General features: G+C 66.9%; 97 protein-coding genes and 1 pseudogene (1 of these 98 cut by a window edge). 38 read left to right on the top strand and 60 right to left on the bottom strand.

Annotation, left to right across the window (positions count from 1 at the left end):
* From F3K02_RS10380 to F3K02_RS10360, 5 genes are all read right to left on the bottom strand, one after another.
* A protein-coding gene (locus F3K02_RS10380) for a peroxidase family protein (protein ID WP_177135539.1) crosses the window boundary here: on the bottom strand, positions 1 to 5518 show its 5' portion. Its footprint begins 1109 nt before the window's first position; only the first 5518 of its 6627 coding nucleotides appear in the window; its start codon is at positions 5516 to 5518; its stop codon lies beyond the left edge, outside the window.
* 657 nt (positions 5519 to 6175) lie between these two features.
* Positions 6176 to 16945, bottom strand: a complete 10770-nt coding sequence (locus F3K02_RS10375; protein ID WP_177135538.1) for a peroxidase family protein — start codon at positions 16943 to 16945, stop codon at positions 6176 to 6178.
* A gap of 931 nt (positions 16946 to 17876) precedes the next feature.
* Complete coding sequence (locus F3K02_RS10370; RefSeq protein WP_177135537.1) at positions 17877 to 19349, bottom strand: sensor histidine kinase; 1473 nt, start codon at positions 19347 to 19349, stop codon at positions 17877 to 17879.
* 31 nt (positions 19350 to 19380) lie between these two features.
* Positions 19381 to 20115 (bottom strand): response regulator transcription factor, encoded by a 735-nt coding sequence (locus F3K02_RS10365; RefSeq protein WP_177135870.1) that lies wholly within the window; start codon positions 20113 to 20115, stop codon positions 19381 to 19383.
* A 275-nt stretch (positions 20116 to 20390) separates the two neighbouring features.
* The gene (locus F3K02_RS10360) at positions 20391 to 21089 is read right to left on the bottom strand and encodes a response regulator transcription factor (RefSeq protein WP_177135869.1); all 699 of its coding nucleotides are present in this window, start codon (positions 21087 to 21089) and stop codon (positions 20391 to 20393) included.
* 576 nt (positions 21090 to 21665) lie between these two features.
* Here F3K02_RS10360 and F3K02_RS10355 point away from each other — a divergent pair.
* From F3K02_RS10355 to F3K02_RS10340, 4 genes are all read left to right on the top strand, one after another.
* Entirely contained in the window at positions 21666 to 22169 is a 504-nt protein-coding gene (locus F3K02_RS10355) for a hypothetical protein (protein ID WP_177135536.1), read from the top strand.
* Between the two features lie 78 nt (positions 22170 to 22247).
* Positions 22248 to 22688, top strand: a complete 441-nt coding sequence (locus F3K02_RS10350; RefSeq protein ID WP_246309361.1) for a hypothetical protein — start codon at positions 22248 to 22250, stop codon at positions 22686 to 22688.
* Between the two features lie 29 nt (positions 22689 to 22717).
* Complete coding sequence (locus tag F3K02_RS10345; RefSeq protein ID WP_177135535.1) at positions 22718 to 24457, top strand: DUF4384 domain-containing protein; 1740 nt, start codon at positions 22718 to 22720, stop codon at positions 24455 to 24457.
* A gap of 47 nt (positions 24458 to 24504) precedes the next feature.
* Complete coding sequence (locus F3K02_RS10340; RefSeq protein WP_177135534.1) at positions 24505 to 25662, top strand: tetratricopeptide repeat protein; 1158 nt, start codon at positions 24505 to 24507, stop codon at positions 25660 to 25662.
* 212 nt (positions 25663 to 25874) lie between these two features.
* On the opposite strand, the gene F3K02_RS10335 is transcribed toward F3K02_RS10340, so the two are convergent.
* The 13 genes from F3K02_RS10335 to F3K02_RS10270 form a co-directional block, all read right to left on the bottom strand.
* A complete protein-coding gene (locus F3K02_RS10335; protein WP_177135533.1) occupies positions 25875 to 26243 on the bottom strand; it encodes a VOC family protein in 369 nt (122 codons plus the stop codon).
* Positions 26240 to 27142, bottom strand: a complete 903-nt coding sequence (locus F3K02_RS10330; protein WP_343067059.1) for a helix-turn-helix domain-containing protein — start codon at positions 27140 to 27142, stop codon at positions 26240 to 26242. Before F3K02_RS10330 ends, F3K02_RS10335 begins: the two co-directional genes overlap by 4 nt.
* Entirely contained in the window at positions 27139 to 27696 is a 558-nt protein-coding gene (locus F3K02_RS10325; RefSeq protein WP_177135532.1) for a methylated-DNA--[protein]-cysteine S-methyltransferase, read from the bottom strand. The genes F3K02_RS10330 and F3K02_RS10325 overlap by 4 nt, the downstream gene beginning before the upstream one ends.
* A 17-nt stretch (positions 27697 to 27713) precedes the next feature.
* Entirely contained in the window at positions 27714 to 28619 is a 906-nt protein-coding gene (locus F3K02_RS10320; RefSeq protein WP_177135531.1) for an SDR family oxidoreductase, read from the bottom strand.
* 28 nt (positions 28620 to 28647) lie between these two features.
* Positions 28648 to 29211, bottom strand: coding sequence for a GNAT family N-acetyltransferase (locus F3K02_RS10315; RefSeq protein ID WP_246309359.1), 564 nt, complete (start codon positions 29209 to 29211; stop codon positions 28648 to 28650).
* Positions 29208 to 30143 (bottom strand): glutathione S-transferase family protein, encoded by a 936-nt coding sequence (locus F3K02_RS10305; RefSeq protein WP_177135530.1) that lies wholly within the window; start codon positions 30141 to 30143, stop codon positions 29208 to 29210. Before F3K02_RS10305 ends, F3K02_RS10315 begins: the two co-directional genes overlap by 4 nt.
* A 15-nt stretch (positions 30144 to 30158) precedes the next feature.
* Positions 30159 to 31799 (bottom strand): isovaleryl-CoA dehydrogenase, encoded by a 1641-nt coding sequence (locus tag F3K02_RS10300; protein WP_177135529.1) that lies wholly within the window; start codon positions 31797 to 31799, stop codon positions 30159 to 30161.
* 112 nt (positions 31800 to 31911) lie between these two features.
* On the bottom strand, positions 31912 to 32925 hold the full coding sequence (locus F3K02_RS10295) for an NADP-dependent oxidoreductase (RefSeq protein ID WP_177135528.1): 1014 nt from the start codon (positions 32923 to 32925) through the stop codon (positions 31912 to 31914).
* A 23-nt stretch (positions 32926 to 32948) separates the two neighbouring features.
* Positions 32949 to 33746 (bottom strand): SDR family NAD(P)-dependent oxidoreductase, encoded by a 798-nt coding sequence (locus tag F3K02_RS10290; protein WP_177135527.1) that lies wholly within the window; start codon positions 33744 to 33746, stop codon positions 32949 to 32951.
* The gene (locus F3K02_RS10285) at positions 33746 to 34171 is read right to left on the bottom strand and encodes a PaaI family thioesterase (RefSeq protein ID WP_177135526.1); all 426 of its coding nucleotides are present in this window, start codon (positions 34169 to 34171) and stop codon (positions 33746 to 33748) included. Before F3K02_RS10285 ends, F3K02_RS10290 begins: the two co-directional genes overlap by 1 nt.
* On the bottom strand, positions 34172 to 34963 hold the full coding sequence (locus F3K02_RS10280) for an SDR family oxidoreductase (RefSeq protein WP_177135525.1): 792 nt from the start codon (positions 34961 to 34963) through the stop codon (positions 34172 to 34174).
* A 24-nt stretch (positions 34964 to 34987) separates the two neighbouring features.
* Positions 34988 to 36811: an acyl-CoA dehydrogenase gene (locus F3K02_RS10275; RefSeq protein WP_177135524.1), complete on the bottom strand. Its 1824-nt coding sequence runs from the start codon at positions 36809 to 36811 to the stop codon at positions 34988 to 34990.
* Between the two features lie 37 nt (positions 36812 to 36848).
* On the bottom strand, positions 36849 to 37880 hold the full coding sequence (locus F3K02_RS10270) for an AraC family transcriptional regulator (RefSeq protein WP_177135523.1): 1032 nt from the start codon (positions 37878 to 37880) through the stop codon (positions 36849 to 36851).
* Between the two features lie 192 nt (positions 37881 to 38072).
* Between F3K02_RS10270 and F3K02_RS10265 the strand changes: the two genes are divergently transcribed.
* From F3K02_RS10265 to F3K02_RS10250, 4 genes are all read left to right on the top strand, one after another.
* Entirely contained in the window at positions 38073 to 38876 is an 804-nt protein-coding gene (locus F3K02_RS10265) for an SDR family oxidoreductase (RefSeq protein ID WP_177135522.1), read from the top strand.
* 36 nt (positions 38877 to 38912) lie between these two features.
* A complete protein-coding gene (locus F3K02_RS10260) occupies positions 38913 to 40145 on the top strand; it encodes a styrene monooxygenase/indole monooxygenase family protein (RefSeq protein WP_177135521.1) in 1233 nt (410 codons plus the stop codon).
* A gap of 61 nt (positions 40146 to 40206) precedes the next feature.
* A complete protein-coding gene (locus tag F3K02_RS10255) occupies positions 40207 to 40764 on the top strand; it encodes a flavin reductase family protein (protein WP_177135520.1) in 558 nt (185 codons plus the stop codon).
* Entirely contained in the window at positions 40761 to 41999 is a 1239-nt protein-coding gene (locus F3K02_RS10250) for a dienelactone hydrolase family protein (protein ID WP_177135519.1), read from the top strand. Before F3K02_RS10255 ends, F3K02_RS10250 begins: the two co-directional genes overlap by 4 nt.
* Positions 42000 to 42035: 36 nt before the next feature.
* On the opposite strand, the gene F3K02_RS10245 is transcribed toward F3K02_RS10250, so the two are convergent.
* The 13 genes from F3K02_RS10245 to F3K02_RS10185 all read right to left on the bottom strand — a co-directional run bounded on the left by F3K02_RS10245 (position 42036) and on the right by F3K02_RS10185 (position 57146).
* Complete coding sequence (locus tag F3K02_RS10245) at positions 42036 to 43004, bottom strand: Bug family tripartite tricarboxylate transporter substrate binding protein (RefSeq protein WP_177135518.1); 969 nt, start codon at positions 43002 to 43004, stop codon at positions 42036 to 42038.
* 47 nt (positions 43005 to 43051) lie between these two features.
* The gene (locus tag F3K02_RS10240; protein WP_177135517.1) at positions 43052 to 43384 is read right to left on the bottom strand and encodes an AtuA-related protein; all 333 of its coding nucleotides are present in this window, start codon (positions 43382 to 43384) and stop codon (positions 43052 to 43054) included.
* 1 nt (position 43385) lies between these two features.
* Positions 43386 to 44783 carry an acyclic terpene utilization AtuA family protein gene (locus tag F3K02_RS10235; protein WP_246309357.1) on the bottom strand — a complete coding sequence of 466 codons (1398 nt, stop codon included), beginning with the start codon at positions 44781 to 44783 and terminating at the stop codon, positions 43386 to 43388.
* Positions 44784 to 44810: 27 nt separating this feature from the next.
* Positions 44811 to 45212 carry a PaaI family thioesterase gene (locus F3K02_RS10230; RefSeq protein WP_177135865.1) on the bottom strand — a complete coding sequence of 134 codons (402 nt, stop codon included), beginning with the start codon at positions 45210 to 45212 and terminating at the stop codon, positions 44811 to 44813.
* 48 nt (positions 45213 to 45260) lie between these two features.
* Entirely contained in the window at positions 45261 to 46436 is a 1176-nt protein-coding gene (locus F3K02_RS10225) for an acetyl-CoA C-acyltransferase (protein ID WP_177135515.1), read from the bottom strand.
* Between the two features lie 40 nt (positions 46437 to 46476).
* Positions 46477 to 48585, bottom strand: coding sequence for a 3-hydroxyacyl-CoA dehydrogenase NAD-binding domain-containing protein (locus F3K02_RS10220; protein WP_177135514.1), 2109 nt, complete (start codon positions 48583 to 48585; stop codon positions 46477 to 46479).
* Between the two features lie 108 nt (positions 48586 to 48693).
* Positions 48694 to 49389, bottom strand: a complete 696-nt coding sequence (locus F3K02_RS10215; RefSeq protein ID WP_177135513.1) for an ABC transporter ATP-binding protein — start codon at positions 49387 to 49389, stop codon at positions 48694 to 48696.
* Between the two features lie 13 nt (positions 49390 to 49402).
* Positions 49403 to 50197 (bottom strand): ABC transporter ATP-binding protein, encoded by a 795-nt coding sequence (locus F3K02_RS10210; protein WP_177135864.1) that lies wholly within the window; start codon positions 50195 to 50197, stop codon positions 49403 to 49405.
* A 44-nt stretch (positions 50198 to 50241) separates the two neighbouring features.
* Complete coding sequence (locus F3K02_RS10205) at positions 50242 to 51534, bottom strand: branched-chain amino acid ABC transporter permease (protein WP_177135512.1); 1293 nt, start codon at positions 51532 to 51534, stop codon at positions 50242 to 50244.
* A 6-nt stretch (positions 51535 to 51540) separates the two neighbouring features.
* Positions 51541 to 52563 carry a branched-chain amino acid ABC transporter permease gene (locus tag F3K02_RS10200; protein WP_177135511.1) on the bottom strand — a complete coding sequence of 341 codons (1023 nt, stop codon included), beginning with the start codon at positions 52561 to 52563 and terminating at the stop codon, positions 51541 to 51543.
* A gap of 249 nt (positions 52564 to 52812) precedes the next feature.
* Positions 52813 to 54045, bottom strand: a complete 1233-nt coding sequence (locus F3K02_RS10195; protein ID WP_177135510.1) for a branched-chain amino acid ABC transporter substrate-binding protein — start codon at positions 54043 to 54045, stop codon at positions 52813 to 52815.
* 180 nt (positions 54046 to 54225) lie between these two features.
* Positions 54226 to 55503 carry an ABC transporter substrate-binding protein gene (locus F3K02_RS10190; protein ID WP_177135509.1) on the bottom strand — a complete coding sequence of 426 codons (1278 nt, stop codon included), beginning with the start codon at positions 55501 to 55503 and terminating at the stop codon, positions 54226 to 54228.
* Positions 55503 to 57146, bottom strand: a complete 1644-nt coding sequence (locus F3K02_RS10185; RefSeq protein ID WP_177135508.1) for a 3-(methylthio)propionyl-CoA ligase — start codon at positions 57144 to 57146, stop codon at positions 55503 to 55505. The genes F3K02_RS10190 and F3K02_RS10185 overlap by 1 nt, the downstream gene beginning before the upstream one ends.
* Positions 57147 to 57299: 153 nt before the next feature.
* On the opposite strand from F3K02_RS10185, the gene F3K02_RS10180 reads away from it, so the two are divergent.
* From F3K02_RS10180 to F3K02_RS10165, 4 genes are all read left to right on the top strand, one after another.
* Positions 57300 to 58832: a protein adenylyltransferase SelO gene (locus F3K02_RS10180; protein ID WP_177135507.1), complete on the top strand. Its 1533-nt coding sequence runs from the start codon at positions 57300 to 57302 to the stop codon at positions 58830 to 58832.
* A gap of 11 nt (positions 58833 to 58843) precedes the next feature.
* The gene (msrB, locus tag F3K02_RS10175) at positions 58844 to 59251 is read left to right on the top strand and encodes a peptide-methionine (R)-S-oxide reductase MsrB (protein WP_177135506.1); all 408 of its coding nucleotides are present in this window, start codon (positions 58844 to 58846) and stop codon (positions 59249 to 59251) included.
* 165 nt (positions 59252 to 59416) lie between these two features.
* Positions 59417 to 59662 (top strand): SlyX family protein, encoded by a 246-nt coding sequence (locus F3K02_RS10170; RefSeq protein WP_177135505.1) that lies wholly within the window; start codon positions 59417 to 59419, stop codon positions 59660 to 59662.
* Between the two features lie 8 nt (positions 59663 to 59670).
* Positions 59671 to 60198, top strand: coding sequence for a hypothetical protein (locus tag F3K02_RS10165; protein WP_218179423.1), 528 nt, complete (start codon positions 59671 to 59673; stop codon positions 60196 to 60198).
* 6 nt (positions 60199 to 60204) lie between these two features.
* Here the strand turns inward: F3K02_RS10165 and map are convergent, their stop codons facing one another.
* Together map and F3K02_RS10155 are read right to left on the bottom strand one after the other, a co-directional pair.
* Complete coding sequence (gene map / locus F3K02_RS10160; RefSeq protein ID WP_177135504.1) at positions 60205 to 61050, bottom strand: type I methionyl aminopeptidase; 846 nt, start codon at positions 61048 to 61050, stop codon at positions 60205 to 60207.
* On the bottom strand, positions 61047 to 61286 hold the full coding sequence (locus tag F3K02_RS10155; protein WP_177135503.1) for a ParD-like family protein: 240 nt from the start codon (positions 61284 to 61286) through the stop codon (positions 61047 to 61049). The genes map and F3K02_RS10155 overlap by 4 nt, the downstream gene beginning before the upstream one ends.
* A 201-nt stretch (positions 61287 to 61487) precedes the next feature.
* Between F3K02_RS10155 and F3K02_RS10150 the strand changes: the two genes are divergently transcribed.
* A complete protein-coding gene (locus F3K02_RS10150) occupies positions 61488 to 62765 on the top strand; it encodes a DUF2254 domain-containing protein (RefSeq protein ID WP_177135502.1) in 1278 nt (425 codons plus the stop codon).
* A 37-nt stretch (positions 62766 to 62802) separates the two neighbouring features.
* On the opposite strand, the gene F3K02_RS10145 is transcribed toward F3K02_RS10150, so the two are convergent.
* The 7 genes from F3K02_RS10145 to F3K02_RS10115 all read right to left on the bottom strand — a co-directional run bounded on the left by F3K02_RS10145 (position 62803) and on the right by F3K02_RS10115 (position 67384).
* Positions 62803 to 63519 (bottom strand): Crp/Fnr family transcriptional regulator, encoded by a 717-nt coding sequence (locus tag F3K02_RS10145; protein ID WP_177135501.1) that lies wholly within the window; start codon positions 63517 to 63519, stop codon positions 62803 to 62805.
* Positions 63520 to 63748: 229 nt separating this feature from the next.
* On the bottom strand, positions 63749 to 63988 hold the full coding sequence (locus F3K02_RS10140) for a hypothetical protein (protein ID WP_177135500.1): 240 nt from the start codon (positions 63986 to 63988) through the stop codon (positions 63749 to 63751).
* 85 nt (positions 63989 to 64073) lie between these two features.
* Positions 64074 to 64742, bottom strand: coding sequence for a c-type cytochrome (locus F3K02_RS10135; RefSeq protein WP_218179422.1), 669 nt, complete (start codon positions 64740 to 64742; stop codon positions 64074 to 64076).
* A 73-nt stretch (positions 64743 to 64815) separates the two neighbouring features.
* Positions 64816 to 65331, bottom strand: a complete 516-nt coding sequence (locus F3K02_RS10130; RefSeq protein ID WP_177135498.1) for a DUF1697 domain-containing protein — start codon at positions 65329 to 65331, stop codon at positions 64816 to 64818.
* A gap of 37 nt (positions 65332 to 65368) precedes the next feature.
* Positions 65369 to 65608, bottom strand: coding sequence for a hypothetical protein (locus tag F3K02_RS10125; RefSeq protein ID WP_177135497.1), 240 nt, complete (start codon positions 65606 to 65608; stop codon positions 65369 to 65371).
* Positions 65609 to 65657: 49 nt separating this feature from the next.
* Positions 65658 to 66581 (bottom strand): patatin-like phospholipase family protein, encoded by a 924-nt coding sequence (locus tag F3K02_RS10120; RefSeq protein WP_177135496.1) that lies wholly within the window; start codon positions 66579 to 66581, stop codon positions 65658 to 65660.
* Positions 66582 to 66598: 17 nt separating this feature from the next.
* Positions 66599 to 67384, bottom strand: coding sequence for an SDR family oxidoreductase (locus F3K02_RS10115; RefSeq protein WP_177135495.1), 786 nt, complete (start codon positions 67382 to 67384; stop codon positions 66599 to 66601).
* Positions 67385 to 67488: 104 nt separating this feature from the next.
* On the opposite strand from F3K02_RS10115, the gene F3K02_RS10110 reads away from it, so the two are divergent.
* Positions 67489 to 68385, top strand: a complete 897-nt coding sequence (locus F3K02_RS10110) for an AraC family transcriptional regulator (protein ID WP_177135494.1) — start codon at positions 67489 to 67491, stop codon at positions 68383 to 68385.
* 75 nt (positions 68386 to 68460) lie between these two features.
* Entirely contained in the window at positions 68461 to 69294 is an 834-nt protein-coding gene (locus F3K02_RS10105; RefSeq protein WP_177135493.1) for a ParB N-terminal domain-containing protein, read from the top strand.
* On the opposite strand, the gene F3K02_RS10100 is transcribed toward F3K02_RS10105, so the two are convergent.
* The 5 genes from F3K02_RS10100 to F3K02_RS10080 all read right to left on the bottom strand — a co-directional run bounded on the left by F3K02_RS10100 (position 69255) and on the right by F3K02_RS10080 (position 74019).
* Positions 69255 to 69863: an RBBP9/YdeN family alpha/beta hydrolase gene (locus F3K02_RS10100; RefSeq protein WP_177135492.1), complete on the bottom strand. Its 609-nt coding sequence runs from the start codon at positions 69861 to 69863 to the stop codon at positions 69255 to 69257. The two genes, F3K02_RS10105 and F3K02_RS10100, sit on opposite strands and share 40 nt — an antisense overlap.
* Before the next feature lie 17 nt (positions 69864 to 69880).
* Positions 69881 to 70942, bottom strand: coding sequence for a beta-keto acid cleavage family enzyme (locus F3K02_RS10095; RefSeq protein WP_177135491.1), 1062 nt, complete (start codon positions 70940 to 70942; stop codon positions 69881 to 69883).
* 56 nt (positions 70943 to 70998) lie between these two features.
* Complete coding sequence (locus F3K02_RS10090; protein WP_177135490.1) at positions 70999 to 71847, bottom strand: TauD/TfdA dioxygenase family protein; 849 nt, start codon at positions 71845 to 71847, stop codon at positions 70999 to 71001.
* 32 nt (positions 71848 to 71879) lie between these two features.
* A complete protein-coding gene (locus F3K02_RS10085) occupies positions 71880 to 72860 on the bottom strand; it encodes a quinone oxidoreductase family protein (protein WP_177135489.1) in 981 nt (326 codons plus the stop codon).
* Positions 72861 to 72978: 118 nt separating this feature from the next.
* Positions 72979 to 74019: an AraC family transcriptional regulator gene (locus tag F3K02_RS10080; protein WP_177135488.1), complete on the bottom strand. Its 1041-nt coding sequence runs from the start codon at positions 74017 to 74019 to the stop codon at positions 72979 to 72981.
* A gap of 142 nt (positions 74020 to 74161) precedes the next feature.
* Between F3K02_RS10080 and F3K02_RS10075 the strand changes: the two genes are divergently transcribed.
* From F3K02_RS10075 to F3K02_RS10045, 7 genes are all read left to right on the top strand, one after another.
* Complete coding sequence (locus F3K02_RS10075; RefSeq protein WP_177135487.1) at positions 74162 to 75142, top strand: tripartite tricarboxylate transporter substrate binding protein; 981 nt, start codon at positions 74162 to 74164, stop codon at positions 75140 to 75142.
* A 181-nt stretch (positions 75143 to 75323) separates the two neighbouring features.
* Entirely contained in the window at positions 75324 to 76490 is a 1167-nt protein-coding gene (locus F3K02_RS10070) for a porin (RefSeq protein WP_177135486.1), read from the top strand.
* 3 nt (positions 76491 to 76493) lie between these two features.
* On the top strand, positions 76494 to 78122 hold the full coding sequence (locus F3K02_RS10065; protein WP_177135485.1) for a 3-(methylthio)propionyl-CoA ligase: 1629 nt from the start codon (positions 76494 to 76496) through the stop codon (positions 78120 to 78122).
* A 6-nt stretch (positions 78123 to 78128) separates the two neighbouring features.
* Positions 78129 to 79151 carry a YeiH family protein gene (locus tag F3K02_RS10060; protein ID WP_177135484.1) on the top strand — a complete coding sequence of 341 codons (1023 nt, stop codon included), beginning with the start codon at positions 78129 to 78131 and terminating at the stop codon, positions 79149 to 79151.
* A 7-nt stretch (positions 79152 to 79158) separates the two neighbouring features.
* Positions 79159 to 79494: a Rieske (2Fe-2S) protein gene (locus F3K02_RS10055; RefSeq protein WP_177135483.1), complete on the top strand. Its 336-nt coding sequence runs from the start codon at positions 79159 to 79161 to the stop codon at positions 79492 to 79494.
* Between the two features lie 127 nt (positions 79495 to 79621).
* Positions 79622 to 80122, top strand: a complete 501-nt coding sequence (locus F3K02_RS10050; protein ID WP_177135482.1) for a group I truncated hemoglobin — start codon at positions 79622 to 79624, stop codon at positions 80120 to 80122.
* 349 nt (positions 80123 to 80471) lie between these two features.
* Positions 80472 to 80747, top strand: a complete 276-nt coding sequence (locus F3K02_RS10045) for a hypothetical protein (RefSeq protein ID WP_177135481.1) — start codon at positions 80472 to 80474, stop codon at positions 80745 to 80747.
* A 32-nt stretch (positions 80748 to 80779) separates the two neighbouring features.
* Here F3K02_RS10045 and F3K02_RS10040 read toward each other — a convergent pair whose 3' ends face one another.
* Complete coding sequence (locus tag F3K02_RS10040) at positions 80780 to 81793, bottom strand: extracellular catalytic domain type 1 short-chain-length polyhydroxyalkanoate depolymerase (RefSeq protein WP_177135480.1); 1014 nt, start codon at positions 81791 to 81793, stop codon at positions 80780 to 80782.
* A gap of 286 nt (positions 81794 to 82079) precedes the next feature.
* Between F3K02_RS10040 and F3K02_RS10035 the strand changes: the two genes are divergently transcribed.
* The 9 genes from F3K02_RS10035 (at position 82080) to F3K02_RS09995 (ending at position 89777) form a co-directional block, all read left to right on the top strand.
* Entirely contained in the window at positions 82080 to 83066 is a 987-nt protein-coding gene (locus F3K02_RS10035) for a hypothetical protein (RefSeq protein ID WP_246309355.1), read from the top strand.
* Between the two features lie 146 nt (positions 83067 to 83212).
* A complete protein-coding gene (locus F3K02_RS10030; protein ID WP_177135479.1) occupies positions 83213 to 83686 on the top strand; it encodes a hemerythrin domain-containing protein in 474 nt (157 codons plus the stop codon).
* A gap of 19 nt (positions 83687 to 83705) precedes the next feature.
* Positions 83706 to 84083 carry a hypothetical protein gene (locus F3K02_RS10025; protein WP_177135478.1) on the top strand — a complete coding sequence of 126 codons (378 nt, stop codon included), beginning with the start codon at positions 83706 to 83708 and terminating at the stop codon, positions 84081 to 84083.
* A 181-nt stretch (positions 84084 to 84264) separates the two neighbouring features.
* On the top strand, positions 84265 to 84483 hold the full coding sequence (locus F3K02_RS10020) for a hypothetical protein (RefSeq protein ID WP_177135454.1): 219 nt from the start codon (positions 84265 to 84267) through the stop codon (positions 84481 to 84483).
* Between the two features lie 64 nt (positions 84484 to 84547).
* Positions 84548 to 85831 carry a phospholipase D-like domain-containing protein gene (locus F3K02_RS10015; RefSeq protein ID WP_177135477.1) on the top strand — a complete coding sequence of 428 codons (1284 nt, stop codon included), beginning with the start codon at positions 84548 to 84550 and terminating at the stop codon, positions 85829 to 85831.
* Between the two features lie 134 nt (positions 85832 to 85965).
* Positions 85966 to 86712, top strand: a complete 747-nt coding sequence (locus tag F3K02_RS10010) for an alpha/beta fold hydrolase (RefSeq protein WP_177135476.1) — start codon at positions 85966 to 85968, stop codon at positions 86710 to 86712.
* A gap of 53 nt (positions 86713 to 86765) precedes the next feature.
* Positions 86766 to 87083, top strand: coding sequence for a hypothetical protein (locus F3K02_RS10005; protein WP_177135475.1), 318 nt, complete (start codon positions 86766 to 86768; stop codon positions 87081 to 87083).
* Positions 87084 to 87117: 34 nt separating this feature from the next.
* Positions 87118 to 87405: a hypothetical protein gene (locus F3K02_RS10000; protein ID WP_177135474.1), complete on the top strand. Its 288-nt coding sequence runs from the start codon at positions 87118 to 87120 to the stop codon at positions 87403 to 87405.
* A 59-nt stretch (positions 87406 to 87464) separates the two neighbouring features.
* The gene (locus F3K02_RS09995) at positions 87465 to 89777 is read left to right on the top strand and encodes a catalase (protein WP_177135473.1); all 2313 of its coding nucleotides are present in this window, start codon (positions 87465 to 87467) and stop codon (positions 89775 to 89777) included.
* A gap of 29 nt (positions 89778 to 89806) precedes the next feature.
* Here F3K02_RS09995 and F3K02_RS09990 read toward each other — a convergent pair whose 3' ends face one another.
* Positions 89807 to 93568 carry a PAS domain-containing protein gene (locus F3K02_RS09990; protein ID WP_218179421.1) on the bottom strand — a complete coding sequence of 1254 codons (3762 nt, stop codon included), beginning with the start codon at positions 93566 to 93568 and terminating at the stop codon, positions 89807 to 89809.
* A gap of 678 nt (positions 93569 to 94246) precedes the next feature.
* Here F3K02_RS09990 and F3K02_RS09985 point away from each other — a divergent pair.
* The 4 genes and pseudogenes from F3K02_RS09985 (at position 94247) to F3K02_RS09970 (ending at position 95943) form a co-directional block, all read left to right on the top strand.
* Positions 94247 to 94534, top strand: coding sequence for a hypothetical protein (locus tag F3K02_RS09985; RefSeq protein WP_177135471.1), 288 nt, complete (start codon positions 94247 to 94249; stop codon positions 94532 to 94534).
* A pseudogene (locus F3K02_RS09980) lies at positions 94531 to 94881 on the top strand (hypothetical protein); the annotation flags it as partial. The gene F3K02_RS09985 and the pseudogene F3K02_RS09980, both read left to right, overlap by 4 nt.
* A 24-nt stretch (positions 94882 to 94905) precedes the next feature.
* On the top strand, positions 94906 to 95322 hold the full coding sequence (locus F3K02_RS09975) for a CBS domain-containing protein (protein WP_177135861.1): 417 nt from the start codon (positions 94906 to 94908) through the stop codon (positions 95320 to 95322).
* Positions 95323 to 95385: 63 nt separating this feature from the next.
* Complete coding sequence (locus F3K02_RS09970) at positions 95386 to 95943, top strand: MgtC/SapB family protein (protein WP_177135470.1); 558 nt, start codon at positions 95386 to 95388, stop codon at positions 95941 to 95943.
* 30 nt (positions 95944 to 95973) lie between these two features.
* On the opposite strand, the gene F3K02_RS09965 is transcribed toward F3K02_RS09970, so the two are convergent.
* From F3K02_RS09965 to dsbD, 9 genes are all read right to left on the bottom strand, one after another.
* Positions 95974 to 96846 (bottom strand): YihY/virulence factor BrkB family protein, encoded by an 873-nt coding sequence (locus tag F3K02_RS09965; RefSeq protein WP_177135469.1) that lies wholly within the window; start codon positions 96844 to 96846, stop codon positions 95974 to 95976.
* Between the two features lie 26 nt (positions 96847 to 96872).
* Positions 96873 to 97316, bottom strand: a complete 444-nt coding sequence (locus tag F3K02_RS09960) for a CBS domain-containing protein (RefSeq protein ID WP_177135468.1) — start codon at positions 97314 to 97316, stop codon at positions 96873 to 96875.
* Positions 97317 to 97518: 202 nt separating this feature from the next.
* Positions 97519 to 98280, bottom strand: a complete 762-nt coding sequence (locus F3K02_RS09955; protein WP_177135467.1) for an MBL fold metallo-hydrolase — start codon at positions 98278 to 98280, stop codon at positions 97519 to 97521.
* The gene (locus F3K02_RS09950) at positions 98277 to 99356 is read right to left on the bottom strand and encodes a c-type cytochrome (protein ID WP_246309353.1); all 1080 of its coding nucleotides are present in this window, start codon (positions 99354 to 99356) and stop codon (positions 98277 to 98279) included. The genes F3K02_RS09955 and F3K02_RS09950 overlap by 4 nt, the downstream gene beginning before the upstream one ends.
* Complete coding sequence (locus F3K02_RS09945) at positions 99353 to 100021, bottom strand: c-type cytochrome (RefSeq protein WP_177135466.1); 669 nt, start codon at positions 100019 to 100021, stop codon at positions 99353 to 99355. The genes F3K02_RS09950 and F3K02_RS09945 overlap by 4 nt, the downstream gene beginning before the upstream one ends.
* A gap of 67 nt (positions 100022 to 100088) precedes the next feature.
* Positions 100089 to 101174, bottom strand: coding sequence for a bifunctional UDP-sugar hydrolase/5'-nucleotidase (locus tag F3K02_RS09940; protein ID WP_177135465.1), 1086 nt, complete (start codon positions 101172 to 101174; stop codon positions 100089 to 100091).
* 104 nt (positions 101175 to 101278) lie between these two features.
* Positions 101279 to 102136: a thiol:disulfide interchange protein DsbG gene (dsbG, locus tag F3K02_RS09935; RefSeq protein ID WP_177135464.1), complete on the bottom strand. Its 858-nt coding sequence runs from the start codon at positions 102134 to 102136 to the stop codon at positions 101279 to 101281.
* Positions 102133 to 102975, bottom strand: coding sequence for a TlpA disulfide reductase family protein (locus F3K02_RS09930; protein ID WP_177135463.1), 843 nt, complete (start codon positions 102973 to 102975; stop codon positions 102133 to 102135). The genes dsbG and F3K02_RS09930 overlap by 4 nt, the downstream gene beginning before the upstream one ends.
* Positions 102972 to 104831, bottom strand: a complete 1860-nt coding sequence (gene dsbD / locus F3K02_RS09925; RefSeq protein ID WP_177135462.1) for a protein-disulfide reductase DsbD — start codon at positions 104829 to 104831, stop codon at positions 102972 to 102974. The genes F3K02_RS09930 and dsbD overlap by 4 nt, the downstream gene beginning before the upstream one ends.
* A 161-nt stretch (positions 104832 to 104992) precedes the next feature.
* On the opposite strand from dsbD, the gene F3K02_RS09920 reads away from it, so the two are divergent.
* On the top strand, positions 104993 to 105679 hold the full coding sequence (locus F3K02_RS09920; RefSeq protein WP_177135461.1) for a response regulator: 687 nt from the start codon (positions 104993 to 104995) through the stop codon (positions 105677 to 105679).
* Positions 105676 to 107061, top strand: coding sequence for an ATP-binding protein (locus tag F3K02_RS09915; RefSeq protein ID WP_177135460.1), 1386 nt, complete (start codon positions 105676 to 105678; stop codon positions 107059 to 107061). Before F3K02_RS09920 ends, F3K02_RS09915 begins: the two co-directional genes overlap by 4 nt.
* Positions 107062 to 107127: 66 nt before the next feature.
* On the opposite strand, the gene F3K02_RS09910 is transcribed toward F3K02_RS09915, so the two are convergent.
* Positions 107128 to 107961 carry a hypothetical protein gene (locus F3K02_RS09910; protein WP_177135459.1) on the bottom strand — a complete coding sequence of 278 codons (834 nt, stop codon included), beginning with the start codon at positions 107959 to 107961 and terminating at the stop codon, positions 107128 to 107130.
* A 37-nt stretch (positions 107962 to 107998) separates the two neighbouring features.
* Here F3K02_RS09910 and F3K02_RS09905 point away from each other — a divergent pair, with 37 nt between their 5' ends.
* Complete coding sequence (locus F3K02_RS09905; protein WP_177135458.1) at positions 107999 to 110356, top strand: ATP-dependent DNA helicase; 2358 nt, start codon at positions 107999 to 108001, stop codon at positions 110354 to 110356.
* Between the two features lie 11 nt (positions 110357 to 110367).
* Here the strand turns inward: F3K02_RS09905 and F3K02_RS09900 are convergent, their stop codons facing one another.
* The 3 genes from F3K02_RS09900 to F3K02_RS09890 are packed head-to-tail and all read right to left on the bottom strand — an operon-like array spanning position 110368 to position 114458.
* Positions 110368 to 111339: an alpha/beta hydrolase gene (locus F3K02_RS09900; protein WP_177135457.1), complete on the bottom strand. Its 972-nt coding sequence runs from the start codon at positions 111337 to 111339 to the stop codon at positions 110368 to 110370.
* A 40-nt stretch (positions 111340 to 111379) separates the two neighbouring features.
* Positions 111380 to 113812, bottom strand: coding sequence for an efflux RND transporter permease subunit (locus F3K02_RS09895; RefSeq protein ID WP_177135456.1), 2433 nt, complete (start codon positions 113810 to 113812; stop codon positions 111380 to 111382).
* Between the two features lie 10 nt (positions 113813 to 113822).
* Positions 113823 to 114458, bottom strand: coding sequence for a WD40/YVTN/BNR-like repeat-containing protein (locus F3K02_RS09890; RefSeq protein ID WP_177135455.1), 636 nt, complete (start codon positions 114456 to 114458; stop codon positions 113823 to 113825).
* Positions 114459 to 114574 lie beyond the last annotated feature (116 nt).

Here is a 114574-nt window from a genome sequence, read left to right as displayed (position 1 = left end):
GGTCGTCGCCGGTGCCACCGGTCATCAGGTCCACGCCAATCCCGCCTTGGAGCGTGTCATTGCCCGCACCACCTTCGAGTGTGTCGTTGCCCCCCAGTCCCTGAATGAAGTCCGGCAGCTCCGTTCCGATCAGCGTATTGGCCGCACCGGTTCCAGTGATGCTGTTGAAAGCCGCCACCAAGTCTGTAGCGTCGGAAAACACCGTCTCAAGGGTTCCAAAGCCATCTGTATACGAGGCCGCCACGCGAAGACGCGCACCGACTTCGGACACAGCGTAGGCCGCACCGGTTGCACCGACGATGTCGTCCCAGGTGGCACCGTCGTCGTTGGACACCTGCCACTGGTAAGCCACCGCGCCCAAGCCTTGCTCATCGGCCAGGGAGTTGCTGGCAGTCAGGACCTGGGTGAGCACAGGTGTGGTGTCGTCGATGGACACGCTGCCCGTGGGCAAGGTGTTGATGAAAGACACGGCCTCAGTCGCGGCGGAAAACACCGTCTCAGGGGTCCCAAAACCGTCCACATAGGAAGCGGCCACGCGCAGCGGCATGCCGTTCTGGCTGAAGCTCACAGTGAAAGTAGCCTGGTTGGCACCAGCTACGTCGACCCAGTCCGTGCCGTCGAACACCTGCCACTGATAGCTCACCACACCCATGCCATTGGCATCGTTCAAGGTGTTGCTGGCCGTCAGGATCTCGTTGACCAACGGTGTGGTGTCGTCAATGCTCACACCCCCGGTGGGCGCATTGTTGATGAAAGTCACCGCATCCGTCGGACCGGAGAACACCGTTTCATTCGTTCCCTGGCCATCCAGGTAAGAAGCCGCTGCCCGCAGCAGCGCGCCGTTCTGGGCGAAGCTCACAGTGAAAGAGTCCGCCGTGGCGCCGGCAATGTCGGTCCAGATGGTGCCGTCAGTGGACATCTGCCACTGATAGCCCACCGTGCCCACGCCATCGGCGTCTGCCAGGGTGTTGCTGGCCGTCAGGATCTCGTTGACCAGAGGCGTTGTGTCATCAATGCTCACAGCGCCAGTGGGCAGGTCGTTGATGTTGCTCACAGGTGCGGTAACGTCCGAGATCACGGTCTCTACGTAGCCAAAGCCATCCGTGTACGTGGCCACCGCACGCAGCACCCCGCCGACGTGCGCATCGCCCGGCACAAAGGTCTGTTCGTTCCCCACGTCGACCCAGACCTCACTGCCCACCGGGCCGGTAAGCATCTGCCAGGTGAACGTCATGGGCCCCAGTCCGTTGACGTCACTGAACTGCACCGATGCAAACAGCGTCTCGTCCTCCTGCACGAGTCCCGTGATGAGCAGGGGCCCGTCCGGCAGCGTATTGGGGCCTCCGATCACCAGCTCCGTCCCGTCCCCGAACACCAGACGCTCGATGTTGAACAGGCGATCGGTGCCATCAAAGGTACCGTTGTTGCCGCCGCCGACCGGCGCGGCACCCACCAAGTGCGTCACCGTCCATGAACCATCGATGGCGTTTCTCTCGGTGAGGTACTCGTCAAAATTGCCACGGTAGAACGCTGTGTCGGTACCCGTGTTGTCCGGGTCCCCATCGAGGATCTCACGCACGATGCTCAGTTGCCCCGGGTTGAGGGTGCGATCCAGCATCAGGCTGTTGAGTGGGCGCCCGCCGAACAGCACCTCGCCAGTCAGGTGGTCATAGACCTGACCATTCAGGGTATCGGCTGTGGCCGTGGGATGGTCCGTCACGCCGCTGACAGCCAGTCGCACGTTGAGCCACCTGTCACCATCGATGATGTCGTTCCCGGCTTTGCCCAGGAAGGTGTCGCTGCCGCCACCACCGAGCAAAATATCGGCCGCTGTGTCATCCACGAAGGAGGCCGTCGTGTCGCCCGTTCGGGTCACTGCGGCCTCGTCCATCACCACCACGGTCTTGGTCTCACCCGCCCAGGTAACTTGAACCCGGTCCAGATGCGCTACCAAAGCATCGAAGCCATCGATGCGATCCACGGCGGACTGCAGCAGTGTGTTGGAGAAGGACTCCCATTTGTCGAACTCGTCGAATTCGGCAGCGGCACCGCCCACACCGTTGGCCCCCGTGACCACCTGGCGGCCGGTCAGCACATCATCATGCACCCAGCCCGAGAGACCTTCGACCAGATCGAAACGGTCGCGCAGGATGACCGCCTCCTGGTTGACGAAGATCGGGATGCCCAGGTCCGAGTCGGCCCCGTTGGGATCCCCCTTGTGGACGGCCCAGTCAAAGCCGGCCATGCCGTTGCTGCGCTGGATGCCGGAGCTCTGGAACATGATGTCGTCACCCGACTCACCGTCGTAGTCGGTGTCGTTGCCCTGGCCGTTGAGCACATCGTGGCCCACGATCGGGCTGTTGAAGAACAGCTCCGAGTTTTCGCCGGCCAGCGTGTCAAAGCCCTCACCGCCTTCGAGCCAGTCATTGCCTTCGTTGCCCAGCAACAAATCGCCGCCGTTGTTGCCGAGCACGAAGTCGTCGCCCTCGCCCGCAAACACCTCCTGGGTGTCCGGACCGGTCATGATGAAGTCGTTGCCTCGACCGCCGAAGCCCAGCACGATTCCCGAACCCATGTGGATCACGTCGTTGCCATCGTCGCCAAACAGGAAGTCGTCACCACCGAGGTTGGTGATGATGTCGTCACCGTCGCCGCCGTACACCTTGTCGGCCTCGTAGCCACCGTCAAGCCGGTCGTTGCCCCCATCACCCCACAGGGTGTCGATGCCCAGGCCACCGACCAGCGTGTCGCTCAGTTCCGAGCCACCGAGCACGATGTGGTCCGCGCCGTTGTATTGCAGGAAGTGGTTGTTGCTGTCCTCGGCGTTGAAACCGGTGCGGATGAACAGCGGTTTGATGATGTCCAGGACCGGGTTGCCCCAGGTCGGGTCGTCGCCGATCTGTACCGCCTGGACCACTTCCAGGATAGCGTTGGGTGTGTCGAAAATCAGACCCGGGATGTGCCCCTGACCGGTCTCGCCCAGGTCGGTGTTGCGCATCACCATGGCCGCGAAGCTGTTGCCTTCGAGCTGGTTCAGCAGGTTCATGCCCTGCGTGCGGCTCAGGTAGTAGAAGCGGTCGCCGTTCTGCAGATTTTCCATCTGCGACTCGAACACGAAGTTGAAGGTGGCGCCCAGCATGCCGCCGAACTCCTGCTTCTCTTCGGCCAGACCGCCGATCCAGAAGTCCACCAGGTTCAAGCCGGTTTCAACACCCGCCCAGCTGCCGGTGCTGTTGAGGTAGTCCAGGCGGTCCGCTGGCGCGCCCTCGCCGCCGGTCACCAGCAGCATGGCGGCATCGCGCTTGGCATCGACCGTGGTCGCGGATGTGACGCTGGTGTGGGTGCCATAGGCCGCGATGAAGTTGATCACCGACATCGGGTTCTTCATGTGGGTCGCAAAATCCGTCCAGCTCGTGTAAGGCGTGAGCCGCGAATCGCCAGTGGCTTCGAAGAACTGGGCACGGGCATTGTTCAGCGAGGGCACACCCGTGTCACGGCCGCGTGCAATGTTCAAGGCACCCAGGTCCAGCGGAAGCCCGACCAGGTTGTTGCGCAAGGCATCGGTCACGAACTCGTCGATCTCGTTGCCAACCTGTTTGGTCATGCCGCGGATGATCTGACCTGCCGCCACTTCAGCCGTCACAGCGCCGTCCTGGTCGAATTCAACCGGGTTCAGGAACGCCTCGATCAGGCCAATGTGTTCCCCACCCACAACGTTGTTGGCCGCGTCCAGCCTGTCCACGGTTTCGGTGAGCATGGAGTGGCCAAACCGGTACACCACGTGAGCAAATTCGGCCACGATGGCGGGATCCAGATCGGGCGACGCCGAGAACACGAACGGATCGATGGCGGGCTGCACCTTGCGCGCGAACTCCTCGAACACCAGGTGCTGGTATTCCATCTCGGTGACGAAGCGGCCCGCCTGGAACAGGCGCTCGCCGTTCCAGACCAGCGCATCGATTTCCGGCTGAGTGGCAGGAACCGCACCGACCGGAACCAGCAACCAGTCGTTGAGCGTGCCGAGGTCCCCGCTGTTCAGGATGGTCTGCTTGTAGTCCTCCACCAGGCGGTTGTGTTCCGAGTGAAACACGGTGTGCACGGTGGTCAGGCCGATGTTTTCGTTGCCGCGTCCGTCACCGGTGATGTAGTGGCGGTCCAGCAGTTCGTTGTCGTAGGTGGACGCATCGCCGTCATCGACCATCAGGTCGTCGGCGTCGGCCACCTGGGCGACCTTGGCGGTCGCGGGGTTGCCATCATCGTCGTAAAAGCCCGGGGCCGCGTGGTGGGCAATGTCATCCAGAAAGGCATGGCCCGTGCGCAGCGCGCCCACAGCAGACGGACTGACGGGCGCGAGCGGGTCCCCCTCAACCACGATATCGTCTTCCGTGTTGGCCACGCCATCCACACCGACACCCGTGATGATCTGGGCGTAGCCGTTGGCGCCCGGAATGAACTTGCCGTAGGGGTCGGTGCGCAGCAGCGGCACGTTGAGCACATCGAAATCGTCGAGCGCGATGCCCAGCATGCTGATCGCCTGGGCCTTCACCTCGGCCCAGTTGGCAATGCCTCCGTTGGCGCCATCCAGCAGGTGCCCGGTGGCGATCGTCGCACCCGTCACCGGGTGTTCCATGTATTCGCGCAGGAACACCTGGTGCGACGCGTGCGAGGTGTAGGTCTGGTTCTGGTCCACGAACGGTGTCGTGGTGTTGATGGTTTCGTGGGTCTGGTCGTCCGCTGTTCCCATGATGCCGTCAGCGCCCGCCGTGGTCACGGTGGCTGCGCGGGTCAGCGCCATGAAGTTCGGACCACCCTCCACGTAGAGCGGATCGTCCGGCTGCAGAGGGATGTAGACCGTGCCATTGCCCGCCTTGGGAATCAGGTCCAGCCCGTGGTCAAAGAACTGGCCGAACAGGGTCATCCAGCCGTTGAACGATGGCGAAAGCCCGATGTCGGGCGACAGGTTCTCGATGGTGATGCTGCCGTTGGCGGAGATGTCAAGACCCTTCGATTCCGCCAGAAGAAGACGCGCCGCCGGATCGGCCACCGCCAGGATTTCTGCGGTATCGGCCATCGGATCGGCCGAGCCAGCGAGCTCCAGGGCCTTGAAGATGGCGGAGAAATTGCCCAGCGTCTGGTCCGAGATCAGGTTGCTGATGATGCGCGGGTCGGCATCGGCGACGCTGATGTGGGAGTCGTAGTTGGTGTTGGTGATGATCGGCGCGCCCGAGCCTTCGGGGCCCAGGGGCATCACGTCCCCGTCGGCGTCGTTCAGAAACTCGGGCTCCAGCAGACGGGGCATGACCTGGTCCGCCGCGCCCAGCAACTCCTGGCCCGGCAGGAGGCTGTTGTAACTGCCATCCACGGTGCGCAGGCCCGATGGCAACAAGGCGCTGATGGGCGTGCCGTCCGGGTGCGCCATGACGCCGGTGGCTGCGTGGTATTCGGCGATGCGGATCTGCTCGAGAATTTTCTCGAGGTCGCCGAGGGTGACGGTGAAGTTGGCGGGTTTGGTGGCCATGATGTTTCTCCAGAAATTCGCGGGGTTCGAGGGGCTTGGGGTTTACGCACAGGTCCGTTTGACAGGACCCGTGGGCGGTGGCCGCTCGAGATGGATGTGGACAAAGTCCTGGAGCGTGACGACGGTGTTCATGCGATTCCCCTAGGTCTGCCTGGCCGACCCGCCAGGTGGGCTGCAACACATATGTTTCAAGTTGTGCTGCGGTTGGAATCAGTGTCACGAGCGTCACCTTTGGTATCAATACCGAGTCCGCCATACCTAAATATGCGTACTCCATGCGTCTGAACTGACGCAATACGTCTTACAAAATCTCTTTGTTTTCAAGATCTTGCGTCGCACTCTTCGAAAATCATCGAGGAGCGATATACAGATTGACCGATATCAAAACTGGTGAAATCAGAATGTTTCATATGTATTTTTTTGTAACTTTTTCGATCTCCAAAAGGTCCAGCAGACGGGCCGATCCCACCCCTTTGATACACATGGGTTTCCAGTCGTGATTTTTTTCACAACACATACCTGACGGGGTTACTGGCAGCCGGTCTTTGCCAAAGCCCACCGATCACCACGGCACAACGCTGGAACAAAAAAAGCCCCCTCAATGAGGGGGCTTTGAAAGGTCAGGAAGACCTGACCGTCGGGGAATCCCGGTTGTTGTCAGGCGAGGATGAAGTCCTGCTGGGTCACCGTGGCGGCGTTGACACCCACCAGCGTGATGCTGTCAGCCCCGATGTCGATCAAGGTGTCAACCCCGACCGCCGAGATCACCACGTTGACCCCGAAGTTGCCCGCGGTGATACCCAGCGCCGAGATGTTCAGGAGGTCCTGGCCACTCGCCGGGTTGGCATCGAACCCGGTGATGACGTCCTGCCCAAAGCCGCTGCCGAACACGAAGATGTCGTTCCCGGCCCCTCCCGCCATGCTGTCGTCACCTGCTCCTCCGTTGAGGGTGTCGTTACCGCCATTGCCGACGAGCGTGTCGTTGCCATCCAGCCCCAGGAGCTGGTTGGCCTGCGCATTGCCCGTCAGCACGTTGTCGGAGGCGTTGCCTGTTCCGTTGCTGTTCGTGCCGTTCCGCAAGATCAGGTTCTCCACGTTGGCGCTGAGCGTGTAGCTGGCCGCCGAATCCACCGTGTCGATGCCCCCACCCGCCAGCTCCACCACGACATCAGCGGTCACGTTGACGAGATAGAGGTCGTCCCCGGTGCCTCCTGTCAACAGGTCCACCCCGATCCCACCGCCGAGTGTGTCGTTACCCGCACCACCCTCCACCGTGTCATTGCCCTGGCCTGCGGCGATGTTGTCGTTGCCGTCGCCTCCCAGGATCTGGTTCGCCGAGGTATTGCCCGTGAGCGTGGCACCCACGGCGTTGGTGGACACCAGGTTCTCCAGGGTGGCTCCCAGCGTGTAGGCCGTGCCGCTGGAGATCACGGTATCGGTGCCACCACCCGCCGCTTCCGTGATCACATCACCGGTGCTGTCCACGTGGTAGGTGTCGTTGCCGGCACCGCCTGTCATGGTGTCATTGCCAGCGCCGCCGGCCAATGTGTCGTTGCCGGTTCCACCAAAGATGGCGTTGTTCAGCGCATTGCCCGTACCGGCAAAGCTCCCCACGCCAGTGAAACGCAGGATCTCGACCTGATCGGCCAGCGTGTACGCGGCCAGCGTGGTGCGCACTTCGTCTGCACCGCCTCCGGCCAACTCGGTCACCTGATCACCCGCATCGTCCACGAAGTACAAGTCGTTGCCCATGCCACCCACCATGCTGTCGGCACCCGTGCCGCCATTGAGGGTGTCGTTGCCAGCGTTGCCGATGAGCGTGTCGTTGCCGTCCAGGCCGGAGAGCAGGTTGGCCCCTTCGTTGCCCGTCAGCAGGTTGTCGGAGGCGTTGCCGGTGCCGTTGATGTTGCCAAAGCCACTGCGCAAGATCAGATTCTCCACGTTGGCGCTGAGCGTGTAGGTAGCCGCCGAATCCACCGTGTCGATGCCTTCATCGGCCAGCTCCACCACCACATCAGCTGTCACATTGACGAGGTAGAGATCGTCCCCGGTGCCGCCCACCATCGAGTCCACCCCCACCCCGCCCTGGAGCGTGTCGTTGCCAGCACCGCCGATCAACGTGTCGTTGCCACCGAACGCCTGAATGAAGTCCGGGAGCTCCGTTCCGATCAGCGTATTGGCCGCACCGGTTCCAGTGATGCTGTTGAAAGCCGCCACGATGCCTGTCGCGGCGGAAAACACCGTCTCAAGGGTTCCCAGGCCATCTGTATACGAGGCCGCCACGCGCAGGCGCGCACCGACCTCGGTCACGGCGTAGGTCGACCCGGTCGCACCGACAATGTCGTCCCAGGTGGCGCCGTTGTCGTTGGACACCTGCCACTGGTAAGCCACCGTACCCAGCCCATCGGCATCGGCCAGTGTGTCGCTGGCCGTCAGGACCTGGGTGAGCACAGGCGTGGTGTCGTCGATGAGCACGACGCCTGTGGGCACGGTGTTGATGAAGCTCACCACCTCGGTCGCAGCGGAGAACACCGTCTCAAGCGTCCCCAGTCCGTCCTCATACGAAGCCGCCACGCGCAGGATGGCACCGATCTGAGCCGGGGTCACGACGAAGCTGGGTTCGATGGCGTCAAGAATGTCCTCCCAGGTTGCACCACCGTCGGTGGACACCTGCCACTGGTAGCTCACCACGCCCAGGCCATTCGCGTCAGCCAGGGTGTTGCTGGCTGTCAAGGTCTCGCCCAGCAACGGCGTGGTGTCGTCGATGAGCACGGCCCCTGTGGGCAAGGCGTTCACGGCAAAGGTCGGGAACGAGCGCACTTCCTCCAGCACGCCCTGCGCATCTTCGTACACCCCCCGGACACGCAGGGACAACCCGGCAAGGTCCGGCGTCACCGTGAAGGTGGTGCCGGTCGCCAGCTGGGCGCCCACACCGGTCTGGGTCATGATGTCCTGGAAGAACCCGGTTCCAAAGTCCGCCTGCCAGTAGTAGGTGAGCGGTCCGGGAATGACCCCGCCCGGGTTGTCCGCATCCGTCACGTCTTCGGCCGAGACCCTCAGCACCTGGCCCGTAGCAGGTTCGAATTCAAAGTCACCGGTCACGTCATCCAGGATGAACAACAAGCCTTCTGGCTCCGCGTTGAGCCCATCCGCCAGCACGATGGTCTCGTCGGCAAAGCGCAGCCGTTCGATACCGGTCAACCGGTCGGTGCCATCGATGCCCGCGCCGGCCACACCGTCCAGGACGTGCGCGACCGTGGTGACGCCGCCCACCGTGCTGATGTCGTAGTCCCCGCTGTTGCCGGTGAACACCGCGGTGTCGAAGTTGAATCCGCCGCTGCCCTCCAGGATCTCGCGCACGATCACCAGCTGACCCGGGTTGTAGGTGCCGGCCAACATGAGCGGCACCATGGGCCGCATGCTGTCGAAGCTGGCGATCTCGGCTCCGGTGCCGTCGTTGTTGGCGCGCACGCTGATGCGCACGTTGAGCCACATGTCACCGTCTATCAGGTCGTCGCCGCCCCGCCCTTCGATCACATCGCTGCCGTCGCCGCCGAGGATGATGTTGCCGGCGCCAAAACTGTCATCGGCATTCCCGGCGGTGCCGTCCGCACCGTTGCCGGCGTCTCCGACAAAGTCGCGCAGGCCGCTGACGAGGTCGAAGTTGGTCAGCACGCTGCCCTGGGCGCCGGCGTTTGGAATCGAGAGTGCATCGGCATCGTCACCGCGCAGGTAGTCACTCTGGGCCGATCCCGAGAGCCCCTCCACCTCGGCAAACCGCGCAATGACGCCGGCGGCCACCGGGATCGGTCCGACGTCGAAGGCCCGCACGCTCAGGTCCATGCTGACCCCGAAGTCCTCGTCCTTGAAGGTCGCCCAGTCGAAGCCGGAGGCGCCCAGGTACTTGTCGCCGGGGCCGCTGCTGCCGACCATGATGTCGTCGCCACCTTCGCCATTCATGATGTCGGCCAGGCCGCTGCCCAGATAGACGTCGTTGCCGACAATCATGTCCAGTCCGAGCGGGTCGAAGTTGTCGCCGGGGCTGCCGTCGAGCAGGCCGCCTTCGAGCCAGTCGTCGCCCTCGTTGCCCATGTTCTGCTCGACGCCATCGCTTCCCAGCATGAAGTCGTTGCCCGGGCCACCGAAGGCTTCGCCGCCGTCTTCGCCGTTGACGATGAAGTCGTTGCCGAAGCCGCCGAGGATCAGGTTGAACAGGCCGTTGCCGGCGTGGATGACGTCGTTGCCGTCGTCGCCCTGGATGTTGTCGTCGCCACCGAGGTCGGTGATGATGTCGTCGCCGGCGCCGCCGCGGATCGCGTCGTTGCCGTCGCCGCCTTCGATGCGGTCGTTGCCGGCATCACCCCAGAACGAGTCGTCGCCGATGCCCCCGATCAGGGTGTCGTCGCCGTCGGTGCCACCCAGCACCACGTGGTCACCGCCGGTGTACTGCAGGTAATTGGTGTCAAGGCCCAGCGTGCTGGGGTCGTCGCGGATCACCAGCGGCACCAGGGGGTTGTCGCCCACCGGGTCGCTGCTGCCGGTGGGGTCGTCGTCGAGGCTCTCGTCCACGACGGTCAGCGGGTCGTCCCCGAGCACACCGTCCGGGCCGGCCATCACGCTCTGGTTGAACTGCCGCGACTGGTCCACCTCCAGCATCAGGTTGGTCTGGAAGATCAGGGCCGGCAGGTGGGCGATGTCGGTCGCCGCCATCACCATCTTGGCGAAGGAGTTGTTCTCCAGCTCGGTCACGAAGTTCAGACCGGCCGAGCGCTCCAGGTAGTAGAAGCGGTCGGCGTTCTGCAGCTTCTCCATCTGCTCTTCAAACACGAAGTTGAAGGTGGAGCCCAGCATGCCACCAAACGGCGTCTTGGCTTCGGCGAGACCGCCGATCCAGAAGTCGACCAGGTTGAGGCCGGTTTCCAGCGTGCCCCAGGCGCCCTGGCTCATGAGGAAGTCCAGGCGATCGGCCGGCGCCCCAGTACCCCCCAGCACGATCAGGCTGGCGGCAGCGCGCTTGCCTTCCATCGTGGTTGCCGATGTGATCGAGCCGTGCGTGCCGTAGGCCGCGATGAAGTTCACCAGCGACTCGGGGTGCTTGATGTGCTGCACAAACTCGAACCAGCTCTCGTAGGGCTTGAGCACGCTGTTGCCCGTGGCTTCGTAGAACTGGGTCCTGGCGGCGTTCAGTGATGGAATGCCGGTGTCACGGCCACGCGCGAGGTTGATCGCGGGCAGGTCCAGCGGCAAGCCGAGCAGGTTGTTGCGCAAGGCTTCGGTCACGAACTCGTCGATCTCGTTGCCCACCTGGCGCGTCAGCCCGCGGATGATGGCGCCGGCCGCCTCCTCCGGTGTCGGTCCGCTGGCGGCAAAAGCCAGCGGGTTGAGGAAGGCGTCGATCAGGCCGATCTCGCTGTTCACGTAGTTGGCATCCAGCCGGTCGATGGTTTCGGTGAGCATCGAGTGGCCGAAGCGGTACACCGTGTGCGCGAACTCGGCCACGATCGACGGGTCGATCTCGGTCTGGTAGTTCTGCAGGTTGGGGATGAACGGATCGATGCCCGGCTGGATGGTGCGCGCAAACTCCTCGAACACCAGGTGCTGGTACTGCATCTCGGTGCCGAACTTCGCGGCCTGGAACAGGCGTTCGCCGTTCCACACCAGGGTGGTCAGGTCGGTTGGCACCTCCGTCACCGGGTTCAGCAGCCACTCATTGAGGAAGCTCACATCGCCGCCGCGTGCCGTGTCGAGCACCACATCCTTGGTGTGTTCGACCAGGCGGTTGTGTTCGTGGTGGAAGACGTGGTGCACCGCGGTCAGGCCGATGTTTTCATTGACCCGGCCGTCGCCAGCGATGTAGTGCGCGTCCAGCAACTCGTTGTCGTATTCGCCAGCCCCCACGGGGTTGCCCGCCGTGGTGTCGGCGTCGGCCGCCAGCGGAGCACCGGTCTGGCCGTTCACCGGGCTGGCGGTGTGGGCAATATCGTCCAGAAAGGCGTGGCCCGTGCGCACCGCGCCGACCAGGCTGATGCCCAGCCCGCCATTTGCGCTGGGATCACCTTCCACCAGCACATTGCCCGGCATCACCACCTGCGGGAAGCCGTTGGGGCCGCGGATGAACATGCCGTATTGATCGGTGGCCAGCAGCGGCACGCTGAAGACGTCGGCATCGGTGAGGTTGATGCCCAGGATGTCGCGCGCCTGCGCCTTCACCACCGCCCAGGTCGCCATGCCGCCGAGGATCACGTCGTCCCCGGTCCCATAGAGGCCGTCGCCCCCCAGGTCCCGGTTGACGATCAGGCCGCCGGTGGCCTGCGGCCGGCCATTGGCGTCGAATTCGTAGGCGCGCAAGAACACCTGGTGGGACGGGTGAGAACTGTAGGTCTGGTTCTGGTCGACGAAAGGCGAGGTGGTGTTGGTGTGTTCATGGATGTCGTCGGCCGTGCCCAGAACACCATCGGCTCCGGGCTGGTTGGTGGCGCGCGTCACCACCATGAAGTTGGTGCTGCCTCCCTCGACATACAGCGGGTCATCGGGTTGCAGCGGAATGAACACCGTGCCGTTGCCGCCCTTGGTCACCAGATCCAGGCCGTGGTCGAAGAACTGGCCGAAGAAGGTCATCCAGGCGTTGAACGGAGCGGAGAGTCCTTCGTCCGGCGCCGTGTTCGGGATGAAGAAGGTATCGAACGGTGTGCCGTCGGCGCGTGTGCCGCTCACCAGTCCCGCACCGTCCACCCCGGCCGCAGCAGCCACGGCCGCCGGGTTGTTTGCGGTCTGGTCGACGATCAGGTTGCTGATGGTGCGGGGGTCGGAATCGACCACGCTGGCAGACAAGCCATAGTTGTTGTTGCTGATCAGCCCGCCGGGGGCGGGACCATTGGCATCGAAGGGTGCGTCATCGCCCTCGTTGCGAAAGTCGGGCTCCAGCAATCGCGGGAAGGTGTTGTCGGAAGCGCCGAACTCGGTCTGGCCCTGCACCAGGTTGTTGAACGAGCCGTCCACCGTTCGCAGGCCTTGCGCCATGCGCGGGTTGTCTACCAGGTCGAGCAGGTCTTCACCCGCCGCGTGCCGCTCCGCAATCTTGATCTGCGCCAGGATGAATTGCAGGTCGGAGCCGATGTAATGGATGCCGGGACTGACGATGCCGTCCTGCGGCCCATTCAACAACGGCGCGGGAGCTGGTGGCGGCGTACCGTCATCGACGGTGGACGTGGCGTCCGAGAACACGGTTTCCAGCACACCATTGCCATCCTGGTAATGCGCTTTCACGCGCAAGGCCAGGCCTTCCAGATCCGCGGTCACGGTGAAGCTCGCACCCAGCGCGGTCGGTGCGCCGCCGTTGGGGCCGGCGATGTCGCGGAACAGGCCACTGCCCGCCACCGTTTCCGCCTGCCAGATATAGCTCACGGGGTTCGTGAGGCCATCGCCATCGACCACGCTGCCCAGGTTGACGGTGAGCGTCTGCCCCACGACCGGCGTGGTATCCGACACCGCGAGCAGGCCCGTGGGCTCGGTGTTGGTGCCCGAGAGCAGCACCGTGCCGTTGTTGAACTGCAGGCGTTCGATGTTGGTCAGCCGGTCGACGCCATCCGACAGGAGCCCGCCACCGACGTTGGGGTCCACGTTGTGGGTGACCGTGGTCACCCCGCCCACCGTCTCCACGGTGTAGTCGGCGATGTTGCCGGAGAACACCGCCGTGTCGTAGCTTGTGTCGCCCGTGAGGATCTCGCGCTGGATCACCAGTTGGCCGGGGTTGATGGTGCCGGCCAACATGAACGGGATCAGGGGCACCATGCTGTCGTAGGTGGCGATCTCGGGTCCTGAGCCGTCGATGTTCTGGCGCACGCTGATGCGCACGTTGAGCCAGCGGTCACCATCGATGATGTCGTTGCCGCCGCGGCCTTCGAGGATGTCGCTGCCCGAACCGCCGAGGATTATGTTGCCGGCATCGAACTGGTCGTCCGCGTTGCCGGTGATCCCGTCGGCGCCCGCGGCGGCCGATCCCAGGAAGGCTCGCAAGTTGGTGATGAGGTCGAGGTTGGTCAGCACGCTGCCGTTGAAGCCGGCCAGCGCGATCTGGGCCGCATCGGCGTTGTCGCCCCGCAGGATGTCGGCATGGGTCGATCCGGACAGACCTTCGACTTGCGCGAACCGGGCGCCCACGGCGGCGGACGATGCCGGTATGGGTGCGGCATTGAACGCGCTCTTGAACATGTCGGCGTTGACACCGGCGATGTCATTCTTGAAAGTGACCCAGTCGAAGCCGGACATGCCGTCGTATTTGTCCGGCCCTTCGCTGCCCACGATGATGTCGTCACCGCCCTCGCCCAGGGCTTCGTCAAAGCCGCCGTCACCGATGAAGACGTCGTGACCAATCACCTTGTCCTGGTTGAAGGGGTCGAAGTTGTCGCCCGCGGCACCGTCCTGCAGGCCGAGTTCGATCCAGTCGTTGCCTTCGTTGCCGAAGGGGAAAGCGTCCAGCTTTGAGCCCAGGATGAAGTCGTCGCCGGTGCCGGCAAAGGTCTCTGTTTCGTCTTCGCCGGTGATGATGAAGTCCTTGCCCGGACCGGCCAGGATGAGGTTGACGCCCGCGCCGCCACTGATGACGTCGTTGCCTTCGTCCCCCTTGATGACGTCGTCGCCGCCCATGTCGGTGATGATGTCGTGGCCCGCACCGGCTTCGATCAGGTCGTTGCCGTGGCCACCCTCGATGCGGTCGTTGCCCTCGTCACCCCAGATGGTGTCGTCGCCGATGCTGGCGATGAGGATGTCATTGCCGCTGGTGCCCCCCAGCACCACGTGTTCGTCACCGGTGTACTGCAGGTAGTTGGCGTCCGTGCCGGGCGTTGCCGGGTTGTTGCGGATGACCAGGGGCACCAGCCCGTCGCCCACAGGGTCGGCAGCGCCGAGGTCGCCGTTGAACTGGACACTCTGGTTCACTTCCAGAATCAGACCGGGCGTCTGGAACACCAGGGCCGGCAGGTGCACCGTGTCGGTGTTCTGCATGATCAGCTTGGCGAACGAGTTGTTCTCCAGCTCGGACAGGAGATTGGACCCCGCCAGGCGGTGCAGGTAATACAGGCGGTCGCCGTTCTGCAGGGCCTCGAGCTGGGTTTCAAACACAAAGTTGAAGGTGGAGCCCAGCATGCCACCAAAGGGCATCTTGGCTTCGGCCAGACCACCGATCCAGAAATCCACATCGTCCAGACCGGTGGTGGTCACGCCGTCAACACCACTGGCCCAGGCACCGGTGCTGTGCAGGAAGTCCATGCGGTCGGCCGGCTCGCCAGCACCGCCCAGCACCAGCAGCGCGGCCGCGGTGCGTTTGTCTTCCATCGTGGTGGCCGTGGTGATGCTGCCATGCGTGCCGTAGGCGGCAATGAAGTTGATCAGCGACTCGGGGTGTTTCATGAATTGCACGAAGTCGGCCCAGCTCTCGTAGGGACGCAGCTGGTTGTCGCCCGTGCCTTCATAGAACGTGCGCCGCGCAGCGTTCAGCGAAGGGATGCCGGTGTCGCGGCCACGCGCGAGGTTGATCGCGGGCAGGTCCAGCGGCAGACCGAGCAGGTTGTTGCGCAGCGCCTCGGTCACGAACTCGTCGATCTCATTGCCCACCTGGCGCGTCACACCGCGCACGATGGCACCGGCGGCCTCGTCGGGCGTGGCGCCGCTGGCCGCGAACTCCAGCGGGTTCAGGAAGGCCTGGATCAGACCGATTTCGCTCGAGCCATAGTTCGGGTCGAGGCGGTCGATGGTCTCCGTCAGCATGGAGTGACCGAAGCGGTACACCGTGTGCGCGAACTCGGCCACGATGGACGGATCGACCGTGTCGTCGAAGTCCAGGAACGCATCGACGTTGGGCTGGATGGTGCGCGCGAACTCCTCGAACACCAGGTGCTGGTACTGCATCTCGGTGCCGAACTTGGCGGCCTGGAACAGGCGCTCGCCGTTCCACACCAGCGTGGACGGGTCGGCCGGGATAGCGGCCACGGGCGTGAGCAACCAGTTGTTCAGAAAGGCCACATCGCCCGAGTCCAGCAGCAGCTGCTTGGTGTGCTCCACGAGCCGGTTGTGCTCGGAGTGAAACACGTGGTGCACGGCGGTCAGGCCGATGTTTTCGTTGACCCGGCCGTCGCCAGCGATGTAGTGCGCGTCCAGCAGCTCGTTGTCGTAAGTGCCGGGTTCGCTCAGGCCCACCGCGCTGTCGGAGTCGGCCGACAGCGGCAGGCCTGTCTGGGCATCGCGGGGGCTGGCAGCATGGGCGATGTCGTCCAGGAAACCGTGACCGGTGCTCACCGCGTTGGCCAGGCTGACCTGTGCGGCTGGGTTGCCTTCGACCAGGGTGTCGTCCTGCATGACCACCTGCGGGAAGCCATTGGGCCCGCGGATGAACATGCCGTATTGATCGGTGGCCAGCAGCGGCACGCTGAAGACGTCGGCATCGGTGAGATTGATGCCCAGGATGTCGCGCGCCTGCGCCTTCACCACCGCCCAGGTCGCCATGCCACCAAGCACCACGTCGTCCGTGGTGCCGTAGATGCCGTCGGCCCCCAGGTCCCGGTTGACGATCAGGCCGCCGGTGGCCTGCGGTTCGCCGTTGGCGTCGAATTCGTAGGCGCGCAAGAACACCTGGTGGGACGGGTGAGAACTGTAGGTCTGGTTCTGGTCGACGAACGGCGAGGTGGTGTTGGTGTGTTCGTGGATGTCGTCGGCCGTGCCCAGGGTGCCATCCGGACCGGGCAGATTGGTGGCGCGGGTCACCACCATGAAGTTGGTGCTGCCACCCTCGACATACAGCGGGTCATCGGGTTGCAGCGGGATGAACACCGTGCCGCTGCCGCCCTTGGTCACCAGGGAGAGACCGTGGTCAAAAAACTGGCCGAAGAAGGTCATCCACGCATTGAAGGGCGCCGACAGGCCTTCGTCGGGCGAGGTGTTCGGCAAAAAGAAGGTCTGGAAGGGTGTGCCGTCGGCCCGCAGGCCGTTCACCAGTTCCGCACCGTCCTTCAGCACATCGTCCAGGCTTTCATCAACGTCCAGCGTGTTCGGGTCGTCGCCCAGGATGCCGTCCACCCCCGCATCGAAGGCCGCGGCGTACGCCGCGGGGTTGCTGGCGGTCTGGTCGGAGATCAGGTTGCTGATGGTGCGGGGGTCGGAATCGACCACCAGGCCACTGGTCTGGGTGTAAGAGGTGCCCGCCTCGGCATCCATGAAGTCCGGTTCCAGCAGCCGGGGAAAGGTGTTGTCGGCGGCACCGAACTCGGTCTGGTCCGGGATCAGCTGGTTGAAGGAGCCATCAACGGTTCGCAGTCCGAAAGACACTTCCGTGTTCGGAACAAGTGTCACCAAAGGTTCCCCAGCCGCATGCCGCTCTGCGATCAGGATCTGTTCCAGGATGAATTCCAGATCCGATTTGATGTACGAGGCCATTTTCAGCTCCTTTGCGCGCCAGCCACGCTAATATGAACAATCAAAAACAATAAACAACAGAAAGCTATCGACCCTGCGGTCCATTCGACCCGGGATCGTTTTTATTACGAAATAAAATGCAAATTCCCCACCAATCCGAACGCCATGATGGATGCATTCGGCTATCGGGTATCTTCTTCGACGGGCTTTTAAGCCGTTGTTATCAGCCAGAAACGTTTGACCGTCGTAGGCAATCAAGACCCCCTGGAAACCGAATCCGCTGGACTCGGGGAATTCGCCAGCTGCTTCCGCCAGCGTCCAATGGGTCTATCGTCAACCGGCATTCGCATCCCCCACAGACGCTCTGTGGGTTGATGCGGTTATTGCCGTTCTGCCGGGCTTCCCGCCTAGGGTCGCGGCATCCACACACTTGTTTCAATATGTGCCGCGATGGGGAGAGTGTGAGATGGGTCTCTTAAGGCTTCAATACCCAATATGCCTCCCACCTTGACACCGTTGCGCCACCCACTGTCTTCCGGATTGATGAGCGTGTTTTCCTTGTAATTCAAGCCTCTGAGCAACTTGTGTAACAGTTCATCTGCATTTGTGGACCCTCAGAGCAACCGGAAAAACTGGGTAGTGTGATTTTGCATCAAATGTTTCAAAGTGTAATAGTGCGCGTTCATTGGAGGTCATTTGATCGATCTCGGACCACCAATGAATACCCAACTCGCGATAAAAAAACCATCCCGACAATATGGCTTTAAACCATGCGGATGGCCTGGTATATCCATGCAGGATGGCAAATACCAACAAGGCCAGAAAGGCCTATGAATAGCGTGGTTTTTTGTATTTCGATTGTTTCAGGTGGAGAACCTGAATCGAATGCAACAGAGCCCGCGCGGCCAAAAACAACGCCCGCAAAGACCCGCTCCTGGTGGGAGATGGCGAATCAGGCGACTGAACGCGTCGCCATGGGCATCAAGGGCAGCGTGAGCTCGACGCAGGTGCCCTGACCGGGTTCACTCACGATGTCCAGCCGTGCGCCCATGGCCGACGCCCGGCGCTGCATGCCCGCCAGACCGTTGCCCACGCCAGCACCCTCACCTTGTTCCAGTCCCCGTCCATCGTCCCGGATCGAGAGAAACAAGGCGTGCGAGTCGGGCAGGTAGCGACAGCTCACCCACACCGTGGTCGCTTGCGAATGCCGCATGACGTTGGCCAGGCACTCCTGCGTGATGCGCAGGACCTGCCGGCTGCGCTCGTGGCACACCTGCTCCAAAGGCCCGTCCACATCCACCGCCCACACCATGCGGATGCCCAGCTGGTCCAGCGCATGCTGCACGCGGTAGCGCAGGCGGGCCAGCGAATCAATGACACTTTCGCCCCTGTCCTCGATCGCGTCCACCAGAAGCTTGATGTCCACGAGACATTGCTCCAGGGCCGACGCCATCTCCCGCTGCTGGGGCACGCTGCGGTCCAGGGCCGAGAGCAGGCTCACGATCTGGGAGCCCACGCCATCGTGCAGTTCCCGGGCAATGCGGCTGCGCTCCTGGGCCACCACATCGGCAGGTCCCGCGTCAGATCCCGGGCCCGGAAGGGGCTCCTGGCTGCCTTCGCCGGGGTCCTGCAGGCGGTCCGTGGTCAAGGCCCCGTCCCACCGCGGAGCGCCTCCCCTGACACCCACACGCCCCGTGATCAGCATCCACATCATCAGCAGGTAGCCCGCAAAGACGTAATGCGTCCAGGTGACGGCCAGGTCCCACGCCTGGGCAGAGACCATGTCGTTCAGCCCGATGCCCAGGGCCAGCAGGCTGGCCCCGAACACCAGCCAGGCATGCAGTCCACCGCTGCGAAGCAGGTGCTGGCGCAATGCGAAAAACATGCCGGCAAAGAACACCACATTGAACACCTTCCACGCCAGGTAGCTGAGGTCGTTCCCCGCGGGGCCGCCAAAGCTCCACGCCAGCAGCGCCAGACCCGTGACGGCGTAAGCCAGCCAGAGCGCTCGCGCCCGCGCCGACGGTGCCGAGATGCTGACCAGCAGCAGATAGGCGACCGCGGCCACGGCCAGCTGGTAAGCGATGTGGATCGCCAGGCCCGAGACATCGGTATGGCTGGCCACACCCGACCAGGCCGCGATCAACGCGAGCACGAGCCAGATCAGCGCATTGACCACCATGGCCAAGTCTTGCGGTCGGCGTTCGCCAGGTTCTGCGCGGTATGGCAGTTTCACGGTGGCGACCACTGCGATCAGCCCCGCCAGCACACTCAACGCCCAGGTGGCGTGTTGCAAGAGCCGGGCCGGCGCCAGCCCTTCCTCAAGAAAGCGGGGTGCCACGATCTCCACGAGGGCCGACAGCGTCAACGCGAGCACCGAAGCCGCCCAGATGCGGGTCCCCGGGCTCGTGACGCTGCTCAGCATGGGCCATCGCAGCCGGTGTGTGCAATGCGCCTCATATCAATCCACGATCGGTGGCGTAGCTGACGGCCTGCGCGCGGTTCTTGACCTGCAGCTTGCTGTAGATGTTGCGCACATGCGCGTTCACGGTCCGCAGGCTGATGCCGAGCCGCCCCCCGATCTCGGCACTGGTGTAGCCCGAGGCCACCATCTTCAACACGTCGCGCTCGCGGCTGGACAGCTTCGTTCGGTTGACGGGGCCCGTTTGCCCGGCATCGCGCTGATCCAGCCGGTGCAACAGGCGCCGCGCCAGACTCGGTGTGATCGAAGCGCCCCCATTGACCACCTGGAGCACCGCCTGCGGGAAGTTGCCGAACCAGGCGTTCTTGAGCAGGTAGCCCGTGGCGCCCAGCTCAAAGGCATGCAGCACCTGCGGTTCGTCTTCGATGGCGGAGATCACCACCACTTCGACTCCCGGTCGGCTTCGTTTGGCAAGTTCGATCAGGTCGAACCCCGTGCCATCGCCCAGGTTGAGGTCCACCAGCAGCACATCGAACGCATGCTGGGCGATCTTGCGGCGCCCCTCGCGCACACTGCCCGCCTGGTCGACCAGGGTGATCCGGTCATCGGCCAACAACTCTTGCGCCATCACATGACGCACCAGCGGGTCGTCGTCCACCAGCAGAACCCGCGCCGGTTGTTCCGCCTGCCCCACCAGAAAGTCCGGCCAGATCGAGGGCGGGTTGTCGCGCATCGCAAAGGCGTTGCCTGAACGGTTCAACAAAGCCATCTGTTTGGCACCCCATGGCGTCGATGGCGCGTCGGTCGTGGTCGTTGCTTCCATACATCCCTCTCACGGTGATTGTTTCAAGCATGGTTTCACCGACTCAAATTAGAACGAAATTTTTCGCCTTGCAGTTGCATATGCTCAATGCGGGGCCATTGGCTTTCATCCTTTTTGAGGACCGCCCCATGCCCTTCGCTGCCTGTTCGCCGTTCCGTCGCCCGCGCTGGCACCCTCAACCGGGTTCGCTTCTGGTCCAAGGGTCCGCGGCGTATGACGCCTCAGATCAACCCACGATCGGTGGCGTAGCTGACGGCCTGCGCGCGGGTCTTGACCTGCAGCTTGCTGTAGATGCTGCGCACATGCGCGTTCACGGTCCGCACGCTGATGCCGAGCCGCCCCCCGATCTCGGCACTGGTGTAGCCCGAGGCCACCATCTTCAACACGTCGCGCTCACGGCTGGAGAGCTTCATGCGGTTGACGGGGCCCGTTTGCCCGGCATCGCGCTGATCCAGCCGGTGCAACAGGCGCCGCGCCAGACTCGGTGTGATCGAAGCGCCCCCATTGACCACCTGAAGCACCGCCTGCGGGAAATTGCCGAACCAGGAGTTCTTGATCAGGTAGCCCGTGGCGCCCAGCTCAAAGGCATGCAGCACCTGCGGTTCGTCTTCGATGGCGGAGATCACCACCACTTCGACTCCCGGCCGGCTTCGTTTGGCAAGTTCGATCAGATCGAACCCCGTGCCATCGCCCAGGTTGAGGTCCACCAGCAGCACGTCGAACTCATGCAGGGCGATCTTGCGGCGCGCCTCGCGCACACTGCCCGCCTGGGCAACCAAGGTGATCCGGTCATCGGCCAACAACTCTTGCGCCATCACATGACGCACCAGCGGGTCGTCGTCCACCAGCAGAACCCGCGCCGGTTGTTCCGTCTGCCCCACCAGAAAGTCCGGCCAGATCGAGGGCGGGTTGTCGCGCATCGCAAAGGCGCTGCCTGCGGCGCGGGATGGGGGTCGCTGACCCGCCTCCGACGTCGGATCGAATTTGCTGAAACTCTCCATGAATGCCCCCTTGGGTGCTGCTGGCCTGACCAGGTAAACAGCCGTGTTGGACGCTACAAAATCTTTTTGTTACGAAGCCAGCGAGCCAAAGGACCCCGTTTTCGTGTGCTTTTGGCCTCACTGAAACAGCGAATTTGATACAGACCGATGTATTTTTACATCTTAATTTCGCAATGTTTCTTATGTTTCATTTAGAAACTAGTTACTTCTTACCCCCTCGTGCAGCCCCTTCAGAACGTTCAGAAACCGCAGATTCCGGGCGCTGACAAGGGATCAGGGCAACCCTGGCATGTGGACACACCCCGACAAATGCAGTAGTCATTTGTGACGCTGGTTGCAATTTCGTCCCCTGCCCACACTGGAGCCAGACAACGCCAGACGGGTCATCAAAGTCCTCCAGGACCGCATGCCCAACCGGTCGCGTCGATCAGGCTGGTGGCCAGGAATTCTCCGAACCACCGGGGAAATGTGAACCAACTTTTTTGAGGAACCATCATGAAAAAGCTTGCCATCATCGCTTTCGCAGCCCTTGCCACTTCTGCCTTCGCAGGCGGCGGCGGTGGCGGCGGCGGGGACACTTGCTCGGAATGCCCGGAAATCGTCATCGACGGTACGTCGGTCCAGGTCGTTGCGGCCACCTCTTCGCTCTTCATGAACCTGGCCGAGGGCAAAGACGCCTATGCACAGCAAAACGTGTCGAGCAACTCCGGCAACGTGACGGTCGAAGACGGCGCGGAGTCGGTGCAGCTGACCGCCACGCGTGGCTCGGTCGTGGCCAACCTCGCCCTGGGTGAGGAAGCCTACGCCAGCCAGAACGTGTCGTCCAACATTGGCAACGTGAACATTGCTGGTACGTCGTGGCAAATCACCGCACTGGACCAATCGGGCGTCGTCAACGTCGCGACGGCAGGTACCAAGGCGATCCAGAACATCGCCAGCAACAACGGCTGCGTGGCTTGCAAGCCGACGGCCGCAAGCCACGGCGGCCCCGGCCACTGAACGTCCCCCTGCTCCAACGCCCCCTGCCTCTGTGCGGGGGGCGCTGTCTTCTGATTCCATGACTTCAGGAGGACAACAATGAAAAGCGTTCCGATGCGAGCGGTGAAATGGCTGCTGGCCATCACCATGACCAACCTGCTCTACGCCCAGATCGCGCACAGCGCTCCGGGTGAAGACACGATTCAACTGAACGGCCCCGTCAAGTACGTGGCCATGCCCGGCGCGCCACGGCAGCAGTCAGCCGGCATGGACGGCCCGACCGACATTCCGGCCTGGATGCGTGCACGCATCAACCGCTACGTGGCCAAGGCCTTTTCCGCGACCGCGGAAGATGGATCCATCTACACCGACAACGATGTGGTGACGACGGTCCAGACAGAAGGCTTGCGAAAAACCTGCGTTCAGGAAGTCGGATCCAACACCGTTCCCGCTGGCGACAGCCTGGGTTCGCGCTACGGACCGCAGGCACAGGATCAGGTTGTGGTTCTGCGCGGCGACCTGGTCAACGTCTGCCGATAAAACGAAAACACCCAGAGGGCGAGGACATCATGGACATCCTGCACATTGGCACCCGGGCACTGCGTCAACCAGGGCGACGCCTGATCGCATCACTGCTGGCAACCGCGCTGCTGATGAGCGGCTGCTCCACACCCATGGATGCCCGCAAGGACGCCAGCTACCAGTCCCATGCCCATGCGCTGGACCGTCCGGCCACCCGGCCAGTGCGTTCACTGTCGAGCTTCTCGGACTCGCTCATGTGCATGGACCGGCTTTTCCGTGATGCCCAGATCCCCACCACCCTGATCACCAGCAAACAGATCCCCGATTTTTCCGGGCGCGTCCCGGTCGCGACCAAGGACATGATCATCACCGCCATCTCGCAGATGTCACGCCTGAGCAATGCGTTCAGGTACGTCGACTTCGAGGTGGACATTGCCCGCCAGGACACGGTGCAGAACCTCACCACCATCCTGCTCAACAACAACCAGATCCGGCTGCAGCGCCCGGCGCTGTATGTCTCGGGGGCGGTGGCCTTCGTCGACCAGAACGTGATCAACAACCGTTTCGACGTCGGCACCTCGGCCTCGCGCCTGGAGACCGGCTACAGCCGGGACAAGAGCGCCACCATCATCGGCATGGAGCTGCACCTGGGTGACTTCCGCTCCCGCACGCTCATTCCGGGGCTCGATTCGGCCAACGAAGTGATCGTTGGTTCTGGGGGGCAGGGACTGGACCTCGCGGGTCGCATCGGCGACTACGGCTGGCAATTCAACGTCGGGCGCGACTACACCCAGGGCTCGGGTGCCGCCGTGCGTACCCTGGTCGAACTGGCCATGATCGAGCTGGCCGGCAAGTGGGCACGCGTGCCCTACTGGCAATGCCTGACACTGGAGCAGAACCACCCGGACTTCCAGCGCCAGCTGCGCGACTGGCACGACGAAGGCGCGACGGCGGTGCAGCAGGCGCTGGTGATGAAGTCGCTTCGCAGCGGCGGCTACCTGACCACGGAGACCATGAAACTGCCGGTCAACCACCCCACCGTGCGTGCCGCCATCGCCAAGTACCAGGCCGACCAGGGCATGGTGGTCACCGGCGTGGTGGATTTCATGACCTACGAACGGGCCCTCAGAAACTACGTGACCCTGGGTGACAAGGGCCAGTTGCTGCGCGTGGGCTGGAACACGGGCAACACCGAGCCCGCGATCCCCAGCGTGGCCGATGGCCAGGTCACCGCGGCCCCCACGGGCCCCGCGCTGGGCGCAGAAGCCGACCCGCTGCACCTGAACCTGCAGATCGAGAACCTGGTGGCCGACAAGACGGTGTTCGAGCAGGGCACGCAGATCTTCCTCTCGGCCACGGTGTCGCGCGCTTCTCACCTCTACTGCTACATGCAGGCTTCGAACGGCGGCATGGTCCGGCTGCTGCCCAACGCGACCAACCCCTCGTCGCTGGTGTCGGCCAACCAGACCGTGCGCATCCCCGACTGGATGGTGCCCAGCCCCGGCTTTGTGCTGGACGCCGGCCAGCCGGGCGAAGAGGCGGTGATGTGTTTCGCCACGGGCGAAGACGTGCTGCCCCGCCTGCCCGAGAACATGCAGGCGCCGGGTCTGGCGGTGATCGCCGGCATGAGCGGCATGGACAGCGTCGAAGCCGCGTTCAGCCAGGCCACCGAAGGCGGCATGCCGGTCGCGAAGCAGCGCATGCAGTGGCGCGTGACGCCCAAGCGTGTTGTGCCGGTGGCGGCCCCCGCACCAGCGCCAGCTTCAGCCGCAGCGGCAAAGCGTTGAGCCGGCAGGCCGCGCAACGGCACCCCATCGGCTTCGAACGGCATCCCATGGGACCCGCGTCCACCGCCCGCAGCGGCGCACAACCGGCACGCTGGCTTCGGTCCGCCCTTGCCTCGTTGCTGCTCTCGGCGGTGGTCCCGCTCGCCCTGGCCACCGGACCCGTCCCCGCTGCAGCGCCGATCAGAGCGGAACCCATGGAGGTCGCGCCGATCGAGGCCGCACCCATTCCATCTGAACCCATCGAGGTCACACCACTGCACCAGGCGCCGATCCGCCTGCCGGACGCGCCCGACGCGGCGGTGCTGGCCGAACTCGATGCCTTGCGCCGGATCGCCACCGGCCGCACGGGCGCGGCCGGACAGGCGGCCTGGCAACTGGGCCTCATCCACCTGCACGGTGCCGGTGTGCCGCAGGACAGTGGCGAGGCGAAGAAGTGGTTCGAACGGGCACACCAGCAGAACACCAGCATCGCCCTGGCCGGGCTCGCCTGGTGCGAGATCGACGGTTGCCAGGGTCCGGCCAACCCGGCGGCGGCCCGCCAGTGGCTGGCGCAGCTGCGCCGCACCCACCTGCCCCGCGCCCAGTACCTCGAATGGCTGGTGGCCGCCCGTCTCGCGCCCCTGCGCCTGGCCCGGCCGGGCGTGGACACCGACGCCATCGACGAACCGCTCCCGGCGAGAGCCCTGCTGCAGCGTGCGGCACGGGCCGGCGACGTGCATGCCCTGATCGAACTCGGCATGGAGAGCGTGGCGGCCGGGCGCGACACCGAAGCGCTGCAGTACTTCCGCGCCGCTGCGCCGAAATCGGCCGTGGCGGGCGTCAACGCCGCCATCGTGGCCGACCAGTTGCAGATCCCACGGAGGCCCCAGCCCGATGCATCGCGCCTGCCGCTGGAACTGCTGAACCAGGCCCGGCGCCACCACCGGGGAGAAGGCACGCCGGTCAACTACACCGAAGCCATCCGCTACTACCGCCTCGCCGAAGCACAGGGCAGCGCCGAAGCCCGGCGCATGCTGGCCCTGATCTTTTCCCGCCCGCTGGTCGACGGGGGCCTGGATGTGGCCTGGATCAAACAGCTCGGCGAACTGGACCTGTCACAGGAAACGCCCAGCCGGCGCGCGGGCGGCGGCCAGCGCCAGTTGCAGCGCGAAGCCACGCCACTGATCGACTTCCTGCCCGAAGCCTGGCGCAACCGCATGCCATGACAAGGCGCGGCGCGGCGCGAACACCGTGCACGGCCCCCCCCGCAGGGCCACCCCGATCTCGGGCTGTTCGGCCAACGAGGCTTCTTCAGGGTTGCGCTGTTCGACGACACAGCCCAAGCGCGGGCGCACCTTGCCCAGGACCGCCGCACACCCGGCTGCGCAGGACCCCGCCTGAAGATTCAGAAAAGGTCTGGCTTCAATCGCCACTCTGTTCAGGGACAGACGGCTTCGACGTTGTTGCCGTCGGGATCGATCAGGAAGGCAGCGTAATAGGTCGGGCTGTAGTCGGGGCGTGGACCGGGGCCGCCGTTGTCCTTGGCGCCTGCCTTCAGGCCCGCCTGGTAGAAGGCGTCCACCGCCTGGTGGTCGGGGGCGCGGAATGCGATGTGTGTGCCCGGGCCCTGCACGCCCTGGGCGCCCCGGGCCGCGTAGAGCCACAGCGCGGGCGCGCCTTTCGGGCCCAGGCCGGCGCAGGTGTCGTCGTGGGAACCCAGCTCGTGGCCGAGTGGGGCGAGCGCGGCTTCGTAGAAGCGGATGCTCGCGGCGAGGTCTTGGACGTTCAGTCCGATGTGGTCAATCATGGTGATGACTTCCTGTTCAATGGGTGGATCAGGCGGTCATCGTCGATCAGGGCGGCCACGCGGTCTTGGAGAATCTTGCGGTCCTTCTTCAGGCCGGTTCGGGCGGCCTGGCGAAAGCCGCGCGGCGACACGCCGGCCGCGCGGTGGAAGCTGCGCACGAAGTTGCTGAGATCGGCAAAACCCACCTCCAGGGCCACGTCGGTCACAGGGCTGTCGCCGTCGGCCAGCAGCTGCGCCGCGTGGCGCAGCCGCGAACGCACCAGGTACTGGTGCGGTGTGACGCCGAGCACGCGCGAGAACAGCCGCAGGAAATGAAACGGGCTCAAGGCCACTTCGCCGGCCGCCCGGTCCAGGTCGATGTCCTCGTGCGAATGGGCGGCGATCCACATCGCGGCTTCCACGGCGCGGCGCCGGTCGCGCCCGGTGGTTGGCTGCGGCGAGCGGGTGCGGCCCGCCACGACGTCCACGAAGCGCGACGCGAACCACAGGCCCACTTCGTCCAGACCGGCATCGCTGCGGCCGCTGGCGACCGCCTGCGCGAGCTCACCCAGCACCATGAGTTCTGGCAGCGGCGGCAGACCACCGGTGCGCCAGGTGGCCTGGTCGCCGCCGACCAGATCGACGAAGCCGGGCGAGAGGTGAAAGGCCAGGCATTCGTCGCCGCAGACGTGGTGGTCGTGTGTGCACATGAACTCGTCGCCCGGGTGGCCCACCAGCACCGAGCCGGCCACCAGCTCGTACGACGCGCCACGCACCCGGTAGCCGAAGCTCCCTTTGCGCACGTAGGAGACCGAGTGGTCGGTGTGCAGCTCGGTGAAGGGTTGCTCGGCCGGGCCAGCGCTGCAGCGGTAGTCCACCACGCGGATGGCGCCCGACAGCCGCTCGGTGGCGGTGATCACGCACCGTCTCCGTCGAACAGGCCGGGCTCGCCGCCGATCTGCGCGCCTTCGATCTGCAGCATGCGCAGCTTGGTCGCCACGCCGCCGCGGGCCGAGAAGCCGCCCGAGCGGGCGCCCGCCGCCAGCACGCGGTGGCAGGGCACGACCGGGGCAAACGGGTTGTGGCCCAGGGCCTGCCCCACGGCGCGCGCCAGGCCGGCATCGCCCAGGGCCTGGGCCATCTCGCCGTAGGTGCGGGTCTGGCCGGGGGGTATCGCGCGGGCCATCGCATAGACCTCGCGCTGGAACGGGGTGAGGCGTGTCATGTCGAGCGGAACCTCGCGCAGGTCCCTCGCCTCGCCCATCAACAACGCCTGGATGCCTTCGATGGCGGCCTGCACGGTCGCCGGCGGCGGGCTCAGTTCGGGCAGCGGCGGCAAGCCTACCAATAACCGCGCGCGGGTTCGGGCCGCGTCGGCCTCGGGCAACTGCACCGCGACCACGCCTCCCTGCCCCCAGGCGATGCCGCAGACACCGATGGCGGTGTCGAACAGGGTGTGGCCGCCGTCACCCATGGCCGTCCCGGTCTGTCTCACACGGCGCGCAGCGCGGCGCGCAAACCCACACCGATCTCGGGTCGTTCGAGGAAAGGGTCGGCCGGGTTGGTCTGGTTGACGATGCCTTCCATGCGCGCGCGCACGTTGCCCAGCGCCTTGGGGTGGCTGAAGATGTAGAACTGGTCGGCAGCGATGGCGTCGAACACCTTCTGCCCCACCTCGGCCGCCGTGACCTTGCCCGAGCTCACGGCCTTGTCGCTCATGGCCTGCCCGATCAGCTGGCTCTGCGTGGCTTTTTCATCGACCAGTCCGGCGGGTTTGTTGCGGTGGCTCTGGCTGATGCCGGTGGGCACGAAGTACGGGCACAACACGCTGGCGCTGATCTGGTCGCTCACCAGCTTGAGGTCCTGGTACAGCGTCTCGGTGAGGCTCACCACCGCGTGTTTGCTCACGTTGTAGATGCCCATGTTGGGCGGCGTGAGCAGGCCGGCCATGCTCGCGGTGTTGACGATGTGGCCCTGGAACGCTGGGTCGGCTTTCGCAGCGGCCAGCATCAGCGGGGTGAACAGGCGCACGCCATGGATCACGCCCCAGAGGTTCACGCCCAGCACCCACTCCCAGTCTTTCACCGAGTTTTCCCAGACCAGGCCGCCCGAGCCCACGCCCGCGTTGTTGAACACGAAGTGCGGCGCGCCGAAACGCTGCACCACGTCGGCGGCCAGCGCCTCCATCTGTTCGGCGCTGGACACGTCCACGCGCTTGGCGAGCACGGGCGCACCCGCCGCCGTCATTTCCGCGGCGGCCTGGTCCAGCGCATCCTGCTGCACGTCCACCAGCACGAGGTTCATGCCGAGCTGGGCGCCGATGCGCGCGCATTCGAGCCCGAAGCCCGAGCCAGCGCCCGTCAATACCGCCGTCTTGCCTTTGAAATCTGAAATCATGGTTTTGTCTCCTGGATGTTTGGGGGTTTCAGCGACGGATCATTTCCAGATGGGGAATGCCGTCTTCGATGTAGGGCTTGTCGTCGGACACAAAGCCGTGCGCGTTGTAGAAACGTTCCAGGTGCGCCTGTGCACCGATGCGGATGGGCTGCACGCCCCAGAGGCTGTGCAGCATGCGGATGGACTCGGCCATCAGCGCGTGTCCCATGCCGGTGCCGCGGGTGATGGGTGCGGTGACCACGCGGCCGATGCTCGCCTCGGCGTACTTGAGGCCGGCCGGGACGAGCCGCGTGTACGCGAGCAGTTGTGGTTGACCATCCGGGCCGCTGGTTTCGCCGCCGGGCCGCCCCAAGGCGAAATGCGCCCCTTCGGGGGGCAACGAACCGCGCGCAGCGGGGAGTGTGGGGGCAAAAGTCTCGCCCAGCAGATGCATGCAGTCGGCATCGGCGCCGTCCAGGTCCTGGAACGCGCAGGCCTGCTCGACCACGAACACCGCGCTGCGCAGCTGGAGCAGCGCGTACAGCGTGCGCGGCAGCAGTGCGTCAAACGGCAGGCAGCGCCACGTCACCGGGATCGAAGCGGACCGGCTCAAGCGCGCACCTCCCGGAGCACAAAGCCGATGCGCGGGAAATGCACATGCAGCCGGCCGGCGCGCTCGTCGCTGCGTTCCAGCGTGTAGTGCGTGCGCGAGGCCGCGCGCAGGATGCCCTCGGTGGGTTCCTGGCCAAAGCTCTCGGCCGCCACCGTGACGCGGCTGCCCAGCGGGATGCCGTGCTCGTCCTGGAACGCTTCGTCGTGCAACGGGGCCGGTTCGGCCGCCGCCGCGATGGCGATGGCTTCGGTGGACGAGAGCTTGGCCAGGTGGCCGTGACCGAAGGCGGCCATGCGGTCCATCCAGGCCAGCACGTCGGGCGTGGCGTCCAGGATGCCGGCCAGGCTCGGGTTGATCACGCGCGTGAACCACAGCGGGTGGTAGGCCGCAAAGTCGGCCACGCAAGGGGCCGCGCCCAGCAGGAAGGGCTGTTCGTGCAACATGTTGGCCAGGCGGCGCAGGTAGCTGCGGTAGGCGGCCGTGGCGTCGCCCGCGCGCAAGCTGGTCATGCCCGCACGCATGGCCGAACGGTCGGCAGCGAAGGCCTGACCCACCTCGGGCGGCTGGTTGGCAAACAGGGCCGCGGCGCCCTTGGGGCTGAGGGTGTAGGCCATGGCGGCCCAGAACAGCGTGCTGTCGGCCCACTGGGCCAGCACGCGGGCGATGCCTTTGTTGTGTTCGGGGTAAAGCGTGGGAGCGGGCTGGCGGTGTTCGAGCACGTCGCAGATCAGCGCGGTGTCGCAATAGATGTCGGCACCGATCTGCAGAAACGGCGTGCGCCGGTAACCGCCGGTCAGCGCCACCACATCGGGCTTGGGCATCACGCTGGGAATCAGCACGCTTTTCCAGGCCAGCTGCTTGTGGCCCAGGATCAGCCGCACCTTCTCCGAGAAGGGCGACATGGGGTAGTGGTGCAGGATCAGGTCGGCCATCGGTCTCTCCAGAATTCAGCGCGGTTGGGCTCTTTGAATGATGGCATCGAAGTCGACGCCCGCGCCCAATGATCCGAAGCTGTGGCCCCAGTGACCGGCCAGGCGTGAATCGCAGAAGGCACCGAACACGGCGCCCGGCGCGGTCTGTGCCAGCAGCGCCGCCTGCACGGCCAACGCCACGTCCTGCGCCAGTCGGCGCGCTTCCATCTCGGTGGCCATCTGCTCGACGCGGGTCGGCAGACTTTCGGCCAGGTGGTCCAGCGCCGCATGCATGCCTCTGGCGGGAGCCAGCTCTTGCGCCAGCGCGGCGGCGGCATCGGCCTTGCGCAGGGCGCGTAGCAAGTCCAGCGCCATGATGTTGCCCGCGCCTTCCCAGATGCTGTTGACCGGCATCTCGCGGTAGATGCGCGCCATGATGCCCTCGCCACCCTCTTCCACGTAACCGTTGCCGCCGAGGCATTCCATGGCTTCTTCAGCGAAATGGCTGCCGCGCTTGCAGATCCAGAACTTGGCCACGGGCGTGAGCAGGCGCTGCATCGCGCGCTCGTGTTCATCCTCCGGGCGGTCGAAGCTGCGCGCCAGCCGCAGCGCCAGCGCCGTGGACGCCTCGGACTCCAGCGCCAGATCGGCCAGCACGTTCTTCATCAGCGGCTGGTCGATCAGCTTCTTGCCAAAGGCGCTGCGCTGACCCGTGTGGTTCAGCGCAAGGGACAGCGCCTGGCGCATCAGGCCGCTGGTGCCCAGCGCGCAATCGAGCCGCGTCATCGTGCCCATGGCCAGGATCTGCGGCACGCCGCGGCCCTCTTCGCCCACCAGCCACGCGGTGGCGCCCGCGAACTCCACTTCCGAGCTCGCGTTGGCCTTGTTGCCCAGCTTGTCCTTCAGGCGCTGGATGAAGAGCTGATTCAGCGTTCCATCGGGCAGCACGCGCGGCAGAAACAGGCAACTCAAACCGCTGGGTGTCTGCGCGAGGATCAGGAAGGCGTCGCACATGGGGGCCGAGAAGAACCACTTGTGGCCGGTCACGCTGAAGCGCTGGCCCCAGTGATCGCTGCCGGTCGGCACCGCCTGCGTCGTGTTGGCGCGCACGTCCGAGCCGCCCTGTTTCTCGGTCATGCCCATGCCCATGGTCACGCCGGCCTTGTCTTTCCAGAGCTTGAGCGCCGGGTCGTAGCCGCGGCTGGTGAGCTGCGGTGCCCAGTCGGTGTAGATGGCGGGGTTGTCGCGCAGCGCGGGCGTGACCGCGTAGCTCATGGAGATCGGGCAGAGCATGGAAGGTTCCAGCTCGGTGAAGAGCATGAAGCCAGCGGCCCTCGATAGGTGTGGGCTGGGGTGAGGGCTGCCCCAAGGTGTGCCGTGCAACCCAGCGGCGGTGGCCGCCGTCATCAGCGCGTGGTAGCTCGGATGGAACTCCACCTGGTCGATGCGGTGACCGAAACGGTCGTGACTTTTGAGCTGCGGCGTGAACACGTTGGCCAGCCGCGCGTGGGTCTGCATCTCGGCACTGCCCAGCGCAGAGCCCAACGCATGCAGGTGGGCTGTGTCCAGCGCGGGCGCGTTGAACTTCAATGCCGCACCGAGCGCCTGATTTCCAGCAAACAGGTTGTAGTCAACCAGCGGTTCCACCTGATTGAACACTTCATGGGTAGCACTCATGAAAACTCCTCAAAAAGAAGCGGTGTACTCAACCCAGGCCGCCGCGGAACCGGCTTTGCCGGGCCGCCAGCGGCGCCCCCTTGAGGGGGTCGCGCGCAGCGCGGCGGGGGTGTTACAGCTTCACAAGCTGCTTGCCAAAGTTCTTGCCCTTGAGCAGACCCAGGAAAGCCTCGGGCGCGTTCTCGAGACCCTGCGCAATCGTCTCGCGCGGGCGCAGCTTGCCGGTGGCGACCAGCGTGCCCAACTCGGTCAATGCTTCGGGCCAGACTTCCATGTGTTCGCTGACGATGAAGCCTTCGATCTTGAGGCGGTTCACCAGGATCAGCGCCGGGTTGGTCAACGGCAGCGGCGCGCCGTCGTAGCCGGCGATCATCCCGCAGACCGCAATGCGGCCGAAGGCGTTCATGCGCAGCAGCACGGCGTCGAGAATCATGCCGCCCACGTTTTCAAAGTACCCATCAATGCCGTTCGGACAGGCTTCCTTGAGCGCCTTCGCCAGCGAGTACATGTCCTTGTGCTGCTTGTAGTCGATGCAGGCGTCAAAGCCCAGCTCTTCGACCGCGTACTTGCATTTGTCGGGTCCGCCGGCGATGCCCACTGCGCGGCAACCGCGCGCCTTGGCCAGCGCGCCGTAGGCACTGCCGACCGCGCCCGTGGCGGCGCTGATGACCACCGTGTCACCGGCCTTGGGGTTGATGATCTTGACCAGCCCGTACCAGGCGGTCACGCCCGGCATGCCGACCGCGCCGAGGTAGTAGGACAGCGGCACGTGCGTGGTGTCCACCTTGCGCAGCGCGCCCGGCTGGTTCGCATCGACCACGCTGTATTGCTGCCAACCACCCATGCCGACGACCTGGTCGCCGGTCTTGAACTTGGGGTGCTTCGACTCCACCACTTCGCCCACGGTGCCGCCGATCATGACCTCGCCCAGCGGCTGTGACGCCGCGTAGCTCTTGCTGTCGTTCATGCGGCCACGCATGTAAGGGTCCAGGCTCAGGTAGTGGTGTTTCACGAGCACCTGGCCGTCGGCCAGGGCGGGCGTCTCGGTGGTCACGAGCTTGAAGTTGCCGACGGTGGCTTCGCCTTGCGGGCGGTTGTCGAGCAGGATCTGTTGGTTGCTGGGCATGGGAAATGTCTCCGGGGTGTTGTTCAGGCAAGAGGGCGGCGCAGCGTGGGCAGGCCGACGCCGGCGGCATCGAAGCCGCCGTCGACCGCCAGCACCTGGCCGTTGATGTAGCTCGCTTCCGGGCTGCACAGGAAGCCGACCGCGTTGGCGATCTCTTCCATTTGCCCATAGCGCGCGAGCGGGATGGTGTCGTGGTAGTCGGCGCGGATGGCGGGTGTGTGCACCTTCTTCGCCATCTCGGTCTCGACCGGGCCGGGCGCGATGGCGTTGACGCGGATGCCGGCGTTGCCGTACTCCACGGCCTGCTGGCGGGTGAGGTGGATCAGCGCGGCCTTGGAGGTGCCGTAGGCCACGCGCAGCGTGCTGGCGCGCAGACCCGAGATGGACGCGATGTTGACCACCGCACCACCGCCGTTCTTCAACATCAGCGGTGCGCAGGCCTGCACGCACAGGAAGGGTCCATCGAGGTTGGTCGCCATGACCCAGCGCCATTCGTCAAAGCTGGTGTCACCGATCGGCTTGAAGGTGGCGACGCCCGCGTTGTTGACCAGCGCGTCGAGCCGCCCGAAATCCGATTCGATGCGCTGCACGGCGGCGGCCACCTGCGCCGGGTCGGACACGTCGCCGTGGATCACCAGCAGGTGGTCCGCGCGCTCACCCAGTTCCTGGCGCAGCGTGGCTTCGGTGGCGGTCAGTGTCGGCGCGTCGTTGTCGATCACGGCGACGCGGTAGCCCTGGTGGAAGAACCAGCGGGCGATGGCCAGGCCGATGCCGCGGGCGGCCCCGGTGACGAAGGCGACAGGAGGGTGCAAGGAGGTCATCAGTCGGTCTTCAGGGTGTTCAATGCGTTGGTGGACTTGCCCACCGGCAGGCGCGGCACGAACTTGAAGGTGCCGGTGGCGTGGGCGCAGAGCTTGCCCTCGGCGTCGAAGATGCTGCCTTCGGTGAAGGCCATGGTGGCGGTGCGGTGCAGCAGCTTGCCTTTGGCCAGCAGCGACCCCTTGGCCGCGCGCATGAAGCTGGTCTTCATCTCGATGGTGACGCAGCCCATGGCCGGCTCCACCGAGCGCGCCGCGTGCGCCATCACCACGTCGAGCAGGGTCATGCTGGCGCCGCCGTGCACCACGTTGAAGGAGTTTTCATGCTCGGGCCTGGGCGCGAAAGCGATCTCCGCCTCGCCGCCTTCGAACTTCTGCAGTTCGAAGCCGAGCAGTTCGACAAAAGGAATGTGAACCGAGAACTCCACTCAACCTCCTGTGATGACCGATACGCCACCATCCACCGCCAGCCACTGGCCCGTGATGTGTTTGCCGGCGTCCGACGCGTAGAGCACGGTCAGGCCCTTGAGGTCTTCGTCGTCGCCCAGGCGGCGCAAGGGCGCGTGCGAGGCCAGCTTCTCTTCGCCCATGGCCTTCAAGGTGCCCTGCGTCATCTTGCTCGGGAAGAAGCCCGGGCAGATGGCGTTGACGCGGATGCCATGTTCGCCCCACTCGGCGGCGAGCGCACGGGTGAAGTTGATCACCGCGCCCTTGGAGGTGTTGTAAGCAATCGTCTTCATGCCCGAGGGGTTGCCGCCCAGGCCGGCGATGCTGGCGGTGTTGATGATGCTGCCCGCGCGGCGCGGAATCATGCTCGCCTTGGCGATCAGCTGGCTCAGCAGGAAGTAGCTGCGCACGTTGAGGTTCATCACCTTGTCCCAGGCTTCGAGCGGGTGGTCTTCGGCTGGTGCGCCCCAGGCGGCGCCGGCGTTGTTGATCAGGATGTCCACCTCGCCGACACGCTGCAGGGTTTCGCTGGTGAGGCGGCGGATGTCTTCTTCGAGCGAGCAGTCGGCGGCGATCCAGCGCGCGTCGATGCCGGCGGCCTGCAGTTCGGCCGTGGCCTCTTCGAGGTCGGTGGCCTTGCGCGAGCTGATCACCACGCGGGCACCGGCCTCGCCGAGCGCGTGGGCCATCTGCAGGCCCAGGCCGCGCGAGCCGCCGGTGACGAGCGCCGTCTTGCCTTTGAGATCGAAGAGTTGCTGGATGTTTCGGGTCATGGGGTGTCTCCTGTGGATGGTTGATCAGAAAGCGGCTTCGGGCAGGCTGGCGCAGGTCTGGTCGCGCGCGCTCACCACCTGCAGCCAGGCGCCGATTTTCGGCAGTTCGTAGTGGAAAAAATAACGCATGGCACCCAGGCGCCCGGTGCGCGCAGGCGATTCAGCCGAGGCCTGCGCCGCGAGCGCCACGTCGAGCCAGATCCAGGCCAGCACGGTGTGACCAAAGGCCTGCAGGTAGGGCACGGCGTTGGCCAGGGCGTCGCCTGGGCTGCCGGTGGCCCAGGCGGCTTTCGTCGCCGCGCCCACCTGCGCCAGTGCCTGACCCAGCGCGTTGGCGTGCGCCGCGAGTTCGGGAACCTGGATTCCGCGTTCGATGGTGGCGTTGATGCGGCCGGCCAGCAGCTGCAGGCCCTTGCCGTTTTCCATCAGCACCTTGCGACCCAGCAGGTCCATGCCCTGAATGCCGTGTGTGCCCTCGTGGATCATGTTGAGGCGGTTGTCGCGCCAGTACTGCTCCACCGGGAAATCACGCGTGTAGCCGTAGCCGCCGTGCACCTGGATCGCCAGCGAGTTGGCTTCGAGGCACCACTCGCTGGGCCAGCTCTTGGCGATGGGTGTGAGCACCTCCAGCAGCAGGCGCGCGTCGTCGGCCGCTTGCGCGTCGCCGGTGTGCTGTTCGTCCACCAGGCGGGCGCAATAGAGTTCCAGCGCCAGCGCGCCTTCGCAGTAGCTCTTCTGCGCCAGCAACATGCGCTTCACGTCGGCGTGTTCGATGATGCGCACCTGCGGTGCAGCGGCATCCTTTCCGCCCGTTGAAACAGGCCGGCCTTGTGGCCGGTTCTTCGCGTAGTCCAGCGACGCGTGGTAGCCCGCCATGCCGAGCATGGTGGCCGCCATGCCGACACCGATGCGGGCCTCGTTCATCATGTGGAACATGCACTGCAGGCCCCGGCCGGGCTGGCCGACCAGGTAGCCCACCGCGCCGGCTTCACCGCGCACCGGGTACTTGCCTTCGCCAAAATTCAGCAACGTGTTGGTCGTTCCGCGCCAGCCACATTTGTGGTTCAGGCCGGCCAGCGCCACGTCGTTGCGTTCACCGGTCAGCTGGCCTTCGGTGTCCACCAGCTTCTTGGGCACGATGAAGAGCGAGATGCCTTTGACACCCGGGACCAGCTTGCCGTGTTCGTCGGGAATCTTGGCCAGCACCAGGTGGATGATGTTCTCGGTCAGCTCGTGTTCACCGGCCGAGATCCACATCTTGTTGCCGCGCAGGCGGTAGCGTGGGCCGAGCGGGTCGTTCTCAAAACCATCGCCGTCCGGCAGCGCCCGCGTCATCACGTCGCTGAGTGACGAACCGGCCTGCGGTTCGCTCAGGCACATGGTGCCGGAGAAGCGGCCGCTGAACTCGTTGAGCGCGAACACGCGCTGCTGCGCTTCGGTGCCGTGTTTCATCAGCAGGTTGGCGTTGCCCGTGGTGAGCATGCCGCTGCCGATGCTCACCGAGGCCATGGCGAAGAAGGCGTTGGCCGAAGCCTCTACCGTGTAGGGCAGCTGCATGCCGCCCACTTCGTAGTCCTGCGCGGCGCTCAACATGCCGCTCCCGGCATAGGCCTTTTGCGCGTCGTGCGTGGCCTGCGGCAGGATCACGCGCTCGCCGTCGAAATGCGGCTCCTGCGTATCCACCAGGCGGTTGAAGGGCGCGTACTTCTCGCGTGCGATGCGCTCGCAGGTGTCGAGCACGGCGTCGAAGGTTTCGCGGCTGTGGTCGGCAAAACGTTCGCGCAACCGCAGCGACTCCACACCGAGCCACTGGTGGAGCAAAAAATCAAGGGTGGGACGCAGACTCATGGAACTCCTCAACCAGGGAGCGCCAACTGTAATGCGCTCAGGCGCGCAGACTTGACCCCTGCATGACAGCGCGCGGCGTTTTCAGGGTTTCCACGGGGAGCTCGCCGAAGCGGCGCTGGTACTGCGCCGCGAAGTGGCCCATGTGCAGGAAACCGTGCTCGGCGGCCACCTGCGTCACCGCCACGCCGGCCGGCGCCTGACTGGCGGCCCGGCGCAGCACCTCACGCACCTTGTCCAGGCGCAGGTTGCGCCAATACACCATGGGCGACTCGCCGGTGTGGGCGACGAAGGCCTGCTGCAGGCTGCGCGCGTTCACGTGCAAATGACCACACAGGTCGGCGAGCGTCAATGGCCGTTTCACGTTGGCCTGCATGAAGTCCTGCGCCCGTCGCACGGCGCGGGGCAGCAGCGGTCGGCGAGCGTCCCCGGACAAGGCTTCGCTGTAGTTGTGGGGCGCCTGCAGCAGCAAGACGTTGAGCAGGTAGGCCTCGGCCTGCTGAGCCAGGGCGGAACCGGCGAACCCGCCGTCCCCCTCCAGGGTGTCCGCCAGGTAGCGCACAAAACCGGCCAGTGGCGCCAGCGCCGGCGTGTCCATCGCCAGGCCCAGCCCGAACACAAGCGGCCGGTGCACGGCCGTTTGCGCCAGCTGCTCCACCTGCCGCACCACGGCGCCTTGCGAAATGCGCAGGATCAGGTGCGGGCTGTCGTCGGCCCAGCGCATCTTCAGGTATTCGCTGGGGGACGGCAGGGAGGCCATGCCCTGCCCGGCCGTGACGTGTTGCCCGCCGCAACTCACCTCGGCACTGCCACGCAAGGGCAGTTGCAGCAAGTAGAAGCTGCCGAGCTGCCCCGGTTCGATGTCGACCGCCGGACCGTACTGCACGTAGTTGAGGCTGACGTCGTGAAACACCGGCGCGCTGTGGTGGCGCGCATCGAGCACCACGATGGGTCCACAGGGTTGAAGCACATGCGGGCAAAACACGCGAGCCACCGACTCGCGCGCCTCGTCCACATCCCGCGTGTGAAACAGCGCGTGGCTGGCCAGCGGGTAACGGTAGGGCGACAACATGGCGCACAAGCTAGCAAAACACGCGCCGGTCTGCTACGGGACTTTCCCGCGTCGATGCGCCATGACAGGGCATGCCCGCGAATTTCTCGTTTTTGGGACAGTGGCTGCGCAAACGGGATGCCGCCAGAGCCTGTCGGTTTCTACATTGGCCCCAACCGCCATACGCGGCGTGATTCAAAACCAGGAGACCCCATGTCCAAAGCCACTTTTCTCGGTCTGTCCGGCAAAGCCGCCATCGTCACCGGCGGCGCCACCCTCATCGGCGCCGCCGTGGTGCGGGCCCTGCACGCCCAGGGTGTTCGCGTCACGCTCGCCGACATCGACGGCGCTGGCGGCCAGGCCGTGGCCGATGGCTGCGGTGAAGGCGTGTGGTTCCGCGCCACCGACATCACCGACGACGCCCAGGTGGGTGCCTGCGCGGACGAGACCGCCGCGCGCTTCGGCGGAGTCGACTTCCTCGTCAACCTGGCCTGCTCGTACGTGGACGACGGGCTGCGGTCGGGCCGCGCCGACTGGCACAAAGCCCTGGACGTGAATGTGGTCAGCGCGGTGATGATGCTCAAGGCGGTGCACCCGCACATGCAGCGGGCCGGACGCGGCGCGGTGGTCAACTTCACCAGCATCTCCTCCGGCGTGGCGCAAACCGGCCGCTGGCTCTACCCGGTCAGCAAGGCCGCGCTGGTGCAGCTGACGCGCAACATGGCCATGGACCTGGCACCCGATCACATCCGGGTCAACAGCGTGTCGCCCGGCTGGACCTGGTCGGCCATCATGAACCAGCTGACCCACGGCGACCGCGCCAAGACCGACCGCGTGGCCGCCCCCTTCCACCTGTTGAAGCGCGTCGGCGACCCCGACGAAGTGGCCCAGGTGGTGCTGTTCCTGTGCTCGGACCACGCCAGCTTCGTCACCGGCGCCGACTACGCCGTCGACGGCGGTTATTCGGCGATGGGCCCGGAATCGCACGAACCGGCCATCCCCAAGCTGATGGACTGAACCCCGCTTTCCCCCACACCACAAGGAGACACCACCATGCGCAAGATCATGATCGTCGGCGCCGGCCAGGCCGGGCTGCAACTGGGCATCAGCCTGCTCCAGCGCGGCTACCGCGTCAGCATCACCAGCAACCGCACACCCGAGGACCTGCGCACCGGCAAGGTGCTGTCCAGCCAGTGCATGTTCCACGACAGCCTGCAGCTCGAACGCGACCGCGGACTCAACTTCTGGGAACAAGACTGCCCGCCGGTCGAGGGCATCTCGTTCACCGTGCCCCACCCCGAGCTGCCCGGCGAAAAGGCCATGAGCTGGGGCCACCGCCTGGACCACAAGGCGCAGTCGGTCGACCAGCGCGTGAAGGTGCCCGGCTGGATGGCCGAGTTCAGCCGCCTGGGCGGCGAGCTGCTGATGCACGAAGCCGTCATGGACGATCTGGAGCGCTGGACGCAGGACCACGATCTCGTGATCGTGGCCGCCGGCAAGGGCGCGATCGCCCAGATGTTCCAGCGCGACGCCAGCCGCAGCCCCTACGACAAGCCGCAGCGCGCCCTGGCGCTGACCTATGTGCACGGCATGGCGCCCCGCCCCGAGTACTCGGCCGTCAACTTCAACCTCATCCCTGGTGTCGGCGAGTACTTCGTGTTCCCGGCGCTGACCGTCAGTGGTCCCTGCGAGATCATGGTGTTCGAGGGCGTGCCCGGTGGTCCCATGGACTGCTGGGCCGATGTGGCAACGCCGGCCCAGCACCTGGCCCGGTCCAAAGAGATACTGACCAAGTTCCTGCCCTGGGAAGCGGCCCGCTGCACACAGGTGGAATTGACCGACGCCAACGGCATCCTCGCCGGGCGATTCGCCCCCACGGTGCGCCAGCCGGTGGGCCAGCTGCCCTGCGGCCGGGTGGTTATGGGCATGGCCGACGCGGTGATGCTCAACGACCCCATCACCGGCCAGGGCTCCAACAACGCGGCCAAGTTTGCGAACGCGATGGAACGGGCGATCGTGGCGCACGGTGACAGGCCCTTTGACGCCACCTTCATGCAGCAGACCTTCGAGGACTTCTGGGCCAGTTACGGCCACTTCGCCACCGACTGGACCAACGCCTTGCTGTCGCCGCCGCCACCCCACGTGCTCAAGGTGCTGGGCGCTGCCTGTGGAGAACCCCGGGTGGCCCGTCGCATCGCCAACGGCTTCAACAACCCGACCGACTTCGTGAACTTCTTCATGACACCGGACAAGGTCGACGCCTACCTGGAAGCGGTGCCAGCATGAGCGCCGCGCCGGGCCGCCCCAAGCAAGCTCGCACCGCAGCTCGAAGAGCGGAGGTATTCCAGTGACCGCGGCAGAACTGGGCACCCTGCCCCCCTTGCAGGCCCTGCGCCACAGCGCCAGCCTGCCGCTGTCCGACTTCCGCCTGGCCATGCGCCGCCTGACCGGCGCCGTGACCCTGGTGGCCACCCACGATGGCCAGACCCTGGCCGGCCTGACCGCCACCGCCGTCACCTCCTTCTCCGCCGAACCTGCGCGGCTGCTGGCCTGCGTCAACCTCAAGGGCTCGACCTTCCGCGCCATCGCGGAAAGCCGGCGCATGAGCGTGAACCTGCTGGCCTACCGCCACCTCGACCTGGCGCAGCAGTTCGGCGGCGCGCCGACCCCGCAGGCGCAACGCTTCGAGCCCGGCCGCTGGGGCACGCTGGCCACCGGCGCGCCGGTGCTGCTGGACGCCCTGGCCGTGTTCGACTGCGTTGTCGACGAAATGATGGTGGCCCACAGCCACGCCGCCATGATCGGCGAGATCAAGGCGGTGCTGCTGAGCCCCCGCAACGAAGCGCCACTGCTGTACTCGGACGGCCAATACACCACCCTCGCAGACCTCGGAGAAACCGCATGACATCCACCGCCCCAACCATCCGCATCCCGGCCAACGACGGCAGCGGTTCTTTCGACGCCTACCTCGCCCTGCCACCCTCGGGCCATGGCCCCGGCATCGTGCTCGCGCAGGAAATCTTTGGCGTCAACGCCACCATGCGCGCCGTGGCCGACCACTACGCCGAAGAAGGTTATGTGGTGCTGGTGCCCGACCTGTTCTGGCGCCAGCAGCCCGGCATCCAGCTGGGCTACACCGAGGCCGATTTCCAGCGCGCCTTCGGCCTGTACCAGGGCTTTGATGAGACCCTGGGCGTGGCCGACATCCAGGCCAGCCTGAACGCGCTGCGCCAGCGCCCCGAGTGTTCGGGCCAGGCCGGTGTGCTGGGCTTCTGCCTGGGCGGCAAGCTGGCCTACTTGGCGGCCTGCCACACCGATGCCGATGTGGCCGTGGGCTACTACGGCGTGGGCATTGAAAAGGCGCTGGACGACGCCAAGAGCCTGCGCGGCCGACTGGTGCTGCACATCGCCGAAAACGACGCTTTCTGCCCGCCCGAGGCACGCGCCGAGATCCTGGCCGCGCTGTCGGGCCGCGAGCAGACCGAGCTGTACGTGTACCCCGGTGTGGACCATGCATTCGCCCGCTTGGGCGGTGACCACTTTCACAAGCCCTCGGCGCTGATGGCACACCAGCGCAGCGTGGCCGCCTTCAAGGCCGCCATGGGGCCCCACCCCGACTTCTCCGCCCTGTGGGACAAGCACTGCGAACACGAGTTCGCCACCCGCGACGTGGCCGCCACCATGGCCACCATGGTGGCCGAGCCGTACGTGAACCACATTCCCACCATGACCGGCGGCGTGGGCCACACCATGCTGTCGCGCTTCTACCAGCACCACTTCGTCAACAGCAACCCACCCGACACCACGCTGGTGCCGATCTCACGCACCATCGGCGCGACCCAGATCGTCGACGAGCTGCTGTTCTGCTTCACCCACACCTGCGAGATCGACTGGATGCTGCCGGGCATCGCGCCCACCGGCAGACGCGTCGAAATTCCCCTGGTGGCCATCGTCAAGTTCCGGGGCGACAAGCTCTACCACGAACACATCTACTGGGACCAGGCCAGCGTGCTGGTGCAGATCGGCCAACTCGACCCGACCGGTCTGCCGGTGGCCGGCATCGAAACCGCGCGCAAGCTGCTGGACGAACACCTGCCGTCCAACACCTTGATGGCGAGCTGGGCCCGGTCGGCGCCCTGACGAACACCCCCGCGCCGGCGTCGGGGTTCCCGGTGCTTATTGCGGCTCGATCTTCGCGTCCTTGATCGCCTTGGCCCACTTGGCGGTCTCGGCCACGCTGCGCTTGGCCAGGTCGGCGGGGGTGCCGGGTTCGACCGCGAAGCCGATGCCCGCGAAGCGGTCCTGGATCTCCTTGCTGTTCGCCGCTTCGTTCACCGCCTTGTTGAGCTTGGCCACGATGTCGGGCGGCGTTCCAGCGGGAGCGAACACGGCGAAATAGGCGATCAGTTCGTAGTCTTTCAAGCCCAGCGCTTCGTTAACCGTCGGCAGTTCGGGCACGGCCGGCGAGCGCTTGGACGACGTCACCGCCAGGCCGCGCACCTTGCCCGCTTTCACCTGCGGCAGCATCACCGCGAAGTCGGCGCTGAACATCTGCACCACGCCACCGATCAGGTCGGTCATGGCAGCCGGGCCGCTCTTGTAGGGCACGTTGGCGAGCTGGATGCCGGCCATGCCCGCCATCATCTCGGTGGACACCAGCTGCGAGGTGCTGGCACTGGCGAAGTTGATGCTGCCCGGCTTGGCCTTGGCCATGTCCACCAGCTCCTTCAGCGTCTTGGCCGGCACGTCGTTGTTGACCGCCATGATCAGCGGCACCGAGCCCATGTAGGCCACCGGTGCGAAGGCGGTGTCCTGGTCGTAGGGCAGCTTCTTCATCAGGCTCTTGAGCGCGGCGTTGGTGCTGTTGGTGCCGATCAGGATGGTGTAGCCGTCGGGTGCGGCCTTGGCCACCGCGTCGGCGCCCAGCAGGCCGTTGGCGCCGGGCTTGTTGTCGACCACGATGGTCTGCCCCAGCGACTCCTGCATCTTCAGCGCGAAGGCCCGGCCGATGGTGTCGGTGGCACTGCCGGCGGCAAAAGGCACGACCGCCTTGATCGGCCGGTCGGGGTAGGCCTGGGCCAGGGCGGTGGATGAACACACCAGCGCGGCAGCGGTGGTGGCGAGCAATCGGAACACAGAACGCATCAGAGTCTCCTTCGGTTGGTTTTGAAAAGGCGGGGTCAGTGTAGGGCTCAGAGCGGCAGATCCAGCACGGCGGCACTCAGGGTTTTGCCGTGGGCGTCAAGGGCCAGCGAACGCGTGACGCCGCCGCCCAGGGCGTCGAACATCACGAAATGCACCGCCGCGAGATCGGGCAAGGTGTAGCGTTGCACCGGGCCCTGCACCACGCCGGCAAAGTGGGCCTGCACACGCTCGGCGCTGAGCAGGCGCTCCATCTCCGGGTAGTCCTTCGGATCCAGCGCGATCACGCTGAGCGTGGCGCGGTTGCCCTTGTCGCCCGAGCGGGCCAGCGCGATGTCGCGCAGTGTGCGGTGGGGGGATGCTTTTCTGGACGGTGCTGTCATGTCAACCTTCCGCGCTCAGTTCGAGGATGTCGCAGCGGGCATGTACCGCCGAACGCGGCACCAGGGCCGAAGCGGCTGCGATCACCTCGCGCACGGACTGTGTCACACCGCCGCCGCCGGCCGGTCCGTTGAGGTAGAGCGCTTCCACTTCCTGGCCCACGGCTTCGGCCTGCGCGCGCGTTGCGCAGCGCACCGCCAGCCGCACGCGCACCTCGTAGGGTTCGCGGTCCGCGCCCAGTTGCGGGCCATGCATGGCGTTCACACCGATCAGCTCGGCGCGGTGTTCCAGACCAGCGAGACCGTGGGACAGCGCAGCGTCTTGCAACCGGTGCCGCAGGATGGAGAGCGCCAGTTCCCCACGCGCCCGCGCACCCGGGCCTGCGTACGAAATCTGCCCCTCGCCGATGAAGCCGTCGCGGTAACCCAGCGTGGCTTTCATTTGCTCGGGGCGCGCCTGACCGCTGGCGCCCTGCGCCTGCACCCGGTCGGATTCGAGCTGTGTGAAACGGACCTTTGAAAAGTCGCCCACCACATCGGCCTGCAGGTAGTGCGCCGGGTCTTCCACTTCGTAGAGCAGTTGCGCGGTGCAGCTGAGCCGGTCCACGCGCCCGCCGGTGCCCGGCAGTTTGGTGATGACCGCGCTGCCATCGGCAGACACCTCGGCCAGCGGGAAACCGACGCGGTGCAGATCGGGCACGTCCACATGGCCGGGATCGGCCAGGTAACCACCACTGACCTGGGCCGCACATTCGAGCAGATGTCCGACCAGCAGGCCCTGACCCAGGTGATGCCAGTCGTCCGCGGCCCAGCCGAAGTGGGCCATGAGCGGCGCCACAAAGAGCGACGGGTCGGCCACGCGTCCGGTGATGATCACGTTCACGTCGGCCTGCAGCGCGGGCAACAAGGCGTCGGCGCCGAGGTAGGCGTTGGCCGAGATCAGGCGGCCGTCCAGCGAACGCACGGTGTCGGGCGAATCCATCAGCGGCACGTCGTTCGCCAACATCCAGGGCAGCACGTCGTCGCCCGTCACCACCGCCACGCGCAGGCGCGGCAGGCCCAGTTCGCGCGCAACGTCCAGCACGGCCTGCCCGGCCGCCATCGGGTTCGCCGCGCCCATGTTGGTGATGATGGTCACGCCGTTGCGCACACAGGCCGGCAGCACCGCGCGCATGCGCGCCTGGAGCATCGGGTCGTAGCCGGCCTGTGGATCGTGGGCGCGGCGCAGCTGGGCCAGGGCGATGGTGCGTTCGGCCAGGCACTCGAAGACCAGGGCGTCGAGCTCGCCCCGTTCGGCCAGGTCCAGCGCCGGGTCGATGCGGTCACCGGCGTAGCCGGCACCGGAGCCGATGCGGTAAGGATTCATCGGGGCAGTATGGTGCGAAGCGCGCGCGGTGGACATGGGGTGAACCCCGGCACCGGCGCTCGCTCAAGCCGGTGATGCCGGCAGCGCGGCGATCGTGCCCTGCGCCACCGCGCAGAGTTTTTCTTCTCCGTCTTTCACCACGAACACGTCGCAGCGGCAGACCGCCTGCGACTTGCCGGTGTGCACGGCTTCGGCGCGCGCGATCAGGCGCTCGCCGATAGCCGGACGCAGGTAGTTGATCTTGAACTCGGCCGTCACCACCGGCACCCGCAGCGCCGTGCCGCCCGCGTAGGTGAGCGCGTTGTCGGCCGCGTAGCTGAGCACGCCACCGTGCACGAAGCCATGTTGCTGTTTGACCGCTTCCGTGATCGGGACGTGCAGCTCGCAGCGTCCCGGCGAGAGCGCCACCAGCTCGGCCCCGATGAGCTGGGAGAAAGGCTGCGAGGCCAGGACCTCGCGACCCATCGCCAGAAACACCTCGGGGCTGACGGTGACGTCGCTCACCGGAAGTCCTTACAAGACTTCGAAGATGCCGGCAGCACCCATGCCACCGCCGATGCACATGGTCACGCAGACGCGCTTGGCGCCGCGGCGTTTGCCTTCGATCAGCGCGTGGCCGGTCAGGCGCTGGCCCGACACGCCGTAGGGGTGGCCCACGGCGATGGCGCCGCCGTTCACGTTGAGCTTGTCGTGCGGAATGCCCAGCTTGTCGCGGCAGTAGATCACCTGCACGGCGAAGGCTTCGTTGAGCTCCCAGAGGTCGATGTCGCTCACCTTCAGGCCCAGGCGCGCGAGCACCTTGGGGATGGCGAACACCGGGCCGATGCCCATTTCGTCGGGCTCGCAACCCGCGACGGCAAAGCCCAGGAAACGGCCCAGCGGCTGCAGGCCACGCTTCTCGGCGAGGGTCTCGTCCATCACCACGCAGGCCCCTGCGCCGTCGCTGAACTGGCTGGCATTGCCGGCCGAGATCAGGCCGCCCGGCAGCGCCGAGCGCAGGCCGTGGATGCCTTCAAACGTGGTGCCGGCGCGGATGCCTTCGTCGTTCTCGACCGTGACCTGCCTGGTCATCAGGCCCATGACCTTGTCGGCCACGCCGGCGGTCACGGTGATGGGGGCGATCTCGGCCTTGAACAGACCGGCTTCCAGCGCGGCCGTGGCCTTCTGCTGGCTGGCGGCACCGTACTCGTCCATGGCGTCGCGGCCGATGCCGTAGCGCTTGGCCACCTGTTCGGCGGTCTGCAGCATGTTCCAGTAGATCTCGGGCTTCTGCTTCTGCAGCGCCGGGTCCACCAGCATGTGCTGGTTCATCTCCTGCTGCACGCAGGAGATGCTTTCCACACCACCGGCCACGTAGACCGAGCCTTCGCCCGCGATGATGCGCTGCGCGGCCAGGGCGATGGTCTGCAAGCCGGATGAGCAGAAGCGGTTGACGGTCATGCCCGAAACGGTGATGGGCAGGCCGGCTTTCAGCGCGATCTGGCGCGCGATGTTGGCGCCGGTCGCGCCCTCGGGGTTGGCGCAACCCATGATCACGTCTTCGACTTCAGCGGCGTCGATGCCGGCGCGCTGCACGGCGTGCTGCACGGCGTGGCCGCCGAGCGTGGCGCCATGGGTCATGTTGAAGGCGCCCTTCCAGCTCTTGGCCAGGGGCGTGCGGGCGGTGGAAACAATGACGGCGTTGGTCATGGCAAGTTCCTAATCTTGTTCGGTGTACGGACGGGGCGGATCAGAAGGTTTTGCCTTCGGCAGCCAATTTGGCGAGCAAGGGAGCGGGCTCCCAGAACTTCGCATCGTCCAGCGGGTTCTTCGCAAAGCGCTTCATGGCCTGGACCACGTTGAACAGGCCGACTTCGTTGGCGTAGTTCAGCGGGCCGCCGCGGTAGACCGGGAAGCCGTAGCCGAAGATGTAGACCACGTCGATGTCGCTGGCTTTGTTGGCAATGCCTTCTTCGAGGATGTGCGCGGCTTCGTTCACCAGCGAGAACACCAGGCGCTGCACGATCTCTTCGTCCGAAATCTTGCGCGGTGTGATGCCGGCGGCGGCGCGGTGGTCCTCGATCATCTTGACCACTTCGGCGTTCGGGATCGCGTCGCGCTTGCCCGGCACGTAGTCGTACCAGCCGGCGCCGGTCTTCTGGCCGAAGCGGCCCTTCTCGCACAGCAGGTCGGCGGTCTTGCTGTACTTCATGTCCGGCTTTTCCTGGTAGCGGCGCTTGCGGATCGCCCAGCCGATGTCGTTGCCGGCCAGGTCGCCCATGCGGAACGGGCCCATGGCGAAACCGAACTTCTCGATCGCCTTGTCCACCTGTGCGGGCGTGCAGCCTTCGTCGAGCAGGAAGCCACCCTGGCGGCCGTACTGTTCGATCATGCGGTTGCCGATGAAGCCGTCGCAGACGCCGGACACGACCGCCGTCTTCTTGATCTTCTTGGCCACCGCCATCACGGTGGCCAGCACGTCCTTGGCGGTCGCGTCACCGCGCACCACTTCCAGCAGCTTCATCACGTTGGCGGGGCTGAAGAAGTGCATGCCCACCACGTCCTGCGGGCGCTTGGTGAAGTTGGCGATCTTGTTGACGTCCAGCGTCGAGGTGTTGGAGGCCAGGATGGCACCCGGCTTCATCACGCGATCGAGTTCCTTGAACACGGCTTCCTTGACGCCGATCTCTTCGAACACGGCCTCGATCACCAGGTCGGCCGCTCCCAGGTCGTCGTAGCTCAGCGTGGTGCTCAGCAGGCTCATGCGCTGCTCGTACTTGTCCTGCTTGAGCTTGCCCTTCTTGACCTGGGCTTCGTAGTTCTTGCGGATGGTGGCGATGCCGCGGTCGAGCGCTTCCTGCTTCATCTCCAGCATCTTCACCGGGATGCCGGCGTTGAGGAAGTTCATGGCAATGCCGCCGCCCATGGTGCCGGCACCGATCACGGCGACCGACTCGATGCTGCGCTTGGCCGTGTCTTCCGGCACATCGGGAATCTTGCTGGCGGCGCGCTCGGCCACGAACAGGTGGCGCAGCGAACGGCACTCGGGCGTCCACATCAGGTTGATGAAGATCTCGCGCTCGAAGGCCATGCCGTCGTTGAACTTCTTCTGGGTCGCGGCTTCCACCGCGTCCACGCACTTGGCGGGCGCCGGGAAATTCTTCGCCATGCCCTTGACCATGTTGCGCGCGAACTGGAAGTAGGCCTCGCCGTTGGGGTGTTTGCAGGGCAGGTTGCGCACCAGCGGGAAGGCCGAACCGTCGGCGTGTTTCGCGGCCATCTCGCGGGCGAAGGCCAGGGCCTCTTCGGCCAGCGACTCGGGCGATGCGGACAGCTTGTCGAACAGCTTCTGGCCAGGCACCTGCGCGAGCGTTTCGCTCTTCACCGGCTCGCCGCTGACGATCATGTTCAGCGCCACTTCGACGCCCAGCACGCGCGGCAGGCGCTGCGTGCCGCCGGCGCCAGGAATCAGGCCCAGCTTCACCTCGGGCAGGGCCACGTTGCAGCCCGGCGCGGCGATGCGGTAGTGCGCGCCCAATGCCAGCTCCAGGCCGCCGCCCATGGCCACGCTGTGCACGGCCGCGATCACCGGCTTGGTGGTGTTTTCCACGCGGATGATCACGGACAGCAGGTTGGGCTCCTGGATCGCCTTGGGCGAACCGAACTCGCGGATGTCGGCACCGCCCGAAAACGCCTTGCCGGCGCCGGTCAGCACGACGGCCTTGACCGCCGCATCGTTCTCGGCTTTCTCCAGCCCTTCGACGATGGCCTGGCGGGTGGACAAGCCCAGACCGTTCACCGGCGGGTTGTTCAGCGTGATGACGGCGACATCGCCGTGGACCTGGTACTCAGCGGTCATGGAATCTCCTCTGTGTGGATCGGGAAAGGGGCACGCCCGAAAAAACGAACGGTCGTGCGATTCTAGGGATTTTGTGCGGTGCGGCAAGCGCCGCTTGTCGCGAGTGGGTCAGACCTCAAGCCATTCCTTGCGTGTGTACGGATCGGCGCGCAAGCTCTCCGGCGTGCCATGGAACACGATGCTGCCGTGGCCCATGACCAGCGCGCGGTCCGAGATCGCCATGGCGATGGTGAGCTTCTGTTCGATCAGCAGCACCGACACACCGCGGGACTTGAGCTTCTGCAGGTATTCGCCCACCAGCTCCACGATCTTGGGCGCCAGGCCCTCTGTGGGTTCGTCGATGATGATCAGGTCGGGGTCGCCCATGAGCGTGCGGCACAGCGTGAGCATCTGCTGCTCGCCACCCGACAGCACACCCGCCTCGGTGTGTTCCCGCTCCTTCAGCCGCGGGAACATCGCGTACATGTCGTTGAAGCTCCAGCGCACATCCTTGCCCTTGCTTTTTTGTCCGAGCAGCAGGTTCTGGTGCACGGTGAGCTTGGGGAAGATGTCGCGGTTTTCCGGCACGTAGCCCAGGCCCAGGTGCGCAATTTCGAAGGGTTTCTTGCCCTGGATGGACTGCCCCTTCCAGTCGATGCTGCCTTCGCAGTCGACCAGGCCCATGATGGCCTTGGCGGTCGTGGAACGGCCCGAACCGTTGCGCCCCAGCAGCGCCACGATCTCGCCCTGCCCGACGTCGAACGAGACGCCGTGCAGCACATGGCTCTTGCCGTAGTAAGCGTGGAGGTTTTCGATTTTCAGCATGCTGCGGTCCTCCTCAGTGTCCGACCGATGCGGCTTGTTCATCGGCCAGCACCGATCCCAGATAAGCCTCCTGCACCTTGGGATTCGCGCGCACCGCCTCGGGTGTGTCGAAGGCGATCACCTCGCCGTAGACCACCACCGCGATCTTGTCGGCCAGGCCGAAGACCACACCCATGTCGTGCTCCACCGTCAGCAGGGTCTTGCCCACCGTGACTTCGCGGATCAGGTCGATGAAGCGGCTGGTTTCGCTCTTGCTCATGCCGGCCGTGGGTTCGTCGAGCAGGATCACGTTGGCGCCGCCGGCGATGGTGATGCCGATCTCCAGCGCGCGCTGCTCGGCGTAGGTCAGGTTCATCGCCAGGGTGTCGTGTTTCTTGTCGAGCCGGATCATGCGCATCAGCTCTTCGGCGCGCTCATTGGCGTCGTCCATGCCGGCGAGGAAGCGGAACAGCGTGTAGCGGTAGCCCAGGCTCCAGAGCACGCCACAGCGCAGGTTCTCGAACACGCTGAGCTTGGGGAAGATGTTGGTGATCTGGAAGCTGCGCGAGAGACCCAGGCGGTTGATCTCGAAGGGCCTCTTGCCGTCGATGCGCGTGCCGTTGAGCAGCACCTCGCCGCTGCTGGGTTCGAAGCGGCCCGAGATCAGGTTGAACAGCGTGGACTTGCCGGCACCGTTGGGGCCGATGATGGCCACGCGCTCGCCGGGGCGCACCGCGAGGTCCACGCCGCGGATGATCTCGGTCTTGCCGAAGCGCTTGCGCAGATCGCGCAGCTCCAGCGCGTAGCCACCCGCGTGCACGTGGCTCATGGCCTGTTCAAAACGCGCGGGGTCGGTTGTGGATGTGGCGCTGCTCATTGGGTCTCCCGGCGCTTGATTTCTTTTTCGATGTCGGTCTGGATCGCGGCCCACTGGGCGCTGAACTGGCGCCGCGTGAGCTCGAAGATGCCCAGGCCGGTCAGCGTCACGAAGGCGGCGCCGAACCAGCTGCCGGCGGTCTTGGAATGCAGCTCCATGCCGAGGTATTTCACCGAGTCGCCCATCGCCGCGTCGAGCTGCAGGTGGTAGATCATTTCGACCATCGCACCGCCCCCGAGCAGGACCACCAGCGCGGTCACGCCCAGCGCCAGGTAGGCCACCCAGACTTCGCGCAGCTTGCCGAACGACGCCACGCGCAGGTTCATCATGATCAGGCTGGCGATGCCGCCCGGCGCGTACATCACCATGAACAGGAACACCAGCCCGAGGTAGAGCAGCCAGGCCTTGGTCAGCTCCGACAGCAGCACAAAGGCCAGCACCATCAGGATGCCGCCGATGATGGGGCCGAAGAAGAAGGTCGCGCCACCCAGGAAGGTGAACAGCAGGTAGCCGCCCGAACGCGCCGCGCCCACCACCTCGGCCGTCACGATCTCGAAGTTCAGCGCGCCCAGACCACCCGCCACGCCGGCGAAGAAGCCCGCGATCATGAAGGCCAGATACCGCACCTTCTGCGTGTTGTAGCCGATGAACTCGACGCGCTCCGGGTTGTCGCGCACGGCGTTCAGGATGCGGCCCAGCGGGGTGCGCGTGAACGCAAACATGAGGCCCACGCAGACGAAGGTGTAGACCGCGATGAGGTAATACACCTGGATCGGCGGGCCGAAGCTGATGCCCATGAGCGGGTCGCCCACCACGCGGTTGCCCGACACGCCCGCTTCGCCGCCGAAGAACTCCGAGAACATCAGCGACATCGCGAACACCAGCTCGGCCATGCCCAGGGTGATCATGGCAAACGGCGTGCCGGCCTTCTTGGTGGTCACGTAGCCGAACAGCACCGCAAAGAACAGCCCCGCCACGCCGCCCACCAGCGGCACCAGGCTCACCGGGATGGGGATCTGGCCATCGGTTGCGGCGTTGAGCGCGTGCATCGCCATGTACGAGCCCAGGCCGGTGTAGACCGCGTGCCCGAAGCTCAGCATGCCGCCCTGCCCCAGCAGGATGTTGTAGGACAGGCAGGCGATGATGGCGATGCCCATCTGCGAGAGCATGGTCACCGAGAGGTTGCTGCCGAACACCAGCGGCGCGAACACCAGCACCAGCGCAAACAGCGACCAGACGATCCAGCGGCCGACGTTAAGGGGTTTGAATTCGTAATACTGTTTTGACATGGTCGGTCAACCTTCGCGGGTCCCCAGCAAGCCCTTGGGGCGGAAGATCAGGATCAGCACCAGGAACAGGTAGGGCAGGATCGGCGCCACCTGCGACAGGGTGAGCTTGAGCACCGAGTTCTCCCTCATGGCGTCCGAGGCCTGCACACCCAACTGCTCCACCAGGTGGATGAACGAATAGTCCAGCCCCACGGCGAAGGTCTGGATCACGCCGATCAGCAGCGAGGCCAGGAAGGCGCCGGAGAGCGAGCCCATGCCGCCCACCACCACCACGACAAAGATCACCGAACCCACCGTGGCGGCCATGTTGGGCTCGGTCACGAAGGTGCTGCCGCCGATCACGCCGGCCAGACCGGCCAGGCCGGTGCCGGCGCCGAACACCAGCATCAGCACGCGCGGCACGTTGTGGCCCAGGCTCTCCACCATTTCGGGGTGGGTCAGCGCGGCCTGGATGATCAGGCCGATGCGCGTGCGGGTCAGCAGCAGCCAGAGCGCCACCAGCATCAGGATCGCCACCAGCATCATGAAAGCGCGCGTGGCCGGGAACGGCGAGCAGATCACACCCGCGCCGGCGCAGACCTCGCTGCCGACAGCGCCCCAGAACATCTCCAGCGTGTCGTTGGCGTGGTGCACCAGGGTGAAGGCCGGGCCGCGCAGCACTTCGGGGGGTACGAACTCCACCGCCGTGCGGCCCCAGATCAGCTGCACCAGCTCCAGGATGATGTAGGACAGGCCAAAGGTCACCAGCAGCTCGGGCACATGGCCGAACTTGTGCACCTTGCGCAGGGTCAGCCGTTCAAACAGCGCACCCAGCGCCCCCACCACCAGCGGCGCCACAAACAGCCCCGGCCAGAAGCCCACCAGCTGGGCGATCGAATAGCCGATGTAGGCGCCCAGCATGTAGAAGCTGGCGTGCGCAAAATTCAGCACCCCCATCATGCTGAAGATGAGGGTGAGTCCCGAGCTCAACAGAAACAGCAGCAAGCCGTAGCTGACGCCGTTGAGCATGGAGATGATGATGAACTCCATGGATCCTGCCTTTCGAGGGCGAAACGTGGGGGAGGGGTGAACAGGTGGGAGCGGAGGACGAGTATGACCCGTCAGAAGTGCCCACCGCAGCAGCGGTAGGGCAACTCAGCAACCCCGCAAATGAAGCAGTCCAGCCACCTGTCCGGAGCGAAATGCCCGGAACCCAGAACGCGGCGGAACCGGCTCCGCCGGGCCGCACCGCGTTGTCCCCTTGAGGGGGTCGCGCGCAGCGCGGCGGGGGTGGGTCATTTACCCAGGTCGCTTCATCTGGCAGCTCGTCGGCGTGCTCGACACGAAGGCCGGGAATTCCTTCACCGGGGCCAGCGTCATGCCGGTGTTTTCCGGGCTGTAGGGGTACTTCTGGTCGGCCTTCTGCCAGACCGTGAGGAACAGCGCCTGCTGCAGCTGGTGGTCGAGCTTGCGCATCTCCACCTCGCCGTTGAAGTTCTTGACCTTGATGCCCTCCATGGCGGCGGCCACCTTCACCGGGTCGGTCGACTTGGCCTTGGCCATGGCCGCACCCAGCACGTTGAACGCCGTCGGGATGGCGCCGGTGTACATGTCGTCCTTGTACTTGGCCTTGAAGTCGTCGCCCCACTTGCCCATGTCGCCGCCCATGTTGTAGTGCTGGTAGGCCACCTGGAACACACGGCCTTCGCCACCCGTGCCGAGCGCGGTCGGGGTGCCGGTCACGCCGGTGTAGTAGGTGTAGAACTTGCCGGTGTAGCCGCCTTCGTTGGCGGCCTTGATCAGCAGCGCCAGGTCGGAGCCCCAGTTGCCGGTGATCACGGTGTCGGCGCCCGAGGCCTTGATCTTGGCGATGTAGGGCGCGAAGTCGCGCACCTGGGCCAGCGGGTGCAGGTCTTCGCCCACCACCTTCACATCCGGGCGCTTGCGGGCCAGGTTTTCCTTGGCGAACTTGGCCACCTGCTGGCCGTGCGAATAGTTCTGGTTGAGCAGGTAGACGCTCTTGACGTCCTTCTGGTCCTTCATGAAGGTGGTCATGGCCTCCATCTTCATGGAGGTGTCGGCGTCAAAGCGGAAGTGCCAGTAGCTGCACTTGCTGTTGGTGAAATCGGGGTCCACGGCGGCGTAGTTCAGGAAGATCACTTCCTTGCCCGGGTTGCGCTCGTTGTGCTTGTTGACCGCGTCGATCAGCGCGCCGGCCACTGAAGAACCGTTGCCCTGGGTGATGTAGCGCACGCCCTGGTCCAGCGCGGCCTTGAAGGCGTTCAGGCTTTCGGCCGGGCTGAGCTTGTTGTCAAACGCCACCATCTCGAACTTCACACCGGCCGGGTTGCTGGCGCTGAACTTTTCGGCGAAATATTGCCAGCTGCGCAGCTGGTTCATGCCCACCGGGCCCATCAGGCCGGTCTGCGGGTCGATCAACGCGATCTTGACCGTCTCGCCCTTCTGGGCATGGGCGCTGAGCAGGGTCAGCGACAGGGCGGCGATGGCAACGGATTTCAAGGCAAACGACATGACTGGGTCTCCTGAAGGTGGAAAACCTTAGCGTAGCCTGACAGTCCAGCAAACCCCTCAGGGATTGCCCCTAGCAGCTATCGCGCAGGCGACTGTGCGCTCGCACAAACCTAGCATCCGACAGACGGCACAAGCCCGCTGCCGCGGTTCGCACGGGCAGGTGTGACCACCGATCCGGGGTCAAGGCCGCTGCATGCGGCAGCTCGTGGGCCCGCTGATTTCCGAAGCGCTCATGTAGCGCACCGGCGCAAAGGTGTAGCCCGTTTCCTCGGCATCGCGCGGATACCGCTCATCCACCTTTTGCCAGCGTGAGACATAGAGGCCCTGCTGCAGCTGGTGGTCGTCGGCGCGCATCTGCACCGGTCCGCTGAACCCCGGAAACACCATGCCGCTCAGGCGCACCGCCACCTGGGCCGCGTCGGTCGTCTTGGCCTGGCTCATCGCCTGCAGCAGCATCGCCGTGCCGTCGAACGCGGCGTACACCACCAGGTCTTCACCGTAGCGGCGGCGGAACGCGGTGGCCAGCGGGGCGATATCGCCCGCCTGGTTGGTGTGGTTGTTGGCCACCTGGTACACCGGCAGGCGGCCGTCGCCCGAGGCCAGCAGCTCGGGCACACCCTTGAGCATCGGGTAGTAGGCGTAGAGCGGCAACGTGACGCCCTGCTTCTGCATCGCCTTCACCAGCCCCCGCAGGTCGGCGCCCCAGTTGCCCGTGACCACGGCCTGCGCGCCGGACTCGGCGATCCGCCGCACATAGGGCCCAAAATCCTGGCCCACGAACGCCGTGTGCAGCTCATCGCCCACGATCTGGATATCGGGGCGCTCCTGCGTCAGCGCCTCGCGGAAGTAACGCGAGAACTGCTGCCCATGGGCGTAGTTCTGGTTCAGCAGGTACACGCTTTTCAGCGCGGACTGCGAGGCCATGAAGAGCGCCAGCGCGCGCGTCTTCATGGTCGTGTCGGCGTCGACTCGGAAGTGCCAGAAGCTGCACAGGTCGTTGGTCAGCGCCGGGTCCATGGCCGCGTAGTTGATGTAGAGCACCGCCTGCTCAGGGTGGCGCGTGTTGTGCCGCGTCACCGCATCGGAGATCGCCGCCGCCACCCCGGAGCCGTTGCCCTGCACGACGTAGCGAAAGCCCTGGTCGATGGCGGCCTTGAGCGCGTCCAGGCTTTCCTTGGGCGAACCCTTGTTGTCAAAGCCCGCCACCACGAACCGCACGCCCGCCGGGTTGCCCGGGCCGGCCAGCTGCTCGGCCATGAACTGCCAACTGCGCAGGCTGTTGCGGCCGATGTCGGCCGCCGGGCCGGAGAGCGGATCGATGAAGGCGATGCGCACCACCTTCTGCGGCGCATCGGCGGCCCAGGCCGGTCCGCCCAGGCCCGCCCAGGCGAACGCGCCCAGCACCGCCAGCCGCCGCAGCCAGCGCCGCACGCCCGACGAACGCGCTCCACCCGACATCAGAGGCCCGGCAACACGTAGTCCTTGAGCTGCTGGCGCAGCGTCATCTTCTGCATTTTGCCGGTGGCGCCCAGCGGGATCGCGTCCACAAACACCACATCGTCCGGGATCTGCCACTTGGCGATCTTGCCTTCGTAGAACGCCAGCAACTGCTCGCGCGTCACCTCGGCGCCGGGCTTCTTCATCACCACCACGATAGGGCGCTCGTCCCACTTGGGGTGCTTCATGCCAACGCAGGCCGCCATGGCCACGGCCGGGTGCGCCATGGCGATGTTTTCCACGTCAATGGAGCTGATCCACTCGCCGCCGGACTTGATCACGTCCTTGCTGCGGTCGGTGATCTGCATGAAGCCGTCGGCGTCGATGGTGGCCACGTCACCAGTGGGGAACCAGCCCTTGCCCGCCGCGTCGTATTGCAGCGGGTCACCGCCCTCGCCCTTGAAGTAGCTGGCGATGATCCACGGCCCGCGCACCAGCAGGTCGCCGTAGGCCTTGCCATCCCAGGGCAGTTCGTCACCGGCCTCGTTGACGATCTTCATGTCCACACCAAACACGCTGCGGCCCTGCTTCAGGCGCACCTTGAGCTGGTCTTCGGGCGACAGCGCGAGCTGCGCGTTCTTCAGCGTGCAGACCGTGCCCAGCGGCGACATTTCGGTCATGCCCCAGGCGTGCAGCACCTCCACGCCGTAGGTGTCGTTGAAGGCGTTGATCATGGCCGGCGGGCAGGCCGAGCCGCCGATCACCGTGCGCTTCATGGTGGAGAAACGCAGGTCGTTCTGCTGCATGTGGCCCAGCAGCATCTGCCACACCGTGGGCACGCCCGCGGCCATGCTCACCTTTTCGGATTCGATCAGTTCGTAGACCGACTTGCCGTCCATCGCCGGCCCGGGGAACACCAGCTTGCAGCCCACCGCCGCGGCCGAATACGGCAGGCCCCAGGCGTTGACGTGGAACATCGGCACCACCGGCAGGATGCTGTCGCGCGCCGAGCAGCCCAGCGCGTCGGGCAGCGCCGCGCCGTACGCGTGCAGCAGGGTGGAGCGGTGCGAATACAGCGCGGCCTTGGGGTTGCCCGTGGTGCCGCTCGTGTAGCACATGCTCGATGCGCTGTTTTCGTCCAGGTCGGGCCAGAGGTATTTTTCCGGCTGACTGCCCATCCAGGCCTCGTAGCTCACCAGCCCGGGCAGGCCGCTGTCGGCCGGCAGCTTGTCGGCGTCGCACAGCGCGATCCAGTGTTTCACCCCCGGGCACTTGCCCACCACCGCCTTCACCAGCGGCAGGAAGGTCATGTCGAAGCAGATCGCGCGGTCGTCGGCGTGGTTGACGATCCAGGCCAGCTGTTCGGGGTGCAGGCGCGGGTTCAGCGTGTGCAGCACGCGGCCGGTGCCGCTGACGCCGAAATACAGCTCCAGGTGGCGGTAGCCGTTCCAGGCCAGCGTGGCCACGCGGTCACCGAAGGCGAGGTGCAGGCTGTCCAGCGCGTTGGCCACCTGGCGCGCACGCCGGGAGACCTGCCCCCAGCTGCTGCGGTGGATGTCGCCTTCGACGCGACGGGAAACGATTTCGGTGCTGCCGTGGTGGCGCTCGGCGTGCGTGATGAGCGAAGAAATCAGCAACGGTTGGCTTTGCATTTGTCCCAGCATGGGGTTCTCCTTGAGTGTCTTGCTGAAAAAACGAACGGTCGTGCGTTTAATTCACCCAGCATCATGCCTCAACAACGCACGCTGGCCGTAGCGGGTTGCCCCGTATAGCCCACCCGGGTGTGGGTGCAAGTCGTCCCGGTGACAATGCGCCGCATGACCCTGCCCCATGCCCTGCCGCCCGCGCCCGCCACCGAAACACCGACCGGCTGGACGCACCGCTTCGCCGGCCTCGGCCGCGAGTTCTACACCGAGCTGCGCCCCACGCCCCTGCCCGCCCCCTACTGGGTCGGCCGCAACCCGGCGCTGGCGCGCGAACTCGGGCTGCGCGACGACTGGATGGCCAGCGACGAAGCCCTGCAGGCCTTCACCGGCAACCAGCTGCTGCCCGGCATGCGCCCGCTTGCCAGTGTCTACAGCGGCCACCAGTTTGGCCAGTGGGCCGGCCAGCTGGGCGACGGGCGGGCGATCCTGCTCGGCGAACTCGCCGGCACCGATGGCCCGCAAGAAATCCAGCTCAAGGGCGCCGGGCTCACGCCCTATTCGCGCATGGGCGACGGCCGCGCCGTGCTGCGCAGCTCCATCCGCGAATTCCTCTGCAGCGAAGCCATGCACGCGCTGGGCATCCCCACCAGCCGGGCGCTGTGTGTCACCGGGTCCGACCAGCCGGTGCGTCGCGAAGAAATCGAAACCGCGGCCGTCGTCACGCGCGTGGCGCCCAGCTTCATCCGCTTCGGCCACTTCGAACACTTTTCGCACAGCGGGCAACACGCGCAACTGCGCACGCTGGCCGATTTCGTCATCGACCAGTTCTACCCGGACTGCCGCGCCCTGCCCGGCAACGTCTACGCCAACCTGCTCGAAGCCGTGAGCGCGCGCACCGCCGAGATGGTCGCGCAGTGGCAAGCCGTGGGCTTCTGCCACGGCGTGATGAACACCGACAACATGAGCATCCTGGGCCTGACCATCGACTACGGCCCGTTCCAGTTCCTCGACGCCTACAACCCGCGCCACATCTGCAACCACAGCGACAGCGCCGGGCGCTACCGCTACATGCGCCAGCCCGGCATCGCGCACTGGAACCTGTATTGCCTGGGCCAGGCCCTGCTGCCACTGATGGAAGACCCGCAACAGGCGCTGGACGCGCTCGAACCCTACAAGGCCCTGTTCCCCGCGGCGTTGCAGCGGCGCATGGGCGCCAAGCTCGGCCTCGGCACCGTGATGGCCGGCGACGAAGCGCTCACCGAGCAGCTGATGGCGCTCATGGCGCAGGACGCGGTGGACTTCACGCTCTTCTGGCGCCGCCTCTCGAACGCCGTGGCCGGCTTTGCGGAACCGGGCGCGGGCGCCGCGGCAGCCAGCGCGGCCATCGAGCCGGTGCGCGACCTGTTCCTGCAGCGCGAAGCCTTTGACGCCTGGGCCCTGCAGTGGCGCGGGCGGCTGCAGAGCCAGCCCGGTTTTGACGCCCGCCTCACCCAGGTGCTGATGCTCTCGACCAACCCGCACGTGGTGCTGCGCAACCACCTCGGCGAGATCGCCATCCAGCGCGCCCGCGAGGGCGACTTCTCGGCCCTGCAGCGCCTGCAGACCGCGCTGGAAACCCCGTTCACCGAGCTGCCCGGCCACGACGACCTGGCCGACTTTCCGCCCGACTGGGCGGCCCACATCGAAATCAGCTGTTCATCGTGAAGGACCCCTCCATGACGTTCCCCATCCAGAAAACCGATGCCGAGTGGCGCGCCCTGCTGGCTGAAAAAGGCGCCGAACCCGCCGCCTTCGAAGTGACCCGCCACGCCCACACCGAGCGCCCGTTCACCGGCAAATACGAAGAAGTCTGGGCCGACGGCAGCTACCACTGCATCTGCTGCGGCAACCACCTGTTTGACGCCGGCACCAAGTTCGACGCCGGCTGCGGCTGGCCCAGTTTCTGGAAGGCCATCCCCGGCGCCATCACCGAGATCACCGACCGCAGCCACGGCATGGCGCGCGTTGAAACCGTGTGCAGCCAGTGCGGCGCGCACCTGGGCCACGTGTTCGAAGATGGCCCGGCGCCCTCGGGCCTGCGCTACTGCATGAACTCCGCTTCGCTGGAACACCAGCCAGAGTAAAGGAAACACCCCCCGCGTCGCCTTCGGCGCCTCCCCCCCCTCTGGCGCCTTCGGCTTGGAGGGGGGGCGATACCTTGGGCCGGCAAAGCCGGACCCTCGGTCTCCCTGGGTTGAGGTTGTTTCATGCGCTGCGGGTCACGCGCCGGCGTGGTGTCCAATAGCCACATGAGCACCGCTTCGACCCCACCCTCAGCACCCGCCGCCGTGCACCTGGAAGACCGCCTCACCGAACTGGAGATCAAGGCCAGCTACGCCGACGACCTGCTCGACACGCTCAACGCCGTGGTCGCGCGCCAGCAGGAGCAGATCGACCTGTTGCTGCGCGAGCTCGGCCACCTGCGCCGCCAAGGCGCTGACGAGGGCTCAGCGCCCGCGCGCAACCTACGCGACGAGCTGCCGCCCCACTACTGAACCGAACCATGGACATCCTGGCGCACGGGTTGTGGGCGGGTGCCGGCCTGGTGGCGTTGTCGAACGCCGGGCCGGTGAACAAACCCACCCTGGCCTGGGCGGTAACGCTGGCGGTGGTGCCCGACGTGGTGCACACGCTGCCCGTGGCGGCCTGGGCCGTGATCAACGGCACGCCAGGCGAATGGCTCCAATACGCCACCGCGGCCCCGGGCGGCGAACCCGATTTCCCGGCCTGGGTGGCCTTCTGGTCGCACCAGGTGCACTGCGTGTTTCACAGCGCGCTGGTGGCCGCCGCGGTGACGGCCCTGCTCTGGGTCTGGCTGCGCCGGCTCTGGCTGCCCCTGCTGGGCTGGTGGTCACACATCGTGATCGACGTGTTCACCCACTCGGCCGACTTCTTCCCCTCGCCCGTTTTCTACCCCATCACCTACTGGGGCTTCGACGGCATCGCGTGGAACGAGCCCTGGTTCATGGCGCTGAACTACGCCGCCCTGCTGGGCGTCGGCGTCTGGCTGTGGCGCAGGCGCCGCGCCTGAACCCGCTCAGGCCACCGCGGCCACGGCCACCGGGCTCGCGGCGCTGACCACCGGCTCGATCGGCGCGTAATCGCCCAGACCTTCGGGCCAGGGCGTGAGGATCTCGAAACCGGTTTCCGTCACCGCCACCATGTGTTCCCACTGCGCCGAAAGCGAGCGATCGCGCGTGACCACCGTCCAGCCGTCCGACAGCTCCTTGGTCTCGCGCTTACCCGCGTTGATCATGGGCTCCACCGTGAACACCATGCCCGGCGCCAGCTTCAGGCCCGTGTTGCGCTGGCCGTAGTGCAAGACCTGCGGCTCGTCGTGGTAGATCTGCCCGATGCCGTGGCCGCAGTACTCGCGCACCACGCTGAACCCCGCCGCGTGCGCCACCGTCTGGATCGCGTGGCCCACATCGCCCAGCGTCGCGCCCGGGCGCACCTGCTGGATGCCCGCGCGCATCGCCTCGTAGGTCGTGCGCACCAGGCGCTTGGCCAGAATGCCCGGCTCACCCACGCAATACATGCGGCTCGTGTCGCCGAACCAGCCGTCCTTGATCAGCGCCACGTCGATGTTGACGATGTCGCCGTCCTTCAGCTTCTTGTCGGACGGGATGCCGTGGCAGATCACGTGGTTCACCGAAGCGCAGATCGTTTTCGGGTAGCCGTGGTAACCGATGTTGGCCGGCACCGCCTTCAGCTCGTTCACGATGTGGTCGTGGCACAGCCGGTCCAGCTCGTCCGTGGTCACGCCGGGTTTCACGTGTTCGCCGATCATGCGCAACACGTCGGCGGCCAGTTGCCCGGCGCGCCGGGCCATGTCGATCTCGGCCGGCGTCCTGATGCTCACGCCCTTCTTGCCGCCCGTCATGCCGCCTTCTCCAGGCCGGCGGGCGGCACGCTCCTGAGACCGGGCGTCACGGGCGCCTGCCGCTCCGTTTCGATCAGCAGCTGGCAGATCTCGCCGTGGCACAGCGTCGGGTTCAGCTCCGACAACATGCCCACGCGCAGCCAGTGTTCGGCCTGCGCGTTCATGGAGCGGCTCAGCGCCCCACTGGTCAGACGCAGGTTTTCATGCATCTGCTCTGAAATCTTGATGATGCCCATGGTGAGCCTCCTTGTATACGGTTTGTAGCTGGTTCGTATATTACCAAGGGTGAAGGTGGTCGGTGCATGGGCCAGGTGAACAGCCCCTGGGTGTGCGGGTTTTTTGCCTGGGGAGCGGCGCCAGGCGCGTCTGTCTCGGCCCACCGGCAGTGGATTAGGCTACGCTGATGCGAATGAACATCCTGCCCGATGGCTGCCCCCATGCCTGACATCGACCGCCTGCGTTTCCTGTGGCAACGCCTGCGCCAGCATCTGTGGTGGCAGCCGGCTATCTGGAGCTTGGCGGCTGTGCTGGCTGCGTTGGGGTCGGCACTGGCCGATGCCTGGGTCCCGGTCGAATGGCTGCCACCGCTGCAGGAAGGCCTGGTGTCCGACCTGCTGCGCATCATGGCCACCAGCATGCTGGCGGTCAGTACATTTTCCTTGTCTGTGCTGGCCAGCGCATATGCCTCGGCGGCCAATGCGGGCACACCGCGCGCCACCCGGCTGGTGGTGGCCGACCCGCAGTCACAGAGAGCGGTGGCGGTTTTCATGGCGTCGTTCATCTTCGCCATCGTCGGCGTGGTGGCGATGGGCACAGGCCGCTATGGGCCGGCTGGGCGCATGGCACTGTTCGTCTGCGCCGTGGTCGTGCTGGCCTGGGTGGTGGTGGCCTTCATGCGCTACATCGACGTGCTGTCGCGCATCGGACGCGTGTCACACACCATCGCAACGGTGGAGCGCGCCACCCTGGCGGCCTTGCAGCAGGCGGTGCGGCGGCCACTGGCCGGTGCGGTGATGGCGGCATCGGCGGGCGCGGGCGCACGGCCGGTGATGGCGCAATGGACCGGCCATGTGCAGTTCGTCGATGTCGAAGCCCTGCAGCATCTGGCGCAGCGGCTTGACGCGCAGGTACATATTGCTGCGCCCGTCGGTGACCTGGTGCATCCGAGTGCGCCTCTGGCCTGGCTGCGGGCACCGGATGCCGCAGACGACGAAGCCACTCTGGCAGAACTGCGCCGGGCCTTTGTGATCGGTCCCGAGCGGAGCATCGAGCAGGACGCGGCCTATGGCCTGATCGTGCTGGCCGAGATTGCCGAGCGTGCGCTGTCGCCCTCGGTCAACGATCCGGGCACGGCGATCGCCGTGATCGGCAGCCAGGCGCGGCTGATGATCGCAGGGCTGGCGGAGGTGCCGGATTCGGGCGCGCCACGCTATGACCGTGTCAGCACCCCGGCCAGTCGACCTGAGGCGCTGGTGGCCCTGGCCTTCGAGCCCATCGCGCGCTGCGCCACCCGACAGACCGAGGTGATGGTGCAGTTGCTGCACCACCTGGACGCGCTGTGCAGGAACGCCCCATCGGGCTTCGGCGCAGCGGGGCGAGACTTGGTACAGCGGGTGCTTGCGCGCGCCGAACGAGGGGGCGCCGACCAAGAGGACCTTGCCCGCTGGCAGGAGGAGGCGCGCCGTCTGGGCCTGCTGGACGGGGGCGGGCAATGACGCCCCTTCCAGCCCTGGGTCTCGCCAACCAGCCGAATCAGACTGCGTCGCAATCTGGAATCAGGCGGTCGTATTCCTTCTTTACCACCCGATAGCACTCGCAAGTGCGTTCCTCCAGCCTGGGCCGGTCCAGCACCCAGATGTGGCCGCGCGCGTAGCTGATCAGCCCATCGGCCTGCAATTTGTGCGCCGCTTCGGTGATGCTCACGCGGCGCACGCCCAGCTTGCTGGCGATCAGCTCCTGCGTCATCACCACTTCGTTGCCGGGCAAACGATCCAGGCTGAGCAACAGCCATCGGCTGAGCTGCATTTCCAGCGAATGGTGGCGATTGCACACCGCGGTCTGGCTCATCTGCGTGATCAGGGCTTGGGCGAAGCGCAGGCTCCGGTGCCTGACCGGGATGGAACGCTCGAACTCACGCTTGAACGCATCGGCACGCAGCCGGCAACCCATGCCGGCGCTTTGCACCACGGCACGGCTCGGCGTGGAGCCGCCGCCCATGTAGATGCAGACGCCCAGCAGGCCCTCAAAACCGACCACCGCGATCTCTGCCGATGAGCCGTCATCCAACGAATAGAGCAACGAGATGATCGCGCTGGTGGGAAAGTACACGAAGGTCTGCTGCGCACCGGACTCGTAGAGCACCTTGCCCAGTGGCAGGTCGACCAGCTCAAGCTGGGGCTCCCAACGTTGCCATTCGGCATCGGGCAAACATGCCAACAGCTTGTTGTCGCGTGGGTTGAATGGTTCCATCCTGCGCTCCCTCCCCATGTTTTTCGACCGAAATCGCGAGTACACGGGAGGACAAGCGCCCCTTGGTTGAGCAAACTCAAATCGGCTGGGACGATGGACACGGTTTACATATCATTACGCGATCGAGGTCGTCGAACTGTGTCGACAGACAGCCAAATCGCAGGCCGTGCCAGCCAGCTTCTCAATCGACCCAAACAGTGGTGTTAGGACGGCATGCCAAGCCACCCCGTCATTTCCCTGATTCCGCCTGCTCCAGCTGTTTGGCCCGCTCGGCGGCCAGATCATTGACGTACCCCTCCACCTGCCGTTCAAACCCGGGCACATCCTGCGGCCTCACGGGCACAGCGGGAACAGCCATATCCGAAATGGCCTCCGGCTTCTGAACCTGGGCGGGCGCGCCGCCGTCCAGTTGGCGGGCCACGAGAAGACCCACCACCAGAAGCGCCAACAACAAAGCCACCATTCTCATGAGACCCCCCTCCTTCAACGTCATCGAGTTTTCGAACCGGGGGAGGCGGCGCGGTGCGCTGTAGCGCACTGCACAGACAGCCAGGTCATCTCAGCGATGCCAAGTGCGCCGCCAGCGACTCGATCTCGGCGTTGCTGAGGTTGGCCAAGAGCGGATCCGGCTTCGCGGCGGTTCCGTGCGACCGGGTGCCGCCCCGCATCAGCTGCAATGACCAAACGGTGTAACGCGCCTTTTGCCCAGCGAGCCGTGCCGCGCCGGCGTTCGTCCCCTGCAACGCCGGACCGTGGCAGTCAGCGCATCGCAAGCGATCGGCCAACGCGCGGCCGGCATCGCTACCGGCCGATTCCGGGGCGCGCGGGGGCAGCAATGCTGCGTAGTACTCGGCGAGGTCGTTGACATCCTGCTCGCTCAACTCCTCTGCAAGGCTCACCATCACCGGGGCGGTGCGCTTGCGTTCGCGGAAGGCACGCCACTGCGCAATGAAGGCGGCTTTTGGCTGCCCTTCGAGCAGCGGTAGCGTGGCGTGGATCGTTTCCGTTGACGAGTGGCAGGAGACGCAGCGCGCGGCGGCGAGCCGTTCGCCAGCTGCCGGGTCGCCGGCCGCCGTGCCGTGCGCGACCAGCAGGCATCCTGAAAGCGCAGCGGCAGTAACTGCGCGTCGAGCACGACCAGAGATCATGGCGAGTTCTCCCGTCCCTCTCGATGGAAGGGCTTGGCGCCACTGCTGCACGAGCCTCGCTTCGAACTTTGACATTCGGTTTGCTGTCATGGCGTTCTCCTGTATGCGACGGCACGCTGACTTGGCGGGGCATTCTTGCCATACGACGCTATGCCACCGAGCACTTTCGAACGGTTTCAAACGTTCTTGTTGTTATCTCTTTGCCAAATGTCCTTTCGAGCAAAACCATGAAAGCAGGGCCTTGCTCGTTTGGCACATAGGCCGAGAAAACTTCAGTGCGCTCCAGCTTGAGGATCGAGGCTTGCGACTTCTCGATGGGCAGCTTGATCTGCTCTTCATGTGGCTTGCGCAGGAAGGTGATGACTGGTTTTGCGTTTGCAGGTAAGTCGAACTCAGCGAATGGCGCGCGTTCAACAAGCAACTGAAGGAAGGAAGAGGGTCTGACAATGGTCTGGAATTTCTTTCCAAGGTGTTTTTCCATTGCCGCTTCTGCCGTCTTTTCCAGGATGGGAACGATTGCTGGGCTCGCCGAAAACGCCACGTTTCCACTGGACAACAGCGTCTTGACATCACGAAATCCCGCGGCTTCGAAGCAGCGTTTCAGCTCTGGCATCTTGCAATTCATCGGGCTGACACCCCGAAGGAAAGCTACATAGCGCTGCATGGGAGCTCCAAGATTCCAAAGAATTTGCAGACCCCCGTCATTTCCCCGATTCCGCCTGCTCCAACTGTTTCGCCTGCTCGGCGGCCAGATCATTGACGTATCCCTCCACTTGCTGCTCAAACTTGGGCACATCCTGAGGTCTTGAGGGAACAACGGGAACAGCCACATCCGAAATGGCCTCCGGCTTCTGAACCTGGGCGGGCGCGCCGCCGCCCAATTGACGGGCAACGAGAAGGCCCGCCACCAGAAGCGCCAACAACAAAGCCACCATTCTCATGAGAACCCACCTCTTTCAACGTCATCGAGTTTTCGAACCGGGCAGAACGCTACTCGATCATCGTGCCTGATCGCCACTTCGCCAAGGCCGCGTGTGTCGCCCTGTAGCCCGCTTCGATGGCCTGCTCTTGCGAGGCCCGGTCGGACATGCCCGGAACCGCCACAACGGGGGCGACCAACACGTCCGCCTCGGCCATTTCCGGCGCGGCGATCAGGCAGCTCTGGGATTGCATGACTTTGCCGAGCACGGCCGGCACGTTCACGGCGGTGGCCCGGGGGCTCTGGCAGTAGATGTCGACCGCGACAACGACGTCCGCGCCCATGGCCCGGGCGAACCGGACCGGCACCAGGCTGGTGATGCCACCGTCGATCAGGTGCCCGCCGGGGTAGGCCACCGGCACCTGCATCCCCGGCACGGCGGAAGACGCCTGTATGACCCGCCCGGCCGAGCCGTTGTCCAGCAGCATGGGCTGCGCGCTCTGCAGGTCGGTGGCGACGGCGGCGAAGCGGATGGGGAAGTCCTCGATCCGGGTGTCGCCGATGAGGGCGTTGGCCCAGTTCGCGAGCTTGTCGCCCCGGATGAACCCGCCGCTTTGCCAGGTGAAGTCGAGCAAGGACGACACCTTCACGCCGAGCGCGGCCTGCTGGATCTGCTCGACGCTCATGCCGCTGGCGTAGGCCGCGCCCACCACGGAGCCTGCCGACGTGCCGACCACGATGTCGGGGCGCATACCGGCTTCTTCGAGTGCCCGCAAGGCACCCACGTGCGCAAACCCGCGCAGCCCGCCGCCGCCCAAGGCGAGCGCGACCGTGGGGCGCTGCCCGCGGGCTGGCGCGGTGCGTTGCACGTCGGACAGCGTTTGCGGGTGCAGGTCGGCGGGCGCGGGCTGCCTGGGGGAGGCGCAGCCCATCGTCAGCAGCAACGCCACGAGGGGGGCTGCCCATGGGGCATGGGTTTTCAGGTGGGTTTTCATGACGGCTCGCTCGGGCATCACAAGGCGGCGCTGTGCTCGCGGGCCGCTCCCGCGAACAACGGGTTGCGCGCCGCCAGCGCCACCGCATCGGCGCCGGCCGGGTAGCGCAGCTGGGGCGAGGCGTCGTTCGCGGCCAGCCAGACGGCTTCGGCCACGTCCCGTTCGCTCGTGGTGGCGGCGGGCTGGCCCAGCGTGGCGAAAACGGATTGGGCGTAGGGCACATAGGCCTCGGGGACCAGGCCCTGCATGCGCTCGGCGCCGTTGGCCGTGAACCGGGTGGTGGGCGCATAGCCCGGCTGGACGAGTTTCACGCACACGTTGAAGGCCTCCAGCTCAAACGCCAGCGAGGCGGTGAACCCTTCGATGGCGGTCTTGCTCGCGGTGTAGGCGGCCACCAGCGGCATGGGGGCCAGCGTGGCGCTGGAGGTCACGTTCACCACCAGGCCGGCGCGGCGGGCGCGAAACTGCGGCAGCACCGCCTGGGTCATGGCCATGGTGCCGAAGGTGTTGGTTTCAAAAATGTCGCGCACCGTCGCCATGGGCGTGGCTTCGAAGGCGCCGAAGAGGCCGAGGCCGGCGTTGTTGACCAGCACGTCGATGGGGCCTGCGGCCTCCAGCGTGCGGGCGATGCTTTCGGGCCGGGTCACGTCCAGCGGCAACACCTGCAGGCGGTGCGACACGGGCAGCAGGTCGCTGCGCGGGCTGCGCATGGTGGCCACCACCTTCCAGCCTTGGGCGTGGAAGTGGCGGGCGGTTTCGAGGCCGTAGCCGGAAGAGCAGCCGGTGATCAGAACGGTTTTCATGTCAGAACTCCTGGTGGTTCGGTTGAGGGATGGCGCAACGATACCGGCCAGAAGCCGGATCTAATACAATCAGTAGTCCACATTTAATTTGCAGGAGTCCGGCCATGATCGATCCCCTCGCCGAAGTCATTGCCCTGATGCGACCGCGCGCGGTGTTCTCCAAGGTGATCAGCGGGGCGGGCGCTTGGGCGGTGCGCTACTCGGCTTTCGGCCAGCCGAGCTTTTGCACCATGCTGGAGGGGGACTGCGTGCTGGCGGTGGACCAGCAGGCGCCCGTCACCCTGGAAGCGGGTGACTTCGTGCTGATGCCGGCCACACCCGGTTTCACGCTTTCGGGCCTGGAGCCCGCGGTGCCGGTGTTCCTGGACCCCAGGGACACACAGGGATCGGCGGCCGAGCTGCGCCATGGGCGGCAGGACGGGCCGCCCGAAGTGCGCATGCTGGGCGGCTATTTCGAGTTCGACTCACCCGATGCCGCGCTGCTGGTGTCGCTGCTGCCGGTGTTGCTGCACGTGCGTGGCATCGAGCGCCTGTCGGTGCTGGTGAAGCTGGTCCGGGAAGAGTCGCTCGACACGCGGCCAGGGCGTGAGCTGGTGCTGGGCCGGCTGGTGGAGCTGCTGCTGATCGAGGCGCTGCGCTCGACCACGGGGGACAGCGCCCCACCCGGTCTGCTGCGCGGGCTGGCCGACGCGCGGGTGGCCGTGGGGCTGCGCCTGATGCATGGCGCACCCGCGCACACCTGGACGGTGGATGCGCTGGCCCGGGAGGCCGCGCTGTCGCGCTCAACGTTCTTCGAACGGTTCTCGCGCGCCGTCGGTCTGCCGCCCATGGAGTACCTGCTGGCGTGGCGCATGGCGCTGGCCAAGGACCTGCTGAGCCGCAGCGGCGTGGCCATCGCCGAGGTGGCCGAGCGGGTGGGCTACAGCTCGGCCAGCACCTTCAGCACAGCCTTCAGCCGCCACGTCGGGCAGCCACCCGGCCGCTATGCGCGCCAACACTAGGCCAGGCGACGGCGCCCCTCATTCGCGCCCCTCTACAATTCGCGCCCCCAAGCCATTTCCCCGAACCCCGACTTCATGAACATCACTGTCAACCCGGACCTCAAAGCCTATATCGACCCCTTGACCCCGGAGGAACACGAGGCGCTGGAGCGCAGCATCCTGGCCGAGGGCTGCCGCGATGCGCTGGTGCTCTGGGGCGATGTGCTGGTGGACGGGCACAACCGCTACGGCATCTGCCAGAAACACGGCCTGCCCTTCGAGACGGTGCAGAACCCGCGCTTCCAGTCCATGGAGGACGTGCACCTGTGGATGATCGACCAGCACCTGGGGCGGCGCAGCGTGTCGGACTTCCAGCGCGGCGTGCTGGCGCTGCGCAAGCGCGAAATCATCGCCGAGCGGCGCGCCCGGTTTCTGGCCGCGCCGCGCGAGGATGCCCAGCCCGAGCCGGCCGAGCAGGATGCGCCTTCAGCCCAGCCGGCGGCCACAGCGGCCGTGCCCGAGCCCCGGCCGTTGAACAGCCGCGAAGACATCGCCAAAGCGGCGCGGCTCAGCAGCAGCCAGGTGGTGATGATCGAAAAGATCCAGAAGCAGGCCGAGCCCGAGCTGGTGGCGGCGTTGAAGTCCGGGGCGATCTCGCTCAACGCAGCCGCCGCGGTGGCCAGCCTGCCGGCCGAAGAGCAGAAGGCCGCCGCGCTGGCCGGCAAGGACGAGCTCAAGCTGGCGGCCAAGCGGGTGCGCGACGCGAAGCGCAAACCGTCGGAAGCGGCGCCCGAGCAACCGGCCGATCAGCCGGCCGACGTCGCGGGCGATGAACTGCAGCGCTTGCGTGCCCAGGTCAGCGAGTTGCAGGCGGAAAACGCGGCGCTGCGTCAGCAGCTGGAGGCGCTGAGCGCCCTGCCCGTGGCCTGAACGGAGCCGCCGTCCAGCGCGGCGATCAGGGCCATGGCCTGCGGCCATTCGCCAAATCCCGAAGCGGGGTTGAGATGCCCGACCGCGCCGAGGTCCACCGTGCGGCTGCCCCAGTCGCGCGCCAGGGCTTGCACCCGGTCCAGCGCGGCCAGCGGGTCGTCCTGGCTGGAGGCCACGAGCGAGGGAAACGGCAGGCGCTGGCGCGGCACAGGGAACCAGCCGGCGGCGCGCAGGGCGTCGATGGCGGGATACCCGGCCGGCAGCGGGGTGTCGAAATCCGGCGGCACGGCCAGCAGGGCGCCACGCACACGCCCGGCCTGGCCGGTCTGCGCGGCCCAGTGCGCCACGGCCAGGCAGCCACCGCTGTGCGCCACGATGACCACCGGGCCAACGATGGCGCTCAGCGCCTGCTCGATGGCTTCAACGCGGGCCGCGCAGTCCAGCGCTTCGCGGCCCATGGGCGGCACGCTGTGCGCACCCGGCAGTTGCGCGGCCAGCAGGGTCTGCCAGTGTTCGGCGACGTGGTCGCGCAGGCCGGGCACGATGAGGACGGTGCTGGGGGTGCCCATGTGCGTGCGCTCCCGCTTCAGGCGACCTTGAGTTGCGGCGCGGCGCGCTGCAACACCGGGCGGTTGGGCGCGAAGCCGTTGGCGGCCAGGGTTTCGTCGGCGTCTTTGTAGAAGGTGCCGATCTTGTAGATGGCGCGCGCTTCCTGGCCGTTGGCCACGGGGCGGCCGAATTCCCCGGCGATGCGCACCAGCTGTTCGATCTGTTCCACGGTGCCCATCTTGCGCGAGCGGTCCTGCGTCCAGATGTTGTCTTCGATGCCGCAGCGCACATGCAGCCCCATGGCGATGGCCATCATGTTGAGCGGCAGCACGTTGAGCATGGACGACTCCAGCGTGAGCACCGAGCCGTCGGGGCAGCCGCGCACGAAGTTGGCGAGGTTGTAGACGTTGGGCTGGTCGAAGCCGCCGCCGATGGCGACCCAGGTAAGGATCAGCGGCACGTTGCACACGCCGCGGCGCATCATGCGCTCCACCGTTTCCAGCTGCGTGATGTTGGCGAGCTGGAAGTGCGTCTGGATGCCTTTTTCAGACAGGCGGCGGATGTGTTCCTCGACCCATTCCGGGCCGGCGGGAATCGTCATCTCGCGGTAGGCGTGGAACATGGCCGGTTCGGCGAGCGAGGTGCCGGCGATGTCGGCCTCGACCATCTGTTCGACCACGTTCATCTGGTTGGAGTTGATGGCAATGGTCACCTGGTCGGGCGTGGGCGTGAGCTCGGCCAGCATGTGGCGCGTGTCGTCGCTCAGCCACTTGGCGGTCTCGCCATCGCCCTCGGGAGCGAAGCTGATCGAGCCGCCCACCTGGATGATCATGTCGGGCACGCGGGCGCGCACGCCGGCGATGAGCTCGTTGAACTTGGACAGGCGCTTGCTGCCTTTGCCATCGAGTTCACGCACGTGCAGGTGCAGCACGGTGGCACCGGCGTTGTAGCAGTCCACCGCTTTCTGGATCTGCTGCTCCATGGTCACGGCGATGTCTTCGGGGAAATCCGAGGGCATCCACTCGGGGCCGTAGGGAGCGCAGGTGATGACGAGCTTGGGCTGGTTTTCGGGGAAGTTGGCGCCGTCGAGGAAGTGCATGGTGGGTCTCCGGGAGTTCGGTTTGAAACGGGGTGTGAGGGCTGGGGTGTCGGGGCTCAGAAGGGTTTGTCGCCGATGATTCCGGCGCGCTCCATCTTTCGGTGGCAGGGCGGGTAGTCCATGACGGCGTAGTGCTGCGTGGCGCGGTTGTCCCAGATCGCCATGCTGTTGGGCTGCCAGCGCCAGCGCACCTGGTATTCGGGGATCAGCGCCTGGTTGATCAGGTACTGCAGCAGCGCGCTGGCGCCCTGCGTGTAGTCCTGGCCCACGCGCACGTTCTCGGGCGTGTGGAAGTTGGTGAAGTGCGTGGTGAAGGCGTTGACGAACAGCACCTTCTCGCCGGTCTCGGGGTGGGTGCGCACGACGGGGTGTTCGGGGTCGGGGAACTGGGCCTTGAGCGCGAGGCGCTTCTCGATCGGCATGGCGGCGCCGAAGCTGGCTTCGATGCTGTGGCGCGCGCGCAGGTGGGCAATCTGCGCCTTCACGGCTTCGGGCAGGCGCTCGTAGGCCAGCGCCATGTTGGCCCACATGGTGTCGCCGCCCACGGGCGGGCATTCGATGCAGCGCAGCACGCAGCCCATGGGCGGGGCTTCGCGCCAGGTGGCGTCGGTGTGCCAGGAGTTTTCGTAGCGGTCGTTGGGTGCGTCGGGCGTCTTGTAGATGCGCACCAGGCCGGGGTGTTCCGGGTCGCTGCCGGCCACGGGGTGGTCTTCGAGCTCGCCGAAGCGACGCGCAAAGGCCACGTGCTCGGCGCGGCTGATGGTCTGGTCGCGCAGGAACAGCACCTTGTGTTTCAGCAGCGCGGCCTTGATGTCGGCGAACAGGCCGTCGTCGCGCGCGGCGTCGGCCAGGTTCACGCCGGTCAGCTCGGCGCCGATGGCGCAGGTGAGTTGTTCGACTTTCATGGACTTGTCTCCTTCTCTTGTGGGGCCGGTGCTCAGATCACGAAGACCGACGAGCCGGTGGTCTTGCGCGATTCGAGGTCGCGGTGGGCCTGCTGCGCTTCTTCGAGCGTGTAGCGCTGGTGGATGTCGATCCGGATGCGCCCGGCCGCCACATGGCCGAACACCTCGGCGGCGAGTGCGGCTTTTTCGGCCGGGTCGGCGATGTAGTCGGCCAGCGCCGGGCGCGTGAGGTAGAGCGAGCCTTTCATGGCCAGCAGGTTGGGGTTGAAGCCGTCGATGGGGCCGCTGGCCGTGCCCACGCAGACCATCAGCCCGCGGCGCTTGAGCGAGTCGAGTGAGGCCATGAAGGTGGTCTTGCCCACGCTGTCGAACACCACGTCCACGCCCTTGCCGCCGGTGAGATCCTTCACCCGGGCGGCCACGTCTTCGTGGCTGTAGTTGATGGTGTGGGTGCAGCCGTGGGCCTTGGCCACCTCGGCCTTTTCATCGGTGGACACGGTGCCGATCACGGTGATGCCCAGCAGCTTGGCCCACTGCGACACGATCAGGCCCACACCGCCGGCCGCCGCGTGCAGCAGCAGCGTGTCGCCGGCCTTGAACGGGTGGATGCGGCGCATCAGGTAGGCCGAGGTGAGGCCGCGCATGGTCATGGCGGCGGCGGTCTCGAAGCCGATCGATTCGGGCAGCTGGATCAGCGGCGCAGCGGCGATGAGGCGGGAGGTAGCGTAGGCGCCCAGGGTGTTGAGAAAGCCGGTGTAGGTGACGCGGTCGCCCACGGCGACGTGGGTGACATCGGGACCGATGGCTTCCACCACGCCGGCCGCTTCCACGCCCATGCCGGCGGGCAGGGGCATCGGGTAGGTGCCGTTGCGGAAATAGGTGTCGGCGTAGTTCAGGCCGACGGCGGCGTGGCGCAGGCGGACCTGGCCCGGGCCGGGGTCGCCGACTTCAACCTGTTCGAGCTCCAGCACTTCGGGGCCGCCGGTGCGGTGCATGCGGATGGCTGTGGCCATGGGGTTGTCTCCTTCGTGTGTTCGGGGTACCGGGTGTCCGGACCATGGAACGCATCGTAGGAGTCACCCCCGCATCGTGCTTGTCAATCTGGGACTTTGATTTGCGAATGTGGGACAGTCATGGAATACCCTGACGCACCCGCGCTTTCGCTTTCTCCTGTGTCCGCCAGGCGGTGACGCTGCAGCCAAAGGTGCTGCGGAACCAGTGCGAGAACGCCGCGGGCGCGGCAAAGCCCAGCAGCAGAGCCACTTCGGCCAATGGCAGGTCGCTGTCCTGCACCTGGCGCATCACCAGCTCGGAGCGCACCGACTGCAGCAGCGTGGCAAAGGTTTCGCCTTCCTTGGCCAGGTGGCGGTGGATGGTGCGGCGGTCCACGCCCAGGTGCTGCGCCACCTGCTGCGAGGTGCAGCGCCCGCCGGGCAGCAGCGCGGCGATGAGCTGGCGCACGGTGGCCTGGGTGCTCTGGTGCTGGCCGGAGAGCGCGCGGTCGAGGTACTGCCGCGCAAAGCGCGCCATCTCGGGGTTGGCGCCCTGCTGCGGCACCAGCAGGTCGGCCGCGTTGCAGACGATGCCGTTGAACTCGCTGTTGAAGTCCACCGCGGTGCCGAAGAAGGCGCGGTGCGCGCTGGCGTCGCGCGGCGGCCGGTGGTTGAAACACACACGCACCGGCTTCCACTGCGGCCCCAGCAGCTCGCGCACGATGCGGTACATGACGCCCACCGCTAGCTCCATCGACTGGCGCGTGCTGGCGGTCTGCGCGACCAGGATCTCTTCACGGATCACGAGCAGCTTGCCGTGCTCCTCGATACGGGTGAGCAGCGAGGCGTTGAGCAGGCGCAGGTAGCGACAGAGGGTGTCGAGCGCGGCGCGCGCGGTGGGCTCTTCCTTCAGCACCAGGCTGATGGGGCCAAGGTTGGAGAGCTGGCGCCGGCCGGCCAGGCGCAGCGCAAAATCTTCCACGCCGCTGGCCTGCGCGCTGTCTTCGAGCAGGGCGCGAACCGCCACGGTGCTGAGCGGCGTTTCGGGGTCTTCCAGGCTGCGCGGCGAGAGCCCGGCGCGGCGCAACATGGCGTGGGCATCGAGCCCCACCGACTGCGCGAGATCGAGGTAGCCCGCCAGGCTGGCGCTGCGCACGACGGGCACGTAGGGGTAATCCATGAATGTCCCAATATCGAAAATGGGTGTCCCAAATTATCAAGCATGGTGGTGGGCCGAATCCTAGTATTCACCCCACGGTCCAGCACAGAGACCGCATGGGACCCGCACCGCGGTCCGCATCCCCACAGATAGGAGACAACGCATGACCTTCCACTTCAGCACCCCGCTGCGCCGCACCCTGTGTGCCGCCGCCCTCACCCTCGCCTTGCCGGCCGCCATGGCCTGGACCGACAAGCCCATCCGCATGATCGTGCCGGCGCCGGCCGGCGGCACCATGGACGTGGTGGCCCGCATCGTGGCCGACCAGCTGTCGGTGGAGACCGGTCAGCCGGTGGTGGTGGAAAACCGTGCCGGTGCCGGTGGCGCCATCGCCGTGCAGGCCATGATCGCGGCGCCGGCCGATGGCAGCACCATCATGATGACGGCGAGCAACATCCTGACCGAGATCCCGCACGTGATGAAGACGGCGTTTGACCCGCTCAAGGACGTGAAGCCAGTGACCGCCATCGCCCGCGCCAGCATGGTGATGATCGGCGCGCCCAACGTGCCGGCCAAAGACGTCAAGGGCGTGGTCGCCTGGGTGAAGGCCAACCCGGGCAAGGTGAACTTCGCGTCGTACAGCACCGGCACCAGCTCGCACTACGCCGGCATGATCCTGAACCAGAAGGCCGGGCTGGACATGCAGCACGTGCCCTTCGCCGGCTCGCCGCCCGCGCTGGCCCAGGTGATGGGCAGCCAGATCCCGCTGATGTTCGACGGCCTGGCCACCGCGCGCAACATGATCACGGCGGGCAAGGTGCAGGCTTTCGGCGTGGCGTCAAAGAAGCGTTCGCAGCACCTGCCCAACGTGCCCACGCTGGCCGAACAGGGCTACCCCGAGCTCGACTTCAGCAACTGGGTCGGCATCATCGTCGCGGCCGGCGTGCCCACCGCCCTGGTGGAGAAGATCAACACCGCGGTGGACAAGGCCGCGGCCGCCCCCAAGGTGCGCGACCGCCTGCTCGGCGCCGGCTTCGACCTCGGTGGCGACGAGACCGCCGAGCAGATGGCGAAATCGCTGCGCGCGGACTTCGAGCGCAACGCCGGCATCGTCAAGACCTTCGACATCAAGATCAACCAGTGAAGCACTGAGCTGAACCCGGCGCCGCCGCCTCCGCGCTCACGCGGCGCCCCACCCACCCCCCACGTATTCCTTGTCAGCGGGCCTGTGCCCGCGGGCCAGGCCTTCGTGCGCGACATCGGCCCGCCCGGCTCGCGCTGACCCGCTGCATTTCCGTCTCCACCCACCCCCGAGGAACCAGAAGATGAACACCCCGAAGCACCCCACCCTACCCGCCCAGGCCCCTCGCACCAGCGCAGCCCCGGTCCTGATGTCGCACAAAACCTGGCTCGCGGCGGCCCTGTTGATGGGCAGCGCGCCCTGGGCCGTGGCGCAGGATTCCACCGTGACCCTGTTCGGCACCGTGGCCGCGTCGGCCCTGAACCTCAGCCACCAGGCCAACGGCACGGGCACCCGCCTGGTGAGCGGCCCGTGGACGGCGCCCTCCTACGGCCTGCGCGGCAGCGAAGCGCTGGGCGGCGGGCTGACAGCGAGCTTCCGCCTGGAGTCTTCGCTGGACCTGCCCACGGGGGGCGCCGGCCGCACCGTGCTGGGCAGCGCCAAACACTTCGACAAGGCCGCCTGGGTGGGCCTGGGCAATCAGCAGCTCAACCTGACCGCCGGGCGCCAGCTGCACGCGGGCATCGACCGCATCGCCGAGACGCTGGACGTGTTCCACGCCAACGCCGACGGCAAGCTGCTGTTGTCCATCCTGGCGCTCAACGCCACCAACACCTTCGGCGGGTTTGACACCCGGGTGGACGACGCCGTGAAGCTGCGCGCGCAGCTGCCCGGCGGCGTGAAGCTGGGCGTCAGCCACGCCTTTGCCAGCGCGGGCCGCGTCGGTCGCAGCCAGTCGATGGACCTGGGCCTGCAGACCCCCGGCTACGGCCTGGGCGCCTACGTGCTGCGCTACAACAGCGACGGCACCCAGCTGCAGCAGAACACCTGGGGCCTGGGCGGCAACGTGCTGGTGGGGTCGGCCCGCCTGTACGCGCACTACATGGACGCCACGCACGACAAGTCGGCCGGCGGCGCCACCGAGCAGAACAACCAGGTCTGGGGTCTGGGCGTGGCCATGCCGATCACGCCCGCACTGTCCATGAAGGCCGCCTACTACCGCGACAGCGCCAGCTCGGTCGGTGGCACGGCGGGCCGCGAAGGCCAGCGCAGCACCGTGGCGCTGATGGGCGACTACGCGTTTTCCAAGCGCACCAGCCTGAACTTCGGCGTGTTCCGCCACAGCCTCTCGGGCGCGCTGGCAGCCGACCCGACCAGCCTGGCCGTGCTCGGCCTGATCGATCCGGCCACGCGCAACGTGAGCGGCAGCGCAACGACGGGCGTGGCCGTCGGTCTCAACCACCGGTTCTGAACCATGCACGGCCAAATGATGCAGCAGCCGCTGCTGATCGCTTCGCTGCTGCGCCACGCCGAGCGCCACCACGGCGCGCAGGAAGTGGTGTCGCGCCGGGTGGAGGGCGACATCCACCGCTGCACCTACGCCGAGCTCGCCGCGCGCTCGCGCCGTCTGGCCCAGGCCCTGGCCGCGCTGGGCGTCGGCAACGGCGACCGCGTGGGCACCATCGCCTGGAACGGCTACCGCCACCTGGAGCTGTACTACGCGGTCTCGGGTTCGGGCGCGGTGCTGCACACGCTCAACCCGCGCCTGCACGCCGACCAGCTGGTCTGGATCGCCGACCACGCGGAAGACCAGGTGTTGTGTTTCGACCTGAGCTTCCTGCCACTGGTGGAAGCGGTGGCTTCGCGCCTGGCCACGGTGAAGCATTTCGTGCTGTTGACCGATCGCGGCCACATGCCTGCGGCGTCGAAGATCCCGGGCCTGCTCTGCTACGAAGACCTGATCGCTTCGCAGGCCGATGACCGCTTCGACTGGCCCGAATTCGACGAGCAGACCGCGTCCAGCCTTTGCTACACCAGCGGCACCACCGGTCACCCCAAGGGCGTGCTCTACAGCCACCGCTCCACGGTGCTGCACACCATGGCCTCGGCGCTGCCCGACGCGCTCAACATCAGCGCCCGCGACGTGGTGCTGCCCGTGGTGCCGATGTTCCATGTGAACGCCTGGGGCCTGCCGTATTCGGCCTGCCTGGTGGGCGCCAAGCTGGTGTTCCCCGGCCCGGGCCTGGACGGCAAGAGCCTGCACGAACTGTTCGAGTCCGAAGGCGTCACCGTCTCGGCCGGTGTGCCCACCGTGTGGCAAGGCCTGCTGGCGCATGTGACCATCAACGGCTTGAAGTTCAGCACCATGCGCCGCACCATCATCGGTGGCTCGGCCTGCCCGCCGGCCATGATGAGCGCCTTCGAAGACACCCATGGCGTGCAGGTCATCCACGCCTGGGGCATGACCGAACTCAGCCCCATCGGCACGGTGGGCATCCTCAAAGGCCCGCAGCTGAAGCTCCCGGTCGAACAGCGCCGCGCCATCCAGGCCAAGCAGGGCCGCTCGGTGTTCGGCATCGACATGAAGATCGTCGGCGAAGACGGTCATGAACGGCCCTGGGACGGCCAGGCGAGTGGCGAGCTGCTGGTGCGCGGGCACTGGGTGGTGGACCGCTACATCCAGGGCGACCGGAGCCCCCTGATCAATGGCTGGTTCCCCACCGGCGACGTGGCCACCATCGACGCCGATGGCTTCATGAACATCACCGACCGCGCCAAGGACGTGATCAAGTCCGGTGGCGAATGGATCGGCTCGATCGACATCGAGAACATCGCCATGGCGCACCCCGCCGTGTTGATGGCCGCCTGCATCGCGGCGCGCCACCCCAAGTGGGACGAGCGCCCGCTGCTGGTGGTGGTGAAGAAACCCGGTGCCGAACTCGCGCGCGACGCCCTGCTCGGCTTCTTTGAGGGCAAGATCGCCAAATGGTGGACACCGGACGACGTGGTGTTTGTCGACGCGATCCCGCTCGGTGCCACCGGCAAGATGCTCAAGCACCGCTTGCGTGAGCAGTTCCAGGACCATCTGCTGCCCCAGGGCTGAAACACCATGACCGACCTGCAAGCCCGTGTGAAACCCCTGCTGCCCGGACTGGCCATCAGCGCTGTGGTGGCCGTGGCGGCCATGTTCCTGGCCGAACACTACGGCGCGCCGGTCATGCTGTTCGCCCTGCTGCTGGGCATGGCACTGAATTTCCTGACGCAGGAAGAAGGCGGGCAGGCCACCCGCAGCGCCGCCGGCATCGACTTCGTCGCCCGGCAGGTGCTGCGCCTGGGCGTCGCGCTCTTGGGCCTGCGCATCACGGCCGACCAGGTGCTGTCGCTGGGCTGGCAGCCGGTGGCCATGGTGGTGCTGGCGGTGGCACTGACCATTGGCGTGGGCATCGTGCTCGCCAGGTTGATGGGCTTCCAGATGTTCTTCGGCCTGCTCACCGGCGGCGCGGTCGCCATCTGCGGCGCGTCGGCCGCGCTTGCCCTGTCGGCCGCCATGCCCCAGCACCCGCGCAAAGGGCAGGCCACGCTGTTCACCGTGATCGGCGTCAGCACGCTGTCCACGCTGGCGATGGTGCTCTACCCCATGGTCACGAATGCGCTGGGCATGGACGCGGTGGCGGCCGGCTACTTCATCGGCGGCACCATCCACGACGTAGCGCAGGTGGTGGGCGCGGGCTACAGCCTGTCGCACGAGGCGGGCGACGCGGCCACACTGGTCAAGCTCATCCGGGTGGCGATGCTGCTGCCCGTCATCGCGTTGGCCGCGCTGCTGACGCGCCGGCAGATGCTGGCCAACGGCGAAGCCATGAGCGGACCGCGTCCGCCGCTGCTGCCCTGGTTTGCGGTGGCCTTCGCGCTGCTGGTGGTGGTCAACAGCACGGGCTGGTTGCCGGCCGCGCTGGTCGGTGCGGGCAAGAGCGCTTCGCAGTGGTGCCTGATCGCCTCGATGGCGGCCATCGGCATGAAGACGCACCTGAAGGACATCCTCACCGTGGGCTGGAAACCGGTGGCGCTGATGGTGCTGGAAACGGTGTTCCTGGCCGCGCTGTTCTACGGCCTGTTGCAGACCCTGGATTGAGCACCCCATGACGGACTGGGTGGACGCAGGGGATGCCAGCCGGCTCGACGCCGCAGGCCGCACGCTGGTGCGCATCCAGGGCCATCAGATCGTGGTGTTTCGCAGCGCCGACACCTTGCACGCCATCGACGACAGCTGCCCGCACAGCGGCGCCTCGCTGTGCACGGGCCGGCTCGACGACAGCGGCCACGTCAAGTGCCCCGCGCACGGCCTGCGGTTTCGCCTGTCCGACGGCCGCATGGCGGGCTCGCCCAAGGGCGCCGCCGCGTTGACCGCGCGTGTCTACCCGGTGCGCGTGAGCGACGGGGTGATCCAGATCCAGCTGGGTGGTGACGGCGGCTGAGTCCCGGGTCAGCGGGTCCAGTGGCTTCGCCGACCTGTGTACGCCGGCGTACAGACCACCCCTGGCCGTGCGAGCAGTCTTGGTCGCACGCCGCACTGGCGGCGCGATCCACTTTCAGGAGACTCTCATGAAAAAGTTCTTGATCGCCGTGCTGGCCATGTTGACCGTGGCGTTCGCACTCCCGCTGCAGGCCGCTTCCGACACCGAGAAGAGCCTGTACGAACGCCTTGGCGGTGTCTTCGCCATCGCCGCCGTGATGGACCACTTCAGCGATGCGGTGGTGCAAAACCCCATCGTGGGAAAGACATCAAAAAACCCGGCCCTCAGGGAATGGCACACGAAGAACCTGGGCCGGTTGCCCGGCCTCAAGTTCGAGCGAACCCTGTGGGTCTGCGAGGTCACCGGTGGGCCGTTCAAATATTCGGCCACGAAGCCGGGCAAAACCCATCTGGGCCTTGAGGTGGCCCACCGTGACCTCAAGATCTCTCCAGAAGAGTTCGACGAGGTGGCGGCCGAACTGGGACGCAGCCTGGACTTTGCCAAAGTTCCTGCCCGTGAGAAGGGCGAGGTGCTGGCCGCCTTCGCCGCGCACAAGAACGAGGTCACGGCGGGCCACAAGGCGAAGTGATTTTGGGCTGGCCAGCGCTCAGGCCCCTGCCCGTCACTGAAAGCCCAAGGTGTCGTTCTAAAGGCTGGGCCTTGCCGCTCAGACGCATGACGCATGAGGCGTGGGCGCTGACGCCGTTCTCATCGTTGTGCAAGCGGGCGTCGGGTGCGCTGGGATCGAGTTGGTTGTCGATCCGGTGATCGAGTTCGAAGTCTGTGTACGCGCCCGCACAGTCAAGCCGCTTTTTCTGGCGCGTACTGGCGCCACTGTTTGCCGGATCGTGTCCTCACGCGACGGTGCGACGAACAGGGTAGGCGCTGGGTTCCTGGAACACCTGACGCTCAGCGTCCAGCGTGAGAAAGGAAGCCTCATGAACACCCCATCTGTCCTGCCGCGCGCGGCCTGTGACCCGGCAGCCTGCGCCTTTCTGCTGCGATTCCTGTCCCACGATGGCCGTGGTCAAGATGTCACCGTGCCCTGCGACGAAGCCGGCAACGTTGACATGAACGCCCTGACTGAGCACTTGCGCAACACCTACCTGGGCGCGCGCGCCATGGTCGGTCGTGACTATTCGTCCCCCACGGTGCAGACCGCGCCTTCGGACCCGGACCACCACGAGCCCCTGCTGCGGCCCTGTGCGACCTGACGAACAGCCCGTTCACCGGCCCTGGCCAGCGCTCACGCCGCGGCCCGAAACTGCTTGGCCGCAAAAGCCCAGACCATGCGCGACGCATCCGGCCCCTGGCCGTCGCTGAAGGCCTTGCTCGCGAGGCCTCCGCTCCAGGCGTGAGCCAATTTGCTCACGGCGACCAGCGTCGCCACGGTGCTACCCTTGCGTTTGAAATCGGTGACCGCCATCGGGTAACGCTTGCCCCGTTGCACGCTGCGCGCCTCGCTCGCCTTCGCCCCCGCTGCGTGGGCCCAGACCTGCGCCGCGGCCTGTCCGTTTTTGGGCGAGACCACGGCGTCGGCGTCACCGTGGATCACCAGCAGGGGTGGCCAGTGGGCCTCCATCGCGTTCGGCGTGGTCATCAACGGGGTCGTCACGCGATGGCCGTGCATGGCGCCCAGCGCCGACAGGGTGGAGTGCGCGGTGCCGGGTGGAATGCCCGAGTGCATGACGACGGCCTTGAAACGCCCCGGGTGCCGGGTGACCAGCAAGGCGGCCATGCTCGCACCGGCCGACAGGCCGGCGATGGCGATGCGCGCCCGGTCCACCGGATGCAACAGGCAGACCTGATCGACCGCCTGCATGATCAAGGCGGCTTCGCCATAGGCACGGCCGGTCTTGGTGTCGAACCAGTTCCAGCAACCCTGCCCGTTGGCGAGCCGGTCCTGCTCGGGGTAGAGCACCAGAAAACGTTCGCGCATCGCGATGCGGTTCATGCGCGTGCTCGCGGCGAAGCTGTTGGCGTCCTGACCGCAGCCGTGCAGCATCACCACCAGCGGCAGCTTCTCGCCAAACTCGACCCCCGGCGGCCGGTAGACCCTGAAGCGCCGGGCGCCGGCCGCGCCCATGACGACGCCGGGAATCCACGCGCCGGCACCGGGTGGCGGCGTGCGCTTGGCCACCGTGGGCTTCAGGGTTTTCTTGAGCGCCCGGGTACTGGAAGCGGTGGCGAGTCGTGTCATCGCCTTGAGGCTGCGCTCGAAGCTTTTGGCCCAAGCGGACGGGCGTGATCGTTTTTTCATTCGGATCATTCTGCATGGCCCTTCGCATCCGTTGCGGGTTGCACGCTGGTGCCAGCATCGATCCGTAGGGGTATGCAAAAACCAGCCCACTTCGCGGCCAGGGTCATGAAGTTTTTCTGGATTGCCCGCAAGGGGCGTCACGGCCTTTCGGTGCTTCGGTTGACGCGAAGCAGTGTGCGAAAGCGAACAGACCTCCCTGGCTCGTGTCCTTACGGTCCGCCTTGCGTAAAGCACGAGGTGACGGAAGTCCCGGCACCCGTCTCGCTCTTCGCCGAAAGGAGTTCCGATGGCCATTACCTCCACAGCAAACGCTGAAGACCTGGCCCGCGCCCGCGTGCTCCGGGGCAGCATCGCCGACAACACGAGGCCGCTCAGCAGCGCCGTCTCGTGGGGCGCCATCGCCGCGGGCGGGGCCGCCGCCGCTTCGCTGTCCCTGATCCTGCTGATCCTCGGTGTCGGGCTCGGCCTGTCTTCCGTGTCGCCCTGGGCCCAGGATGGTTTGAGCGCAGCGACCCTCGGTGTCTCGACCATCGTGTGGCTGACGCTCACGCAATTGTTGGCGTCGGGGATGGGCGGCTACCTCGCCGGCCGCCTGCGCACCAAGTGGACCGATGCGCGCACCGACGAGGTGTACTTCCGCGACACCGCCCACGGCTTTCTGGCCTGGGCCGTGGCAACGATAGCCACCGCCGCGCTGCTGACCTCGGTCATCGGCTCGATCATTGGCGGTGGTGTGCAGGCTGGCGCCCAGGTGGTCGGTGGCGTTGCCAGCACGGCCAGCTCCGCCGTCGGGAGCGCCGCGGCCTCGGCAGGCATGGGGCGGGACGACGAAGGCGGTCCGATGGGCTACTTTGTCGACTCGCTGTTCCGGCGTGATGCAGCCACCGCTGCACCCGTCATGGGAACCGATGGCATGCAAGTCGACACTGCGGCCAGTGAACGCGCCTCTGGCAGGGACACGGCCGAGGTCAGCCGGATCTTCATGAACGTCAGCCGCTCGGAGCCTCTGCCACCCGAAGACATCCGTCACGTGGGCCAGATCGTGGCCCAGCGCACCGGTCTGTCGCAGCCCGAGGCCGAGAGACGGGTCTCTGAGGTCTACGCCAAGGCGCAGGCCAAGTTGACCGACGCGGAAGTGGCTGCGCGTGAGACGGCCGACACGGCGCGCAAGGCCTCTGCCTACAGCGCGCTCTGGCTGTTCGTTTCGCTGCTCGTCGGCGCATTCGTCGCCAGCCTGGCCGCCACGTTCGGTGGTCGGCGCCGCGACGCCTGAACCCTGTTTTCCCACAAGCCCAAGGAGGCCACCATGCGATCCCTGCTCTTGCTGTTTCTCGGCATCCCCATCCCGATCATCATTTTGATCGCCCTGTTCACGTAGTCACCGTACATCTTCCCCCCCAACCTGTCAAAGGACTTCCCATGACCACCACCACCAAGACCACTGCCCCCGCACCGAAGGACGCCATCGCCATGCTCAAAGCCGACCACACGGCCGTTAGCGAGATGTTTGCCGAATACGAAAAGAGCCGTTCGATCCCGAAGAAGAAGGCCCTGGTCGCCGAGATCTGCACGGCGCTCAGCGTGCATGCACAGATCGAAGAAGAAATCTTCTATCCCGCCGTGAAGGCGGCGCTGAAGGACAAGCTGCTGGTGCCCGAAGCCACGGTCGAGCACACCAGTGTGAAGGACCTGATCGCACAGATCGAAGGCCTCGAGCCCGACGGCGAGATGTACGACGCCAAGGTCAAGGTGCTGTCGGAATACGTGAAGCACCACGTCAAGGAAGAGCAGAACGAGATGTTCCCCAAGGCCAAGTCCTCGTCGCTGGACATGGACGATCTGGGTGCACAAATGGCCGCCCGCAAGGACGAACTGCTGGCCCTGACCGCTTGAACGACCGCAGGAGCCCGACATGAATGAACCCTTGCAACCCCATGCCGCACCGCCCGTCCCCTGGGTCACCAGTGACCACCACGAGCGTGTGCCCGACACCTCGATGTTGCCGGGGTCTGAGAAAGCCCCGCCAGCGGCCGTTGCCTCTTTGAACCGGGTTGTGCACGCGGCGCACGATGCCGTTGATCGCCTCGCCGGCAGCGCGGCGCCCAAGGTCAGGCAACTGGGCGAAAGCCTGTCAGGCGCTGAAGCGAGCTTGCGCGAGACCGCTCACCAGATGGGCACCACCCGCGACGAATGGGCCGAGGCCTTGCGGGGCACGGTCAGGCGTCATCCGCTGTCTGCGGTGGCCGCCGCGATGGCGCTGGGCGCGCTGATCGTGCGCGTCAGGCGCTGACGCTTGTCCCGGTCTGCGGTCCTTGAAAACCATGGCCGCCACGAGGCGGCCATGGAGCGGGTCCGCTCCCTGTGCGAAACCCGAGCTTCACCGAAGAAAACACACGCCTTGCACATGGCACGGACCACCGGAACTGCCGGCGCTCGCTGAGTCCTTCCCCGTCAAACATCGAAAGCGCACCATGTCCAATCCCTGGCTGAAGAAAAACCCGTTCATGAGCATGTGGCTGAGCACGGCGAACAGCGTGGCCGGTTCGATGCGTGGCCAGGCCACCGCAGAGGCGAAGCGGCAGGTAAACGCCGCCATCGCCGAGGCAGCCCGCGAGAACCTGAAGGTCTGGAACGCCGCCGTCAAGCCCGCCGCCGCCAAACCCGCGGCCCGAACCAAGCGGACGCGATGATCGCTTCTCGCCACACCCCTGCAGGCAAGGCAACGCCGCACCGTCCCGATAGAAGGTGACGCCGATGGCACGCTGGCCCCGATGGATCGTGGTCGCCGGTGCCGCAACCGGCCTGGCCCTGGTCGGCGCCGTGGTCGCGTCGAACTTCATCGGTGGCGAGAAGAAGATCCAGCGTCACATCACGCGCCTCTACTCGCTCGACGACCCGCGTTTCATGGATGAGCTGGGCGTTCTCCTGGGGCCGCCGTTCCTGGCCGGAACACGCGTGCAGGCCCTGTTGAACGGTGAACAGATCTTCCCGCCGATGCTCGCGGCCATCCGTGGCGCGGAGCGGTCGATCACCTTCGAAACCTACATCTACTGGTCGGGCGACATCGGCCGCCAGTTCGCCGAGGCCCTGGCAGAGCGCGCCCGCCAGGGCGTGAAGGTCCACGTGCTGCTCGACTGGGTGGGCAGCGTCAAGATGGACGACAGCCTGCTGGCCGTGATGACGCAAGCCGGCGTCCAGGTGAAGCGCTTTCATCCCCCGCACTGGTCGCATCTCGGGCGCATGAACAACCGCACCCACCGCAAGCTGCTGATCGTCGACGGCCGTGTCGGGTTCACGGGTGGCGTCGGCGTGGCGCCGCAATGGACGGGCCGCGCGCAGGACCCCGAGCACTGGCGCGACACCCACTTCGCGGTGGAAGGCCCGGTCGTCGCGCAGATGCAGTCGGTGTTCATCGACAACTGGATCAAGGTGACGGGCGACGTGTTGCATGGCCCGGACTACTTCCCCACCCTGGCACCGGCCGGCCCCGGTCGGGCACAGATGTTCAGCAGTTCACCGAGCGGCGGCAGCGAGAGCATGCAGCTGATGTACCTGCTGTCGGTGACCGCGGCGTCGCGGTCGATCGACCTCTCGGCGTCGTACTTCGTGCCCGACGCGCTGACACTGCAGGCCCTCGTGGCCGCGATGCAGCGCGGCGTCAGGCTGCGCATCATCGTGCCGGGCAAGCACATCGACAGCGAGACCGTTCGCAAGGCCTCGCGGGCCACCTGGGGGCCGCTGCTCGCGGCCGGCGCCGTCATCGCGGAATACACGCCCACCATGTACCACTGCAAGGTGATGATCGTCGACGGCATGCTGGTCTCGGTGGGTTCGACGAACTTCGACAACCGCTCCTTCCGGCTCAACGACGAAGCGACGCTGAACGTCGTCGACAAGGCCTTCGCGAGCGCGCAGACCGCCACCTTCGAAGACGACCTCGCGAAGTCCCACCGGGTGACCCACTCGGCGTGGCTGGCGCGCCCCCTGCGCGAGCGCCTGGGTGAAACGCTGGCTTCCTTGCTGGGCACGCAGTTGTGAGCCGTGTCGATCAGCACGCGCTGGGTCCTGGCGGTCGCGGAAACGTTCGGTTCCGCACAGACGCGAACCCTGCCGGCGCAGAGCATGGCCCCCTTCGTGAACCATTTCCAGCGTGGCACCGCGCGCTCAAGCCCATGAAACAACTGGCCACCGATGCCGTTCAATACCCTTCCCTGGCCATGCTGGGCGTGGAGCCCTTTCGTGCTGCGATGGAGTTCGCCTGGCACACATTCACCAAGTCGGACGGCGCGAAACCCGGTGACGGGCATCCGGTCGTGATCTTCCCGGGCCTGGGCGCGGACGGGACCTCGGTGGCCACCTTGCGTGCGCACTGCCGTTCGCTCGGCTACGACGCGTTCGACTGGGGCCAGGGCTTGAATGCCGGCCCGCAGGGTGATCTCGACACCTGGCTGCAGGGCCTGAAGGCCAGGCTGGAGGATCGGCTCGCCGGCCACAGCCAGCCGGCCACGCTGATCGGCTGGAGCCTGGGCGGCATCTACGCGCGCGAAATCGGCAAGCTGATGGCACCGCGCGTCCGGCAGGTGATCACCATCGCAACGCCCTTCAACGCTGGAGCCGACCACAACAACGTCGACTGGCTCCTGCGCTTGCTGGGAGGCAGTTCGCCGGCGATGGACCCGGCGCTGAGCCGGCGCCTGCGCACACCGCCCCCACTGCGCACCACCTCGATCTACAGCCGGTCGGATGGCGTGGTGGCGTGGCAGACCTGCCGGCACGACAAACGGTCGAGCCTCGTGCAGGAGATCGAGGTCGACGGCAGCCATATCGGCATGGGCTGGAACCGGGATGTGCTGGCGGCGGTCGCCGACCGCCTCCATCAGGCATCCGGGGCATGGCGCCGGTATGTGCGCGCGCCATGAGCCGATGCCACAACCACCCACCCTTTCAACGAGCCCACCAACCGAGGAACCGCATGAACACACCATTGACCTTGATCGCGCTCTGCGCATCTGTGATGTTGCTGGTCGCCTGCGACAAGACCACGCCCGCCCCTCCGACACCCATGCTCACCCAGCCCTTGGAGGCCAAACCCAGTGCAACAACAGACGCTGTCGTCCAGCCGTCGGTGCCTTCTGCCGGGACGGTCTTGCCGCCCGTGAACGCTGGCCCAGCGGACCCGGCACAGGGGGAAACGGACGGCACGAGGAAGCCGAAGCAGGAATCCGAAGAGAAGCTGTTGCCCGGGCAGAACAACGATCACTCGGCACCGCTCAGCCCGGCGGTCAAGTGAGTCGGCTCACCCATCACCCCATCGAGGTAACCCCATGTCCCCCAACCCCAGAACCCGGCGTCCCATCGGCCGCCAGCAGCCCACACCGCAGCGTGGCGCGAAACCGCCCAGGTTGAACCCCGACATGCCGCTGCCTCACGAACGCGACCAGTCGATCGACGCCACGGCCCAGGCGCCCGACCCCCAGATGGTCCAGGCCCAGCGCGACATCGACGCCGGCCTGGTCGACACCGACATGCGTGCGACCCCCGGCCTGGACGCAAAGCGCCGCGCCCGCCTGGTGCCCGGCCCGGGTGGCAAGCCGCCACCGTCGGACGGCTGATTCCCCCGCAGGCGAAGACGCCTGCGCATTTTTTTACCTTTCACGTCAAGAGGTCCCCCATGAAGTCCACACCCAAGGTCAAGAGCGCTGGCGACCCGCGGGCCAAGAGCCCCCCGCAGGCGGAACAGCGTGCCGCCGCACAGGCGCTCGCCGCAGCGATGCCCCACAACGCCAACAAGGCGCTGGATTTCGGCCGCGAGAACGCCGTCACGCCGCCGCCCGGCGCCACCGTGTCCAGCGACTCGCCCACGGCGTCGGCCAGCACGCTGAGCGAGGTCAACGTGTCGGCCAAGAGCAGCCACCTGGATGGCGCACGCTCGGACGCCTCGGGCCAGGTGCTGACCACGAACCAGGGCGTGGCCATCGGCGACAACCAGAACTCGCTCAAGGCCGGGCTGCGTGGCCCGACGCTGCTCGAAGACTTCATCCTGCGCGAGAAGATCACGCACTTCGACCACGAGCGCATCCCCGAGCGCATCGTGCACGCGCGCGGCTCCGCGGCGCACGGTTTCTTCGAGGCCTACGAGCCGATGACGGCGTTCACGCGCGCCGCGCCGTTCCAGGCCGCCGGCAAGATCACGCCGGTGTTCACGCGCTTCTCGACGGTCGCCGGCGAACGCGGCTCGACCGACACCGCACGCGACATTCGCGGCTTCGCCGTCAAGTTCTACACCGACGAAGGCAACTGGGACCTGGTGGGCAACAACATCCCGGTGTTCTTCATCCAGGACGCGATGAAGTTCCCCGACCTCGTGCACGCGGTGAAGCCCGAGCCGCACCACGGCATGCCGCAGGCCGCCTCGGCGCACGACACCTTCTGGGACTTCGCCTCGCTCAGCCCCGAGACCACACACACGCTGATGTGGGTGATGTCGGACCGCGGCATTCCGCGCAGCCTGCGCATGATCCAGGGCTTCGGCGTACACACCTACCGCCTGGTCAACGCGGCGGGCGAGTCGCACTTCGTCAAGTTCCACTGGACCCCCAAGCTCGGCACGCACTCGCTGGTGTGGGACGAGGCGGTCAAGATCTCCGGCGCCGACTCCGACTTCCACCGCCGCGACCTCTGGGAAGCGATCGAAGCGGGCGAGTACCCCGAGTGGGAACTCGGCCTGCAGATCTTCACCGAGGCGCAGGCCGAAGCCTTCAGCTTCGACGTGCTCGACGCCACCAAGCTGATCCCCGAAGAGCTGGTGCCCGTGACGCCGGTGGGCCGCATGGTGCTCAACCGCAACCCGGACAACTTCTTCGCCGAGACCGAGCAGGTGGCCTTCTGCACCGCGCACGTGGTGCCGGGCATCGACTTCAGCAACGATCCCCTGCTCGCCGGGCGCATGCACTCCTACATCGACACGCAGATCACGCGACTGGGCGGCGCCAACTTCCACGAGATCCCCATCAACGCGCCGATCAAGCCGCCGCAGAACAACCAGCGCGACGGGCTGCACCGCCAGGCCATCCCGCGCGGCCGGGTCGCGTACGAGCCCAATTCGCTGGGCGGGGGTTGCCCCTTCCAGGCCGGCGCTGCGGGCTTCGTCTCGTTCCCGCAGCCACTGGAAGGCGACAAGCTGCGCGGCAAGCCCGAGAAGTTTGCCGACCACTACACCCAGGCCACGCTCTTCTACGAGAGCCAGACCGCCATCGAGAAGGCCCACATCGCGGGCGGCTTCCGCTTCGAGCTGAGCAAGCTCACGGTGCCGGCGATCCGCGAGCGCATGGTGTCGTCGCTGGTCAACGTGTCCGAAGAACTCGCCGCCACCGTTGCCGCGGGGCTGGGCATCGCCGTGCCCAAGGCCATGCCGAAGGCGCTGGCACATCCCACGGCGCCCGAGGTCACCACGTCGGCCGCGCTGTCACTGATGGCACTGCCGGGCGACGGCGGCATCCGCTCGCGCAGCGTCGCCATCCTGGTGGCCGATGGCGTGGACGGCAAGTCGGTGGCCACCGCGCAAGCGGCGCTGCGGGCCGCCGGTGCGCAGGTGCACCTGATCGCACCGCGCCTGGGGCCGGTGAATCCCGCCAGCGGCGAGCCGTTCGACGCCACCGGGACGCTGGAGAACTCGCCCCCCGTGCTGTTCGATGGCGTCGTGCTGCCCGACGGTGCCGCCGGTGTGAAGGCGCTCGCTGCGCTGATCGAGGTGATGGACTTCATCTCGAACCAGCACCGGCATGGCAAGACCCTGCTCGCGCTCGGGGCCTCGAAGGCGCTGATCGAACAGGCGGGCGCTTCGCCGACGCTGGCGAGCGGCGAAGCCGATCCGGGCATGGTGATCGGTGCCGCCGCCAAGACAGCCCCTGCGGTGGCGGACTTCATCACCGCGCTGGGCAGACACCGCCATCCCGAACGCGAAGCGGGTGCGCTGGCGCCCTGAGCGAGGCACCGGCTGTCGCCGTCACGGGCCTATCGCTGGTCGAGAAACGCGTGAACCGCTCGCAGCTCGATCTCAAAATCGGCCATCAGCGGATCGAGCACCGAGATGTGTGGCGAGGGGTGTGTGACGGCGGTGGCTTCGATGTCGGCGCAGATCTGCCCGAGGCGCGCCGCGCCAATGGCCCGTGCGGTCGACTTCAGCTTGTGGGCGAGATCCGACATGGTCTGCACTTCACCGCCGGCGTGGGCCTGGGCCATCGCCAGCGCCGAGCCCGCCGTGCCCGCCCGAAAGGCCGCCAGCACGTCCTGCACCCCCTGCGGGTCATCGCCGAGCAAATCGGCCAGCACGCCGAGGTCGACCGGTGGCGATGCGGTGGACGACGCCACCTCGTCGGCCGCGGCCCCGCTCGACGGCGTTGACGTGGGCTGCAGCCAGGCATCGATGGTCGACTTCAGCTGCGCCAGGCGAACCGGCTTGCTCAGGTAGACGTCCATGCCGGCCTGGTGGCAGCGCAGTTCTTCCTCGCGCAGGGCGTTCGCGGTCAAGGCGATGATGGGCATGCGCGGACCACCGCCCTCCTCGGCCCGCACCGCGGCGGCCAGCGTGTAGCCGTCCATGATCGGCATGTGCAGGTCGGTCAGCAGCAGCGCATGGCCCCGCTGGCGCCAGCAGGCCAGGGCCTCGGCGCCGTTGGCCACCATCTCGGAGCGGTAACCGAGCAGCGAGAGCTGCTGGGCCAGCACCCGCTGGTTGATCTCGTTGTCTTCGGCCACCAGAATCAACGGTTTCGCTTCGTGGCGGCTCGCATCAGGCTGCGGCGCCGCATGCCGCGGGACAGTGGCGGCGTCCACGCCGGCGGGCGGCGGCTCGACCGGTGCCTCCGCCGGCTGGAGCCGGCCCGCCAGGGCCACGCAGTGCAGGAATTTGGCGCGGTGCAGGCATTCACCGTACAGCCACATCGGGTCCGACGTTTGCCGGCGCGGCCGGCGCTGGCTGCCCCGCTCGATGACAACAAAAGCCGGCACCAGCTCGGGGCGCTCCGACCCGACGGCACGGCAGGCCGCGAGCATCGGGTCGCTGCCTTCGGTGGCGTCTTTGGCGTCGGCGATGACGACAACGCACCGACCCGGGTCAACACGGCGCAACCAGGCCTGGGCCTGCGCCACGGTCTGCAGGCAGGTCGTGGCGGCGCCCGCGTGGATCAGGTAGTCGGCCAGGTCGGCGGCCGGACCGGCGGCAGCGCCGACCACCAGGCAGGGCAGCCCCGCCAGCGGCTGCGGCATCGGGATGGGATTCGGGTCGTTGTCGGCCGGCACCCGCACGATGGGCAGGCGCACCGTGAAGGTCGACCCCTCGCCCGCCGCACTGCGCACCGCCACTTCGCCCCCCATCAGCGTCAGCAGGCGGTGCGAAATGCTAAGCCCCAGCCCGGTGCCGCCAAAGCGCCGGGTGGTGCTGGCGTCGGCCTGGGTGAACGGCGAGAACAGGCGGGCCTGGGTGTCGGCGTCCATGCCGATGCCGTTGTCGGACACCTCCAGCGCCAGCGTGTCGTCGCCGGCCGGGCCGGCCAGGCGCAGGGCGCGCAAGGACACCGAGCCGGGGCGCGACAGCCCGTGGCTGAACTTGATCGCGTTGCCGACCAGGTTCATCAGCACCTGGCGCAGCCGCGCGGCGTCGCCCAGCATGCCTGGCGGCAGGCGCGGGTCGGTGTACAGGTGAAGGCCGACACCCTGGTTCACGGCCAGCGGGTACAGGGCATCGCTGACCCCCTCGACCACCGCCGTCACGTCCATCGGCTCGTGATCGATGTCGAACTGGCCGGCTTCGATCTTCGAGAAGTCCAGCACGTCGTCGACGATGGCCATCAGCGCGTAGGCCGATTCGCGCGCGGTCTTCACCAGCTCGCGCTGTTCCGGGTCCAGACGGCCCTCTTCCAGCACGTCAATCATGCCGACCACGCCGTTCATCGGCGTGCGGATCTCGTGACTCATGGTCGCGAGGAAAGCGGACTTGGCGCGGTTGGCCTGCTCGGCCAGCTCACGCGCCTGCTCCAGTTCCAGGGTGCGGTGGCGCACCCGCTCTTCGAGCCCGGCGTTCAGCTCAAGCAGCGCCTGTTCGCTGCGGCGGCGTTCGCTGATGTCGCGTATGACGGAGACGAAGTGCGTGAAGCCCTCGCCGGCCGTGGCCACCGGTGTGATGTCGATCTCGACGGCGTACTCCCGACCATCCTTGGTGGTCCGCATCAGCTCGGCGTGCACCGGCGCGAAACGGTCGACCGCGTCGCGGATACGCGCCAGCTCGGCCGCGTCCGTCGAGGGGCCGTCGAGCAAGCCGGGGGACCGGCCGATCACATCCTCCCGCGCGTAGCCGGTCAGGCGCATGAAGGCATCGTTGACGAACACGATGCGCCGGCCGTGCTGCAGTTCAGGTGCCGGCTCGGTGATGATGACGACGTCGTTCAACTGCGCCACGCTGGCTTCGAGCAGATTCAGCTGCTGACGCGCTGCGCGGGTGGCGGTGACGTCGCGGAAGTACACCGACAGCCCGTCGTCCGTCGGGTGGCAGTCGACGCCGAACCAGGCCTGCAACGCCGGGTAAAAGGCCTCGAAGGTGACCCCCGTTTCACCGCCCATCGCACGCTGGTAACAGCGGTCGAAGACCGTGCCCACCCCCTCGGGGTAGATGTCCCACAGCACGCGCCCGAGCATGGTGTCGCGCGCGCGCGCCCACAGGCGCTCGGCCTCGCGGTTGATGTAGGTGAAGCGCCAGTCGCGGTCGACGGTGAAGAAAGCGTCGCTGATGCTTTCGAGCGTGTTGCTCAGCCGTTGCGCCAGCTTCTGCGTCTCCAGCGCCGCCAGCTTGCGCTCGGTGATGTCCTGCAGCGCGCCCTGGATGCGCACGATGCGGCCCTCGGCGTCGCGCACCGCTTCGCCGATGGTGCGCACCCAGAAACGGCGTCCGGTGGCCGATACCTTCTCGGCCTCCAGGTCGTAGGGCGTGCCGGACGCGATGCAGCGCTGGACGGCGGCCTGGACAGCGGCGCGGTGCTCGGGGGCGAAGGCGGCCAGGCCCTGCTCCATCGAGGGCGAATAGCCGGCCGGTTCGTCGTGCAGGCCGGCAACCATGTCGGACCAGTGCAGGCGCCTCTGAACCACGTCGAAGGTCCAGCCGCCGACCTTGGCGCTGCGGCCCGCCATGTCGAGCATCGCCTTGCTGTCGCGCAGTGCCTGCTCGGCCAGCCTCTCGTCGGTGATGTCGCGGGCGACGCCGATGACGCCGATCACCTCGCCCCGGGCGTTGCGGTAGGGCGCACGCGTCGATTTGAAGATGCGCCGGCCGCTCACACCGGTGAGCCACTTCTCGGAGGTGTGCACCTCGCCCGTTGCGAACAGCGTGCGGTCGTTCTCGACGATCTGCGCGGCCTCCGCGGCGTCGTACAGGTCCCGGTCGTCGCAGCCCAGGATCTGTTCGACCGTGCGACCGGTGAAATCGGCCAGGGCTTTGTTGCAGAGCAGATACCGACCCTGCAGGTCCTTGACGCAGACAACGTCGGGCGTGCCGTCGGCCACGGCTTGCAGCAGTTCCGCACTGCGAAGGGAGGCCTGCTCGGCCCGCAACGCGGCGGCCACCGCCGGGTTCCGGGCTGCGAGCAGCAGGTTGCTGCCAGCCCGGTTGGCCACGGTGTCGATTTCATCCGCTGTCAGGGCCTGCAGCTGCTGCTCCACATCGTGCAGGGTGTCGACGAGCGCCGCGATGCGCGCCTGTCGGCTGGGGTTGGCGTCAGAGGGCAACACCGGCATCACAGGACGCTACGCGGCAGGCTCAGGGCACGCGCGGGGTTCGCGGCATTGCCAGCGGTGCACCGCCGGCGCCAGTGATCAGCGGGCGCGGTCATGCCTTCGCCGCGAGCGCCCTGTGCGCTGGCGGTGGTGGCATGGCGGTCGTGGCGGGAGAGAGCGGTGCGGTCATGGGGTTGTTTGCAGGAAATCGAACGCGTCGGTCTGGCCGAGCATCTTGGTTTCAGCGGTCAGCGTTGCAGGTCACGCAGGCTACACAGAAAACCACGGAGTGTAGGGATGCACCGTCGAAAGCCCCCTACGCAGCCGGACCTGTTGGCCATGATCACCGCCCGGCGCACCGGATGCGACGCGCATGCCGGGGCGTGGTCAACACCCGGCAGAGCAGGGAGCGCATGAACGCACCGCCATCGACGACCAGGACCATCGGGGACTCGGGGCACGCCGTCTGCGGGGGATGAAGCGGGTGGGAGGGGCGAACCCCTTGCATGACGGACTGTTGCCCTCACTATGGCGCGCGCGCCCGCCCGCGTCTGTGCGACAGCACACCCACCCCGGGCCCTGGGGTGTGCGCAACCGCACAGACCGGGGGCAACGGCGGGTGAATGATGTCCTTTCCAGCCTCGGATACCCGCTTCCAGGCGCCCTCGCCCACCCTGAAAGGCCCGTTCCATGAACCGCCTCGCTGACCTGCCCGTCACCTCCCAACCGCCTGTCCTGGCTTCGATCCCGGTCCAGTCGCCCGTGCCCGGGCCCTGGCCCGAACCCGAGCCGTCCCTGCCGCCGGGGCAAGCGCCGTCACCCGATGGCGTGCCGCTGCCCCTGGAACCGCTGGACATACCGCCTCAGATCCCGCCCGAGATCCGCGAGCCGCACCAGCCCGGCGAACACCTCCCCCTCAGCACCGACCCGGGCCTTTTCACCCCCAACGCGTCACTGACGCACAGGAGCCCATCATGAATCCATCCACTTCTCCTCTGGCAAAGCCGGTCCCGCTTGACGGCGACCTCGCCGAGCAGGCCCGTCCCGGCCACGGCATTCCGTCGCAGGACCTGAACCCCGCAGCCCAGTCCCTGCTGAACCCCGAGGAGGCCCAGCGCGAGGCCAACTCGGTGCTGACGGGCGGCGGCGTGGTGGCCGGTGCGGCCGCCGGTGTGGCCATCGGCAGCGTGGTCGCCGGCCCCGTGGGTGCGGTGGTGGGTGGCACGGTGGGGGCTGTTGCGGGCGCCCTGGGTGGCGCCGCGGCCGGTGGCCTGGTGAGCCCCGAGGAATCGGGCCCCGCCGAGAAACCCGCCGCAACGGGCACGACCCAACTCAACCTGGAGAAGACAATGCAACGACTCAAAGACGTGATGAGCCACGACGTGCAGGTGATCGGCCCCGACGCGACGCTCCGGGAGGCCGCAGCCCGGATGCGGGACCAGGGCTTCGGGATGCTTCCCGTGGGCGAGAACGACCGCATGATCGGCGCGGTGACCGACCGCGACATCGCCGTGCGGGCCGTCGCCGAAGGCAAGGACGGCGACACGCTGGTCCGCGACGTGATGTCGAATGACGTGATCTGGTGCTATGACGACGACACCGTGGAGAAAGGCGCCGACACGATGAGCAAGTGCCAGGTCCGGCGCCTGCCGGTGGTGAACCGCGAAAAGCGCCTGGTGGGCATCGTCTCGCTCGGCGACTTTGCCGTCGCAGCCGACGACATCCAGCCCACCGCTGACGCACTGGTCGGCATCTCGCAACCCTAGGCCCCTGGCCACGGGCACGGTCGGCCGATCCGGCTGACCTGTGCCCAGACTCCGGGTGTTTTCATGTCTGTGCTCGACATCGTCACGGCCACCTTGCGTGCCGAGTTCTCCGATCTGCTGCAGGTTGAGCAGGTCACGCGCGTGACCGCGCGTCTGGCCGTGGCCCTGTTGCTGGGGGCGGTGATCGGCTGGGACCGCGAGCGCCGCGATGCCGATGCCGGTCTGCGCACCCACATGCTGGTGTCGCTGGGGGCCGCGCTCTTCGTGCTGGTTCCCGCAGAGGCGGGCATGGGCGCCGACGCGCTGAGCCGCGTCGTCCAGGGCATCGTCGCCGGCATCGGATTTCTCGGCGCGGGCGCCGTGCTGAAGATGGGCAACGAAGGCCGCATCCACGGCTTGACCACGGCGGCCACCATCTGGGCCACGGCGGCGGTGGGCATGTCGGCCGGCCTGGGGCGCGAAGGCACGGCCCTGCTGGCCACCGCGTTCATCCTGCTGGTGCTGATCGGGCTCAGGCGCCTCGAAGTGCGCAAGGCGCACAAGGCCTCCCGGTTGATCGCCTTGCCGAAGGTCGGCACCGATGACGCCATCGCCACCGGACGGAGGGTCGATCGGTATTGACCGTGACCTGCGGCTGCGTGGTGCAGGTGGTCAGCCCGGTCGCTGTGGAATGGCCGGTGGCGGGGCGACGGGCTTGGGCTTGCCACGTTGCGCAAACACCCACGTGAACTCCGCACCGAGCAGGAAGACCTGCGCCGAGTAGTACACCCACAGCAGCAGCACCACCAGCGACGATGCGGCGCCGAACACCGAGGCCACCGCGCTGCGGCCGATGTACAGGCCGATCAGCGTCTTGCCGACCGTGAACAACAGGGCAGTGATGAGGGCGCCGATCCACACGTCGCGCCAGGCGACATGGGTCCTGGGCATCCACTTGTAGATCATCGCAAACACCGCGGTGATGAACGCCAGCGTCAACACAAAGTTGACGGCATCGGCCACCACCGCGAACTCGCCGAACCAGGGCGCCCACCATTTGCCCAGCGCGGCCATCAAGGCGCTGAGCACCAGTGAAACCAGGAGCAGGAAGCCGATGCCCAGGACCAGCCCGAGCGAGAGCAGGCGCACCCGGAAGAAGTCCCGCACACCATTGAAGTCGGGACGGGGCGGCACCTGCCAGATGCGGTCCATGGCGTTCTGCAGTTCGACAAACACGGTGGTGGCACCGACCAGCAACGTGCCCAGCCCCACCAGCATGCCCACCAGGCTCGCGGCGGGCTTGTTCAGGCTCTCGAGCACCGTGTTCAGGGTGGTGGCGCTGTCCTCGCCCACCATCAGGGAAATCTGCGCAAAGATCTCCGCCCGGGCAGCCGCTTCGCCAAAGAAAAAACCGGCGACCGAAATGACGATCAGCAGCAACGGCGCGATCGAGAAGAGCGTGTAGAAAGCGAGTGCTGCACCCATGCTGGGCGCGTAATCGTCGAGCCACGCGTTCACCGTCGAGGTGAGCAGGCGCCAGATCATCCAGGCTACCGATCAGTGGGTTGGCGTCAAGAAACACCCGCACGCACAGGCCGGGCAGGCTCCGAAATTTCGGCCAGGGTGAACCCCGCCATTTCAGGGTCCGACCTGGCCGCCAGGTCGCCCAGCGAGAGCATGCCCACGAGCCGCTCGGCACCGTCCAGCACTGGCAGCCGACGGATCTGTGACGCCTGCATCTTCGCGATCACTTCTTCAAGCCCCTCATGTTCAAAAACGCACTCCACCTGTTCCGTCATCAACTCGCTGAGCAGGGTGGTGGCCATCGGCATCTCCAGCGCGACGCCGCGCACCACGATGTCGCGGTCGGTGATCACGCCCATCACGCGCGCGCCTTCAACGATCGGCAATGCGCCGACGTTCAGTGCCTCCATGGCCTTGGCAGCAAGCAACACCGTGTCTTGCGGCGACATGGAACGCACGTCTCGGGTCATCACGTCTTTGACTTGTTGCATGGCTGGCTTCCTGTCTGGATTGAACGTCGGACCGAGGCAGCAGGTGCTCAACAGTCCAAGCAGGTGAAACAGGTTCGTTGGTCACTCATGAAATTTTGCTCCTCCATTCGGAGTCGCGCGGAGGCCGCGAGTGCAAATTGTTGAATGACAGTCTTGTTGGCGTCGGTGCGATGGCACACAGAACTTGGGCAAGGGGAGCCCCTCAGCCTTGGTGGCTCTGGGTCATGCGCTCGCAGTATTCGCGCATCTGCTCAGGCAGATCTTCCGGGCACAGGCCGCAGTGGCGGTTGCCGGGCACTGCATGGTCGATGAACTTGGGGTACGGCAGGTCGAGCCCGGCCATGAGAGTCGTGAACTCTTCCAGCGTCCGGCCCTGCCCCAGGCGCGGATTGCGGCTCTTCTCCTGGCCGATCGTTGAAACGCGACGTTGCTCGTAGTCGTGCGCCGGATAGACCAGCACGTCATCGGGCAGGGCGAACAGCTTCCCGGTCACGCTCTGGTAGAGGGCTGTGGCGTCGCCGTTCTGGAAGTCGGTGCGGCCGCAGCCGTCGATCAGCAAGGCGTCCCCGCTGAAAAGGCGATCACTGCCGTGGTCGATGCACCGGTAGGCGAAGTGGCTGTCGGTGTGGCCGGGTGTGTGCAGCGGGTTCACGGTGATGCCACCGAGTTGCAGCGGTGTGCCCTCCTCGATGCCCACGTCGACACAGGGCAGACCGTCCATCGCGGGCGCGGCGATCTGGCTGCCGACGCGCTGCTTCCACTGCAGCGCCGCGGTGATGTGATCGGCGTGGATGTGGGTGTCGAGCGTTAGCGCCAGCGTGAGCCGCAGCGACTGCAACACCTGCAAGTCGCGGTCGATGGCGTTGACCACCGGGTCGATCAGCATCGCCTGCCCTGTGGTCTCGCAGGCCAGCAGGTAGGTGTAGGTGCTGGACACGGGTTCAAACAGTTGCCTGAAGATCATGGTCGGCTTTCCTTCAACGGCTTGAATGGCTTCGGCGGGCCGCTGGCGCCGAGCACTTGGCCCGCCACCTCACGGCCGTACATCGAATCTTCGGTGGCGTGGAACGCCTGCCGTGTGTCCTGCACGCTGCCGGTGTAACGCGGGTCCTGCGGCCGCTCGTGGCTGGTCATGTACAGCGCCACGTCCCACGCCTGCTGGTCGGTCAGCGTGCCGGGCAGGCCCAGCGGCATGTTGGCTTTGACGAAGGCGGCTGCGTTGCTGATACGCCCCATGCCGGCACCCCAGTTGAACGAATCCGCCCCCCAGAGCGCCGGGAACACCGCGTAGCCGTCCTGTGTGCGCTGCCCTGCGCCATCGGCGCCGTGGCAGAGCACGCAGTTCTCGGCGTAGACCTTTTCGCCGCGGACGAAGTCGGCCTTTTGTGCTGGCGGGGCGAGCGCCGGGTAGCCGCGGCCCGCGATCTTCGGGTCGAGCGGTGCGCCGGATGCGAGCCAATACGCGTAGCTCTCCAGCGCCACCAGCTCGGGCGCGCCGAGCGGCGGTGCCCGTCCGTTCATGCTGTACTCGAAACAGCCTTGCAACCGTTGCTGGAACGTGGTGACGCTTTTGGTCTTGCTGCGGTAGGCGGGGTAGCTCACGAACGCGGCCCACAGCGGTGACGAATCCGCCAGACGCCCGGCGTCGAGGTGGCAACTGACGCAGCGCAGGCTGTTGCCGACATACGCACGCGCGGCGCGGGGCGTATCGATGAAGATTTCGCGGCCGCGACGGATCACGTCACCGAACTCGCCCGCCGGTATCTCGGACTCCAGCGGCGGCTGGAACACCACGTCCGCGCCGGCCGTGGCTGCCGGCGCCGTGAGTTCGGCTCGCGGTGGATCCCCCACCAGGTCATTCGATGCTCGCGGCGCGGGTGCGGCCACGCCGGGCCGGGCGCTTTCCCGCTTGGTGGCCCATCGTTCGCTGTAGGCCTGCATGCCGAAGTAGTGAAACACCCCGCCCGCATAGAGGCCGACGCCGATCAGCAGCACCGCCAGTGCGCCGCCGACGTAGAGCCGTTGACGTGCCGTGATCATCGCGCGGCCCTCGATGGCAGCGAAGCATAGTGATCGGCCACGGCGCGCACCTCGGCTTCCGACAGCTTCTTGGCGACGTCGGCCATCAGCCCCATCGGGCCAGGCGGTCGTGCGCCGGTTTTCCATGCCGTCAACTGGTTGGCGAGATAGGTCGCGCTCTGCCCCACCAAGGCCGGGAAGTCCGGGCCCACGCCGCGCCCCCCCGGGCCGTGACATTGCTCGCACGCGGGCAGCTTGTCGGCCCAGCGGCCGCGCGTGGCCAGGGTGGCGCCGACCGAGGCAGGCGCCGGCGCCGCCGCAGTGGCTTGCGGGGAAGCAGTGGGCGGGGCTCCGGCCGGTGCAGCGGGAGCGGGCAACGCGGCGTAATACGCAGACACCTCAGCCCCATCGGCAAGCGACAGGGCCTTGGCGATCGGCATCATCACGTCGTTGACCCGCGTGCCGTCCGCGAAGGCGGCGAGCTGGCGTTGCAGGTAGGTCGCACCCAGACCGGCCAGGCGTGGAAAACCGGCCTGCGCGACGCCCTCGCCGGCAGCGCCATGGCAGGTCTGGCAGGCCGGTGCAGCCCCAAGGCCCGTTTTGGCGATCGCCGCGCCGTCGGCATGACAGCTGACGCTCAGCATCAGGCCCAGGCCGAGTCCGAGAATCCACCTACCTGCGTTCATGTTCGGACTCCTTGGGCAAGTTTCGCCCGCTTGGCGTGATGCATCGACCGTTGCGACAGTGCGGATTTCATGGGTGGGGTTGGGAAGTGCCATGCCCATTGCATGGGCAGCGCACTGAACGGTAGTGTCCCGACGAAGGCGGGTCTGTGGGGTGGCGCACACAACCGTGGCCGCCATGGGCATGGCGAGGCGGCCTGTTCGTCGTGGCGCAGCTGGCGCCCCGAAGGGTCCGCCCGGTCAGACCGCCACCACGCTGCCGCGCCGGCTGCCGCGCACCTGGGTGCCGCGCGCGAACTACCGTGGAGATCGGCGGATGGGTGGGCACGATGTTCCACAGGTGCTGCATCGTCACATCGCCGGGCAGGATCGGTGCACCGTAGCGCCAGCCGTTGGAGAACGCCAGGCGCGTGCCCGCCGCGACAGCGATGGCGTCGAGCCGCGCGTTGTCCATCGACGCTTCGAGCGAGGTCGCACTGTCGAGCGGGCTGTGCACCCGCCCGACCACCTGGTCGAGGAAGTCGCGGTGCGGTGCGACGGTCTCCGCCACCCGCTGGGCCATCTCTGGGTCGGGTTCGATCTGTTCATCGACGCAGATCAATTGATGTCGCACGTCGATGACCTGGCCACCTTCCACCATGAGGTCCAGCCAGCCGGCCGACAAACGAGCCGTGGCAGCCCGACTGGATGATCGGCGTGCGGCCCACCCAGACCGGGCGGTAGAGCCGGTTGTGGGGTGCGAAAGCACCACCACCAGATCCACCTTGTCAACGCTGCGCAGTCTGTCGATGTGGCCCGGGAGCTCAGTCTTGCCCAGCGCGAAGCGCACCCCTTCGGAGAAGCTCGGCGGCATGCCCTTGTCGACGATGTTCGACGCGATACCGATGATGCCGATGCGCAAGCCGCCGAGCTCGATCACGCAGTTCGGATCGAAGACGGGCTGGCCAGACACCTTGTCGCAGATGTTGATCGCCAGCGCCGGATAGGTCAGCCCGGCAGCGAGCTTTCGCACCTGCGCAGGCCCGTAGGCGAACTCCCAGTGCAGTGTCATCGCGTCGAATTCGAGCGCGTTCATCAGCGGCAGCATCGCCTCGCCCCGGGACTGACCAGCGACGAAGGTGCCGTGGAAGGTGTCGCCGTGGTCCAGCGCCAGCACGGCACCCGGGCGCTCAGCGCGCACCCGCTTGAAGATACGGGCGATGCGCCTCTGTGCGGTGGTGAACCCGGTGAAGTTCGGAGAACCTGCCGATGGCCCGGTGTTCAGCGCGGCCCGAAGATGCCGGCCAGGTCGGACTCCGGCGCGCCCTGGCGCATCTGCACGCTGCCCTTGCTGTCCTTCCACACCAGCGCCGGGGTCGCTTGCAGGCCGTAGGTTGACATCAGGGCCGCGTTCGCCTCCAGCTGAGAAGCCAAAGCGGCAGGAATGACCGCCAGCGGTTTCAGGCTGTCGTCACCGAGGGGCTTGGGTCGCCCGCTGGCCAGGGTCTTCGCATTCGAAGCGACGTGCGCACGTTCATGAGCATCCAGCGCGGCAGCCGGCTGCCTGGCACCCAGCAAAGCAGCCGCCTTGCCGGCGCTGGTCGGCGTCAGGATGCCGACCATGACGTGACGCAACTGCACCTTGCCCGCATCGACCCACGGTCGTGCGTCGGCCCACAGCTTGTTGCAGTAGGGGCAGTTCGGATCGGTGAACACATAGACCGTTCTCGGCGCGTCTTCGCGGCCGTCGGCGATCCAGTGGCTCTTGGCGAGCTGGCCCCAGATCGACTCGGCCATCGGCTGGGCGACGGCCTTTTCCAGGGCGCTCGGGGTGAGGTTCCTGCCGGTGGCGTCGAACAACGATCCGGCGATCACGTGTTTGCCGTCGGGCGTCAGGTACAGGGCGATCGGTTCGGTGCCCGCGTGCGCGGCGTAGGCGGTCATCCCGCCCGGGCTCGGAAACGTGCCGACTATGCTCAGCCCCTTTTTCTGCAGGGCCTGAAGCGGTGCGGGAAGCGGTGGGGCTGCGAAGGCCAGCGAGGCAGCAGCCGATGCGAGGGCGATCAGAACGACCACGGTCGAGGTCACGATGACCGACGGTCGGCGTTGCACGGCGGAAGGGATAGTCAGATGGTTCATTGCGTGGTGGGTTGCTGTTTCGGGGGTGAGGCGGCGCGAAGACGGGTCAGGCGCTGGGTGAGCGTGGCTTGTGACAACTCTCCGATGCGGGTATCGGCCAGCCTTCCTTCCGCATCGAAGAACAGGGTGGTCGGCAAGGCGCGGTGGCCCAGCGCAGCGCCGGTTTGATGCTGCGGATCGACCAGCACATGGCGCAGCACCAGGCTGTGTCGGTCCAGGAAGGCGGCAATCGTGCGGGGCTCTTCGCCCTGGTTGACGAAGACGATGTTCACGTCCGGGTTGGACGCCTGTGCTTGCTGCATCACCGGCATCTCGCGCTGGCAAGGCGGGCACCAGGTGGCCCACAGGTTGACCACGGTGGGCTTGCCAGCGAAGCTGGCGAGCGCCACGGGCCGGCCGTCCAGCGAACGCAGGGTCAGTGGCGGCAAGGGCGCTGCCGAGGACGCCATCAGGAACGTTACGACGCCACCAAGCAACAGCACCATGCCAGTGGTCAAAACAGCGGCGAGCACGGGTTTGCGCAGGTCGGTCTGTCGGAACGCCCGTTGCAGTCCGAACAGCAAGGCCACCACAAGGCCCGCTGCCGGCTCCCAGCCACCGTCGCGGACGTCGAGGATGCTCAGCGGGAGCTCCAGATACTGTTCGCGCCATTGCCAGACGAAGGCGAGTCGCGCCGCGACCAGGCCGACGAGCAGCATGTGCGTCAGCGTCGGCTCGACCTCGGTGCCCGCGGACCGCGCCAGCCGCCGCGCGACGAATCCGCCGAGCGTGATGGCCAGCAAGGTCAGCAGCAGCGAATACGGCAACGACAGCGGACCGATCTGCAGGGCCTGGTTCATGTCGGTTCCTCCATGCCGGGCGTTCTTGAAGGCGGCTGTCGCTGCAGGAACTGTTCGACGGTGAACTCACCGACCAGGCGGGCGTCGCGCCGCTCGCGCCCGGCGTCATCGAACAGCATCACGGTCGGCGGGCCGATCACCTGGTGGGCGCGCATCAGTTCCCGCTGGCGCGCGTCGTTGGCGGTCACGTCGGCACGCAGCAGCAGCACGCCGGCCAGCGAGCGCTGCACGCGGGGATCGCCGAAGACATCCTTCTCGATGGCCTTGCAGGAAACGCACCAGTCGGCATAGAAGTCCACGAGGGTGGGTTGCCCCGCGGCCCGCGCGGCCGCGAGCCGGTCCTGGAGTTCGGATTCGCTGGCGATCGCTTCGAACCGCAAGCCCGTCGTCGCTTGCTCAATACCTTTGGCCGACGCTGCGGCGAACGTCAGCGGCCGCCAGGGATCCCCGGCGCCGCCTGCCGCGCCAAGCACCATCGCGCTGCCCCAGAGGCCGGCCAGAACCGCGAGCGTGCGGGTCGCGAGTCGCAGCGGCGACTCGCTGGCAGCGACGGTCGAGGCGCTGCGCGAAGCCGCATGAACCAGTGTCACCGCGACCGCCAGCAGCAGCGCACCCCACATCAGCAAGGCGGCCGGTTCCGGCACCACGCGTTCGAACATCCACACCGCCGTGCCCAGCAGCAGGAAGCCCAGCGCGCCCTTCACGCGGTCCATCCAGGGCCCCGGCTTGGGCAGGAAACGCGAACCCAGCGTACCCGCGATCACCAGCGGCGCGCCCATGCCCAGGCCCAGTGCCGCCAGCAACAACGCGCCCTGGACCACGTTGCCACTCTGGGCGATGTAGAGCAGCGCACCCGCCAGCGGCGCTGTCATGCAAGGCCCGACGAGCAGTGCCGACAGCACACCCATGGCCCCCGCACCGGGCAGCGATCCGCCGCGAAGGCCGCGGCTCGCACCATCGAGTCTGTCGCGCAGGCGGGCCGGCAACTGCAAGGTGAAGACGCCGAACATGCCGAGGGCGAGCACCACGTAGACGCCGCCCAGAACGAGCACCGTCCAGCGGTTCTGCAGCATCGCCTGCAGGTTCGCACCCGCGAGCGCAGCCGCCACGCCCAGGGCCGAATAGGTCGCTGCCATCGGCAGCACGAACGCCATCGACAGCGCGAACGCGCGCCGCGGAGGCGCCTGGCTGCCCACCACGATGCCGGAGACGATGGGCAACATCGGCAGCACACAGGGCGTGAACGCGAGCGCGATGCCGAGCAGGAAGAAGAGCGGCAAGGTCCAGCCGAGCGAGCGTTCGCCCAGCCACTGCGTGATCTGGGTGTCGCTGCCAGAAACGCTGTTCCACAGGCTGGTGGCGCCTGGCTCTCGCGGCCGTGCCGCCGGCTCAGCGGGTGCTGTGATGGCGGTGACCGCCGACAGGCTGGCGACCTGGATCGTCTCCGTCTGCGGCGGATAACACAGCCCCGCGTCGGCGCAGCCTTGCCAGGTCACTTCGAGTGCGGAGGCACCGGCATGCGCCACCTTCACCGTGACTGCGTCGTGGTACACGTCCATCTCGCCGAAGTTGGGGTCGTCCTTGCGGACACCGGGCGGGCGTTCGGCCTCCACGGGGCTCCCGGACGGGGATGCCGTGACCGCCATGCGGTCGCGGTACAGGTAGTAGCCCGGCGCAATGGACCAGGTCAGCTGCAGCCCGCCGGCGTCGGACTTCGTGGCCGCCAGTCGAAAGGCCTGCTCGGGCTGCAGGAACTCTTCGGCGGCGTGAGCCGGCACGGCCACGCCCCACAGCAGCACCAGGGCGGCGAGCGCAGCGCGCAGGCTGCTTCGAAAGCGATCGGGAAGGTCGGGCATGGGCTGGGGTCGGAGCGTGACGGGGTGTCACCGGAGGGCCATCCTTGAATACCGCGATTAAGGCGGCGTTAACGACCCTCCTGGTCTGTCACCACCCGCTCTTCGCACCCCCAGCCACCATAATCGCGCCATGGATTTCATCGGCCCCTGCGGAAACAGCCGTGCACGTCTTGCTGATTGAAGACGACCGTCTCGTTGCCAGTGGCATCGTCGCCGGGCTGCGCTTGCTCGGCGTGACCGTGGATCACGTCGACACCGCCGCGAAGGCGCGTGCGGCGCTCGGCACGTCGCACTTCGATGTCTGCGTGCTCGATCTGGGCCTCCCCGACGAAGACGGCATGGCGGTGCTCGCGCGCTGGCGCGCCCAGGGGCAGTCGATCCCGGTGCTCGTGCTGACGGCGCGCGATGCGCTCGAACACCGCGTCGCGGGCCTGCGGGCCGGCGCCGACGATTACCTGCTCAAGCCCTTCGAGCTCGACGAACTGGTGGCCCGGCTGCACGCGCTGGTGCGCCGCGCCAGCGGCCGCAGCAGCGACCTCGTCGAACACGGCAACCTCTCTTTCAGCGCTTCCAGCGCCGAGGTTCGGCTGCATGGTGTGCGGGTCGAGCTGTCGCGGCGCGAGCTGGCGTTGTTGCGCGCGCTGCTGCAGAACCCTGGCCGCATCCTGAGCCTGGAGCAACTCCAGGCCAGCCTCTACGGCTTCGATACCGACGTGGAAAGCAACGCCGTGAACGTGCACATCCACCACCTGCGCCGCAAGCTCGGTCCCACCATTGTCGAAACGGTGCGCGGCCTGGGCTACCGGCTGGGCGAGGCAGCCGCGGCCGCTGGCGAGGACCCGCGGTGACGCTGCGCCTGCGCCTGGTCGCCATCATCGGCTTGTCACTGACGCTGCTGTGGAGCGTCGTCGCGGTGTGGATGTTCATGGATGTGCGTGAGCAGCTGCGCAACGCCTTGGACGAGCGGCTGGCGGCCTCGGCGCGCATGGTGGCCGGCTTGGTCGCGCGCCTTCCAGCGGAGCGCCTGCAGGTCAGCGGCCCCCCGGTGCTGCCGCTCGATGTGATCGCGCGCGACGGCCTGGCGTGTGAGGTCAGCCTGGTTCGCGGCGAGGTGGCGGTCCAGCCGATCGCGCGCACCGCCACCAGCCCCGGCCTTGAAGGTGCGTCGCTGGGCTACAGCACCTCTGTCTACGGCGGCAAACCCTGGCGCACCTACGTGCTGCAAGTCGGCGAGGTGCGCATTGCCACCGCCGACCGCACGGATGCGCGCGAAGACCTGCTGCGCGAGATTGCGCTCTCCGCAGCGGTACCGTTCGCCGTGGCGATGGCGGGCAGCCTGGTGCTGCTGTGGATCGGTGTCGGGCGGGGCCTCGCACCGATCGAACGGGTGCGCAGGGTGCTGCTGGACCGGCGCGCGGATGCCGAAGCGCCGTTGCCCGCCATCGATGCGCCGCCCGAACTGCAGCCACTGATCGACACCATCGGCCACCTGCTGGTGCGCGTGCAGGACGCGATCGAACGCGAGCGGCGCTTCACCGACGACGCCGCGCACGAGCTGCGAACACCGCTGACCGCCATCAAGACGCATCTGCAGGTGTTGCGCCTGGCGTGCGGCGAATCGGGTTTGCATGGCGCCGCGGGCGAGGCGCTGGCGAATGCGCAGGAGGGCGTCGCGCGGCTGCACCGCACGCTCGAACAGCTGTTGTTGCTGGCCCGGCTCGAAGGCGCGGCAATCCCCGAGTCGCCACAGCGGGTCGATGTGATGCATGCAGCGCGGCAGGCGATCGACGACGCGTCGGCCGGCGTCGCGCAGGGCGTTGCATCCAGTGGACCGCGCGTCGAGTTGCAGGCAGCATCATCGGCCGCATCGCTCGCGGTGCCCGAGGCCTTGCTGGTCTCTGCTTTGCGCAACCTGCTCGACAACGCCCTGCGCCATTCACCCAGGCCCGGCTCGGTCGCGCTGCGGATCGAAGGGCTACCAGGTCAGGTGGCGTTCTGCGTGCTCGACGAAGGACCGGGCATGAGCGCTGCCGAACGGGCACAAGCGGCGCAGCGGTTCTGGCGACGCGGCAACGGCGGTGCGGATGGCAATACCGGCAGCGGCCTGGGCCTTTCCATCGTCGACGCCATCGCGAGGCGCTATGGCGGCGAGTTGCACCTGGCGCCGCGCGCGGTTGCGGGCATGGAAGCCCGGTTGTGTTTTCCGGCCGAACGGTGTGAGCGTCCCTGAACCAGTGCAACTGCCGACGAAGCGCATTCCGAGGACGGACTCACACCCTCCAGTGCATACGATGGCTCAAAACCGGGCCTGGCCCGATTCCTCCAGCCGCACGGCCGGCTCTGTCTGCGCCAACGTCATCCACACATGAAACGGCAGGCGCTCGATGGCGCGGCGCGGCGCTTCGCGGGCGATGCTGAGTTCGCCGTCGCGGGCGTACATCACACCGCATTCGGGCGGCACCTCTTCGGGCTGTGCAATGGGCCGGCCCCTGGCGTCGTGCCCGAGCACGTACCAGCAGGCGCTGGCCATCTCCAGGTAGGCGGCGCGCTTGGCGGGTTTCTTCAGGTCGCCCAGCAGGTCGGCACGGCTGACCTTGATCTCGTGCACCACCGGCTCCAGGTAGGACTCGACGGAGCTGCGGCGGATGGAAAACACATCGGGACAGGCCATGCACCAGGCGTGTTGTGGCTCGTTGGGGTGGGTGGTCGCTTCGGATTCAAAAACCGCCAGCTGCGCAGCCCAGCCGGGCGCGGGCTCCGCCGCCATCGGTGCTGCGGCTTCGCCCAGCAGCAGCGCGCGCGGCAGCGGCACGCGCAGCATCAACCCGCGCCAGGCCAGGCGGCCCGCTCGCGTCATGGCCACCGCGACCTGCTCGACCAGGGCCTCGTGCGGCGTGCGCGCGGCCTTGTTGCTGGCGAACACGCGCGCCAGCGTCTGGATGCCAGCGTCGGTCACGCGCAGGGTTTCATGGCCGTCGGCGGACACCCGGCGCTCCAGCAGGCCGGCCGCCAGCAGCTCGACCTCGACCATGTCGGCGCAGGGCCAGCCGGCCGAGCGGTAGATGTCGCGCAGGCGCCGGTGGTGCTGGCGGTTGAGCGGGGGCGGTTCGGGGGAAAAGGCGGACTCCATGAACTGACTATATATCCAGTACCATGCCCCTCACAAGATGAGCCCGACCGAGCACACCGCCACGCCCCGACTGGTTGACGAAGCCGCCGCCGACGCTCCGCTGGGCGCCGTGGCGGTGCGCACGCTGTGCGATTTCGCGGCGCGCCGCGGCGACCTGGATCTGCGCTTCACGCCCTCGCCTTCCGGCAGCGAAGGCGTGGCCGGCCATGGCGAGGTGACGTCGCGTCGCGGCGCGGGTTACCAGCGCGAGGTGCCGCTGGCCAGCCAGTGGCACGGCCTGCGCGTGCAGGGCCGGGCGGACGGCTGGGACGCCAGCGTGATGCGCCTGGAAGAGATCAAGACGCACCGCGGCGACGCCGCGCTGATCGCGGACAACGCGCGCGCGCTGCACTGGGCGCAGGCCCGGGTCTACGGCTGGATGTTGTGCGAACAGCTCGGGCTGGAGCGCATCGAGCTGGTGCTGGTGTACTTCAACATCGACACCGGCCAGGAAACGCCGCTGTCGGAAACCCAGAGCGCCAGCGCCCTGCGCGCGCACTTCGAAGACCTGTGCGAACGCTACAGCGGCTGGGCCCGGCAGGAGCGCGCTCACCGCGCCGCGCGCGACACCGCACTGCGCGCCCTTGCCTTCCCCTTCCCCGAATTCCGCGCCGGCCAGCGGGCGCTGGCCGAGGCCGTCTACCGCGCCCACGCGGCGGGGCGTGTGCTCATGGCGCAGGCGCCCACCGGCATCGGCAAGACGGCGGCCACGTTGTTCGCCGCGCTCAAGGCCGCGCCTGCGCAAGGGCTGGACAAGCTCTTCTACCTCACCGCGCGCACCACCGGCCGCCAGCTCGCGCTGGACGCGCTGGCGCGGCTCGGCGCTGCCGGGCAAGCGCCCGCACGCCCGGTGCTGCCGTTGCGCGTGCTCGAACGCGTGGCGCGCGACAAGGCCTGCGAACACCCGGACAAGGCCTGCCACGGCGAATCCTGCCCGCTCGCGCGTGGCTTCTATGACCGCCTGCCCGCGGCCCGCGCCGCCGCAGCGCAGGCCGGCTGGCTGGACAAAGCCGCGCTGCGCGAACTGGCGCTGGAACACAGCGTGTGCCCCTACTACCTGGGGCAGGAGATGCTGCGCTGGAGCGATGTGGCCGTGGGCGACGTGAACCACTTCTTCGACCTCGGCGCCCACTGGCACGGCCTCACGCTCGAACACGGCTGGCAGAGCGCGCTGCTGGTGGACGAGGCGCACAACCTGATCGAACGCGCCCGCGCCATGTACAGCGCCCAGCTCGACCCGATGGCCTTCCAGGCGCTGCGCCGCAACGCGCCACCCGCGCTGAAAACGGGTCTCGACCGGCTGCACCGCCAGTGGAACGCGCTGGCGCGGGAACAGGTGAGCGAATTCACGGTATTGCCCGAGCCCCCGGGCGCGTTCAACGCCGCGCTGCAACAGCTCTGCGGCGAGATCGGCGACCACCTGGCGCTGCACCCGCAAGACGCCGCGGGTGGCACGCTGCAGACCTGGTTCTTCGATGCGCTGCACTTCCAGCGTGTGGCCGAACTGCATGGCGACCACAGCCTCTGCGACCTCACGCGCACGCCCCACCCCGCGCCGGGCACGCGCGTGGCGCAGCCGCTGATCAGCCTGCGCAATCTGGTGCCCGGCCCGCTGCTGCAGGACCGCTGGAGCGCCGTGCGCGGCGCCACGCTGTTCTCGGCCACGCTCGCGCCCATGGACTACGTGGCCGACCTGCTGGGCCTGCCGGCCTACACCCTGCGCGTGGACGTGCCCTCGCCGTTTGCCGGCGAACAGCTCGCGGTGCGCGTGGCGCCGCACATCTCCACCCGCTGGACCGACCGGCTGGCATCGCTCACGCCCATGGCCGACACCATGGCGGCGCAGTTTGCGGCCGAGCCCGGCAACTACCTCGCGTTTTTCAGCAGCTTCGACTACCTGGCGCAGGCGCTCGACCGGCTGCAGCAGCGCCACCCGGCCATCCCGGTCTGGGTGCAGTCGCGCGGCATGGGCGAGCCCGAGCGCGAGGCCTTCATCGCCCGCTTCACCGACAGCGGCCAGGGCATCGGTTTTGCGGTGCTCGGCGGTGCGTTCGGCGAGGGCATCGACCTGCCCGGGCGCCGGCTCATCGGCGCCTTCATCGCCACGCTGGGTCTGCCGCAGGTGAACCCGGCGAACGAACAGCTCAAGTCCCGCCTGCAGGCGAAGTTTGGCCGCGGCTACGACTACGCCTACCTGTTCCCCGGCGTGCAGAGGGTGGTGCAGGCCGCGGGCCGCGTGATCCGCAGCGAGCAGGACCACGGCACGGTCTGGCTGCTCGACGACCGCTACGCCCGCGCCGAGGTGCGGCGGCTGCTGCCGGCGTGGTGGGTCATCGACCGCCGTCCCGTGGGCTGAGTCCCCGGCGATCAGACCCGCGGCTGCGCGTCGACCTGGCCCCGCAGCCACTGCGCCAGATCGCTGAGCACCTGTCCGCCCAGCGGCGACACCGCGGTGAAGTGGATGCAGGCGTGGATGCCGTCCGGGTAGTGGCGGTGCTCGGTGGCCACGCCCGCCTGCTGGATGCGCTGCGCCAGCGCGTGGCCTTCGTCGCGCAGCGGGTCGTGGCCCATGGTGGCGACCCAGCTCGGCGGCAGCGTGGCCAGTGTGGGCGCGCTCAGCAAGGCGAAGTCCGGGTGCCGGGTGAGTTCGCTGCGGCCACCCAGGTAGCTGTCGATGAACCATTGCATGACGCCGAGGGTGAGGAACTTGCCCTCGCCGTTCTCGGCCATCGAGGCGCTGGGCTCGCTGTGGTGCTGCGCCACCGGGTAGATCAGGCCCAGGGCGCGCGGCGTGATCGTGCCGGCCGTGTGCAGGCAGGCGACGGTGGCCAGCTGGGCCCCCGCGCTGTCGCCCGCCAGGGCGATGCGCGACGGATCGGCGCGCAGCTCGCGCGCATGCGTGGCCAGCCATTGCAGCGCGCAGACCACGTCTTGCACGGCGGCGGGAAACGGGTGCTCGGGCGCGAGCCGGTAGTCCACCGCCACCACCACGGCGCCCACGTCGTGGCACAGGGTGCGGCACACCGCGTCGTGGGTCTCGAGGTCGCCGATCACGAAGCCACCGCCGTGCACGTAAAGCAGCGCGGGCAGTGACCCGGAAACATCGGGGTGGTAGATGCGCAGCTGGAGCGACCCGCCGGGGCCCGGGATGCTGCGGTCTTCCGTGGCCACAGCGGGCGGCGGCAGGCCCAGGCCCGCGGCCAGATCGCGGTAGATCTGGCGCCCGATCTCGAGCGGCAGCGACTCCAGCGGCGGGTTGCCCTGCGCGGCGGCCTGGGCCAGAAAGCTGGCGAGGCCGGGGTCCATGGGGGCACGGGGGAGCGTGGTGGTGACGGTCATGGTGTTCTCTGTTGGGGGGCAAAAAAAGACGCTCAGGCGCTCAGGCCGCAGCGGGTTCGGGATGCGGCGCGGGCGCCTCGGTCGCTGGCGTGCGAGTGGCCCGGGCGGCGGGCAGCAGGAAGTGCGCGAGCGCGGGCAGCAGCACCAGCGCACCCACCATGTTCCAGACGAACATGAAGGCCAGCAGGATGCCCATGTCGGCCTGGAACTTGATGGGCGAAAACGCCCAGGTGCCCACGGCCAGCGCCAGCGTCACGCCGGTGAGCATCACCACGCGGCCGGTGAACTGCAGCGCGTGCGCATACGCGTCGGCCAGGCTGGCGCCGGCGCGCAGCCGGGTGAGCGTGACGCTGAGCACGTAGAGCGCGTAGTCCACACCAATGCCCACGCCCAGCGCGATCACCGGCAGCGTGGCCACCTTCACGCCCATGCCCAGACCGACCATCAGCGCTTCGCACAGGATGGAGGTGAGCATCAGCGGCAGCACCGCCACGATCACCGCGCGCCAGGAGCGGAAGGTGATCCAGCACAGGATCACCACCGCGGCGTAGACCCACAGCAGCATCTCGCGCATGGCCTGGCGCACCACGATGTTGGTGGCCGCGTCGATGCCGGCGCTGCCCGCGGCGAGCTTGAAGGTCAGCTCGGACGAGTCGTTTTCGGCCTTGAAGCGTTCCACCTCGGCCACCACGCGTTCCAGCGTTTCGGCCTTGTGGTCTTTCAGGTAGACGTAGAGCGCCAGGAACGAGCAGCTCTGGTTGAACAGCTCGCGCGGCGCGCGGGTCTGCACACCGCCCAGGGCGCTTTCGTTGGGCAGCAGCTCGAACCACTTCAGGTGCCCTTCGTTGTAGCCCACCATGGCCAGCTTGGACAGCGCGGCCATGGAGTTGGTGGACTCCACCCCGGGCAGTTGTTCCAGCTGCCAGGCCAGCGCGTCCAGCGTGGACAGCGCGGCGTAGCTGGTGCAGCGGTCGGGCGGCGTGGTGGCCATCACGGTCAGGATGTCGGTGCTGGCCGCGTAGTGTGAGATCAGGTAGGCGTTGTCCTGGTTGTAGCGCGAATCCGGACGCATCTCGGGCGCACCCGGGTCGAGGTCGCCGATGGACAGGTGCAGGCTCACCGCGAAGCCCGCCGCGGCCAGCAGCGCACCCGTGCCCACCGCGATGGCGGCGGCGGGCTGCCGGGTGAAGCGTGTCAGGCCCGACCACAGCCACGAGCGCTGCAAAGCCTGGGCCGAGTCCGCGCGCAGGCTGCGCGCGGCCGCCTTGGGGCTCACGCCCACATAGGACAGCAGGATGGGCAGCAGCAACAGGTTGGTCACGATCAGCATGGCCACGCCGATGCTGGCGATCAGCGCCAGGTCCTGGATCACCTTGATCTGGATGATGAACAGCACCGCGAAGCCCACGGCGTCGCACAGCAGCGCGGTGGCGCCGGCCACGATCAGGCGGCGGAAGGTGTAGCGCGCGGCCACCACGCGGTGCGTGCCGCGCCCGATGTCCTGCATGATGCCGTTCATCTTCTGCGCGCCGTGGCTCATGCCGATGGCGAACACCAGGAAGGGCACCAGCACCGAATACGGATCGAGCTCGAAGCCCAGGAGTGCCAGCGTACCGAACTGCCAGACCACCGCCACCAGCGAACACGCCACCACCAGCGCCGTGCTGCGCTTGCAGTGCGTGTAGCCGTAGAGCAGGGCCGTGGTGATGGCCAGCGCCAGCAGGAAGAACAGCAGCACCTGCTGCAGGCCTTCGATCAGGTCGCCCACCACCTTGGCAAAACCGGTCACGCGGATCTGCAGCGCATCGCTGTCGTAGCGCGCGCGCAGCGCCTCGATCTGGCGCGAGAGGTCGCCGTAGTCCAGTGCCTGGCCGGTCTCGGGGTGACGGTCCAGCAGCGGCACGAAGACGATGCTGGACTTGAAGTCGCCCGCGACCAGCTGGCCGATCTCGCCCGAGCGCTCCACGTTGGCGCGCAGCTCGGCCAGGCTTTGCGGCGAGCCGTCGAAGGCATCGGGGACCACCGGCCCGCCATCCAGGCCCTCTTCGGTCACGGCCACCCAGCGCGTGTTGGAGGTCCAGAGCGACTTCATGAACGGGCGATCCACCCCGGGCAGCAGGAAGATCTCGTCGTTGAGCTTCTGCAGCGTCTCCAGGTACTGCCGGTCGAAGATCGTGCCCTGCTTGGCCTGCACCACCAGGCGCAGCGCGTTGGTCTGCCCGGCCAGGTCGTCCTTGTGCGCCAGGAAGTTGGCGATGTAGGGGTGGCCGGTGGGGATGGTCTTCTCGAAGCTGGCATTGAGCTGCAGCCGCGTGGCCTGCCAGCCCAGCACCAGGGTGAGCAGCAGGCTCAGCAGCAGCACCCAGGGCCGGTGGTTGAAGAAGGCGCGTTCGATGACCGAGCCCGAGGCCGGGTCAAAGTCCTCCAGCCGCGTGACGACGGGCTGGGCGTCGAGGGGGGAATCGTGGTTCATGGAAACGGGTTCACTCGATGGGCAATGAAGTCAGGCGGCGCATGCCGCGCAGGCTGGCCAGGACCAGGGCGCCGTCGGCGGCCAGGGCGGCACCGGCGATGGGCACGGATTCGCGCACGGGCAGGCGGCGTAGGGCGGCGGCATCGGGTGGTGCGATCAACACCTCGCCGACCTGGCTGACCAGCACGAAGCCGCCGTTGGGCAACACGGCGCTGGCCCCCAGCGAGGCGGCGGTCTGGCTCTCCAGCCGCTCCCAGCGCGCCGCGCCGGGGCCGGCGCGGTAGGCCGAACCGCGCAGCCCGTGGGCAACCAGGTGGCCGCCCGGGGTTTGCAGCAGGCCGAGGAAGCTGCCCTTGTAGGGCGATGGCAGGGCCTCGAAGCTGGCACCGTTATCGACCGAGCGCATCAGCAGGCCCTGCTCGCCGGCCACGACCAGCTGGCCAGCCGTGGCCCGCAGGCCGTAGAGGTGCAGGCCCTGCGGGTTGGCCGCTCGCGCCGGCAGCGGCTGCCAGGATTTGCCGCCGTCCGCCGTGGCGAACAGCAGCCCATAGGCGCCCGCGGCAAAGCCGCGCTGCGCGTCGATGAAGTTCAGGTCGAAGAAGGGCTTGTCCGGGCCTTCGTCCACCAGGGCCTGTGCGTCGGCCATGCGGGGTCTCCTTCTATATACAAGTGTGTGCGGTCAGATGAAGCGGAAGCACAGGCAGCCGAGCGGGCCGTAATCGGCCTCGAACAGGTCGCCGGCTTTGGCCGCCACTGGCCGCG

It is taken from the genome of Hydrogenophaga aromaticivorans (genome assembly GCF_013387465.1).
Classification (GTDB): Bacteria; Pseudomonadota; Gammaproteobacteria; order Burkholderiales; family Burkholderiaceae_C; genus Hydrogenophaga; species Hydrogenophaga aromaticivorans.
Note: the sequence above shows the minus strand (reverse complement) of the source record. Positions and strands in the feature narration are given on the sequence as shown.

Coding starts and splice junctions, on each gene's coding strand:
- F3K02_RS10295 (WP_177135528.1), bottom strand. CDS start 32,925: ATGCCCAGCAACCAACAGATCCTGCTCGACAACCGCCCGCAAGGCGAA.
- F3K02_RS10040 (WP_177135480.1), bottom strand. CDS start 81,793: ATGAAAAAACGATCACGCCCGTCCGCTTGGGCCAAAAGCTTCGAGCGC.
- F3K02_RS10220 (WP_177135514.1), bottom strand. CDS start 48,585: ATGACCGCTGAGTACCAGGTCCACGGCGATGTCGCCGTCATCACGCTG.
- F3K02_RS10110 (WP_177135494.1), top strand. CDS start 67,489: ATGATCGATCCCCTCGCCGAAGTCATTGCCCTGATGCGACCGCGCGCG.
- F3K02_RS10035 (WP_246309355.1), top strand. CDS start 82,080: ATGGCCATTACCTCCACAGCAAACGCTGAAGACCTGGCCCGCGCCCGC.
- F3K02_RS10325 (WP_177135532.1), bottom strand. CDS start 27,696: ATGGGTGACGGCGGCCACACCCTGTTCGACACCGCCATCGGTGTCTGC.
- F3K02_RS09955 (WP_177135467.1), bottom strand. CDS start 98,280: ATGATCTTCAGGCAACTGTTTGAACCCGTGTCCAGCACCTACACCTAC.
- F3K02_RS10135 (WP_218179422.1), bottom strand. CDS start 64,742: ATGTCAAAGTTCGAAGCGAGGCTCGTGCAGCAGTGGCGCCAAGCCCTT.
- F3K02_RS09950 (WP_246309353.1), bottom strand. CDS start 99,356: ATGATCACGGCACGTCAACGGCTCTACGTCGGCGGCGCACTGGCGGTG.
- F3K02_RS10025 (WP_177135478.1), top strand. CDS start 83,706: ATGAATGAACCCTTGCAACCCCATGCCGCACCGCCCGTCCCCTGGGTC.
- F3K02_RS09900 (WP_177135457.1), bottom strand. CDS start 111,339: ATGACCGTCACCACCACGCTCCCCCGTGCCCCCATGGACCCCGGCCTC.
- F3K02_RS10235 (WP_246309357.1), bottom strand. CDS start 44,783: ATGTCCACCGCGCGCGCTTCGCACCATACTGCCCCGATGAATCCTTAC.
- F3K02_RS10250 (WP_177135519.1), top strand. CDS start 40,761: ATGACATCCACCGCCCCAACCATCCGCATCCCGGCCAACGACGGCAGC.
- F3K02_RS10240 (WP_177135517.1), bottom strand. CDS start 43,384: ATGACAGCACCGTCCAGAAAAGCATCCCCCCACCGCACACTGCGCGAC.
- F3K02_RS09975 (WP_177135861.1), top strand. CDS start 94,906: ATGCAACGACTCAAAGACGTGATGAGCCACGACGTGCAGGTGATCGGC.
- F3K02_RS10125 (WP_177135497.1), bottom strand. CDS start 65,608: ATGAGAATGGTGGCTTTGTTGTTGGCGCTTCTGGTGGCGGGCCTTCTC.
- F3K02_RS10275 (WP_177135524.1), bottom strand. CDS start 36,811: ATGAGTCTGCGTCCCACCCTTGATTTTTTGCTCCACCAGTGGCTCGGT.
- F3K02_RS10290 (WP_177135527.1), bottom strand. CDS start 33,746: ATGACCTCCTTGCACCCTCCTGTCGCCTTCGTCACCGGGGCCGCCCGC.
- F3K02_RS10015 (WP_177135477.1), top strand. CDS start 84,548: ATGGCACGCTGGCCCCGATGGATCGTGGTCGCCGGTGCCGCAACCGGC.
- F3K02_RS10180 (WP_177135507.1), top strand. CDS start 57,300: ATGACCCTGCCCCATGCCCTGCCGCCCGCGCCCGCCACCGAAACACCG.
- dsbG (WP_177135464.1), bottom strand. CDS start 102,136: ATGAACCATCTGACTATCCCTTCCGCCGTGCAACGCCGACCGTCGGTC.
- F3K02_RS10370 (WP_177135537.1), bottom strand. CDS start 19,349: ATGCTGAGCAGCGTCACGAGCCCGGGGACCCGCATCTGGGCGGCTTCG.
- F3K02_RS10375 (WP_177135538.1), bottom strand. CDS start 16,945: ATGGCCTCGTACATCAAATCGGATCTGGAATTCATCCTGGAACAGATC.
- F3K02_RS09890 (WP_177135455.1), bottom strand. CDS start 114,458: ATGGCCGACGCACAGGCCCTGGTGGACGAAGGCCCGGACAAGCCCTTC.
- F3K02_RS10270 (WP_177135523.1), bottom strand. CDS start 37,880: ATGTTGTCGCCCTACCGTTACCCGCTGGCCAGCCACGCGCTGTTTCAC.
- F3K02_RS10360 (WP_177135869.1), bottom strand. CDS start 21,089: ATGCGCGACAACCCGCCCTCGATCTGGCCGGACTTTCTGGTGGGGCAG.
- F3K02_RS10340 (WP_177135534.1), top strand. CDS start 24,505: ATGGGACCCGCGTCCACCGCCCGCAGCGGCGCACAACCGGCACGCTGG.
- F3K02_RS09995 (WP_177135473.1), top strand. CDS start 87,465: ATGAAGTCCACACCCAAGGTCAAGAGCGCTGGCGACCCGCGGGCCAAG.
- F3K02_RS10020 (WP_177135454.1), top strand. CDS start 84,265: ATGTCCAATCCCTGGCTGAAGAAAAACCCGTTCATGAGCATGTGGCTG.
- F3K02_RS10305 (WP_177135530.1), bottom strand. CDS start 30,143: ATGGCCGACCTGATCCTGCACCACTACCCCATGTCGCCCTTCTCGGAG.
- F3K02_RS10075 (WP_177135487.1), top strand. CDS start 74,162: ATGACCTTCCACTTCAGCACCCCGCTGCGCCGCACCCTGTGTGCCGCC.
- F3K02_RS09930 (WP_177135463.1), bottom strand. CDS start 102,975: ATGAACCAGGCCCTGCAGATCGGTCCGCTGTCGTTGCCGTATTCGCTG.
- F3K02_RS09910 (WP_177135459.1), bottom strand. CDS start 107,961: ATGGAGTCCGCCTTTTCCCCCGAACCGCCCCCGCTCAACCGCCAGCAC.
- F3K02_RS10010 (WP_177135476.1), top strand. CDS start 85,966: ATGAAACAACTGGCCACCGATGCCGTTCAATACCCTTCCCTGGCCATG.
- F3K02_RS10005 (WP_177135475.1), top strand. CDS start 86,766: ATGAACACACCATTGACCTTGATCGCGCTCTGCGCATCTGTGATGTTG.
- F3K02_RS10170 (WP_177135505.1), top strand. CDS start 59,417: ATGAGCACCGCTTCGACCCCACCCTCAGCACCCGCCGCCGTGCACCTG.
- F3K02_RS10280 (WP_177135525.1), bottom strand. CDS start 34,963: ATGACCCGAAACATCCAGCAACTCTTCGATCTCAAAGGCAAGACGGCG.
- F3K02_RS10080 (WP_177135488.1), bottom strand. CDS start 74,019: ATGGATTACCCCTACGTGCCCGTCGTGCGCAGCGCCAGCCTGGCGGGC.
- F3K02_RS10215 (WP_177135513.1), bottom strand. CDS start 49,389: ATGCTGAAAATCGAAAACCTCCACGCTTACTACGGCAAGAGCCATGTG.
- F3K02_RS10060 (WP_177135484.1), top strand. CDS start 78,129: ATGACCGACCTGCAAGCCCGTGTGAAACCCCTGCTGCCCGGACTGGCC.
- F3K02_RS10345 (WP_177135535.1), top strand. CDS start 22,718: ATGGACATCCTGCACATTGGCACCCGGGCACTGCGTCAACCAGGGCGA.
- F3K02_RS10050 (WP_177135482.1), top strand. CDS start 79,622: ATGAAAAAGTTCTTGATCGCCGTGCTGGCCATGTTGACCGTGGCGTTC.
- F3K02_RS10155 (WP_177135503.1), bottom strand. CDS start 61,286: ATGGGCATCATCAAGATTTCAGAGCAGATGCATGAAAACCTGCGTCTG.
- F3K02_RS10000 (WP_177135474.1), top strand. CDS start 87,118: ATGTCCCCCAACCCCAGAACCCGGCGTCCCATCGGCCGCCAGCAGCCC.
- F3K02_RS10045 (WP_177135481.1), top strand. CDS start 80,472: ATGAACACCCCATCTGTCCTGCCGCGCGCGGCCTGTGACCCGGCAGCC.
- F3K02_RS10130 (WP_177135498.1), bottom strand. CDS start 65,331: ATGCAGCGCTATGTAGCTTTCCTTCGGGGTGTCAGCCCGATGAATTGC.
- F3K02_RS10350 (WP_246309361.1), top strand. CDS start 22,248: ATGAAAAGCGTTCCGATGCGAGCGGTGAAATGGCTGCTGGCCATCACC.
- F3K02_RS10225 (WP_177135515.1), bottom strand. CDS start 46,436: ATGACCAACGCCGTCATTGTTTCCACCGCCCGCACGCCCCTGGCCAAG.
- F3K02_RS10185 (WP_177135508.1), bottom strand. CDS start 57,146: ATGCTGGGACAAATGCAAAGCCAACCGTTGCTGATTTCTTCGCTCATC.
- F3K02_RS10265 (WP_177135522.1), top strand. CDS start 38,073: ATGTCCAAAGCCACTTTTCTCGGTCTGTCCGGCAAAGCCGCCATCGTC.
- F3K02_RS10300 (WP_177135529.1), bottom strand. CDS start 31,799: ATGAGTGCTACCCATGAAGTGTTCAATCAGGTGGAACCGCTGGTTGAC.
- F3K02_RS10150 (WP_177135502.1), top strand. CDS start 61,488: ATGCCTGACATCGACCGCCTGCGTTTCCTGTGGCAACGCCTGCGCCAG.
- F3K02_RS09965 (WP_177135469.1), bottom strand. CDS start 96,846: ATGATCTGGCGCCTGCTCACCTCGACGGTGAACGCGTGGCTCGACGAT.
- F3K02_RS10335 (WP_177135533.1), bottom strand. CDS start 26,243: ATGATTGACCACATCGGACTGAACGTCCAAGACCTCGCCGCGAGCATC.
- F3K02_RS10095 (WP_177135491.1), bottom strand. CDS start 70,942: ATGCACTTCCTCGACGGCGCCAACTTCCCCGAAAACCAGCCCAAGCTC.
- F3K02_RS10320 (WP_177135531.1), bottom strand. CDS start 28,619: ATGATTTCAGATTTCAAAGGCAAGACGGCGGTATTGACGGGCGCTGGC.
- F3K02_RS10120 (WP_177135496.1), bottom strand. CDS start 66,581: ATGAAAACCCACCTGAAAACCCATGCCCCATGGGCAGCCCCCCTCGTG.
- map (WP_177135504.1), bottom strand. CDS start 61,050: ATGACGGGCGGCAAGAAGGGCGTGAGCATCAGGACGCCGGCCGAGATC.
- F3K02_RS10145 (WP_177135501.1), bottom strand. CDS start 63,519: ATGGAACCATTCAACCCACGCGACAACAAGCTGTTGGCATGTTTGCCC.
- F3K02_RS10085 (WP_177135489.1), bottom strand. CDS start 72,860: ATGGCCACAGCCATCCGCATGCACCGCACCGGCGGCCCCGAAGTGCTG.
- F3K02_RS10070 (WP_177135486.1), top strand. CDS start 75,324: ATGAACACCCCGAAGCACCCCACCCTACCCGCCCAGGCCCCTCGCACC.
- F3K02_RS10230 (WP_177135865.1), bottom strand. CDS start 45,212: ATGGGTCGCGAGGTCCTGGCCTCGCAGCCTTTCTCCCAGCTCATCGGG.
- F3K02_RS09905 (WP_177135458.1), top strand. CDS start 107,999: ATGAGCCCGACCGAGCACACCGCCACGCCCCGACTGGTTGACGAAGCC.
- F3K02_RS10245 (WP_177135518.1), bottom strand. CDS start 43,004: ATGCGTTCTGTGTTCCGATTGCTCGCCACCACCGCTGCCGCGCTGGTG.
- F3K02_RS10030 (WP_177135479.1), top strand. CDS start 83,213: ATGACCACCACCACCAAGACCACTGCCCCCGCACCGAAGGACGCCATC.
- F3K02_RS10260 (WP_177135521.1), top strand. CDS start 38,913: ATGCGCAAGATCATGATCGTCGGCGCCGGCCAGGCCGGGCTGCAACTG.
- F3K02_RS09960 (WP_177135468.1), bottom strand. CDS start 97,316: ATGCAACAAGTCAAAGACGTGATGACCCGAGACGTGCGTTCCATGTCG.
- F3K02_RS10115 (WP_177135495.1), bottom strand. CDS start 67,384: ATGAAAACCGTTCTGATCACCGGCTGCTCTTCCGGCTACGGCCTCGAA.
- F3K02_RS10105 (WP_177135493.1), top strand. CDS start 68,461: ATGAACATCACTGTCAACCCGGACCTCAAAGCCTATATCGACCCCTTG.
- F3K02_RS10165 (WP_218179423.1), top strand. CDS start 59,671: ATGGACATCCTGGCGCACGGGTTGTGGGCGGGTGCCGGCCTGGTGGCG.
- dsbD (WP_177135462.1), bottom strand. CDS start 104,831: ATGCCCGACCTTCCCGATCGCTTTCGAAGCAGCCTGCGCGCTGCGCTC.
- F3K02_RS10055 (WP_177135483.1), top strand. CDS start 79,159: ATGACGGACTGGGTGGACGCAGGGGATGCCAGCCGGCTCGACGCCGCA.
- F3K02_RS09945 (WP_177135466.1), bottom strand. CDS start 100,021: ATGAACGCAGGTAGGTGGATTCTCGGACTCGGCCTGGGCCTGATGCTG.
- F3K02_RS10205 (WP_177135512.1), bottom strand. CDS start 51,534: ATGTCAAAACAGTATTACGAATTCAAACCCCTTAACGTCGGCCGCTGG.
- F3K02_RS10090 (WP_177135490.1), bottom strand. CDS start 71,847: ATGAAAGTCGAACAACTCACCTGCGCCATCGGCGCCGAGCTGACCGGC.
- F3K02_RS10210 (WP_177135864.1), bottom strand. CDS start 50,197: ATGAGCCACGTGCACGCGGGTGGCTACGCGCTGGAGCTGCGCGATCTG.
- F3K02_RS10355 (WP_177135536.1), top strand. CDS start 21,666: ATGAAAAAGCTTGCCATCATCGCTTTCGCAGCCCTTGCCACTTCTGCC.
- F3K02_RS10365 (WP_177135870.1), bottom strand. CDS start 20,115: ATGGCTTTGTTGAACCGTTCAGGCAACGCCTTTGCGATGCGCGACAAC.
- msrB (WP_177135506.1), top strand. CDS start 58,844: ATGACGTTCCCCATCCAGAAAACCGATGCCGAGTGGCGCGCCCTGCTG.
- F3K02_RS10065 (WP_177135485.1), top strand. CDS start 76,494: ATGCACGGCCAAATGATGCAGCAGCCGCTGCTGATCGCTTCGCTGCTG.
- F3K02_RS09895 (WP_177135456.1), bottom strand. CDS start 113,812: ATGAACCACGATTCCCCCCTCGACGCCCAGCCCGTCGTCACGCGGCTG.
- F3K02_RS10140 (WP_177135500.1), bottom strand. CDS start 63,988: ATGAGAATGGTGGCTTTGTTGTTGGCGCTTCTGGTGGTGGGTCTTCTC.
- F3K02_RS09970 (WP_177135470.1), top strand. CDS start 95,386: ATGTCTGTGCTCGACATCGTCACGGCCACCTTGCGTGCCGAGTTCTCC.
- F3K02_RS09985 (WP_177135471.1), top strand. CDS start 94,247: ATGAACCGCCTCGCTGACCTGCCCGTCACCTCCCAACCGCCTGTCCTG.
- F3K02_RS10100 (WP_177135492.1), bottom strand. CDS start 69,863: ATGGGCACCCCCAGCACCGTCCTCATCGTGCCCGGCCTGCGCGACCAC.
- F3K02_RS10195 (WP_177135510.1), bottom strand. CDS start 54,045: ATGTCGTTTGCCTTGAAATCCGTTGCCATCGCCGCCCTGTCGCTGACC.
- F3K02_RS10190 (WP_177135509.1), bottom strand. CDS start 55,503: ATGTCGGGTGGAGCGCGTTCGTCGGGCGTGCGGCGCTGGCTGCGGCGG.
- F3K02_RS10200 (WP_177135511.1), bottom strand. CDS start 52,563: ATGGAGTTCATCATCATCTCCATGCTCAACGGCGTCAGCTACGGCTTG.